The sequence below is a fragment of the Sinorhizobium kostiense genome (assembly GCF_017874595.1).
GTDB lineage: Bacteria > Pseudomonadota > Alphaproteobacteria > Rhizobiales > Rhizobiaceae > Sinorhizobium > Sinorhizobium kostiense.
Genome location: NZ_JAGILA010000003.1, coordinates 1 through 115,343, shown reverse-complemented (window position 1 = coordinate 115,343; position 115,343 = coordinate 1). Strand labels below are relative to the sequence as shown.

General features: G+C 57.7%; 82 protein-coding genes and 16 pseudogenes (2 of these 98 only partly in view). 44 read left to right on the top strand and 54 right to left on the bottom strand.

Going from position 1 to position 115,343, the window contains the following annotated elements:
* A pseudogene (locus J2Z31_RS13290) lies at positions 1 to 12 on the bottom strand (type 2 isopentenyl-diphosphate Delta-isomerase) (its annotated part extends 174 nt beyond the left edge of the window); the annotation flags it as partial.
* On the bottom strand, positions 1 to 884 hold the 5' portion of the coding sequence (locus J2Z31_RS13285; protein WP_209602381.1) for a terpene synthase family protein. Its footprint begins 13 nt before the window's first position; the window shows 884 of its 897 coding nt (coding positions 1–884); the start codon lies at positions 882 to 884; its stop codon lies beyond the left edge, outside the window. The pseudogene J2Z31_RS13290 and the gene J2Z31_RS13285, both read right to left, overlap by 25 nt.
* Positions 881 to 2,431 (bottom strand): hypothetical protein, encoded by a 1,551-nt coding sequence (locus J2Z31_RS13280; protein WP_209602380.1) that lies wholly within the window; start codon positions 2,429 to 2,431, stop codon positions 881 to 883. The genes J2Z31_RS13285 and J2Z31_RS13280 overlap by 4 nt, the downstream gene beginning before the upstream one ends.
* 136 nt (positions 2,432 to 2,567) lie before the next feature.
* Positions 2,568 to 3,575, bottom strand: a complete 1,008-nt coding sequence (locus J2Z31_RS13275; protein ID WP_209602379.1) for a polyprenyl synthetase family protein — start codon at positions 3,573 to 3,575, stop codon at positions 2,568 to 2,570.
* A 145-nt stretch (positions 3,576 to 3,720) separates the two neighbouring features.
* Complete coding sequence (locus J2Z31_RS13270) at positions 3,721 to 5,064, bottom strand: cytochrome P450 (RefSeq protein WP_209602378.1); 1,344 nt, start codon at positions 5,062 to 5,064, stop codon at positions 3,721 to 3,723.
* Positions 5,064 to 5,900: an SDR family oxidoreductase gene (locus J2Z31_RS13265; protein WP_209602377.1), complete on the bottom strand. Its 837-nt coding sequence runs from the start codon at positions 5,898 to 5,900 to the stop codon at positions 5,064 to 5,066. The genes J2Z31_RS13270 and J2Z31_RS13265 overlap by 1 nt, the downstream gene beginning before the upstream one ends.
* Positions 5,887 to 6,195 (bottom strand): ferredoxin, encoded by a 309-nt coding sequence (locus tag J2Z31_RS13260; RefSeq protein ID WP_209602376.1) that lies wholly within the window; start codon positions 6,193 to 6,195, stop codon positions 5,887 to 5,889. Before J2Z31_RS13260 ends, J2Z31_RS13265 begins: the two co-directional genes overlap by 14 nt.
* A 10-nt stretch (positions 6,196 to 6,205) precedes the next feature.
* Entirely contained in the window at positions 6,206 to 7,486 is a 1,281-nt protein-coding gene (locus J2Z31_RS13255) for a cytochrome P450 (RefSeq protein WP_209602375.1), read from the bottom strand.
* Positions 7,487 to 7,580: 94 nt separating this feature from the next.
* Positions 7,581 to 8,783 (bottom strand): cytochrome P450, encoded by a 1,203-nt coding sequence (locus J2Z31_RS13250; protein ID WP_209602374.1) that lies wholly within the window; start codon positions 8,781 to 8,783, stop codon positions 7,581 to 7,583.
* Between the two features lie 478 nt (positions 8,784 to 9,261).
* Entirely contained in the window at positions 9,262 to 10,494 is a 1,233-nt protein-coding gene (locus tag J2Z31_RS13245) for a cytochrome P450 family protein (protein WP_209602373.1), read from the bottom strand.
* Between the two features lie 316 nt (positions 10,495 to 10,810).
* Positions 10,811 to 11,524 (bottom strand): DNA-binding transcriptional response regulator, encoded by a 714-nt coding sequence (locus J2Z31_RS13240; protein ID WP_209602437.1) that lies wholly within the window; start codon positions 11,522 to 11,524, stop codon positions 10,811 to 10,813.
* Positions 11,525 to 12,824: 1,300 nt separating this feature from the next.
* Here J2Z31_RS13240 and J2Z31_RS13235 point away from each other — a divergent pair.
* From J2Z31_RS13235 to J2Z31_RS13195, 9 genes and pseudogenes are all read left to right on the top strand, one after another.
* Positions 12,825 to 13,976, top strand: a complete 1,152-nt coding sequence (locus tag J2Z31_RS13235) for an omptin family outer membrane protease (RefSeq protein WP_328243356.1) — start codon at positions 12,825 to 12,827, stop codon at positions 13,974 to 13,976.
* Between the two features lie 188 nt (positions 13,977 to 14,164).
* Positions 14,165 to 15,274 carry an NADH:flavin oxidoreductase/NADH oxidase gene (locus J2Z31_RS13230; RefSeq protein WP_209602372.1) on the top strand — a complete coding sequence of 370 codons (1,110 nt, stop codon included), beginning with the start codon at positions 14,165 to 14,167 and terminating at the stop codon, positions 15,272 to 15,274.
* A gap of 373 nt (positions 15,275 to 15,647) precedes the next feature.
* On the top strand, positions 15,648 to 18,308 hold the full coding sequence (locus J2Z31_RS13225; protein ID WP_209602371.1) for a glycosyltransferase: 2,661 nt from the start codon (positions 15,648 to 15,650) through the stop codon (positions 18,306 to 18,308).
* Positions 18,308 to 19,747 carry a radical SAM protein gene (locus J2Z31_RS13220; RefSeq protein ID WP_209602370.1) on the top strand — a complete coding sequence of 480 codons (1,440 nt, stop codon included), beginning with the start codon at positions 18,308 to 18,310 and terminating at the stop codon, positions 19,745 to 19,747. The genes J2Z31_RS13225 and J2Z31_RS13220 overlap by 1 nt, the downstream gene beginning before the upstream one ends.
* Before the next feature lie 379 nt (positions 19,748 to 20,126).
* Positions 20,127 to 20,426 carry a hypothetical protein gene (locus tag J2Z31_RS13215; RefSeq protein WP_209602369.1) on the top strand — a complete coding sequence of 100 codons (300 nt, stop codon included), beginning with the start codon at positions 20,127 to 20,129 and terminating at the stop codon, positions 20,424 to 20,426.
* 52 nt (positions 20,427 to 20,478) lie between these two features.
* Entirely contained in the window at positions 20,479 to 20,655 is a 177-nt protein-coding gene (locus tag J2Z31_RS13210; protein ID WP_209602368.1) for a hypothetical protein, read from the top strand.
* A gap of 383 nt (positions 20,656 to 21,038) precedes the next feature.
* Complete coding sequence (locus tag J2Z31_RS13205; RefSeq protein WP_234939435.1) at positions 21,039 to 23,267, top strand: methyl-accepting chemotaxis protein; 2,229 nt, start codon at positions 21,039 to 21,041, stop codon at positions 23,265 to 23,267.
* Between the two features lie 972 nt (positions 23,268 to 24,239).
* Positions 24,240 to 24,887: an OmpW/AlkL family protein gene (locus J2Z31_RS13200; RefSeq protein WP_234939450.1), complete on the top strand. Its 648-nt coding sequence runs from the start codon at positions 24,240 to 24,242 to the stop codon at positions 24,885 to 24,887.
* Between the two features lie 388 nt (positions 24,888 to 25,275).
* A pseudogene (locus J2Z31_RS13195) lies at positions 25,276 to 25,560 on the top strand (transposase); the annotation flags it as partial.
* 8 nt (positions 25,561 to 25,568) lie between these two features.
* Here the strand turns inward: J2Z31_RS13195 and J2Z31_RS13190 are convergent.
* Genes J2Z31_RS13190 through J2Z31_RS13175 form a run of 4 tightly spaced genes read right to left on the bottom strand, consistent with a single transcriptional unit; the run spans position 25,569 to position 29,920 of the window.
* Entirely contained in the window at positions 25,569 to 26,363 is a 795-nt protein-coding gene (locus tag J2Z31_RS13190) for a gamma-glutamyl-gamma-aminobutyrate hydrolase family protein (RefSeq protein WP_209602366.1), read from the bottom strand.
* A gap of 11 nt (positions 26,364 to 26,374) precedes the next feature.
* Complete coding sequence (locus J2Z31_RS13185; RefSeq protein WP_209602365.1) at positions 26,375 to 27,439, bottom strand: fatty acid desaturase family protein; 1,065 nt, start codon at positions 27,437 to 27,439, stop codon at positions 26,375 to 26,377.
* Positions 27,440 to 27,463: 24 nt separating this feature from the next.
* A complete protein-coding gene (locus J2Z31_RS13180) occupies positions 27,464 to 28,798 on the bottom strand; it encodes an O-acetylhomoserine aminocarboxypropyltransferase/cysteine synthase family protein (protein ID WP_028002543.1) in 1,335 nt (444 codons plus the stop codon).
* A gap of 21 nt (positions 28,799 to 28,819) precedes the next feature.
* Positions 28,820 to 29,920, bottom strand: a complete 1,101-nt coding sequence (locus J2Z31_RS13175) for a 2-aminoethylphosphonate aminotransferase (RefSeq protein ID WP_209602364.1) — start codon at positions 29,918 to 29,920, stop codon at positions 28,820 to 28,822.
* Positions 29,921 to 30,123: 203 nt separating this feature from the next.
* Here J2Z31_RS13175 and J2Z31_RS13170 point away from each other — a divergent pair, with 203 nt between their 5' ends.
* The 8 genes and pseudogenes from J2Z31_RS13170 (at position 30,124) to J2Z31_RS13135 (ending at position 38,482) form a co-directional block, all read left to right on the top strand.
* A complete protein-coding gene (locus J2Z31_RS13170; RefSeq protein ID WP_209602363.1) occupies positions 30,124 to 31,491 on the top strand; it encodes an aminotransferase-like domain-containing protein in 1,368 nt (455 codons plus the stop codon).
* Positions 31,492 to 31,527: 36 nt separating this feature from the next.
* Positions 31,528 to 32,148, top strand: a complete 621-nt coding sequence (locus tag J2Z31_RS13165) for a LysE family translocator (RefSeq protein ID WP_081160072.1) — start codon at positions 31,528 to 31,530, stop codon at positions 32,146 to 32,148.
* Between the two features lie 131 nt (positions 32,149 to 32,279).
* Positions 32,280 to 32,538, top strand: a pseudogene (locus J2Z31_RS13160) (site-specific integrase); the annotation flags it as partial.
* A gap of 236 nt (positions 32,539 to 32,774) precedes the next feature.
* Positions 32,775 to 33,740, top strand: coding sequence for an HAD family hydrolase (locus J2Z31_RS13155; protein ID WP_234939434.1), 966 nt, complete (start codon positions 32,775 to 32,777; stop codon positions 33,738 to 33,740).
* The gene (locus J2Z31_RS13150) at positions 33,709 to 34,551 is read left to right on the top strand and encodes a phosphoribosyltransferase family protein (RefSeq protein WP_209602362.1); all 843 of its coding nucleotides are present in this window, start codon (positions 33,709 to 33,711) and stop codon (positions 34,549 to 34,551) included. Before J2Z31_RS13155 ends, J2Z31_RS13150 begins: the two co-directional genes overlap by 32 nt.
* Before the next feature lie 66 nt (positions 34,552 to 34,617).
* Positions 34,618 to 35,298, top strand: coding sequence for an ATP-dependent Clp protease proteolytic subunit (locus tag J2Z31_RS13145; protein ID WP_209602361.1), 681 nt, complete (start codon positions 34,618 to 34,620; stop codon positions 35,296 to 35,298).
* 1,747 nt (positions 35,299 to 37,045) lie between these two features.
* Positions 37,046 to 37,170 (top strand): annotated as a pseudogene (locus tag J2Z31_RS29240) (MaoC/PaaZ C-terminal domain-containing protein); the annotation flags it as partial.
* A gap of 223 nt (positions 37,171 to 37,393) precedes the next feature.
* Positions 37,394 to 38,482 carry a lactonase family protein gene (locus J2Z31_RS13135; RefSeq protein ID WP_209602360.1) on the top strand — a complete coding sequence of 363 codons (1,089 nt, stop codon included), beginning with the start codon at positions 37,394 to 37,396 and terminating at the stop codon, positions 38,480 to 38,482.
* A gap of 857 nt (positions 38,483 to 39,339) precedes the next feature.
* Here J2Z31_RS13135 and J2Z31_RS29775 read toward each other — a convergent pair.
* The 4 genes and pseudogenes from J2Z31_RS29775 to J2Z31_RS13115 form a co-directional block, all read right to left on the bottom strand.
* Positions 39,340 to 39,629, bottom strand: a pseudogene (locus J2Z31_RS29775) (hypothetical protein); the annotation flags it as partial.
* Complete coding sequence (locus J2Z31_RS13125; protein WP_209602358.1) at positions 39,626 to 40,060, bottom strand: helix-turn-helix domain-containing protein; 435 nt, start codon at positions 40,058 to 40,060, stop codon at positions 39,626 to 39,628. The pseudogene J2Z31_RS29775 and the gene J2Z31_RS13125, both read right to left, overlap by 4 nt.
* A 534-nt stretch (positions 40,061 to 40,594) precedes the next feature.
* A complete protein-coding gene (locus tag J2Z31_RS13120; protein WP_209602357.1) occupies positions 40,595 to 41,197 on the bottom strand; it encodes a hypothetical protein in 603 nt (200 codons plus the stop codon).
* Between the two features lie 58 nt (positions 41,198 to 41,255).
* Positions 41,256 to 42,044, bottom strand: a complete 789-nt coding sequence (locus J2Z31_RS13115) for a helix-turn-helix domain-containing protein (protein ID WP_234939433.1) — start codon at positions 42,042 to 42,044, stop codon at positions 41,256 to 41,258.
* 397 nt (positions 42,045 to 42,441) lie between these two features.
* On the opposite strand from J2Z31_RS13115, the gene J2Z31_RS13110 reads away from it, so the two are divergent.
* From J2Z31_RS13110 to J2Z31_RS13100, 3 genes and pseudogenes are all read left to right on the top strand, one after another.
* Positions 42,442 to 42,831 carry a hypothetical protein gene (locus J2Z31_RS13110; RefSeq protein WP_209602356.1) on the top strand — a complete coding sequence of 130 codons (390 nt, stop codon included), beginning with the start codon at positions 42,442 to 42,444 and terminating at the stop codon, positions 42,829 to 42,831.
* Positions 42,828 to 43,538, top strand: a complete 711-nt coding sequence (locus tag J2Z31_RS13105) for a hypothetical protein (RefSeq protein WP_209602355.1) — start codon at positions 42,828 to 42,830, stop codon at positions 43,536 to 43,538. The genes J2Z31_RS13110 and J2Z31_RS13105 overlap by 4 nt, the downstream gene beginning before the upstream one ends.
* Before the next feature lie 494 nt (positions 43,539 to 44,032).
* Positions 44,033 to 44,566 (top strand): annotated as a pseudogene (locus J2Z31_RS13100) (tyrosine-type recombinase/integrase).
* Between the two features lie 390 nt (positions 44,567 to 44,956).
* Here J2Z31_RS13100 and J2Z31_RS13095 read toward each other — a convergent pair.
* The 6 genes from J2Z31_RS13095 to J2Z31_RS13070 all read right to left on the bottom strand — a co-directional run bounded on the left by J2Z31_RS13095 (position 44,957) and on the right by J2Z31_RS13070 (position 52,180).
* The gene (locus J2Z31_RS13095; RefSeq protein ID WP_209602354.1) at positions 44,957 to 46,981 is read right to left on the bottom strand and encodes a hypothetical protein; all 2,025 of its coding nucleotides are present in this window, start codon (positions 46,979 to 46,981) and stop codon (positions 44,957 to 44,959) included.
* Complete coding sequence (locus J2Z31_RS13090) at positions 46,978 to 47,466, bottom strand: hypothetical protein (protein WP_234939432.1); 489 nt, start codon at positions 47,464 to 47,466, stop codon at positions 46,978 to 46,980. The genes J2Z31_RS13095 and J2Z31_RS13090 overlap by 4 nt, the downstream gene beginning before the upstream one ends.
* Positions 47,456 to 48,373, bottom strand: coding sequence for a hypothetical protein (locus J2Z31_RS13085; protein WP_209602353.1), 918 nt, complete (start codon positions 48,371 to 48,373; stop codon positions 47,456 to 47,458). Before J2Z31_RS13085 ends, J2Z31_RS13090 begins: the two co-directional genes overlap by 11 nt.
* A 685-nt stretch (positions 48,374 to 49,058) precedes the next feature.
* Positions 49,059 to 49,931, bottom strand: coding sequence for an isocitrate lyase/phosphoenolpyruvate mutase family protein (locus J2Z31_RS13080; RefSeq protein WP_209602352.1), 873 nt, complete (start codon positions 49,929 to 49,931; stop codon positions 49,059 to 49,061).
* Entirely contained in the window at positions 49,906 to 51,144 is a 1,239-nt protein-coding gene (locus J2Z31_RS13075; RefSeq protein WP_408022033.1) for a pyridoxal phosphate-dependent aminotransferase, read from the bottom strand. Before J2Z31_RS13075 ends, J2Z31_RS13080 begins: the two co-directional genes overlap by 26 nt.
* A 124-nt stretch (positions 51,145 to 51,268) precedes the next feature.
* Entirely contained in the window at positions 51,269 to 52,180 is a 912-nt protein-coding gene (locus J2Z31_RS13070) for a LysR family transcriptional regulator (protein WP_081160220.1), read from the bottom strand.
* 170 nt (positions 52,181 to 52,350) lie between these two features.
* On the opposite strand from J2Z31_RS13070, the gene J2Z31_RS13065 reads away from it, so the two are divergent.
* From J2Z31_RS13065 to J2Z31_RS13035, 7 genes are all read left to right on the top strand, one after another.
* A complete protein-coding gene (locus J2Z31_RS13065) occupies positions 52,351 to 53,526 on the top strand; it encodes an ABC transporter ATP-binding protein (RefSeq protein WP_209602351.1) in 1,176 nt (391 codons plus the stop codon).
* Positions 53,523 to 54,479: a carbohydrate ABC transporter permease gene (locus J2Z31_RS13060; RefSeq protein WP_234939430.1), complete on the top strand. Its 957-nt coding sequence runs from the start codon at positions 53,523 to 53,525 to the stop codon at positions 54,477 to 54,479. Before J2Z31_RS13065 ends, J2Z31_RS13060 begins: the two co-directional genes overlap by 4 nt.
* Positions 54,476 to 55,312, top strand: a complete 837-nt coding sequence (locus J2Z31_RS13055) for a carbohydrate ABC transporter permease (protein ID WP_209602350.1) — start codon at positions 54,476 to 54,478, stop codon at positions 55,310 to 55,312. Before J2Z31_RS13060 ends, J2Z31_RS13055 begins: the two co-directional genes overlap by 4 nt.
* A 12-nt stretch (positions 55,313 to 55,324) precedes the next feature.
* Positions 55,325 to 56,602, top strand: a complete 1,278-nt coding sequence (locus J2Z31_RS13050; protein WP_209602349.1) for an ABC transporter substrate-binding protein — start codon at positions 55,325 to 55,327, stop codon at positions 56,600 to 56,602.
* A gap of 101 nt (positions 56,603 to 56,703) precedes the next feature.
* Positions 56,704 to 57,432, top strand: a complete 729-nt coding sequence (locus tag J2Z31_RS13045; protein WP_209602348.1) for a glycerophosphodiester phosphodiesterase — start codon at positions 56,704 to 56,706, stop codon at positions 57,430 to 57,432.
* A gap of 118 nt (positions 57,433 to 57,550) precedes the next feature.
* Complete coding sequence (locus J2Z31_RS13040) at positions 57,551 to 58,561, top strand: aminotransferase-like domain-containing protein (RefSeq protein WP_209602347.1); 1,011 nt, start codon at positions 57,551 to 57,553, stop codon at positions 58,559 to 58,561.
* 30 nt (positions 58,562 to 58,591) lie between these two features.
* The gene (locus J2Z31_RS13035) at positions 58,592 to 59,926 is read left to right on the top strand and encodes a metallophosphoesterase (protein ID WP_328243349.1); all 1,335 of its coding nucleotides are present in this window, start codon (positions 58,592 to 58,594) and stop codon (positions 59,924 to 59,926) included.
* 4 nt (positions 59,927 to 59,930) lie between these two features.
* On the opposite strand, the gene J2Z31_RS13030 is transcribed toward J2Z31_RS13035, so the two are convergent.
* The 8 genes from J2Z31_RS13030 to J2Z31_RS29235 form a co-directional block, all read right to left on the bottom strand.
* A complete protein-coding gene (locus J2Z31_RS13030) occupies positions 59,931 to 61,118 on the bottom strand; it encodes an MFS transporter (protein WP_209602345.1) in 1,188 nt (395 codons plus the stop codon).
* A 51-nt stretch (positions 61,119 to 61,169) separates the two neighbouring features.
* Positions 61,170 to 63,095 carry an aminotransferase class I/II-fold pyridoxal phosphate-dependent enzyme gene (locus J2Z31_RS13025; protein ID WP_209602344.1) on the bottom strand — a complete coding sequence of 642 codons (1,926 nt, stop codon included), beginning with the start codon at positions 63,093 to 63,095 and terminating at the stop codon, positions 61,170 to 61,172.
* Positions 63,096 to 63,116: 21 nt separating this feature from the next.
* Complete coding sequence (locus J2Z31_RS13020) at positions 63,117 to 63,968, bottom strand: CDP-alcohol phosphatidyltransferase family protein (protein WP_234939429.1); 852 nt, start codon at positions 63,966 to 63,968, stop codon at positions 63,117 to 63,119.
* On the bottom strand, positions 63,968 to 64,783 hold the full coding sequence (locus J2Z31_RS13015; RefSeq protein ID WP_209602343.1) for a phosphocholine cytidylyltransferase family protein: 816 nt from the start codon (positions 64,781 to 64,783) through the stop codon (positions 63,968 to 63,970). Before J2Z31_RS13015 ends, J2Z31_RS13020 begins: the two co-directional genes overlap by 1 nt.
* A gap of 29 nt (positions 64,784 to 64,812) precedes the next feature.
* Positions 64,813 to 66,021 (bottom strand): aminotransferase class I/II-fold pyridoxal phosphate-dependent enzyme, encoded by a 1,209-nt coding sequence (locus tag J2Z31_RS13010; RefSeq protein WP_209602342.1) that lies wholly within the window; start codon positions 66,019 to 66,021, stop codon positions 64,813 to 64,815.
* 69 nt (positions 66,022 to 66,090) lie between these two features.
* Positions 66,091 to 66,930 (bottom strand): phosphoenolpyruvate mutase, encoded by an 840-nt coding sequence (aepX, locus tag J2Z31_RS13005; protein ID WP_081160225.1) that lies wholly within the window; start codon positions 66,928 to 66,930, stop codon positions 66,091 to 66,093.
* Between the two features lie 643 nt (positions 66,931 to 67,573).
* Positions 67,574 to 67,933, bottom strand: a complete 360-nt coding sequence (locus J2Z31_RS13000) for a hypothetical protein (RefSeq protein ID WP_234939428.1) — start codon at positions 67,931 to 67,933, stop codon at positions 67,574 to 67,576.
* A 236-nt stretch (positions 67,934 to 68,169) separates the two neighbouring features.
* Positions 68,170 to 68,568 (bottom strand): sunset domain-containing protein, encoded by a 399-nt coding sequence (locus J2Z31_RS29235; RefSeq protein ID WP_234939427.1) that lies wholly within the window; start codon positions 68,566 to 68,568, stop codon positions 68,170 to 68,172.
* 150 nt (positions 68,569 to 68,718) lie between these two features.
* Here J2Z31_RS29235 and J2Z31_RS12990 point away from each other — a divergent pair, with 150 nt between their 5' ends.
* Entirely contained in the window at positions 68,719 to 68,919 is a 201-nt protein-coding gene (locus J2Z31_RS12990) for a TM2 domain-containing protein (RefSeq protein ID WP_209602341.1), read from the top strand.
* Here the strand turns inward: J2Z31_RS12990 and J2Z31_RS12985 are convergent.
* Positions 68,879 to 69,145 carry a DUF3102 domain-containing protein gene (locus J2Z31_RS12985; RefSeq protein ID WP_209602340.1) on the bottom strand — a complete coding sequence of 89 codons (267 nt, stop codon included), beginning with the start codon at positions 69,143 to 69,145 and terminating at the stop codon, positions 68,879 to 68,881. The genes J2Z31_RS12990 and J2Z31_RS12985 overlap by 41 nt on opposite strands.
* Positions 69,146 to 69,147: 2 nt before the next feature.
* The gene (locus tag J2Z31_RS12980) at positions 69,148 to 69,339 is read right to left on the bottom strand and encodes a recombinase family protein (protein WP_408022032.1); all 192 of its coding nucleotides are present in this window, start codon (positions 69,337 to 69,339) and stop codon (positions 69,148 to 69,150) included.
* A 647-nt stretch (positions 69,340 to 69,986) separates the two neighbouring features.
* Here J2Z31_RS12980 and J2Z31_RS12975 point away from each other — a divergent pair.
* The 3 genes from J2Z31_RS12975 (at position 69,987) to J2Z31_RS12965 (ending at position 71,876) form a co-directional block, all read left to right on the top strand.
* Positions 69,987 to 70,706, top strand: a complete 720-nt coding sequence (locus J2Z31_RS12975) for a GntR family transcriptional regulator (protein ID WP_209602339.1) — start codon at positions 69,987 to 69,989, stop codon at positions 70,704 to 70,706.
* Positions 70,707 to 71,247: 541 nt separating this feature from the next.
* Positions 71,248 to 71,436, top strand: coding sequence for a type II toxin-antitoxin system HicA family toxin (locus tag J2Z31_RS12970; protein WP_081160236.1), 189 nt, complete (start codon positions 71,248 to 71,250; stop codon positions 71,434 to 71,436).
* Positions 71,437 to 71,441: 5 nt separating this feature from the next.
* The gene (locus J2Z31_RS12965; RefSeq protein WP_209602338.1) at positions 71,442 to 71,876 is read left to right on the top strand and encodes a type II toxin-antitoxin system HicB family antitoxin; all 435 of its coding nucleotides are present in this window, start codon (positions 71,442 to 71,444) and stop codon (positions 71,874 to 71,876) included.
* A 442-nt stretch (positions 71,877 to 72,318) separates the two neighbouring features.
* On the opposite strand, the gene J2Z31_RS12960 is transcribed toward J2Z31_RS12965, so the two are convergent.
* Genes J2Z31_RS12960 through J2Z31_RS12950 form a run of 3 tightly spaced genes read right to left on the bottom strand, consistent with a single transcriptional unit; the run spans position 72,319 to position 75,906 of the window.
* A complete protein-coding gene (locus tag J2Z31_RS12960; protein WP_209602337.1) occupies positions 72,319 to 73,926 on the bottom strand; it encodes an acyl-CoA carboxylase subunit beta in 1,608 nt (535 codons plus the stop codon).
* A 1-nt stretch (position 73,927) separates the two neighbouring features.
* Positions 73,928 to 74,431: an acetyl-CoA carboxylase biotin carboxyl carrier protein subunit gene (locus tag J2Z31_RS29770; RefSeq protein ID WP_209602336.1), complete on the bottom strand. Its 504-nt coding sequence runs from the start codon at positions 74,429 to 74,431 to the stop codon at positions 73,928 to 73,930.
* Positions 74,428 to 75,906 (bottom strand): acetyl-CoA carboxylase biotin carboxylase subunit, encoded by a 1,479-nt coding sequence (locus tag J2Z31_RS12950; RefSeq protein ID WP_209602335.1) that lies wholly within the window; start codon positions 75,904 to 75,906, stop codon positions 74,428 to 74,430. The genes J2Z31_RS29770 and J2Z31_RS12950 overlap by 4 nt, the downstream gene beginning before the upstream one ends.
* A gap of 754 nt (positions 75,907 to 76,660) precedes the next feature.
* Here J2Z31_RS12950 and J2Z31_RS12945 point away from each other — a divergent pair.
* The 3 genes from J2Z31_RS12945 to J2Z31_RS12935 all read left to right on the top strand — a co-directional run bounded on the left by J2Z31_RS12945 (position 76,661) and on the right by J2Z31_RS12935 (position 80,988).
* Positions 76,661 to 78,058: an aminotransferase-like domain-containing protein gene (locus J2Z31_RS12945; RefSeq protein ID WP_209602334.1), complete on the top strand. Its 1,398-nt coding sequence runs from the start codon at positions 76,661 to 76,663 to the stop codon at positions 78,056 to 78,058.
* Between the two features lie 257 nt (positions 78,059 to 78,315).
* Positions 78,316 to 79,851 (top strand): class I adenylate-forming enzyme family protein, encoded by a 1,536-nt coding sequence (locus tag J2Z31_RS12940; RefSeq protein WP_209602333.1) that lies wholly within the window; start codon positions 78,316 to 78,318, stop codon positions 79,849 to 79,851.
* Between the two features lie 528 nt (positions 79,852 to 80,379).
* Positions 80,380 to 80,988: a hypothetical protein gene (locus J2Z31_RS12935; RefSeq protein ID WP_209602332.1), complete on the top strand. Its 609-nt coding sequence runs from the start codon at positions 80,380 to 80,382 to the stop codon at positions 80,986 to 80,988.
* Positions 80,989 to 81,201: 213 nt separating this feature from the next.
* Here the strand turns inward: J2Z31_RS12935 and J2Z31_RS12930 are convergent, their stop codons facing one another.
* The 9 genes and pseudogenes from J2Z31_RS12930 to J2Z31_RS12890 all read right to left on the bottom strand — a co-directional run bounded on the left by J2Z31_RS12930 (position 81,202) and on the right by J2Z31_RS12890 (position 92,650).
* Positions 81,202 to 81,954, bottom strand: coding sequence for a LuxR family transcriptional regulator (locus J2Z31_RS12930; RefSeq protein WP_234939426.1), 753 nt, complete (start codon positions 81,952 to 81,954; stop codon positions 81,202 to 81,204).
* Positions 81,955 to 83,248: 1,294 nt separating this feature from the next.
* A pseudogene (locus J2Z31_RS29220) lies at positions 83,249 to 83,784 on the bottom strand (ISNCY family transposase); the annotation flags it as partial.
* An 18-nt stretch (positions 83,785 to 83,802) separates the two neighbouring features.
* Positions 83,803 to 84,703, bottom strand: a pseudogene (locus tag J2Z31_RS12920) (IS110 family RNA-guided transposase).
* Positions 84,704 to 86,795: 2,092 nt separating this feature from the next.
* A complete protein-coding gene (locus tag J2Z31_RS29955; RefSeq protein WP_408022035.1) occupies positions 86,796 to 87,023 on the bottom strand; it encodes a helix-turn-helix domain-containing protein in 228 nt (75 codons plus the stop codon).
* A gap of 560 nt (positions 87,024 to 87,583) precedes the next feature.
* Entirely contained in the window at positions 87,584 to 87,739 is a 156-nt protein-coding gene (locus J2Z31_RS12910; protein WP_209602328.1) for a hypothetical protein, read from the bottom strand.
* Positions 87,740 to 88,689: 950 nt separating this feature from the next.
* Entirely contained in the window at positions 88,690 to 89,682 is a 993-nt protein-coding gene (locus J2Z31_RS12905) for an adenosine kinase (RefSeq protein ID WP_209602327.1), read from the bottom strand.
* A 342-nt stretch (positions 89,683 to 90,024) separates the two neighbouring features.
* Positions 90,025 to 90,462 (bottom strand): hypothetical protein, encoded by a 438-nt coding sequence (locus J2Z31_RS12900; RefSeq protein ID WP_209602326.1) that lies wholly within the window; start codon positions 90,460 to 90,462, stop codon positions 90,025 to 90,027.
* Positions 90,463 to 90,555: 93 nt separating this feature from the next.
* A complete protein-coding gene (locus J2Z31_RS12895; protein WP_234939425.1) occupies positions 90,556 to 91,263 on the bottom strand; it encodes a GntR family transcriptional regulator in 708 nt (235 codons plus the stop codon).
* A gap of 388 nt (positions 91,264 to 91,651) precedes the next feature.
* The gene (locus J2Z31_RS12890) at positions 91,652 to 92,650 is read right to left on the bottom strand and encodes an isopenicillin N synthase family dioxygenase (RefSeq protein WP_209602324.1); all 999 of its coding nucleotides are present in this window, start codon (positions 92,648 to 92,650) and stop codon (positions 91,652 to 91,654) included.
* 721 nt (positions 92,651 to 93,371) lie between these two features.
* Here J2Z31_RS12890 and J2Z31_RS29215 point away from each other — a divergent pair.
* Positions 93,372 to 93,722 (top strand): annotated as a pseudogene (locus J2Z31_RS29215) (IS5/IS1182 family transposase); the annotation flags it as partial.
* Positions 93,723 to 93,767: 45 nt separating this feature from the next.
* Here the strand turns inward: J2Z31_RS29215 and J2Z31_RS12880 are convergent.
* Positions 93,768 to 94,115 carry a hypothetical protein gene (locus J2Z31_RS12880; protein WP_209602322.1) on the bottom strand — a complete coding sequence of 116 codons (348 nt, stop codon included), beginning with the start codon at positions 94,113 to 94,115 and terminating at the stop codon, positions 93,768 to 93,770.
* Between the two features lie 372 nt (positions 94,116 to 94,487).
* On the opposite strand from J2Z31_RS12880, the gene J2Z31_RS12875 reads away from it, so the two are divergent.
* From J2Z31_RS12875 to J2Z31_RS12845, 7 genes and pseudogenes are all read left to right on the top strand, one after another.
* Entirely contained in the window at positions 94,488 to 95,564 is a 1,077-nt protein-coding gene (locus J2Z31_RS12875) for an ABC transporter substrate-binding protein (protein WP_209602321.1), read from the top strand.
* A gap of 37 nt (positions 95,565 to 95,601) precedes the next feature.
* Positions 95,602 to 96,753: a M24 family metallopeptidase gene (locus J2Z31_RS12870; protein ID WP_209602320.1), complete on the top strand. Its 1,152-nt coding sequence runs from the start codon at positions 95,602 to 95,604 to the stop codon at positions 96,751 to 96,753.
* A gap of 229 nt (positions 96,754 to 96,982) precedes the next feature.
* Positions 96,983 to 98,167 carry an ABC transporter ATP-binding protein gene (locus J2Z31_RS12865; protein ID WP_209602319.1) on the top strand — a complete coding sequence of 395 codons (1,185 nt, stop codon included), beginning with the start codon at positions 96,983 to 96,985 and terminating at the stop codon, positions 98,165 to 98,167.
* Positions 98,168 to 98,169: 2 nt separating this feature from the next.
* Complete coding sequence (locus tag J2Z31_RS12860) at positions 98,170 to 99,414, top strand: ABC transporter permease (protein WP_209602318.1); 1,245 nt, start codon at positions 98,170 to 98,172, stop codon at positions 99,412 to 99,414.
* Positions 99,415 to 99,425: 11 nt separating this feature from the next.
* A complete protein-coding gene (locus tag J2Z31_RS12855) occupies positions 99,426 to 100,340 on the top strand; it encodes an ABC transporter permease (protein WP_209602317.1) in 915 nt (304 codons plus the stop codon).
* Positions 100,341 to 100,919: 579 nt separating this feature from the next.
* Positions 100,920 to 101,600, top strand: a complete 681-nt coding sequence (locus J2Z31_RS12850; protein ID WP_209602316.1) for a GntR family transcriptional regulator — start codon at positions 100,920 to 100,922, stop codon at positions 101,598 to 101,600.
* A 67-nt stretch (positions 101,601 to 101,667) separates the two neighbouring features.
* A pseudogene (locus tag J2Z31_RS12845) lies at positions 101,668 to 101,931 on the top strand (transposase); the annotation flags it as partial.
* 238 nt (positions 101,932 to 102,169) lie between these two features.
* Here J2Z31_RS12845 and J2Z31_RS12840 read toward each other — a convergent pair.
* Positions 102,170 to 103,126: pseudogene (locus J2Z31_RS12840) on the bottom strand (IS110 family RNA-guided transposase).
* Between the two features lie 66 nt (positions 103,127 to 103,192).
* On the opposite strand from J2Z31_RS12840, the pseudogene J2Z31_RS12835 reads away from it, so the two are divergent.
* Positions 103,193 to 104,013 (top strand): annotated as a pseudogene (locus tag J2Z31_RS12835) (IS3 family transposase); the annotation flags it as partial.
* On the opposite strand, the pseudogene J2Z31_RS12830 reads toward J2Z31_RS12835, so the two are convergent.
* The 3 genes and pseudogenes from J2Z31_RS12830 to J2Z31_RS29210 form a co-directional block, all read right to left on the bottom strand.
* Positions 103,962 to 104,781, bottom strand: a pseudogene (locus tag J2Z31_RS12830) (IS110 family RNA-guided transposase); the annotation flags it as partial. The pseudogenes J2Z31_RS12835 and J2Z31_RS12830 overlap by 52 nt on opposite strands.
* A 294-nt stretch (positions 104,782 to 105,075) precedes the next feature.
* Positions 105,076 to 105,873 carry an SDR family NAD(P)-dependent oxidoreductase gene (locus J2Z31_RS12825; protein ID WP_209602315.1) on the bottom strand — a complete coding sequence of 266 codons (798 nt, stop codon included), beginning with the start codon at positions 105,871 to 105,873 and terminating at the stop codon, positions 105,076 to 105,078.
* A gap of 761 nt (positions 105,874 to 106,634) precedes the next feature.
* Positions 106,635 to 106,925: pseudogene (locus J2Z31_RS29210) on the bottom strand (IS91 family transposase); the annotation flags it as partial.
* Positions 106,926 to 107,947: 1,022 nt separating this feature from the next.
* Between J2Z31_RS29210 and J2Z31_RS12820 the strand changes: the two are divergent.
* Positions 107,948 to 113,743 carry a type I polyketide synthase gene (locus J2Z31_RS12820; protein ID WP_209602314.1) on the top strand — a complete coding sequence of 1,932 codons (5,796 nt, stop codon included), beginning with the start codon at positions 107,948 to 107,950 and terminating at the stop codon, positions 113,741 to 113,743.
* Here the strand turns inward: J2Z31_RS12820 and tnpB are convergent.
* Positions 113,712 to 113,960, bottom strand: a pseudogene (tnpB, locus tag J2Z31_RS29950) (IS66 family insertion sequence element accessory protein TnpB); the annotation flags it as partial. The gene J2Z31_RS12820 and the pseudogene tnpB overlap by 32 nt on opposite strands.
* A gap of 402 nt (positions 113,961 to 114,362) precedes the next feature.
* Positions 114,363 to 115,343, bottom strand: a pseudogene (locus tag J2Z31_RS12810) (IS91 family transposase); the annotation flags it as partial.

The following is a 115,343-nucleotide window of genomic DNA, read 5'->3' as shown; positions in this document are numbered from 1 at the left end:
GGGCACCCCGCAGCGTCGCTTCGGTAGCGGCTGGTCGAGGTCTGGTAGTACTGCGCGCGGATGGCGGCCATGGCCTCGATCAAGGGTCCCCACGGCGCGGGAAATCGTTCTTCCGCCATCACCCGGTGCAGCATGCGCGTATGGCCGGCCAGCTCGTCATTGAGGAACTCCACCACAGGCATAGCCGGATAGCGCTGCAGCAGCAGGATCGTCGCGTTGTCGGCCTCGCCGGCCGACCTGTCCTTGTCGCGTCCATGCAGATCGTTCTGCAGGCGCCCTATCGCGGAGATGAGCCGCAGGACCTGGCGAAACGCCGGGCGCGCGCGCAAGGTCGCCATGTCCAGCCCCCACAGCAACGACAGGCAACAGAACACGTTCGCGTAGGCGATCGAATCGATGCCGTTGTGCAGATACTCGGCGTAGGACCAGCGTTCCGCCCCTGCCGCCTGCGCGTGGCCGGCGCGCAGTGCCGCGCAGTAGTACCTGGTATCGTCGAGAAGCTGAGCATAGTCGCGACGATCGTAGGCGAGCGCGGCGAGCGAAGCGCGCAGCACAGCGCAGCCCTCGAATCCGGGGAGCGCACACGGCACGCCCCGCCCCAGCGCCTGCTCCACCGCGGCGAGCTGCTCCGGCGCGATCAGGCCAAGGTCGTTGCAATCGTCGAGCCAGAAAAGCAGCGCCAGTTCGCGATAGAACGCCACGATCAGCGTTTCGTCCTGCGGATCGCGGCCGGTGCGGGCGCTGGTGTCGCGCAGGCTCGGGTGGATGCGCTGCAGGACGTACTGGCCACCCCTGACCGCTTCCACGGCATGCTCGTCGGCGAACCCGGTCAGGGAACGCCCCCACTCCAGCACCTGCTGCAGCGCGCGTTCGGTCTGGATCATGGCGCCGCTCCTGCTCCCTCGGCCAGAACGCGCCGCCCCCAATGAAGCGCCAGCCACAACCCGGCGAGTTCGGCCACGCGCACGACCCGGGTGGGGCAATACAGTTCCTTGCCGATCCACAGCGGCATCTGCGGCAATGCATGCGCCGCATGGCGGGCGAGCATCCACTCCAGCGCACGCGCCACCGCCTGCGCGATGCGCCGGCGCCCTGTCGGCTCTTCGCTCCCGTCCATCACGTGCAACGCGAACAGCGCATAGGCGGTTTCCTCGAATGTGGACGCGCGACCGGCGCCCCAGCCGCCGTCGTCGCGCTGCGCCTGCAGCAGCGCCGCCAGCGCGCGCTCGTCGCGCCACTGGGGCTTGCCTTGTGCCAGCGCAGCGACCGCATGCGCGGTGGGATACAGCCACGAAACGTGCCATTTTTCGTTGTCCCATAGACCGTGCGGGTTGCGATTGGCCTCCAGGTAGGCGCTGGTGCCGACGGCGGGCTTTCCCAACAGTCGCAACGCATGCAGGGCATGGATGTTGGTCGACACCGATGCATTGCGCTCGCCGGGGAAGGTGACGAACAGCTCACCGATTTCGAAATGGCGCAACGCATCGACCGCCGGTTCGCGGCCTGCAAGGCGCAGGACGCATAACGCGACGGCGGTGTCGTCCCCATCGGCCGCGAAGTGCAAGGCCGGGCCCAGACCGCGCACGCCCAGGCGGGCATCGAGCTGCGCGACGATCACGCGGACCGCCTCGGCGAGCGCGGGATGCGCGAACAGCCCGGCCAGATGCAGGGTGTACAGCGACCAGCATGGCTCGAACACATTGATCGGCCAGACGTTGGGAACGACACCTTCGATGCCGCTGCGCGTCGCCCGCGATGCCGCCTGCAGATACGCGTCGGCCCGCCCGAGCTGCGGTGTGCTCCCCTTTCTCACGGCGTGCGCACGCCACGCGGCGGTGGCCGCCGGACTGATGCCGATGCTGCCGTCGTCATCCGGGCATGCGGTGGTCGGCGACGTCCCCCAGGCTTCCCAGGAGTGCAGCAACGGATGGCCGCTCGGCAACGTCGCCACCGTCCCCAGCTTGGCCAGGCACGCTTGCCGCAACGGCAACAGCGCCGGGTGGCGCGGAAACGCCACGCCGCCCGGCAAGGATGCGGCCTCGCCGCACAACTGCGGCAGGATCAGCTCCGCGCCGATCGGCGCGTCTTCCGGCACCGCATGCGCGTAGGGATCGGGCTGGCGCTCGAGGAACCGGGTTGCAGCCTGGACTGCGTCGGCAGCGCCGGGAAGAGGGTCGGCACGCTGCAATGCCAGCAACGCCGCCCACGTGGGCGCATGGCGGAACAGCGGGAAGTCCGCGCTTCCCCATCCGCCATCGGCCTGTTGCTGTGCGATCAGCCACGCGTATGCGTCCTGCCGACCGATGACGTTGCCGTGGAACTGCAGAGCTCGCGCCGTGTCGTAGACGGACGGACCGACGCTGCCGCCGTCGCTCATCCCGCTCAGCAGGTGGCGCAATTCGGAAAGGATCTGTTCGGACAGCGCGTTCACGCGGGATCTTCCTTCTGCAGACGATTGACGAGAACCAGGACGGGCAGACGCCGCGGACTCGGACACAGTGCAGCGTGCACCGCTGCCGCCGGCCGATCGCAGCGGCACAGGGGCGACTCCAGGCGGACGGGCGCGCTCATGCGCATGGCGCGTGCTTGAACAGATACGCGTTGGCCCGCTGCAGCATCTGCGCCAACCGTTCCGCACGCGGCCCCAGCGGGGCGATGGCCTCCCCGGCGTCGCGCAACAGATCCAGCGCGAACTGGCGCGCTGCCTGCAGCCCCATGATCGACGCGCAGGTCGGCTTCTGCGCCGCCGCGTCCTTGCCGGAGGTCTTGCCCAGCGTCACGGTATCCGCTGTCGCGTCTAGAATGTCGTCGACCACCTGCAACGCCAGGCCGAGACAGGCGCCGTAGCGATCGAGCGCACAGTACAGCGCAGCGTGCGCGGCATCCTCCGCGACGGCGCATAGCGCGCCCATGCGAACGGATGCGCGCACTAGCGCTCCGCTCTTCATCCGGTGCATCGCCACGATCCTGTCCAGCTCGACGTGCTTTCCGACCAGCGACAGATCCATGGCCTGCCCGCCTGCAGCACCCTCGGCGGATACCGCCTGCGCCAGTTCGCGCACGAGCGCGATACGATTGTCGCCCGGCGCATCCAGGCTCGCCAGGGTCAGGAAGGCGTGCGCCTGCAGCGCATCGCCGACCAGGATCGCAGTGGCTTCGCCGAACTTGACGTGCACGGTCGGAAGGCCGCGGCGAAGCACGTCGTTGTCCATCGCGGGCAGGTCGTCGTGGACCAGGGTACAAGCGTGCATCATCTCGATGGCGGCGCCGACGTCGTCGAGCATGTGCGCCGGCGTGTCGGCCAGTGCGCCGGCTGCCAGACAGAGCAAGGCGCGGGTGCGCTTCGCGCCATGCAAGGTGGCGTAGCGCATCGCCGCCATCAGCTCGGTCTCACCGTCGTCTTCGGCGCAGAGAAGACGCGCCAGCGCCTGTTCGACCCGCTTTGCGCCGTCCTGCATCCAGATCTCCGTCAGCAGCCTGCCGGATGCGCCGCGCGCCCGCGCGCCCATTCCGCCGAGGGCGGAAACGCCAGTTCGGTCGTCGTGTAGCGTGGTACCGGTCTGCACGTTGTTCATGTCTTTGTACCTGACAGGCGACGGCCACGACGAGCGGCGAGCCGCCGCGGTGTTGCCGGCGTCGCACCGAGCGCGCGCGCTGGGTGCAGCAATGCCGCGGGTCGCGGGCGCCGCTGCCTCGCCACACGGGGCATGCGACGCCTGCTCATGAGAATCCGATGCGGATTGTCATGGACGGATGTGCGGTCGGGTAATAGCGCCGGCCTTTTTCGACGCCGCTCAGCAACCGCGGCCGCACCCCGGCCTTGTGCATGGTCAGCGCCAAGGCGATGCAGAACTGCACCAGTTCCAGCCATACCAGGTGGTAGCCGATGCAGACGTGTGGGCCGGAACCGAACTGCAGCATGTCCACCGGCCGGATCGGCTCCGTTCGTTGCAGCCACCGCTCCAGGCGGAACTGATCAGGCGCCTCGTGCAGCAGCGCCGAGGTCGAGAAATGCAGCAGCGGGATGCACAGATCGGTGCCCGCGGGAATGCGCCGTTGGCCGAGTTGCAATTCCTGCAGCGCGCGACGCGGCAGGAGCGTGACCGACGGATGCATGCGCAGCGTCTCGCGGAACAGCGCCTCCGCGACCGGACACTGCGCCAGGTCCGCGTGCCGGGTCGGCACCGCGCCCACGCGTTGCGCCTCCTCGACCAGGGCGTCCCACAGCACAGGCTGCCGCGCCAGCTCGATCACCATCCAGGCCATCGTCGAGGCGGTGGTGTCGTGACCGGCAAGCAGCAGCACGCGGATATTGGCGACCAGGACGTCATCGGAGAGCGCATCGTCGCTGCGATCGAAGGCGCTCACCATGTCGTTGATCAACCCGGTGCGCGCGGCATGCGCGCGCGCGTCGCGGACGAACTGGCGCAACTGCGCGTCGATCCAGTCGCGGGCGGCGCGGCCGCGCCGCAAGGGCAGTCCGGGCAGGTCGATCCGGGGCGCAACGATCAACTGCAGCAGTTGCCGGTACTTGCGGTGCCATCCCGGCAGGTCCTGCGTGGGGATTCCCATGAGGCTGAAGATGAGCTTCAGCATCAGGTCCCCGGTCTCGCGCAGGATCGTTACGTCGCCGCGGTCGCGCCACGCCTGCACCCGCGCCCGGATGACGGGCGCGAACAGGTCGCCGATGCCGGCCTGGGTCAGCCCCTTGGGCAAGAACGCCGCCTTGATCGCATCGCGCGCCTGCCGGTGCGCGCCGCCGTCCTGGGCGACCAACGTTCCGCCAAGCAATTCGGGCGCGATCTCTTCGATCAGCGCCGAGGACATATCCTTGTGCCGGAGCAGTGCGAACGCATCCGGATCCATGCAGGTCATCTGGCGTCCGGCAGGGCCGAAATCCAGCCAGAAATGGCTGCCCAGCATCCGTTCCGCGCGCCGTAGCAGGCGCGGCAGGTCGCAGACGATGGCGGGAAGATGCCCGACAAGGGGGTAAGCGCCGGGCACGACCGGGATGTCATGCCGCAGTCGGTGCCGACGGTCCAGCGGGTTGAGCAGCATGTCCATCAGCAGCGCTCCGCTTCGGCGGTGTCGCCGGCAGGCCGCCGGGCGGGGCTGTTGCCACCGTCGGCGTACGTCGGCACATGTGCCAGCATGCCGCCGTCGATGCACACGACCTGGCCGGTGATGAACGCAGCATCGTCGGAGAGCAGGAACGCCACGAGCGCGGCCACGTCCTCGGGGCGGCCAACGCGCGGCAGGAGCTGGTGCCGGCGCAGATGCCGTTGCATGCACTCGTCCAGCTTGGCAACGAGACGCTCGGTCATGATGAGACCCGGCGCAACCGCGTTGCAGCGGATCTGCGCATGACCGTACTGGGTGGCGAGCGAGGCCGACAGCATGTTCATCGCCGCCTTCGACGCGGCGTAGGACGTCTGCGCGGTGTCACCGCTGAGACCCTGGCACGACGACATGTTGACGATCGCGCCACCGCCGCGGGCGATCATCCGTGGGATGGCCTGCCGGCAGCAGAGCAGCGTGCCGCGCAGATTGGTCGCCATGGTCTGATCCCAGACCGCCAGGTCCAGGTCGAGGATCGTGCGGTCGCGCGGGGTCAGATGCATGGCGCTCGCGTTGTTCACCAGCAGGTCCACCCCACCGAAGTGCCGCTCCGCCGTCTCGAACAGCGTTGCCACCGCCTGCGCATCGGCGATGTCCACGGCCAGGGCCAGTGCGTGGCCCGCTTCGGCCGCGATCTGCTCCGTGCAGGCGATGGCCGCCGAGCCATCAATGTCGGCCACCACCACTCTGCCGCCCTCGCGCGCGATGGCGAGGGCGCATGCCTTGCCGATGCCGGCGCCGGCGCCGGTCACCACGGCCACCTTGCCTTCAAACCGTCCCATCGTGTCCTCCTGGATTACGTTGGTCTTTCGCGGCCTGCCGCTCGGCCTCCGCCGGACAACGCGCAGGGTCGGCGCTGGCGCGCTCGTCATCGCCAGCGTCGCCTTCGATGACCTGAATGGCGGCGACCGGGCACTGGCTGGCCGCGAGCCGCACGGCGGCGTGCAGCGCCTGCGGGACCGTCGCCACGCACAGTTCGGCCACGCCGTCCTCTTCGCGCTGGCGAAAGGTGCCCGGCAGCGTCAGCACGCACTGCCCGGTGGTTCCGCACAGATCCTGGTCGATCACGACGCGCATCTCAGCTCCCTCACGCATGCAGCCGCACCGGCAGCGCGCGGAACGTCCTAAGGAACGCGGAGGGCTCCCGGGTCGGCTGCTCGGCCAATGTCAACGTGGGGAAGCGCGCCTGGATCCGCGGCAGGCTCTCGGCCAACTGCACCCGGGCCAGTTGCGCACCGAGGCAGACGTGGATGCCGTGGCCGAAGCTCAGCATGATCTTCCCGTCGGTCGACATGCCAGGACTGGTGCCGTAGAACCGCGCGGGATCGAAGCGGTCGGGATCGGCGAAGGCGTCCGGGTCGCGATTGCCGGCCGCGATCAGCACGCGCACGTCCGCGTTCTTCGGGATCACCACGCCGCCCAGTTCGATGTCGCGCTGGGCGATACGCGGAATGGAGCTGAACATCGCGGGCGCGTCGCAGCGCAGGACTTCTTCGACGAATGCCTTCACCCCCACGGCGTCTCCCTGCAGCCAGTGCCGCTGTTCGGGATACGCCAGCATCGCCAGGACCGCATGGCCGATGGTCGCAGCAGTGGTGGCGAAGCCGCCCAGCAGCATGCCCCACAGCATGCTGATTAACTCCGCATCCGACAGCGTGTCTGCATCGTCGTCGTGTGCGCCGACCAGCATCGACACGATGTCGTGGCGGGGATCGGTGCGCTTGCGCTGTATGAGGTCGCCGAAGTAGGCCTGCACCCTGGCGCTGGCCGCGTCCGCCGCGGCGAGCTGGGGATCGCTGGCGTGCGGGCTCAGGCCTTCCATAATGGCGCCGATCCCGGCGGCGAGCCCGAACATGACGTCCTGGGGCATGCCGAACAGTTCGGCGAAGACCAGCATGGGCAAGGCCAACGCGAATTCCCGATGCAGGTCCACCGCCTCCCCGCGCTCCAGCGCGGGCGCCATGTCGTCCAGGCGCGCTGCGACGATGCGCGCGATGCTCGGCCGCAGGTTGTCGATCTGGCCCATGGTGAAATCGCGCGAGATCAGCCGGCGCAGACGCGTATGCGTCGGTGGGTCCTTCATCGCTAGCGTGGACGCCAGCAGATTGAGCGACAGGCTGGTCGCCGCACGCGGGAAATAGCGCGCCAGTTCGCCCGGCGCCGGTCCCCGAAACGCGTCGCCCGTGGCCTGGAGCACCCAGTAGATGTCGGCGTGGCGGCTCAACAGAAAGAGGCCCGACGCCGCGCGATGCACCGGATCGTGCTCGCGCAACCACCGCATGAACGGATACGGGTCGTGGATGCACGCTGGCAACGCCAGTTCGGCGAAGGCGTCCCGGCATGCTGCCGTGGTTTCTTGGACGTCCATCTTGATTACCTGTTGGCTGGCTGATCTGACCGGCGCGCGCCAGGCGCGCCGGCAAATTGCGGAGAAGATCGCGATTCCCGGCGGCGTCCGCGCATCACCAGAGCACCGGGAACTCCTCGAACCCGCCAGTGATGATCTCCTTGCGCAACTTCAGTTCTTCGGGTGCCACGGCCAGGCGCAGCGCGGGAAAGCGCTGGAAGATCGAACCGAACACCACCTTGAGTTCCAGCCTGGCCAGCGCCATGCCGATGCAGTAGTGCGGCCCGTAGGAGAACGCCAGGTGCGGCTCTTCTTCGCGTCCGATGTCGAAGATTTCCGGGTCGTCGAAATGGCGCGGATCGAACGACGTCGCCGGCAGGCCGACCAGCACCTTGCTCTCCGCGGGAATATGCACGCCCGCGATGGTCACGTCGGTCCTCGGATAACGCATGATGCCGTCCCAGCCCGCGCCCGGCGGGTACATGCGCAGGATTTCCTCCACCGCCTTGTCCACCAGGGATGGATCGCCGACCAGCTGTTCGCGCTGTTGCGGATGGCGGAACATGGCCAGCAGGCCGAATTCGATCTGCGCGACGGTGCTCTCGTGCCCCGCCACCAGCATGCCCGCCGCCAGGCCGATCGCCTCTTCCTCGGTCGCCTTGCCCTGGTCGACCGCCGCGAGCAGATCCGTCAGCAGGTTGTCGCCCGGATCCTGGCGCTTTTCCCGCATCTTGCCGCGAATGTAGGCGCGCAGTTCTTCCCAGGCCAGACGCGACGCGCTGCGCGGGCCGCTTTCATGCTGGTGCGTCATCACCTTGTCGGAGAGCCCGGCGAAAAAGGCGTGATCCTCGTAGAGCACGCCCATCAGCGCGCTGATGACCATGGCCGGAAGCGGAAAGGAGAGGTGGCGCCGCAGGTCGGCGGGCTGGGGCTGGGCCGCCAGCGTCTCGAACAACTGCGCGGCGATCGCCTCGACTTGCTGCGCGAGCAGCTTCACCCTGCGGTCGCTGAAGGCCGGCGCCACGATCGTACGTAACCGGGCATGCTCGTCCCCCTCGTGCGAGACCAGCCACCCCGGCGAACCGAGAATCACACAATCGGGGGTGAATGCCGCCGGCGGCATTCCCGCCGGCCGGAACGCCGCGTCGGACAGCACCGCCTTCGCCTCGTCGTAGCCTGTCACCCACCAGCCTTCGTGCCCGGACGGGAAGCGCACGCGGTGGATCGGACCGTTGGCGCGTAGCGCCAACATCTCGGGCGAGGGCTCGATGTGATCGACGCGCCACATCGGCAGCCTTGGCAAGGGTTGTTCGGACATGGTGGCACTCCACTCTCTAAGCGATGAAGGGCATGCCGGCGTGTGCCGCCGTGCAACTAGGGCAGCAAGAATCGTACCAACTGCGCAGGGAGCGCCTCAGGTAAACTGCTCTGCACATCATTCAATGTCTTAACTGAGCGCGGCACGCCCGGGCCGAACATCACCATGTCGCGGACGCGACAAACTCGACAGTAGGCGGGGTCGGTTCCGGCTGAGGGCGAAATGACACTCTAAGCGTGGTGGGACGAAATTAGGGCAGTGGTTTGCGGAAATAGACAACTCGATCGGTTTCATGGAAGCCCCAGTTTCCATGCGTCTGATGCGACCGTCTATTCCTGATTTCTGCGTCTAAGCAACGCTCGTGAAAGCCTTCTAGGCCGGCGCCACGATCGTTCGTAACCGGGCATGCCCCGCTCGTGCGAGACCAGCTACCCCGGCGAACCGAGCATCACCGTATCCGGGGTGAATGCCGCGCTCTCTAAGCGATGGAAGGGCGGAAGGTGACCGGCAGGCGCTGCGGACAGCGAATGACGTAAGACGGCAGGTAGACGACGTCCTCCGCGGCGATGGACAGCGCCAGATCCTCCAGCCGCCTGAACAGCGCGGGGAAGGCGCAGCGCAATTCCAGGCGCGCCAGCGCGGCGCCCAGGCAGAAATGCGGCCCCTCGCCGAACGACAGGTGCGGGTTGTGCCGCCGGGTGACATCGAACCTGTCGGCGCCGGGACCGAAGGCCTTTTCGTCCCGGTTCGCCGCATGGAACGCCATCAGGACGGCGTCGCCGCGGCGGACCATGCATCCGTCGATCTCCACGTCCTGGGTGGCATAGCGGAACGGCAGATTGGCGACTGAGCTGCCCCAGCGCAGGATCTCCTCGATCGCCTGTGACCACGGAACTTGGCCGCTGCGCACCAGGTTTAGTTGCTGCGGATGCGTCAGCAATGCCAGCACGCCATTGCCGATGACGCCGGTGGTGGTCACGAAGCCCGCAGAGAGCACCATGAACAGCATGTCGATGAGCTCGGTGTCGGAAACGAGCTCGCCGTTGTCGCGCGCGACGATCAGGGCCGAAGCCAGATCGTCGCCGAGCTGGCCCCGCTTGAGCGCGATCAGGCGACGGAAGAACTCCGGGATGCGCTGCCGCGTCTGTCGCACCTCTGCGGCTGTGGCGGAGGTGTTGGCTAGGCTGTAGGTGAGCGCGACGATCTCCTCGCGCTGTTCGTCCGGCAAACCGAACAGTTCGGCGATCACCTTGGTGGGCAGCGGAACGGCGAACTCGCGCATCAGATCGGCACTGCCGCCGCGCTGCGCCATCTCGGCCAGGAGTCGATCGACGCATTGTTCGATCCGTGGCGCCAGCAAGGCGATACGACTGGGCGGGAAGCTCCTGGACAGCAGGCCGCGCAAGCGCCGGTGATCGGCGCCATGCGCCGTGACCATGTTGTCCACTTTGCACATCCCAATCAGCGGATGATCCTCGGGAATCTCGCCGTCCTGCAGCGCCCGCCACTGTCGCCAGTCCCTGTTGAAACGCTGGTCGGAAAGTATCCGCCTGAGCGTCTGGTGACCGCCTGCCGCCCAGGTCACCACATCGCCTGGCAGCGACACTCGCGCCATCCCCCCCTGCTGCAGAATCGCAGAAGACAGATTATCAAGGTGCGTGGGAGCGACCGACACACCGATCACATCGCGATTATCGTTTTTTACGCGCATGCCAACAACTCCTTAGAGGGGGTCGGTTCCGGCTGAGGGCGAAATGACACTCTAAATCGCGGCGGGACGAAATCAGGCCAGTGGTTTGCGGAAATAGACAACTCGATCGGTTTCATGGAAGCCCCAGGTTCCATGCGCCTGATGCGATCGTCTATTCCTGATTTCTGCGTCCGAGCAAAGCTCGTGAAAGCCTTCTGCGACGAGGTCATTGGGATAAAGTGCCAGGGACATGACAGTAGCTGTCCGGTGTTTTTCGAATGGCGTCCAGTTTTTCACCTCCGGACTAACGGAGAGTCGGCAGCCAATCCATCAGGTTTTATTGCGGCAATAGCTGGGGATGCGGAAAATCGAGCACATCGTTCGTATAGCTTTCGACCAACGCAGCAAAAGGCGTGCCATCTTGCAACTTCAGCACTGCATGATGCTCGAGAAGGAATGGCGGTGGGGTCAAAGACCCTAAGCTCGGCAGTAGTAATTCCGCTGACATGTCCCAGCCTTCGGGAAGAGGGGACCAAAGCAGTTTGGCCGTTAAGTTGGTTCGGGTGAAGTTCAAGGACCGAACGGCTCGACCAAACGAGATATCAGTCGTATTCAGCGCCTCGTTCATCTCGGCTGTCAGTCTTGCAGGCACATACCAGTTGTCTGCTTCCGAAAGGATGCGATCACCGCATGCTAGGCGGACATGGCGATAGACGATCGGCTCGTTCGGCCCGACGTGCAGCAATTCACGAATATGAACGTTGGCTGGCTTGTCGTGTCCCTGTACACGTTTTGCTACGATCTTGGAACCCGGTGGTGCAAGCTTATGCGCGGCACACCAGCGATCGAGCGTCAGCGTCGCACTGGCATTGCTGAGGAGATTCGCGTTTAGAGTCTGAAGAACCGCAAGGGCTTCTACTCGTGACAAGGGGGTTCTCGCCCACTGCTGCGGGGCGGGCAGATCATCCGCTGTCGAAGGCTGCACGCTCACGATGGCGGTTATGACGGTCAAGGTGATGATTCGAATTAATGTGGAAAATGAAAAGGCCATGGATATGAAATCCTTTACTGCAGACTTGTGGACCGTGGCGTGATCTTTTGTGAACTTTTGCAGGCAAGCCAGGCGTTCGTCGCGGAAAGCCGCGACAGGAAACCATGCGCGATCGCTCCGGCAGCGTCTCTGCCGCCGCGCGCCGCGGGTCGGTTTCGATGATTGGAATTCCCGCGCAATCACGTCCTTGGCCGCCAAAGCGCAAATTCCCAGTGTTTCGCCGGGAGCGTCATAAGCCGATAGACCGAAGGTCGTTCCCGGCTTCAGACCACCTCTAACAGCGCTCGCAAACGGCGTTCGCCCTATTGCCTTCCAGTTGAAGTCAACTCTCTCTCTATCGGCGTTCGGAAGATTGCCAAAACGGTTTGTTTGGATGGCAATGATCCACTGCGTAGATAAATGCTTTTCAAGTCGGGTAAAGTTGACTGACGTCAGGTTACGGCGAAACGGTGTCTCTCAACGGATGATTAGCCGGAAGAGATAAGCCCGAGGGTTATCGAGAGGCCATCCGGAGACGACGGAAGCGAGGCGGACATTGAATGGATTCGTCGATCTTTTGCACCTGTCGCTCTGGATATTCCCGCTCCACCCAGTCGCATTTGCCACTACTCAACATGGGGTTCTCTGATCGCGGAGCTCATTGCAAGTCCCCTTTTGACTTGCATGTTCCGGATGAGATCAGCGCGACAATCTGGATGGGATTCTGCGCCGCCGCTTCGCATTCAGGCTCCTGAGAGCAAAAATCGCACCGGCACATAAATCGGACGATCTGATAAGGTGCCAGGGACATGACAGCAGTTGCACACATTTGTCGGCGTTTTGACAATATGTCCGACATGAGACACCGCGCTGTTAGAGTGATCCCATTGTTTGGAAATGGTTTTCTGGTTGGCGCGGCAGTTGCTTCGGCAATGGGCAACAACCCTACCTCACGACTTAGCAGGAGTTCCTCCATGCAGCCACGCCAGCCACCGCCCGGAGATCAGTGCCAAGCAAAACCCGCCTCCGCTTGGACTCGGAATGGCTAAGTTTGTAGCGGTAAACACTGCCTGATGTGCGGCGTGCCAAAATCTTCCGGCGGCCGACGGCTGGCAACAGGCCGCCCGGTCGCCCCGCCCTCTGACACCGACTGGCGGTGCGAAATCGTTGAGGTGCGGGCGGTAGGCCGACGTTTTCACCGCTCGCCTGGAAGTTTCCACACCGGCCCAGCGCATCGTCAAGCGTCTCCACACCGCGCTCCTGCCGGTCCTGACATTTCGATCGCTTCCCAGCAAAGGACAACAACATGCTCCAAACATATGTGCAGTCGCCGAACGGCCTGGCGCGCGCTGCCGCCCGACAGCAGTGCGAAGCCGGTCCATCAACAGCGATGGCGCGGGCAGAGCGCAAGTCAGATGCCCCACAATCGGCGGAGGCGAGGAAGCTCAGGCCCAACACTGAGGCGCTGGACGAACTACGCGGTCAGCTTACAAAGTGCGTCATTGTAGGATCCGTAATCACTTCCTGTTTTCTGATGGCCACGCCGTCATTCGCCGCCGCAGACGACGTTCTGTTTTCTTCCGACGATGGCAATCTCATTGTTTTCGGCGGAATTGGCCTTGCCAACATCAAGGCCCAGGAATTTGTCTATCCCAGCGCCGGCGCGTGCACAGAGTCGGGTTGGGTCAGCAAGGGCCACAAGTGCAGCCAGCTGAACTGGGAGAGCAAGGGGGTGACCCTTTTCACCCTCGGTTTTGACGCGCAGATCGACGACGACTGGAGCTTGAACGGCAGCATCAACTTCGGCACCGGCGGCAACGGTCACATGGTTGACTTCGACTGGCTGAGCCGTGGGCACGATGACTGGAGCGACCGCACTATCCATCCCGGTACCGAACTTGACCACTATGTCGACGGAGCGGTCGAATTGGACCGGATCATTTACGGCAGTGAGACCAGCAGTTTCGCGGTGGGCGCCGGCTTCCGCTACACCGACGTCAAGTGGACGGCCTATGGTGGATCGGGCCTCTATTCGAGCGAGGATGGCTTCCGCAATTCACCTGTAGCATGGGCAGACGGGGAACGCGCCATCAGCTACCGGCAAAAGATTCCGGTTGGCTTCGTCAGCCTGAGCGGCGAACGTGTCCTGGGCGATCTTACGATCAGCGGCGGCATCCAGGGTGGCTTGAGCTTCGGCATCAAGGACATCGACGATCACTGGTCGCGCGATCTGCGTTACCATGACGACATGGATCCGGCGCCGACGATCGGCGCCACTGTTGCGGTCAACTACGCGTTGACTCCAGGTGCTTCGCTCTATCTGTCCGGTTCGTTCGAGCGGGTGTTTCACAAACCCGGCGACATGCAAATCGACGACACCGCGGAGGGCACACGCTACCCCCCGACAAAGGATGAGGCCGGGGCAAACTTCGAGTCCATGTCGATCTCCTTCGGGCTCAAGGGCTCGTTTTGACTGACAAAGGCGTCAAACGAAGGCGAACGCCATTGCCAAGATGGAGTTCGATAACACCGGGCGCTCGTCTAAGGTTGATTCCTTGGCCAGCAGCACAGATGTGGCCGAGCCGAACGCTCCACCGAGTGAACGTCCGCAGAGCACGCGACCCGATTGTCACGGGAAGAGCCACACGTTGGAGAAGCAGAATGAGTGGAACTAGGCTGTTCTCTCCGTTCAAAATCGGATCCCTAGAACTCAGGAACCGGGTCGTAGCCGCACCGATGTGCCAGTTTTCCGCGGTAGACGGTGAGATGAACGATTGGCACCTAATCCACCTCGGGAACCTGGCTTTATCAGGTGTCGCGGTAGTGACAATCGAGGCCACTGCCGTATCGCCCGAAGGTCGTATCTCTTATCGCGACCTCGGTCTCTATTCCGACGCATGCCAAATTGCGATGGGGCGAGTGCTTGCCAGCGTGCGGCGGTGGTCGGACACGCCGATTGCGATACAGCTCGGGCATGCCGGGCGGAAAGCATCTACAGACGTGCCGTGGAAAGGCCGCCTTCAAATCGCTCCTCACCAGGTGAATGGATGGAAAACCGTAGGTCCGAGTGCCGTTCCGTTCCGAGAGTCCTACGATCCACCGCACGCCCTTGACCGTGCGGGACTCGTTAGGGTCCGAGCCGCTTTCGCCGATGCCACTCGACGCGCCGCGTCCATCGGTTTGGATGCAATACAGATCCATGCTGCTCATGGCTATCTTCTGCATCAGTTTCTTTCACCGCTATCCAATCTACGCACTGATGAGTACGGTGGAAGCCTTGAAAACAGGATGCGCTTCCCTTTGGAGGTTTTCGAAGCAGTCCGTGATGCATTTTCTCCAGAAAAGCCGGTCACTGTACGGGTTTCAGCCACCGATTGGGCTGAGGGCGGCTGGGACGTCGATCAGACGGTCGAGTTCTGTAAGGAAATTGAAGCACGGGGTTGCTCCGCCATCCACGTTTCGTCCGGAGGCTTATCCAATCACCAGCAGATAGCCCTCGGTCCGAGTTATCAAGTGCCTTTCGCGCGAGCGGTAAAGCAAGCAGTGCGGGTTCCCGTCATTGCGGTCGGACTAATCACGGATTTCGAGCAGGCAGAGGCTATACTGACCATGGGTGACGCGGATCTGATCGCGATTGCTCGTGCCATACTTTACGATCCGCGCTGGCCGTGGCATGCGGCTGCCCATTTCGGAGAACAGGTGCGGGCACCCGATCAATATTTGCGATGCCAGCCGCGGCAGTATCGCCACCTGTTCGAGATGAATGACTGACTCCGGGAAACGTCACGCATTATCCGCGGCATGTCTATGAGACCGGTAACTTGTCGGGGTCAGGCGCCGCGCACGAGGGGTGGCTTGGGCTCGGTTGCGAAGCTCGCCATCGATGCACCCGTTGTCGGCTTTCTGACTATGTCGGACATAAAGCACCGGTTATCAGAGCGGTCCCATTGTTTTTAAACGGCTTTTCTGGGTCGGCACAGCACTTGCTTCGCTCAGGACAACTCCGCACGGCATTGATTGAGCAGGATACCTTCATGAACAGCCCGCCTCATGTAGGCGTCTCCGTGAGATCTCTGCGTAACCTCTGCACGCGCACCCGCCCTCCTGTTGGAATCGGCGTGGGACAAGAAAACGAGATATGTGAATGAATATGCGTCCTGGAGCTATGTTTATATCATTTGACGCTGTTGCTGTATCAGGAATTATTGTTGAAGCATCAAAGGTAGCTAAATTTCTAGCAAGAAATGGTATTAAATCCTATCTGGACCTTGGTTATGACATAAAAATAGATAAAGGGAAATTTAACAAACCTTACAATCATGAGCAAGAGATTTATAAAGATGTATTTGAATTGGTTCGTGTAGATGATATTCACTCCGTTCCCTACTACAATATCGATTTTATCGAGCGCGCGCACAATATTCTGATAAGTCGAAAAACGACGGTTTCTTCCAAAGAACAGGAAGAAATCATGCTTGCAGTTAGCGAGTCATCTCGAGATCTAGCCCGCCGAATTGTTCAGCTATGGGAGAAGCTGAATATCAGTTATGTGATCGTTGAGAATGGAACACTACCAGAAAATATAATTTACACCAAAGCGCTGTATCTGGCGATTGACGCCTACGGGAAACATCATGGCCTGGGCAATTTCGTTATCTGGCGCGATCACGACTTAATGTGGAATAGTGAAAAAACGGTGATGAAATATGGGCCGTCACCGTATCCTCACGCTGTCAAGCCTGTCAAGTCCAGCTACATTACATACGTCACGCTCAATAATCACTTAAAAAAGAAGCTTGAAGCGTGGTGCCGCCACGAAGTGGAAATCAAGGTTAAGAAGAATACCTATGATTTCACCAGGCAGGGCAATTATACCAACATCAGAGAAAATCTGTCCGTCCGCGACGACGATATTCTGATTGCCCGTACAACACGAATTATTCCTCAAAAGCGTCTCGACAGAGATATTTATCTCGTTCAGCGGCTCAACCAGCGTTTTCTTCAGAACGGTATCGACCGTAAAGTTTTCCTGGTCGTGGCAGGCGATCCTCATGAAGATTACGTTTTCTATAAGGAGCTGAAAGCCTTGGCCAAAAATTTAAACATCGGATCGTTTGTAAAGTTTATTGGTCCACTTCAGCACGAATATAGCCCCACACATAAGAATACCAAGACCATTTGGGATTTATATTACTCTTGCGATCTGGTCTCGTTCCTTACCTCTTGGGACTACGACAGTTACGGGAATCCCATTGGCGAAGCGATTAGCTTCAAGCGCTGCTACATCACTAGCAGCTACGAATACTACTGGGAAGTCTATGGTCAGTATGGATTTGAGGCGCCCGTTATGGCGATCTCAGAGGAGCGGGATGGCTTGCCTGATGAAGCATTTATCAATGATGTGTACCAGTTTCTCAAGAATAAGAAACTGATGACAGACGTCGCCCAAAGGAACTTCTACATTGGTAAACAGGTACTTTCGGGTAATGTAATTGACATTCTCGATTTTGATTATTCCAAAAGAGAGATGAGAGACAATGTCTTCGTATCGGTTGTGCTGCCGGTTTATAACGAAGGCGATCGTATCAATGAAGTACTGCGCTCCCTGTTTAATCAAAAAACACATTGCGGTATGATTACGCATGAAAGTTATGAGTTGATAATTGTGGATAATAATTCAACGGACGATTCCGTTGAGAAAATTAAAGCCTTCAGTGCTCAAAATCCAATCATGGATATTCATATTGTCAAAGAAACCATTCAGGGCGTCTCGTCCGCCAGAAAACGTGGCATGGATTTCGCGTCTTTACGCTCAAAAGCCCGTGACAGCCGCCTGGGCGTTCAAAAAAAACATTACATTGTCTCCGCCGATGCGGACTGCACGGTAGATCCTTACTGGTTGCACGCGTTGATTGAAACAATGGTGGAGGAAGATGGTGATCTGGGCACGTGCAATTACTATTACAACGAAGAATCCTTCCGCCATCGTCCCAACCTTTTCAAGGAAATTCAAAAGACCCTGCGCTGTCGTGACATGTCGTTTTCGTTGTTTGGCGGCTTTCCGGACGGCAAAGGTTTTGCCGTTGAGCGCACGTTCTATGACAAAGTGGGCGGTATCGAAATTTTCTACCAGCTGAACAATGGCCGCTTTGTAGAACACCTCTCCGACGACTGGGACTTTGGGATCCGCGTAATCGCCTGGGGCGGCAAGCCGGTTTACGCCCGGGATTCCCGAGTGGAAATTAACAGCCGGCGCGTGGATGCCCTCCTCGAGGAGGTGATCACCGGTATCGCCTACGGGCAGGGCGGTATCATCATCATGAAAGACGTGCGCCCGGATGTGGAGGAGCAAAAGCCAACGCTGTGCGACACCACTCCCGCGCAGTCTCAGCAGGCCTGGTTCTACTCGATCAAGGACTACGTTCCCAAAAACATCGTGCTGCCTGCCTTGCTCAACCCGCAGATCTTGCTGGAAAACCCCGCTGTGCGTGAATTCTTTACCGAACCGGTGGCTGACCGTTTGTACCAGCGAATCCATGAAATTAAGCACGAATCCCGCATTATCGACTTCAAAGCGATCCATGCTTACAAGACCCCGGCATATCGCCTTTATTTTGAGTTCCGTAACGAAATTTTCAGTTCCCTGCGGCGCGCCGTTGGTGAAGATATCGGTTTTCCGCCGCCGTTACCGGCGTGCTTCGATGCGGTCAAACCGGAGGATTTCGAGCGCTTCGTCTACTACTTCTGCGAAGATCGTGAGTCCGGTGAAGCTCATAACTACTTCGCTAACGGCGGAGTATTCTGATGAACAGCGAAGCTCTGAGCTCACTGAACGATGTCGACACGAACTATCCGGTGCCGCGCGTATTCGATTTTCTCTCCTGCCCGTACAACAGCTCATTTCTGGAGTACGTATTCAGAGATCCGTTCGGTTGCCACGTTTTCCCCGGTGATATCTCCGGTTATCCACTCGATGCTTTTTTCGATGACATGGACCGCGATATCAAACAGGCAAAACAGATCCATCTGTGGTCGTATATCCCCTCCTGCCGCTACCGTTGCCATTTCTGCCAATACCCAACGGTTATTCTGAACCCGCAGGCCACTTCGTCGCTGGCTGTGTTCCGGGATTTGGTAGATTACAACATCAAAGAAGCCACCATGTGGCTTCACGTGGTTCCCTGCCTTGCACAGGCCGTGGTCGGCGAATTTAACATCTTCGGTGGCACGCCATCACTGCTTCCTGAATCTGAGCTGCGGCGCCTGATGGATTTTTACCAGAGCCATTTTAACTTTTCTGCTGCCACCATGCGCTTTGAAGGCGAGCCGGGAACCCTGACCAAAGACTATCTGCGGCTGCTAAAAGAGTTGGGTTTTACCAAAATCAGCTTCGGTGCCCAGGCCTTCAACGACCGCATTATCACCGCCTGCGGACGTATGCATTCTGCCGAAGAGTGTGTGAAAACCGTGTATAACGCGCGCGAAATCGGGTTTGAGTGGGTCAGCGTTGACCTCATCTACGGCATGTTAGGCCAAAGCGTGGATGACGTGAAATATGATATGGAGAAAACCCTTGAGCTGGAACTTTCTCACGTAGTCTGCACCAAGTTGCACATGGAAGAGTTCATGACAAGGCGTACCGGCGTTTCCGGAGAGCGAGAAAGCCTGTGGCAGAAAAAGGGGCTTACTAGTGTTGACAACATGAACTTCCCGGGGCTGGGCAAGCAGTACCAGATGCGCGAGTTGGTCGAACAGTATCTCTTGCCGGGTTATCTGGAACACCCGACGATGTATTTCCACCGGAATAATCAGCGTCCGGAAAAATGGAAAGGGTTAATCACCGACCTTGATATGCAGTACCCGGAAGTGGCAATTGGCCTCGGCGGTAGCTCGAAATGCACCCGGGCCGAAGCTATCAACATCACTGGCTACAAAAGGTACAAGGAAGCTCTGGATCAAAACCGTCTGCCCATTGAGGAAAGCCGGGGAGTGTCCTCGCTCCAACGCGAAGTTAACGCGTTCAAAATGGCACTTTCCACACTGATTCCGGTGAATGACAACGTGTTCAGACAACGTTTTGAAGGCAGAAGCTTTTTCGACAACCCGATTATCGGCCGCACGCTCATGACACTGGTCGATAAAGCGCTGGTCACCGCCGACGGCGATGTGGTCACCCTCACCCCCAACGGGAGAACGCTAGTCGAAGCCATAATTAATACCCAGTTCGTAACACCCGCAGCCTAAGGAGCACACTGGTCTAGGGTGAACAGACATTCATCCGCGAAAGCCTGGATTTTAGAGCTCGCAAACGAGCTCGGTGGTTGGCGGGACGGTAAGCTCAGACCGACGCCCCCTCCCGAGTGGACCTCCGGTAGCGGGCAGCACGCAGTTTGCTCGATTATTGCCGTTACGTGCGCTGCCATTTTGCCACGTCGGTTGCCCAATGGCGGCGAGGGGCCATATCGGCGAGTTGGATGCGAGTGGGCTTCGCCGAAGCTCGCGAGCAGGTTCCGGCAATCATCGTGTTGGATGCGATCGGCGACCGGGACACAACCTTCACCCGTTCCCGAGCCAATGATGGGTACTCGAGCATGCCTCTATCGCGACCTTACAAGGCGGAAGCTTGGCACGCCAGCAACTCACTTCATCCAAGGCATCGGCGAAGAACGGTTTGACCGGCATCATCGACGCGGTGAGCTTGAAAAACTGCCTTTGCGCGATCAAGACCAATGGCGACGACAGGCCTGGGAAACCCTGGGACCATTTCGACATCTTCCGCGCCCTTCGGCTCCCAGACGCCGTTCGCTGGAACTTTACGTCATTCAACGATGACCGACTTGAAACGCATGCATCTACGGCGTGGATTGATGCCATCCAAACAAAGAATTTTGGCATTCTTCCGAACGCCGTTAGAGAAAGTTGATTTCAATTGAACGACAAGAGCGAATGTATCTGATGCCGGGGTCAATCGTCTTATGATGCCGGAGCAATATGGGGAAATTGGCGCTTTGGTGGCCGAGGACGTGATGCATCATTACCGCTTCGGTAACGGGCGCTTCATGGCGCCGGTCAAAGCGGCGCACGCGTGCGCCGCCGCTTTAGCATTGGCTGTGCTGCTTCCGCGGTGCGGGCATGCTGATGATTACCTGTGACGCGACGGTGAAGAGTGAAGTGAGAGGAGGCCGGCCCTTACTGGTCTTGGGCAGACCGTCACCCACTTCATCCGAAGGGCCGACCGCGGATGTCTGAGAACCGGCAGGCGAGATCCGAGCGCCTTTTCGGGACCAAGCGAAATTCTTTGTCCTGTCGCCGCATAATAGAATAGGTCATGTCTAGCAAGGCGAAATTGTGGGCTGGTAGCCGACAACTTGCAGGTGCGAAAGAAAAGGACAGGGATAAGTTCCCGTCTAACATAAAAAAATAGCACCATCTTCCTTAGTTTCTTACTTTTCTACATTAAGAGATTATCAATCTGTTGCCAGTATAAACTATAGTTAACTGAATTATTTAGAATTTGCGCTGGAAGGAGCGCTTCATGTTTTCTCTCCGAAGCCTGCTTTTTTTGATTGCTGCGGCTCCTTTATCGGCCTTTCTGTGGCTGAGTGGATCGGCTGTTTTGGACGGTTACATTCGCTACGGGACCTTGGAAGAACAGCTCGTGGTTCAACGCCTTGCACATGCAGGAGGAGAAATAGCGCAGGTGTTGCCAGCAGAAGCCTTTGCCACACCCAGCGATCTCGCGGAACGGCGCGACGCTGTGGATCGCGCCTTCGCGGCTCTGGACAAGGCCTATCGCGACTGGAAGGTGCAGGGTAATTCGGATCAGGCGATCGACGGAGCCTACCGCATAATCCAGGACAAGCTGAAGCTTTTGCCCGATTATCGCAGAAACGTGGACGCCGGAACCGCCGGTAGCAATGAGGCGCTGCTGGTTCTGCAACCCGCATCCGCTGCGGGCCTGGAGTTGGTGCGCCGTTCCGCGTCAACGATTGCCGATCTAGACCTGGCGCGCTTTATCGATGGCTATCATGCTCTGATGCAGGTTAACGATGCGGGTCTAATCGAAATTCGCTTGGGCGAGAAATTTCTGGCCGGTCGTCAACTGGTGACACCTGAATATGCTTTTCTCCTATATGCCAAAGGACTGCGTGATCACTCCACGCCGGTGTTGCGCGAACATCTGCCCGAGGAGTTGATCGAAGAGTTCGATCGCTTTGCCGATAGCTCAGAGGGCAAATCCCTGGCAGAAGTTCGAGCTGCCATGTACCAGAATGAGCCGAAGGGAGAGGACAAGGCTGCCCTTGAGGGCTGGTCATCCCAGACGGGCAACCAAAACCGCATCATGGCCGACCTGCTCGAGAAGGCGGGCAACATGCTGAATGCTAAAGCTCAGGGCGCGCTCGCCGAACTGCGCGGCCTATTCATCAGGGGCGCGATCACAGCGGTTCTGGTGTCGCTGGTCGTCTTCGGCATCTGCATTTTCGTGTTGCGCCAGGTTTCACGAATGATCCGCGCGATTGAACGTCGCATGCAGCAACTGGCCGATGGTGATGCACAAAGCCCCATCCCCTTTGTGGATCGCAGGGATGCGATTGGGGATATGGCGCATTCGGTGGAAGTGTTTCGCCAGGCCGCTATTCGCAACGCCCAGCTTGAGACGGAGGCGGAAGAAAATCGCCAGAGAGCCGAACGTGAGCGTGTGGAGGTGCAGCGGCTTACGGAAGCTGAGGCGGAAGACCGTCTCAGCAGAGCGACGGGCTCGCTTGCCTCGGCCCTGCGCGAGCTTGCTGCTGGCGACATGCTCTGCGAAATTGAAGAACAGTTTGCGCCTCAGTTCGAAGCATTGCGCCATGACTTTAACGCCTCGGTCGCCCAGTTGCGTCAAGTTCTCCTGGCCGTCGGAAAATCTGCTGGTGCAGTGAGAGGCGGATCAAGTGAAATTTCCAGTGCCTCTAGCAATCTTGCCAACCGTACCGAAAAGCAAGCCGCTTCGCTGGAAGAAACAGCGGCTGCACTCGAGGAAATCACGTCGAATGTCCAGGCAGCCTCTAAGCGAACGGGCGAAGCACAAAACCTAGTGCGGAATGCCAAGGATCACGCTGAGGGGGCGAGGGTGGTCGTCGGCAATGCAGTCGCGGCAATGGGGCGCATCGAGACGGCATCCCATAAGATCAGCCAAATCATCGGCGTGATCGACGAGATCGCCTTCCAGACCAATCTCCTGGCACTTAATGCCGGCGTCGAGGCAGCACGCGCCGGGGAAGCCGGCAAGGGCTTTGCAGTTGTTGCCCAAGAGGTACGCGAGCTAGCGCAGCGCTCCGCCAATGCTGCCAAGGAGATCAAGGCTTTGATCGGCAATTCGGAAGTTGCGGTAAGCGAAGGCGTCAAACTCGTCAGCGATACCGACCAAGGGCTGCATTCGATTGCTGTCTTGGTGCAGACGATCAACCAGCACATGGACGCAATTGCATCGGCGGCTCAACAGCAGGCCGTCGGCCTTGGGGAGGTCAACTCCGCGGTCAATCACATGGATCAGGCGACCCAGCAGAACGCTGCGATGGTCGAGGAGATGAATGCGGCGTCGGCGGGGCTTGCTCAAGAATCGTCTAATCTCTCCGAGATGCTCAATCGCTTCAGGACGCACAAGAGTGAGTTCAAGGGCAACCTGGCTCTTGCTGCACAGGAATGCGAGCAAGGCTCGCTTCGACGACTACCTAGTTATGGAGCCTCAACAGGTTATCCTCAGTTAGGCCGAGTCGGCTGATGGGTGGCTTGGATTTTAGGCTGCCATGCGGGCGACGCTAATCGTAGCGGGGGAGCCAGATCGATAGGTCGGCGCCCCCTCTGATCCGATGTTTCGTAGGCCTTGGCATAAGCCTATTTGCTGGGGGCGATCTGGACGAGGCGGTCGGCCTTCCCATTGTTCTTGGGTAGGACTTAGTGCGGATGTGCTTGATGCTGAGCCGCCGCAGCGTCCTGGCGTAAGGATGGGGAGCGGAAACTGGCGCCGTTGTCGGTACGCGATGGACCTTGACGCCATAGGCCTTGAAGTAACGCAAGGCGTTGACGAGAAACCGCAAACAGGAGCACCGACGCCTCATCTGGAAAATTTCCCAATAGGTCAGGCGTGAGTGGTCGTCGATCGCCAGATGCACGTATTCCCAACCGATGCCGCGGCCGTTGCGTTGCCTGGCGCCATGGCCGGTGATGCGGTGCTCGGTTCGGTGAAACTTGCTGACTTAGTTGATGTCGATATGGACGAGCTCGCCGGGCTTGTCGCATTCGTAGCGGCGCACCCCCGCGCCAGGGACTTGAGTTTGTACAGGCAAGCCCGTTAGGGCGCGGCTGACCGTGGCGGGCGAGTCACCGGCCTGCCTGGGCGACTTGCCGCGCCGTCATACGCAGACGGCGCAATGCCTCCTGGCGGTATGCTGCGGCGTCGACGGGCGAGGGCGGTGGGGCCGACAACATCGGTCATCGAGGCCGCCTCGCCCAGCCTACCTGTACTTCGACGTGGCCAATCGCAGCTTCGAGTCGAATGCCTTCATGTGACAAATTGGCTTCTCCGTCCGATATACCGGTTTTTCCTAGTCACGGTTGATCTCGATCAACATGCCGCAGCCACGCGCGGCCTACCGGTCTCCTTGCAACGGTTATTGCTGATTCAATGATTGCAGGTTCAAGGAGACGTCAAATGAACATGAATGACGCACGGCATCTGAGATGGATCGCGGGCATGGGTGCGGCTTTTTTTGCGTGCGGGGCAGCCGCCGCGGAGCTGACATCACCACCTGTTGCCCCGGTGGCAGAGGATGTGACGAGTGGGCTAAGCCCCTGGCAGATCCGCGTGCGCGCTTTGGGCGTCATCACTGAGGACAGTGGCTCGATCAACGGCGTGACCGGCTCGGATCTTTCCTATTCGGACTCGCTGATCCCGGAACTCGACATCAGTTACTTTTTTACCGACAACATCGCCGCTGAACTCATCCTTGGCACGACCTACGCCAACATCAACGAAGATGGCGCGGTCGGCGTGCCGGTCGGGAAGGCCTGGTTGCTGCCGCCGACCCTTACGCTGCAATACCATTTCACCGATTTCGGCGCCTTCAAGCCCTATGTAGGTGCGGGCATCAACTACTCGCTGTTCTACAACCAGAGCGAAAAGCCCGGCTTCCATAACCTCCACGTCGACAATCATGTGGGCGCTGCGCTGCAGGTCGGTTTCGACTACATGGTCGACGACCATTGGGGCGTGAACTTCGATGTGAAGAAAATCTTCCTCGAAACCGAATGGAAGGCTGATCATGACGTTCTCGGTCCGCTGAGCGGCAAGGCAAAAATCGATCCACTGTTGATCGGCGCAGGCGTGACCTACCGTTTCTAAATGGACGATTACGCCCGGAGAGGGAGACGCCGAGCCCCTCCCGTCGATAGCGCATTATAACTGTAAAGATCTCTATGCAGACCCCGAAGGCGGCGGCCACGGCCGCCGGCCTCTGTTCCCTCGAAAACGAAGGGTTCGCGATCATGGTTCTACTGCGCGGCGTGAGCCGAGCAATCTTATGGATGTTCATTCGTATCCACTAAAATAGTCGCCAGTGAACTATCCACACGTCTTTAATAGTGCTGTGTAATTTCCGCTTTTCCGCGGTGCAGTGTTGCAAGAAAAGCGCTCATTGAGTGCGCTTTTCTTGCAATTTGATTTTGCGGTTTGCGCCCCTCCGCAAGGCGTGATTCACTCGTTTTAGCGGTGGTGAAATCGAGGAGCGGCGATGTCGAGACCACGCGAGCGGCACGAGACGGGGGAGCAAGATCTGTTCCGCTCCCGGCTGGATCAGATTATCAACATGAAGCACGAGCTGGTGCGGCTGGCGCAGGCGATCGACTGGCCGTTTCTGGAGCGGCGCTTCGGCGAGGTCTATTGCGACGGCCCCGGCATGCCGCCGCGGTTGATGGCGGGGTTGGCGATCCTCAAACATACGTTCGACCTGTCGGACGAGGAGCTGTGCGCCCGCTGGGTGGAAAACCCCTATTTCCAATATCTCTGCGGCGAAGAATTATGCTGCTAGACGGGGTCTCCTTGTCGCTTACCTTCGAAAGCAGCACATGCATTTCCAAAGGCTGCAAATAGCTTTCGTGAGACAACGTCATCGGCAGCATGCCACTCCGGGTGCCATTGGACGCCCATCTGGAAGATTCCCGTACTAGAGACGCTCGCAGCTTCTATCAAACCATCGGCAGCAACTGCTTCGCACTGAAGTCCAGGCGCTAAGATCCGTATCCCCTGATTATGAAGGGAGTTCACGATTATCGGTACATTGCCGCCAAGAATCCGCGCCAGCTTCCCTCCGTCTTGAACGGTGACCTCATGGACGGGGTCGTATTGTCGATCGCGCGGTAGAGAGATATCCTCTTTATGAGTAAGCATGTTCGTCTCTAGGGAAATGTCTTCATAGAGCGAGCCTCCGAAGAAGACGTTCAGTTCCTGCAACCCCCTACAAATGCCGAGGATTGGTAATCCTCTCTCTAGAGCGGCCGAAAGAACCAAACTCGCCATCATGTCCCTGTAGGGGTCAGTTTCCGCTCGATAGTAGGTGCTTTCAGTCGGCGAAGGACGCGGCGTGTTAGCGTGAAGAAAGTACTCTGGGCTGACGTTCGATTCGTCTCCGGTTAGGACAAGTCCGTCCAAGCGAGCAACAACTCGCCGGCTTCCCTCGATGTCGTCAGTGGAGCGAGTCGGTAATATGACGATCTCAACGTTTGCGTATGTTTCAAGTGCATCAATATATCGCCGACGAACCCATTCTCTATGGACCCCATCGTCGATGAGACGATTTGCGGCAACTCCAACTAGAGGCATCATTTCCTCCTCTATACGATTCCAGCAACGGCACCGTCTGTCAGCCGCCCGGTCTCATATAGCTGCCGATTACGCGCGATCAGCTGCGAAATGACGCTAGGCTGCCCCTCTGGCCCCCGGCAGAATAGACCGCCCCAAGTTGCTGCCACCCTCTGATATTCGGGATCCGCCATCCGAATTTTTTGCGCCTTCTTGAGCAACCAGAAAGGAATACCCGGCGAGAGGTGATGTTCCAGGTGATACTCATCCAGATTTACCCCGAAGAGTATGCGCTCTATGAAATTGCCTTTCCTATTTCTTGTTAGGTAGAGGTTCGTATCTTCCACTTCGCACATGGGAGAATGCTCAGCGATCTCAGTAAACCATCCTATGATCTGAAACGTCGTCAGATAGGGAATGATCCAGAACAATATTAGTTCGTCGAAAAACCCGAACGCGATCGACCCACTGACTACTGCCAGCCAAAAAGCTGCAAAACCCCACCGGTCGACAAGGACGCCAGTTTTGTCGACTTCATCGCCATCAGTCGCTACCACCTTGAATCTGTAGGTAAAAATGTATTTCAGGTAGGCGAGCGTCGCCCCCCCAATCAGCGGGAAAATAACGATATCCCAGAGATACTTGTTGGGATGACGCACGTCGTAAATTCCATTCTCCACAAAAAATTTCAGATCTGGATCTTTCTCCGGGTCACCCAAATGCGGATGGTGTAGATGAACGTGCGAGACGCGGTAGGCCCAATGCCGCTGGAAGAGCGGATAGGCCGCGAATACGATGCCGAGGAAATAATTTAGTTTAGCGTTCCTTGCGAGGGTCTTGTGCGCCGCATCGTGCGCGATGGTGGTTAAACCACGTTGGTGCGCCCCTATAAACAATAAGGCCAGTGGATAGAACCACCAGGAAACCTGCGACGCCAGAATGGCGAAAGCGCTGATGACTGCATAGTCCTTCGCAATGTAGAGTGCGCCGGTGAAGTTGTTCGTGCGCAATGCAGCCAGTGACTTTTTCACGTCAGAAGGAAAGCGTACGCTTTCGTATCGACCATCCTTCAGAGGCCAAACATCTCGATCAGTCATGATTCACTCCGGAGTTCGTTGGAATCAGTTCACAGCCGAAAGGGCTCGTTCCAAATCGCGGATGATGTCATCCGCATGCTCAAGGCCAACACAAAGACGTATCGTTCCGTCATTGATGCCAGCGGCCATTCTTTTTTCCCGGGGGACCGTCGTATGGGTTGTCGAAACGGGATGGGTAATGAGAGTGCGAGCGTCGCCGACGTTCGAAACGTGATAGATCATCTCAACGTTCTCAATGAGCGCTCGCCCGCTCGCTGCATCTTTAACTTCGAACATGAGCATGGCGCCGTAGCCATAACGCTTGTCGAACAGATCGTCCGCGAGTTCCCTTTTCCTCCCCGTAAAGTGGGACGGATGGGTCACGCGCACAACCTTTGGGTGATTGTTGAGCATGTCGGCCACAATTTCGGCATTCTCGCAATGCTGACGCATGCGCAGGTGCAATGTCTCAAGTCCTTGCAAGAGCTGGAAGCTGTTGAACGGGCTGGCGCATGGCCCAGTATCACGAAGCCAAGTCATTCGCGCCTTCAATAGCGCCGCGCTCTTTCCCAGATCGTTGACCTCCTGCACGGCCTGGTGCCAAAGGATTCCGCCATGCGCCTCATCGGGAGCCGAAAACAAGGGAAACCTATCGGGATATTGCTGGAAAGGAAAACTTCCGTAGTCCGAAATCAAACCACCGAGAGTGGTGCCATGCCCGCAAATATACTTCGTTGCCGAGTAGGTCGCCATGGCTGCGCCAAGATTCGAAGGTCGGCAGACCAACGGCGTGGTGGTGTTATCCACGACGACCGGAATTCCTCTTTTCCGGCCGATCTCTGCCAAGCTACGCACTGGCAACGGATCAAGGATCGGATTGGAAACACATTCGCCGAAAAGACAAATAGTGCGGTCGTCAACGTGCTTTTCGAACTCGGCCGGTTCGGAGTTCGCGGCGGTTCGGGTCTCGATGCCGAACCTGCGAAAAGTGTTATGAAGCAGATTCCATGTGTTTCCGTAGAGGAAGGGAGCCGCGACGATATTATCGCCTGGCTGACCACTGCAAAGGTTGGCAAGGGCAATAAATGTAGCGGCCTGACCGGATGCGACAGCCAAGCAGTCGGCAGCGTTGTCTACGGCAGCAAACCGGGTCTCGAGTGCCCTCGTCGTCGGATTGATAATGCGGGTGTAAGTGTATCCGTCTTCTTTTACGTTGTAGATGTCAGCAATTTTCGAGAGATCGCCGTCAAGCTCGTATGCTGTGTTCTGATAGATTGGCACGCAGACAGCCTTGGTCGTAGGGTCACTTCTGAAACCTGCATGCAGTGATGCGGTCGCCGGGTGGACCGAGTGTCCTTGCGCGTCGTTCTTCTTGAGCATTGCGGTTCTCCTGCAGTTGACCTAAGCGGCCAATATCGAAGGCGAAATACGAAAATGTGCGGCCGTTACCGCCAGTAATTTGTCAATCCAAAAGTCTTGAATCTGGCCGATGCATCCTATGCGGAACGTGGTTGTCGGCTCATGAAACTTTGCGTAGATGTAGATGCCCTGCTGAGCGAGTGCTCCATAGTAGGCCGCGAATGCAGCCTCGTCGGGTACCAGTTCAATTGAGCAAAAAGCCAAGCAGATCGGTGATTGATGTTCCTGGGGGATGATGGTTTTAAACCCGAGCGCCCTCATGCCCCTGAGGAGTTTTTCCTGAACTCTCGAATATCGCGCATTCCTCGCGGGGATGCCTTCCTCGATCAGCCTTTCGAGAGCTTTATCAAAAGCTTGTACGATATGGGTCGGGGGAGTCGTGCGCCACTCGCGGTGCTGTTCAAAGTGCTGCCACTGATCCATCATGTCGAAGCAAAACGATCGCGCACTGGATTTCCCAGAGGCGAGTAGCCGGTTGGAGACGATTGCGAAAGCAACACCAGCGGGTGCTTCTATGCATTTGTTTCCCGAGGAAACCAGAATGTCGATGTCATCATCAAGTCGGAGCCCGCCGAAGGAACTCATTGCATCCACCACCGTGACGAGACCGTTGCGTCGACCGATCTCCAAGAGGCTCTTTACCGGGTTGATGAGTCCGGTTGTGGTTTCGCAATGGACGAAACAGAGGTGAGTAAACTGCTTATCGCGGCAAATGATGCGCTCCACGGCAGCCACATCTATCGGCAACGCGGCGGAACACAGAAGTGTCTCAAAATTCTTGCCGCTCTTTTCAAGAATTCTTGCGATGCGTTCGCCATAAAGCCCGTTGATACAGACAAGGGCTTTGTCTGTGGCTCCGAGAAAGGTGGCCAGCGCTGCCTCCAGCGCGAAAGTACCACTACCCTGCATCAGAACGGCAGAGTGAGACTTATCAGTGCCGGAAATGTGTAGCAGGCGGTCTCTTACCCGTTGCGTGACTTGCTTAAAGGTCTCATCTCTCGACCCCAAATCCACCCTCATGGCGTCCTTCACATCGGAGGAAAGGCTCAGTGGCCCGGGAGTGAAAAGACACGTTTCCTGCATAGAATGACTCCTGTTAAACACGACAGTGTTTCCACCAACAGGCGATCGGAGATCCCTTATCTCCTGTCTTTCGGAGCGAAAGGTTCAGCAGTTCAGTTTCGATCTCCTCGACTGTGGGATAGTTCGTTGCCGAAATGAGTAATGCATGAGACACTTCGCCCGCCACGATAAAAGTGTCATGGGACACTATTTTTGGAGTTGATATGCTTCTCAAATCCCCATGGGAGCCGTATCTCGTTGTTATGAACGCCCCACCAAGTGAACGGCTCGTGAGAGCCTTGGCAGACGATATTCTCGAAGGAAGGCTCGCGGCAAACGATCGCCTGCCGCCCCACCGTGAGGTTGCCTATCGCTTGGGCATCGGAATCGGAACGGCGACAAAGGCTTATGCCATCCTCGAGCGCCGCGGATTGGTACGGAGCGAAAAAGGACGAGGCACGTTTGTGGCCGCACTTCCGGGATCAAGAGAAGCTGTCATTGACCTCAGTGTGAACGCGCCGCCGCGAATAGTAGGCCAGCAAATGCTCGCAAGGACGCTTTTGAACATCTCACGGAACATCGATGCGGATCTGTTTGCTCGGTATCCGCCCGACGGAGGGTACTTTGAGCACCGCAGGCAGATGGCACAATGGCTCGCCTGGCTCGGTATGCAGATGAAGGTGGAACAACTCCTTCTATGCAATGGAGCACAACAGGCGTTGTCGGTCGCTCTCGCTGTCGCGAGTAAACCGGGCGGAACGATCATCACAGAGTCGCAAACTTATCCCGGAGTAATCTCGCTGACGCGTCATACCTCTCACCGCTTAGTCGGCGTGGAAACAGATAGGGAAGGTATGCAATCTGAAGCGCTCGACGAGGCTTTGGGACGGACGAGCGGCGGTGTTGTCTATGTGACGCCCACAATGCAAAATCCGACAACGGCAACCATGGGAGAACGCCGTCGGCATGAAATTGCGGATGTCTGCCGAAAGCATGACGCCCTGATCATTGAGGACGATGTGTATTCCCTCGGTTCGTCAGGTTTTCCGCCAATCGCAATGTTGGCGCCCGAGCGGACCTTCTATGTCAACAGCCTATCCAAAACAGTCAGTCCAGGTTTGCGTATTGGTTCTCTGGTTGCACCACATCATTATGTCGATAAGGCCGAGGTCGCGCTGTCCGCAACGTCATCGATGGTATCGCCTTTTTCCTGTGCGGTCATGGCCGAATGGCTTTCAAGCGGAATAGCCCAAACCCTTCGCAAATCAATTAAGGTTGAATCTTCAAGAAGATTAGATCTGGCGAGATCCCAGCTTGGCGACGTGGCAGTTTTTCCTGACCATGAAGGCTTTCATATCTGGCTGCCGATGGCACGTCGTGAAGCCGACAATTTCGTCGCGGCAAGCCGCGCCATCGGCATACATGTGACCCCGCCCGCGGCTACGGCGGTCGATCCCGATGCCAACGACGGAGGCGTCAGGCTGTGTGTGGGAGGTCCCGAGCTTTCCGATCTCAAGACAGCTTTAGAAAAGCTGTCAGCCATTCTCAAGAATTCTGCGCTCGCTGGAAGGCCGCAGAGATCCCATGTTTAACAAGGAGTCGGTCGAAGGTCGACCGGATAGGCGCCGATGCAAGACAGTATTTGGACCATTCTGACGACATTGGGTCTCTATGCCATCGTGATCATAAGCCCAGGTCCAAACTTTGCCTTGGTTTCGCGACTAGCGATATCGGGTGCTCTGCCATCAGCTTTGGGGGCAACTCTTGGACTGTCTTTAGCCGCCACGTTCTATGCCGTTCTTTCAATGACTGGCCTCGCAGTGCTGATTGTACGTGTGGACTGGTTTGCTACCGCTATCCAGATCGTTGGGGGTCTTTACCTCGTCTATCTTGGCCTTTCCGGTTGGCTTGTCTCTTCTTCTGGAGATAACACCCCGCCTCCACCCACCGGCACGTTGTGGTCCGGTTTCCGCCTGGGAACTTTGGTTGAATTAACCAATCCAAAAGGCATCACGTTTTTCCTGGGATTGTATGCCGCTACAATTCCGGTCGATGCAGATATGTCCGTAAAGCTCATCGTGTTGTTGGGCGGCTTTATGTTGGAAATGGTGTGGTACGGATCTGTGGCCATGCTCATGTCGTCTCCGCCTGCGCAAGCAGCTTACAAGAAGTCCGGAGCTTGGATTGACCGAATTGCTGGAATGTTGCTAATCGGCTTCGGCATAAAAATGCTCACCTACCGCCTCTAAAGCGCGTCGCGATTTTTCGGATTCAGAATTGAACTAACCCGCTGACGCGGGAGAGGTGAGTGTTTGGAGGCGCGGTCTCCTGATGGAATGTTGGGGTGTTGAGAACCAACCCCTGACCAGGAGACCGACCGATGAACGCTCCGGCAGCGGTGAGCCCGCTGCGCCGCCGCATGATCGACGACATGACGCTCCCGCAACCTGTCGCCGGCCACGCAACGATCCTACCTGCATGCCGTGACAAAGTTCAGCCGGTATTTCGGCCGCTCGCCGGAGCGGCTGGGACTGGAGGATGTGCGCGCCTTCCAGATGTACCTGGTGTCGCAGGGCATCTCCTGGCCGGCGCTCAACCAGACGGTTTGCGCGCTGCGGTTCTTTTACGGCGTGACGCTGGACCGGCAGCTGCTTGGCATCCTGCGCACCTGGAGATGATTTTCCTTGGCTGACGACGAGCTTGTTTCATGCGCACCGCAGGTCGTATCCCATTTGGGGCATGTCCGAAATTCGACACCACCTGTCGAATTGTGCGGTTATCGACGCAGCCTTGTTCGGCGGCATCGCTATCCCAATCATCATGGGACCCTTTGTCATAACTAGCAAAAATCCACCGCCGAGACGCCCGAGCGCGGTTGGCACGACGTTTGCTCATTCTCAGCCACAAGCAGATGGATATCGCCCGGACATTCAGGTGTCGAGCGCTGTCAGGAACAATTAATGAAAGGCAAAGGGAGTATGTTAGTTCGCCACAACCCACTTTCAGAGAAGAGCGGCACCGGCAGGGCAATCTCTCCCGATGCACGCACACCGCCGTGGTTGATGCGGGTACTCCGATCCGTTTCGGACCCGCGCCGCATATGCGCGTGACGCCGAGACGGCTGCGGACAAACCGCAGATGCTTGCCCTCCGAGCGCTTTAAAGGCGGGCGGAAAGGCAAGTTGATAAGTCACATTTCTTTCGACGTCTGGAACACTCTCGTACTGCCAAACCCAAGCCATGCGCTGACGAGGACGAAGTTTCTTGCGGCTTGTTTTCATACAGAAGAAGCAACTGTCAGGAATGCATACGCCGAGGTCAAGAGGTGGGTGAATCAACACGCTATCGAAACTGGGTACGCTCCATCTCTGTTCGAAAATATCCGTCTGCTTATGATGCATTGCAATGTTCACAAAGATCCCAGCCTCATCGCAAAAGCGTTCGAGAACATTTTTGAGAACTGCAAACCAATTGTATTGGATACTACCGTAAGACTAATCCAGGCGTTGGTCGAAGACGGATATGCGCTGTCACTTGGCAGCAACTCGAGCTTTATTAGCGGCCGATTGGTGCACGATTTTCTTGAGAGCTCGTTTGGATGCGTGTTTCGGTTCGGAATCTATTCTGATTTGCTTGGATATGCAAAACCGAAGAAAGCCTTCTTTAAGAAAATCATCAAGTCGTGTGACGTTGCGGCCAATAACATCCTGCACGTGGGTGACCACGCGATCTGCGATCTGCAAGGTGCGCAGAGCGCTGGAATGCATGGTGCTCTGCTGGGAAGGCCTGAAGACATTCGAGAGGTTGTGTATGAAGCAATTTCAGGAGTTTGCGCTCCATGAATTTCAGTCGATCGAGGATGCACCCTTTCGACCGGAACAATATTCACGTTTGAAATTCGGTTGCGACGAAGCAGCCCGCGAGATGGGCTACGAGATTGCGGACGCGTTCTTCCAAAAAAGCGCACCCGCTCTACTGGACAGTCGCTGCCTGATGATTTCGTCGCCGTACAATTTTGTTCCGAATGCAGCGACTATAATGACGATGCATTTGCTCAATCGCCTCAACAGCCACATTGTTGATGCCAAAGGCAACCACGTGGAATATGCGACTGTCCCACGAAAGATCAGTTACGTGAACGACTACGGACTCCTGTCAGGAGAACATCGTAAGTCATTGATCGCCGGCGATAGGTTCTACTTCAACGCGCAACATTTCGAAGGTCGTTGTCTTCTGTTTGTCGACGACGTGAAGATCACTGGCACTCACGAAAACAGGTTAGTCGAGCTCATGCACGAGCAACACCTCAAGAATAAAACATTCTTCCTATATTTTGCTCGATACACGGGCGACCGGCCCGACATAGAGTCCGAGATAAATTTTGCTGCGGTTAAGTCAATCAGCGACCTGAATCAGATCGTGGCGGAGCCAAGTCATCACATGACCGCTCGCCAAATCAAATATATTCTCACCGCAGATCCAAGTGAGCTATTTCACGATTTCTTAAGGTTCAGAAGTGCCAGATACCTTAAGAGCCTTTATTTTAATTGCCTACACGAAGGCTATTACAAAATTCGAGAGTATGAACCCAACATGAGTGTAATCCGTGACGCAATAGAGCATCAGGAATCCGCAAAGAAACTCGTGGTATAAAGTCGTATTCAAAGAGGTTGTATACCCAAGAATGCCATTCTCGAATCTACAGAAGAGGAATGCCCTATGAGACGAACGTCAATATCCTTGCTCGCTGCCGTTGCCCTGTCGGCTTTCAGCACGCCTCTACAGGCTGCCATGCTTCGGGTGATGAGCGACGCCTCCTCTCCGCCGTCAGTGAGCACCGTCAAAATCGTTTACACGGGTAAAGTGAATCAGGAGAAGATCGCGGCCCTTGGATCCGCCCTCGACGAAATTAATCTGAAGTACAAATCCGCGCACGACATTTATCTATATATCAGCAGTTCGGGCGGGCAGGTGGATAGCGGAAATGTCGGCTATCAAGTCATCAGGAGCTCCGTGGTGCCCGTGACAACCATAAATCTATCAGAGGTTAATTCGGCGGCTACCATGCTCTACTGCGCTGGTCAAAAACGCCTTGTCTTGGACGATACGTCATTCCTACTGCATGCGCCAACTAGATGGTTTGAAGGGAAATTAGCGGCGAACCAGATAATTAACAGCCAAGAGGCATCGGCGTCTCGTACCGAGTTGAAAACAATATACCGTAGTTGCACGAACCTTTCCGATGAAAGGATAGACAAGATTACCTATAGTGAAGACACTCACCTTGTTGCCGACGTCGAGAAGGCGCTGAGTATCGGGCTCGCAACAGGCACGGCGAAGAATGTGGTACCTGCTGATGCCACTTGGTATATTTATGATGGGCCGCATGGTAAACAATGATCAGATAAATAGCACTAGGTCTGATTCACTCACGCCGACGCCGGATTGAATCGTTCTCCACTCACCGGCACCCGTGGGCACCACTCGAAGGCTGAGACAGCGAGGATCTGTTGTCGGTGACTTACCCCTAAGCCCAGCAGTTTCTGCGCGGTTCTCACGGGCTGGCAGGGCCGACGCCTGCCTTTGTCGGGCGAAGCGGTTGCTGGTGACGACGGCAGGAGTGGTTTCGTTCCTGATGAACGAAGCTTCTCCCGAAGGAATGTTTGGATACAAGCAGATTAAGAACGGTGCCCCCAGTGGTCTTAACCCGGATGTGACGTGATGAGGTGGTTAGCCTCCGCATCCGGCATCGCTGGACCATACTATGGCTGTCAAAGGTCACATTCGGGGAACCGCTGGATCACCCAAGTCCCCCGTCCGACCATCGGAAAGAGTATCGGTGATGACGCGCCGCCGGTCCTCCGGGGCGCCTCCCGGAGAAACGGCTACGGCGCAACCGGGAACATTCAAACGGCACCACTGGGGAGTATTGATCCGGTACTCACAACGACGACGCCGTTGCGGCCGTCACCCTCAAAAAAGGGCCATCAGAGACCTTGGCGGATATGGCATAGATCGCGCGGAACTTGATGGCCGCCGGCTAGCCGCGGGGCCGTCCGAACTCGATTGCTTACAGGCGATCGAGTTCGACTTCTTATCGGTGCGGCCTTTCGCCTTCGGAAGACCATTGTTGCATCTACTCATCAAAAGTTGCGGGTCACAAGGACCGTCGATGCTCTCCAACGATTTGCCGAGAAAATGGAATATTCCGGCGAAATCGTAATGATGATCTGGAGTATGGGCGGCCGCATCATTCGCCGGTTTATGCATCATGCAAAATCTGCCGGTGCGGTCGCGGTGACTGATTTAGTTGAACGAAACAGTCCGGTCCCGAAAGGAACAATGAGCAACGCGTGTTCGGCAGCAGCGCCTCGCGAACTGCAGGCGAGTGCTTTAGCACGCGGCGTTGGCAGAAGTTCGCGGCGCCGCATCATAACAGCTCGTGTCGGAAATAGGTGCGAAGTTGCAAAGTCTGGCGACGGCCGCACTCATGGCTCTCTGACTGAGATTGATGCTGGCGTGCCGCAGCCGTGAGATTCCGTCCGGCATCAGCGCGTCGCGCGCAACGAAGAGATGAGATCACGGCCCCTAAGGCGTATCTTCGTTCATCTACACTGCGAATGGGAGTCATCCAAGAAATCAATTTTCTCAATGTCACGGCATGCACTAGAAAAAGATGAGGTAGTAGGAGAGAGGAGGTTTTTCGGTGCGCCGTCAGATTGGGGGCAAGGTTCTTGGTCCAGCTTAGCGTCTCGTGGAGCCGCGCCAGCTTCGTGCCGGAAGATGCCGCAACGCGCAGCATTCCCGTCCGTCCAAAGTTGATTTCTTGAGAGCTAGACGTTTTGGCAGGCAACACGTTTCCAGCAACTCATGACGGGCCCAGCGCTACAGCCGAGCGACCGGAGGACGCGATGAAATCGAGAAGGCGCTTGCCGCCGTGATCAATCGCAGCTACGCACCGCCTTCCTTCCACTTGCCGGCAAGCCCTCGATGGCTCATGGCGTGGGCGCATTCCCGTCGATCCGTGGTCAGCTCACGATTGAACAGCTGTTGGTTAACGTCAATCGTCCCACTTTCTAGAGCCTGCCCGAGCGGCCCGAGGGTACCTCCTCAGGACGAACATGTCGCAAGAAATTCACTTTCCGATATTAAGGATCTGATCGGCAAGGAACTCGGCGTCTTCGAGTTGATTACCGTGACGCAGAAGACGATCGACAGTTTGCCGAGACGACGGGTGATTTCCAGTTCATCCACACCGACCCGGTGCGCGCTTATCTCACTGTATGACCGGAGTTTCGCAAGGCCTTGGATGGTCTCGGTGCGGACGTTCCAAAGTCGGATGAGCGCGGCGGGGTAACGTCGGCGATCTGATCGCCGCAGAGAAGCAGCGCTCGGCGGACGTCATCAAGTCCGCGAGTGTCACGGTCTCTCAGTAACCCTGGTTTAGTGTCCGGCCAGTTGGCTCGGCAAGGCCTACTGGCGGAAGACCTCTCGAATGGAGGCAAAAGTGAGTTTGTTCGCATATGTCGGATGCCGCACGACCGAAGAACGCAATGCAAGAGGCCGAGGCATCAGCGTCTACAGGATCGACGGGCAGAGCTCGCAATGGAGCTTGCTGCAACTCCTCGAAACCGAACCTAATCCGTCTTTCCTCGCCCTGCACCCGATGCTGGACATTCTCTATTCCGTCCACGGCGATCTTGATCTCGTGACGTCCTACTCGATCGATCCTGAAACCGGTCTTCTGCGGAATATCGATCGCCAACGTACTCGCGGCCGGAACCCGGTTCACCTTGCGCTCGATCCAACGCACGGATGGCTTATCATTGCGAACTATCGCACCGACAGCATCGTCAGCCTGCCAGTCTCATCCACCGGTAATCTCGGGCCTGTGAGCCATCTTGCGGCAATGGCCGGCAAGCTGGGTCCTCACCGCGATGAACAGAACTACGGCAGACCACATCAAGTCCCCTTTAGCCCGTCGGGAAAGTGGATCCTTGTGCCGGAGAAAGGTTTCGACCAGATCGTGTCCTTCAAGCTCGATCCTGGAAACGGAACGTTGGAGGAAGCGGCGCGATGCCGCTGCCGGGAGGCAAGCGGTCCACGGCACCTCGCCTTTCACCCCGTGAGGGCGCTGGCCTATGTTCTGAACGAGCTGGATTCGACCGTCACCACTTACGACTTCGACGATGACAACGGCAGCTTACACCCGATCGATACCGTATCGTCCCTCCCCAGGGACTATTCAGGCGACAACCGCGCATCGGAGATAGCATTATCAAAAGGTGGCGACTACCTGTATGCCTCGAACCGAGGCCACGACTCGATCGCAGTTTTCCGCCTAGGCAGTGATGGAAAGCCGGCAAATCCATACTGGCTGCCGAGCCAAGGCACCACGCCCAGGTTTTTTGCTTTCGAGCCAGATGAAAAGCACCTCTATGTCGCTAACGAAGACAGCGACACCATTGTCGAATTCAGACAATGTGAGCCCGGCAATCTTGTTCCGACAGGCCAAGTCATCCCGACCGGCAGCCCCACGACAATCGTTTTTCGAAAGGGGAACACACGGTCCCACAGGCGGTAGGGCCCTTCAAAAAGGGGCGTCCGCGTTGGTGGAAGGGCGAGAGACGACCAGCGGTCGCCCCTCGCACGTTCTCGACGCGACCTTCGCCGACGTGATCAACATCGCGGCGAGAACTGGTACAGGTCATTATCGGACATCCGCGGGCAGGTTGGTGCTCGGTGGTCGTGTCACCTCAGCACGTGGCGACACGGCTGTCTCATAAGTATCACAAGCAGCTTTATTAGAGGGAACTCACAATTATCGCTTCCGTTTGATGCCGGTGTACGGGTTCCGTCGCGCGCATGAATGAGGCGCCTGTGCTATGCGTTCTCAGCAATGCTGCCCTGTAACCTAAGGTACTATTCAATGATGGCGGATGGTTTATCTTCGCCATTGTCAGCGCAGTACCTCCTCCCACTGCGCAGGACGTCGATCGGTTCCACTCCTCCTCCCAAGGAGCCGATCAAGTTCAAGGACCCCGACGCCTCCTCCCGGCCTCGGGGTCTTTTGCATCGTACGGCTAGTGCGGGTAGGGGCGGCGCCACACCCTTTCGGCGCCTTGTCGACCAAGGATGCGCAGTCCTTGGATGGACGCGGAGAGTCGGCGGGGCCTGGCGGCTCAGCCGGCGGCTTCGTCGAAGAGGTCCTGGCCATGCCGTGGGTAACACACAAGTCCGAGAAAACGTCGCATTGACTGTTCGGATGACCATGGTTGCAGGATTTGCAGAGACACATGAGAAACTTCGGAAGAAAGACATACGCGACGAATTTTCACGCTGCGCCGTCCCTCAAGCGGCGTCAGGTCCAACCTGTTTTATGAGTACCCGCGCCGCCCCAGGCGCGGGCACTCGCAATTGCAGCCGCCACGGTCATCCGCATTAGAGCTCGGTCTTCCCTTCAAGCACAATCTTCAATGCTCTGATAATGTCAGCGGCATCGACCAGGGCATCTCTGATATCTGTGGTGGAAAGGTCGCGGGCGCGCTCAGACGCTACTCAAAGCCCTCTCAGCACGTCCTTGGCGCCATGGGCGATTCCTGTCTGCTCGCGCATGTCGCGTATCGTATCAATCGAGCGATCGAGAAGACCGCTGACTTCATAAGGCGACAGCTTCTCGGGCTCGTTTGCGGCGCGCATTAACTCAGAAATGAATCTGTCGCGAGACTCATGACGGATTCTGTTCGGCGAGCGCTTTCACAAGGCCGAGGGTCCGGCTCCGCACCTTTTGGTCGGTGATGCGGGAGAAGGCGCGAATGAGCGCAAGACCTTCATGGCTTGACGCGAACTCCATGATTTCTGTTTGCAGCCTCTTTTGGCCGCTGCGGTCGCCGCCGTCGACTGCCGCAGCGTCGGGCATATCCTCGAAGAAATAAGAAACTGGCGCATCCAGCGCGTGTGCGATCTGCTGAAGTCGGCTTGCACCTACGCGGTTGGTGCCTTTCTCGTATTTTTGTACCTGCTGAAACGTCACTCCGATAGCCTTCGCAAGAGCCATCTGTGTGACGTTCATCCACACTCGGCGCATCCGAATTCGACGGCCGACATGAATATCGACCGGTTCAGGCTTTCCCTTCGATTTGTCGGGGCTAGGATTCAGCATGCACTTCTCCATGTACTTTCAGCGATAGAGCCCCCGCCTATCGCTAGTGTCTGTCTCAGTGCCTACCCTCGCGCGCTGCGATAAACCGCAATAACAGACCGCACGTCAAGTCAGATAAGGAGGAACGGAACCGCTTATCGGGGCAGTCGGTCCCGGTTTCCGCCCTTCGGGCGGCGCTTCTCTAATCGGCGTGTCGAGGTCAAGCGCCTTTCGCGCTTTTCCCTAGCCGTGACGAGATGACATCGTCGTCCGCAGTCGGCCCGAAAACGATTTTCCAGCCGCGGTTCACGAACGACCGCTTCGCGCCTTCATCCTGGTCGTTCAGGATGCTTTTGGGATCTCCCAAAAGCAGCCAATCCCTGCCAGCCTTGCGAGTGGGCAAGTTGGGGTAAAGTCGCGAAAGTCCGGTTCCGGATAAGCTTGGCAGAGGACGTACTCTCAACCCGGACAATCTCGGTTCATTCCCGGGCCTCAAGGCTGACACGGTGACAAGCGGTCCTGGGTGAAACGGTAGCAAGTCGGCTGGGCCGAAGGTCAGCCCTTGACGAACCTCAGGCGCGGAGAAAGCGCCATCGGTTTCGTGCCACTCAGATCCCACTCCGTCCACTGCGCGGCTGCTACGTAGTGGCGGAACGTGTCTTGGAAGTTCACATCTTCGAAGAAGCCAACCAGGCCCCATTGGTCTTGAGTTGAGAAGGGAACTGCAAAGACCAAAACGTAGCAGCCCAACCTGAACTCCCCGATGACGTGCGGCAATCGGGGATGCGGCGTCCGACGGGTATACACGGTGATCTGCGCTGACGGGTCTGGAGGTAGGTCGATCGTCGCCATCTCCACCTTAGGCAAGGGCTGGTCCGAGTGCAGGCCGTATCGCACCCATTCGAAAGTCTTCGTCAAATCTGGCAGGAGTTCCTCATCGAGGACCGACACAACGATTTTCACCAGAGCACGGTAAACTGACATCGGTACCAGGCGAGCGCCGCGGCCGAGCGTGACTTCGAGCGTGTCGGCGTCAGGCTTGGAAACGGCATGCGCCTGCACCACCACCTTTTGACCATCGTGCATAAGGGTGTCGCTGCCGAACTTCAGTTTCGGCCGCCCGTTGTTCTTGCCTCGTCCTTGAGTGCCGAGAAACACGCGCTGCACATCCAACATTCCGATTAGTGACGGTTCGGTCTCTTGGCCGAAGTACTCGTTACATTCGTCGCATTCCTCGGCCGACTTTAGATGGTCGTTGCCGAGTTACGTGCGCGACTTTCTTGAAGGACGTCTCGTTAGCGGTACGGTGACAAAAGCGGCAGGTGCGCGGCCTCTTGCCAGTGCCGATCACGGTGTTGCGGTCAGTGCGAGGGTTCTTCGCGTCATAGAGATCAAGCAGCGGGCCGAACAGATCGTTCGACGCGACTTTGGGCGGTGGGGCCTCAGGATTATTGAGTGCGTGTAAATAGTTCTCCAGCGCCAAGCGGTCCTTCGCCGAAGCTGGCGCGTCCGGAAGTAGCAAGAAGTACTTGCCGTCGGGCACCTGCCCAATTTTCTGCTTTAGCCTGTTGAGCTGCGGCACCGCCGCGCCGTAGCGCATCACCAGTTCATCGAGTGCGCTACGCATTTCGGGCGTAACCAATTGATCGATCGTAAGCTGGACGCGATCGCCATCGATTGTGCCAAAGGTGCTGACGATTTCCTGAACGGCGGCGGCGTGCTCTGGCCGATAGCGGAACACCATCAAGGCGCCGTCGTCGTCAGTCATGAGGTATAGCACGACGGCTCCGTACATCGCCGGGCCGGTCAGTGTAAAAATAATATTCACTCGCTCGAACGCGTGCCGGATGGCGGCCAAATTGTTGGCGATCGGCTTCCGCGCGGCTTTCTCAAAGTCAGCGATGGTAGACACGCCTACGCCCGCCGCCTTAGCTAGGTCATCTTGCGACCACTGCACCAGAGCGCGCGCGGCCCTTACATCTTCCGGCGTCAATTCGATAATCAAGGAATTTCCTCATGGTCAGAGTTTTTCGTTGACACAAGCGAATTCTTGTTGTCAGTCAATGTGGCGTGCGGACCCCTGTTCAAGGCTATTTCTCGTAATGCGCATGATCGGCCGCGTCCCACTGACCTGTGGCCGGAACTGTACGAACGGGAATGCGCCTCGTATCGGTCACAAAAATCGTTTCGCCGGCAATGGCATCATTCCACTGCCTCCGGTTCAGCCTGGTCGCGGCCGAATACGAGTATTGGCGATGGAGAACAAGCCGGTGGATCTAGCTTGACGTGACGAGGGAACGGGTTTGTTAGTGATTGGACCCAGTTTTGCTGCCAAGTAACCGATGCCAAGCCGACAAGTTCAAAGCATTACCGAGCGACTGCCCTACTCTTTGAGAGAGGGTGTGAACGGCTACGTTGACGCCGTTGCTGCGGTAGTCCCTGATATCGCGAAGGACGCCCGCGTCGAGATCAGCGGTGACAGACTGGACAAATTCCTGCTCATCGTCGCCATCCGTAGGATCTGGTCCACTGTAAACAGCCAGTTCTGGATCATGAATGACTGCATCAGCGTGGCAACGCGAACACCTCCGGGATCTGAAGGCGCGCCTCAAACACGCGGCTTCCGCATCGGGCGGGACGAAATCAGCCAAGATTCCTCGGCAGTCGTGGAAGGAAAGAACCTTCGTCAGGAACTCTCTAAGTTGATAGTTAAGCTCGAAATCGAAGACCTCGTTGTTGAAAGCAGCAGTTTGAGCGAGGTGGCCGCGAAGATGTTTGCGAGAGAACGTTGAACGTCGACAACATTGAGAAAGAGCTCAAAGCCTTCATCAACAAGCACTCCGTTCAGTTCCAGCACCTGGCGGTTAGAGAGACTGCCCTTCTGGAGTTGGGCGCCCTCACCATGGCGACCGAACATTACCGACTGGCCGGGTTTACGGTCACGGTGGAGAACGCGATTAACGGCCTCTTCGTGGCCAAGCTGTCATCTCGTGGGCATCCTTATAATTTCTCGTGGTTCAAGTGTGTCAAAGGTGACGAGCTTTACGAGATACATTCCAATTTGTCGGTGATGGGTGGCCACAAGGACGAGGCAGTCTACGTCGTCGACGTCGCTGTCGTTGTTGGCGATGACAAGGTGCCAAAGGCTAAACCAAAGCAAAAATGGGTGGCGCTGGACAACAACGCGCTGGCGACATTCGCTGAAGTGAAAAAGCTGGTGGTCTACCCGATGCTACTCGCTCAGTTCATAGGAATTGTGCACGAAATTGCGCCTTCAAAGCTCAAAAAGCCGAAGGCAGGCCTACCTGCCGACGACCACTTCCCACCTTCTCTGATCACGCTAGGGTATCTGACTGCAACCTCAAGCAAGGCTCTGAAGGGGTTTGCAAAACGGAAGTTCAGGGTTTGCGTCGTTCACAACTTCGATATGTATCTCTCGCAGATGAGGCGAGGCGAGGCATCCAAGTCGCCTTTCGTGATGGTACAGAGCCTCCTGTAATTGAAGCCCGCCTAAAGGCGTATTCCTGTAGGTCGCGTTGACGGGCAGGGGACATATCGCGCGCGGGGAATTGCTTCCGTTTTGGAATGGATGTGAGCTGTCCGTAAGACAAAGGCGCGCCTTTCATTGCTACCGTCGCGCCGCGGTTTGCCTTGCAGCCTGAGGGGGCATGGGAGCATGACGGGAAATTGCGTCGCAGCAGTCTGAACGAATCGGCTTTTGGGTCGATCCGGCGGTGAGCGTTTCTTCAGGGACGGAAGCGGTGGTTGAAGTCACCGTCGCCTAACGGCAGCAAACTGATCCTCGACCCACGAGACCAGACCATCCGGAAGCGGCCGCCTTGAACTTGGAATTTGCGCGTTCTTCCAACGGCCAATGGTGGCCGAAGGAGAACTCAAATGGGTATCGCACAATATGATCCTGCTGCACTGGGTCGCCCGCCATGGAACGCCGGTCGAAAGGGCGGCGTAAAGAAGCCCGTGAAGCAGCGGTAGATTTGGGCAATTCGCCTCTTCCTCGATGAGAGGAGCGCATGCGAGACCAGGCGCTGTTCGATCTTGCGATCGACAGTAAGCTTCGAGGCTGCGATTTCGTTAAGATCAAGATCGGAACCCTCCTCGCGGGCCAGGAGATCCGAACCGCGCCATGGTCATCCAGCAAAAACCGGACGTCCCGTCCAGTTCGAGATCACGGCTGACGTCACGGCAGGTTTGCTTGCGTGGCTTGAACGGATAGGCGGAACAATTGATGACTACGCCTTCCCCAGCCGGGTTGATCATGCCGATCATCTCAGCACTGGCCAATATGCCAGATTGGTGGATGAGTCGGTGGCTGCGATTGCCCTGCGCCGCGAAGACTACGGGACGCACTCGCTCCGACGCACAAAGGCGGCGATGATCTACAAAGCGACAGGCAATCTTCGTGCAATCCAGATCCTGCTCGGACATACCAAAAGCGAGAACACGATCATATATCCAGGCGTGGACATCGAGGATGCGCTGGAACTGGCGGAGCATACGGAGATCTGAAAATGTGCGGTCCCGCGCAAAGCGGGGCCGAGCGTCTCGGCGCGAGGGGCCCCGTCTGAAAAAGTACATTGAGCGGCTATGCGCCCCACGCCGGGCGTTGAACTCATCATCGCGGTGCTCCAGAAGCGGACATTCGTAACCCCTGGCTAGAGCCCTGTGCCCAAGCCCGGCCCCACGCCGGTTCCTGCACTCCCCTTCGCGTCTAAATCGTGATTTCAGTGAGATCGAAGAACGGGAGGCGCTTCCGGCTCTCAAAGCCAGATTAAAGATCGGGACTGTTGACTTCACGCTTTCGCGCTGCATGTCAGAGATGATAGTCCACGTTGATCTTCTGCGCCACGAGCGACAACGCGGTCGCTCGATTGCTTGGTGACCTCGGTGGATACGATCTTATTCGAGCTTTTGAAGGATATAGCCCGGGAAGATCACCTCCTCACAGTCAATTGAAGAAGTTATCGATTTAAGGGTTTCGAGATCATCGCTCGTAGAGAATATCACCTGCTGATTTCGCTTTTTGGCTACAGACGCGCGTTTCAGAAGGTTCTGGAAACTTGGTCGAGAAGATGATTGCTGACGCGGTTCATCGAAGACAAGCACGCCGGGGTGGTTGGTGGATTTGTCACTGGCGAGCTCGAGTAATCCCAACTGATAGGCCCACTTCAGCCTAATGGCGTCACTTGCTGACGTCTCGAAGCCGATCTCAAATCCTTCCTTCTCGGGCCTGTAGCTGTCCTGTGAGATCGACAACTCCGCCGGTGAAAAAGTGCTGAATCCGAAGTCTTCGGCTTGATCCTGTACCAGCGACGTTAGCCGATTGAGTTTGTCATGGTCGCCAGAAGAGAGCTTCTCTGTAGGGATTTGGGCTCGCTCCAAGAGGAGCGCATTGTAGGCTTCCTGCAGATTGCCAAGACGATCCAGAGCGTCATCGAAAATCGTCTGAAGGGCTTCAAGGTCCCGCAACCGTGCCTCAGCCCGGATGCGCTCCTCGATGATGGCCGCGGATGGGTTGGCCCCCGGCGCTACCAACTCTGATCGAAGGAGTCGGATCTGAGCGTAGTAGTCGAACAGTCTTCGGCCAATCGCTGAGAGCTGATCACGGCGCTCATTCTCCTCGGCCTGTTCCCTCGCGAGAATGTCTTCGAACATTCTCTTCTGAGATCGAATGTATTCGATGTTGTCAGAGATGGGCATTACCGCCGAGAGAGCGTCCTGTGATAGCAATGTGTCCACCAGCGCCTGCTCGCATGTCGGGCACCTGTCAGGGGTCAATGTGGCCGTTACACCGGAGTACCGCTGCAATCTTTGGACGTCGAGGTTCTTTGCGAGATCGTCTTCGAGAGCCGCGATACGCCTTTTGAGCGACTGCATATCGGCAGCCTTGAGTTGCTGAATTCCGTGAACGCGAATTCGCTCGGCGTTTAGCTGGTCGACATGCTGTGTGATCTGGTCCAGCTTCTGCGCAACCTCGTCCGATTGCTCCTCGACGGCGGGCACGGCCTGCGCGACCAATTCCGCGATACTCCCTCGCAGTTGTGTAGCGACCGAACTCAGTGGAACCCAGTCTGTACCCTCCGCCAATTGCACATGCGCGTTCGTCAGCGCTGCCGGATCGGCGACAGGTCCCTCACTGAGCCCGGATACTCTTCCGCCACCTCTATTGACAAATCGCTCCAACTCTTGCCGAACCACGGACCATTCTTTCGAATTGGCTGCGAGGCGCTCCGCGATGCGTTCCCGTTGAACTTCAAGCTTGTAGACGTCGAGGTCCATGATGAATTCAACGGCGCGCTTATGAACCTCGCGAATTCGCATGTAGGTTGGGATTGCTGCCGGAATGGCCGACCAGCCGAACTTTTGCTCAACCCAGAACAAGGGGAACACGGTCTCAAGATAAAGTTTTGTTTCGGGGGCGTCGTAGCGCCTAACCTGCGGCAAATGCCATCCCAAGAAGCCTTCAAGAAAGTGGTGAAAACCGTCCTCTCGTTGAGCCGCACCGGGATCGAGAACGAAAAAGTTCTGTCGCCGAAGGCCAGTTCCATCGCCAGACAACGCTGCACCGAAATCGACGGTAACAAGCCGCGTATCCGTAGTTGCCTTCACGGCGCGATTTACAGTGATGACTTGGTCGTTCCCGTTCGCAATTTCGAGGGACACACTCGATTCCAACACCTCAACGCGCTTTTCGTTGTCCGTGTTGAGATAGGTGGTCATTGCATGCGGCAGTGGAATTTCCCGTCGCGGGCTCAGCATTCGCTCCAGGCCCAAGGCATAGAGCATTCCCTGCATGCAGGTCGACTTACCTTTGGTATTGTCGGCCCACAAGACCGTCAGTCCCCGAGAGAATGGGACATCTGCACCATACACCCCGTCTGATGTCACCGCCCGAAGTCGCAAACGCTGGAAGCGCAGTGTCATAGGAGGTCCTCCAGTCGCCAGACTCGTTTCATAAGTGCATCAGTCATTTTCGGAGCCACATCGCGCAGAAACGATATTTCCTCTCTCAGCGTGTCGTCACCCTTCACGATAGCCGCAGCCATTTTCTCGCCGTTGTTTGTCAACGAGACCGATGTGCCTTTTTCAATCTTCACCAGCTTCAGTGCATGTGCCAATGCAACGGCTCGGTTGAGGGACGGCTCTACTCGAACAGAAACCTCGGTGGGCTTATACTTACGTGATAGAAGCCCGCGAACTTCCTCCCTGCCCTCCGGCAATCGAACGGCGTGAGCCATAAACTGGAGCTTCTGGAAGTTGGATTTTTTCGCCCGGCTATAGAAGAGTGCGAGCACCAGCACGGCTATCCCCCAGGACATGCGCAGGTCACCCGGCATCGGATCGGGACGCGATGTATAAGTGAATGCCCCGCCGAGAATGGCGCGACGAAGGATCGACTCACTGGACATTGGGGAAATCCAGAGGGCAGCGCATGATCCATTCACATATGGAGCCATACGCTATCTGCTCAGCGTTCTCCGCCGAAAGACTCGGGGCCGGCGCCTGCATCGCCGCAATTAGGGCATCGAGTTCCGCGTGTAGTATTTCCCCGGCTGATCCACCCGATTGCGGACCAGCAAACTCCAATCGTCGAGCACGGCTCCTTACCGCAGACATGACTTTCTCGTGGAGATCGGGCGAACCAGAGCGAAGAGCATCGAGCAGCGCATTGCCCTGAAGGAAAGACCTCACCGCTTCGCCAACGACATCGTCAAGCTTATCCGGCGGCGCCCGCTTTTGCAGCTTCCCGGTGGCATTCGCTAGGAGATCGGAAGAGCCTGCCGCCCAAGTGGCCAGCTCGGATTGTGACGGCGTTGGGATAGAGAGAGTCACTTTGGAAAGAGCAGACATGCCCAGAGCAACAGCGTCATTCGGAAAATTGCTAGGATCTTGGATGATCACCTCGACCGTCGCGTCGAACGCTGGAATACCGGTATCGCGCAGGTCTTTCGTTTTCTTCGCGCAATGAAGATTGACGTCCTTGCTGTCATGAAGAGGGGCCATAAGCACCCAGTGTCGAATGGGCACCCCGTGAAACAGCTTGCCGATTTCGACGTGATTCTTGATAAGCTTAGTAAGATCCGTCGTGATCTTCTTCTTCTGCCGTTCCGCCCTGACCGCAATATCTATTGGTTCCTCGACCGCATAGCACTGGTATGCAACAGCGTCCTTCGTACAGTAGTAGTCAATCCCATAGTCGCCCTTGTGGGCAGCCGGAATCTTCTGCACATGCAGTGGTCCGTGACGCCCATGAAGTAGTGTTTGAGCAAACAGTTCCCAATCGTCTGGATTCCAGACCTGCACTGCACTCAGCATTGCCGAAGCCCCCTAAGCCGCCAGTTTAACGTCAGTGCGACACAATTCAACAACCATAAACACAGAGAGATCCAAACACGCGAATTGCCTCCACGAACGACGGCTCCCACATCCGATCCTTTCGCGGATACCGAGCACTGCCACAAGACTGAGCTCTCCCTCTGTGTGACGTATGCAGCCGTCGCCACCGCCTGTATGCTTGCTTCGGCGGACAGATTCGCGCTAGCTCGAAGCCGCCGTCGCATCTTGCTCAGCGCTTCACTTGTGCACTGAACTTCAGGCCGACATTGATGGCCGGTGGCGCGAAGTCGGTTTCCGAATGGCAGCTATCCGGTGATCTCAGACGATAGTAGGCGGTCACCTCCCGGCCCCCTTACGACGTTCGACGTGGCGTCCCCAAGCCTCCGAAAGTCCGCATTTCAGCCGAAATCGCTGCTCTACAGGAGCACGCTTTGACAGCATCCCGCTAAAGCCAAAGGTCGTCATGTGCCGACATCAATTCGGCAGTCTCCTCCACGTATCGCATTGCGGCCTCGACAAATGCCTCGTCTCCAAATTTGGAGCGAAACGCCGCAATCTGATCAAGGTCAAAACTCAACGATGAAACTCCTCCGCCTTCGACAACGGCGATGCCAAATTCGGGGTCGGTCGGAATTGGCGGCGCGCATCAGTCTCATAAGCTCATCTATCGCAGGAACCGATTTTCGTCGGCCTTGACCTGTTCCATCTTCTGAAGCCGGAAGATCTCTTCTACCGGGACGATGTCCTTGTGCACGTTCTGCACGCCGCCATCGGCAATGATCCGCCGAAATGTATCCTGCATTGCTGTAGTTGCTGTGCGAATACCATAATTTCCGTAGATGGTCATCTTGATGTTGCCGAGCCCGCGGATGCGCGTAGCATCGAGTTCCGGATAGGCGTTGGGAACGATGACCAGCGGAACGGGTCCTTTCCACGCTTGTGAGAAGCTCTCGATCTCGGCCGGGTCCTTCTTCTTCGAATGGATGAGAATCATGTCGGCGCCGGCCGCAGCATAGGCCATGCCGCGCCTGAGCGCCTCTTCTTCGCCAAGGGCTGCAATAAGCGCTTCCGTGCGGGCAATGATAAGGAAATCCGGATCGCTGCGGGTGGAGACTGCCGCTTTGATCTTTCCCTGAAACTCTTCGATCCGCAGCAGTTCTTGGCGGCCGTCGGCGGCAAGGCTGCTGACTTTCGGGAAGGTCTTATCCTCAATCACGACGGCTGCGGTGCCTGCCTTCTCGTATTCACGGATAGCATGGATCACGTTCAAGGCGTTGCCATAGCCGGTGTCGATGTCGGCGACGATCGGCAGTGACGACTGACCGGCGATCGCTCGCAGCATGTCGAGATGTTGGGTCATGGTGATCAGGCTCATGTCGGCGAGACCATAGAGCGCCGAGAGTTCGAAGCCCGAGGCCCAGATCCCATCGAAGCCGGCCTCTTCGGCAAGAATTGCCGAGAGGGGGCTATGGGCAGCCATGATATGGACGAGGCCGCATTCGGCCATGCGCTTACGCAGTTGCTTTGCTTTGCTCATCGCTCATTTCACTTTCGGAAAGGGCTTCACAGGCCGCAAGGATGCGGCCGCAGGCGTGCTGCAGCTCTTCGACGGAGGCGGCGTAGGAGATGCGAATGTACGGCGAGGCCATGAAGCCACTGCCCGGCACGACGGCGACGCCAAACTGCTCCAGAAGGTAGAGCGCGAAATCCATGTCGGTCTCGATCGCCTTGCCCTGCGGCGTGACCTTGCCGAGCACGCCGGCGCAATTGACGAAGACATAGAAGGCGCCGTCCGGCGAGCGGCATTTGAGGCCTTGCGATTCGTTGATCTTCTCGACCACCAGATCGCGACGCTTCTCGAAATCGGAGACGAAATCGCCGATGTAGTCCTGGTTGCCGCCGATCGCTTCGATTGCCGCATATTGCGAGATTGAACTCGTATGGGACGAGGTCTGTCCCTGGATTGTGTTCATCGCTTTGATCAGCTCTTTTGGACCGGCACCGTAGCCGAGCCGCCAGCCGGTCATGGCGCTCGATTTGGAAACGCCGTTCACGGTCAAGGTCCTGTCGAGGAGATCGGGAGCCGCCTCGGCCATGGTGGCGAAGCGTTTGCCATAGACGAGCTTCTCGTAGATGTCGTCGGCGAGCACATGCACCTTCTCATGACGGCGAAGCACGGCGGCGAGCGCGGCAAGCTCTGCCTTGGAATACACAGCGCCCGTCGGATTGTTGGGCGAGTTCAGCATCAGCCATTTGGTGCGCGGTGTGATCGCCGCCTCCAGATCCTCCGGCTTCAGCTTGAAGCCGAAGCGTTCATGGCAGGCGACCAGTACCGGCTCGCCGCCGGCAAGCCGCACCATGTCGGGATAGGACACCCAGCAAGGTGCGGGGATGATGACCTCATCTCCGCGATCGAGGCTGGCAAATAGTCCATTGAAAACGACCTGCTTGGCGCCGCAGCCGACGGTTATCTGGTCGATCCCGTACTCAAGACTGTTGTCGCGCTTGAGCTTGTCCCGGATCGCCTCGAGCAGCGGCTTCACGCCTGCAACCGGCGTATAGCGCGTCCTGCCATTGCGAATGGCGGCGATGCCGGCGTTTTGGACTGCCTCAGGTGTATCGAAATCCGGCTCTCCCTGGCTGAGCGCAATGACATCGACACCTTTTTCTTTGAGTGCGGCGGCCGCGGCCGTCATGGCCTTGGTCTGGGAGGGACGGACGGCTTGTAGTCTCTTGGCGATGAGCGGCAAGGCAACTCTCCTCGAAACACTGGATCTGACCCAGAACTACTCAGGGAGTACTGCAATGGCCAGTTCAGCCATCGCGTAAACCGAGCCGAATGATCGCAATTTGCGATTGGACGGACGCGGACCGCTATTGGGCTGGCACTTCCACTTCGGTCATTTTCTTGCAAAGCCGGGTCAGCCAGCGGCAAAAGGCACGCGCCACATCCGGATTGGAGCCGCGATCAATCGCATAGGCGCGGTACTGCATGCCGCTTGGCGCGCGTGAGCCGGGAAGCATCTCCAGTAGGCCCTGCCGGATCAGTTCCGCCACCACGATATGCGGCGTCACCAAAAGGCTGTTTCCTGTCGTGACGGCCGGCAAGGCGAGGTAATGGTGATCGTAGCGTGCGCCGGACGTAATATCGGAGGTTTTCAGGTCCATGCCGCGCAGCCAGGTCGGCAAAATGTCCGGCCGGGAGGTGACAGCGATGACGGGTGTATTCCGCAAGGCTTTGAGGCCGCGGCCGGCGACACAGTCCGGGGCGCCGACGCAGACAAGCTGCTCGTCATAGATGTCCCAGCGATCCGCCGGCTCCGTGATTGTGAGATCACGAGTCAGAAGCACGTCGAAGCTGTCAGTGGAGGTCGGAGCGGAAAGCGTGCTGATGACGTCCACTGTCACGCCACCCATCTCTTTCGAGAATTCGCGCAGGTTGGGGATGAGAACAGTGTAGGCGAATGTGGCGAGCGACGTCCGCACCACGAGGCGGTTACCGTCCTTCCGGCCGTTGCGGCGCATCCGCTTCGCGGTGAACAGGATCGTATCGAGCGGCTCGGCAACAGCGTCGGCGAACAGGCGGCCGAAGTCCGTCAACTGGCTTTGCCGGCCGCGGCGCTCAATCAGCTTGGCACCAAGAAATTCTTCAAGCACCGCAATATGACGGCTCACAGAACTCTGGGTGATGCCGAGCGTCTTCGACGCCCGCGTGACGCTGCTGTCGCGCGCGACCTGTACGAAGGCGCGAACGGCATTGAGGGAAAGATCCTGCTCCTCGCTCACAAAACGCCCTCCGCAGATATTGCGCCCAACCATCCAGAATCAACCCATTCACATCGGTTTATTCGATATATGTCATCCATCTGTAACACAACGGCTCCAATGGTCTCGCACGTCCAGGCATCGAGTGATGCAGGCATTTGCAGGCTCACCTGAAAGCGAGGTACCGCAAAATGGCGGGCATAACCATCGAAAAAATAGAAAAGACCTTCGGTGCTACAACCGTCCTGCGCGACGTCTCACTCGACATCGCTGACGGCGAGTTTCTGACGTTGCTCGGACCGTCGGGTTGCGGAAAGTCGACGTTGCTCAGGATTCTGGCGGGGCTCGAGGTTCAGACGGGCGGATCCGTTGCGATCGGCGACCGTGTTGTCGATGGTGTGCGGCCGAAGCTGCGCGACGTGGCCATGGTGTTTCAGTCCTACGCGCTTTACCCGCATATGACGGTGCAGGAGAACATGAGCGTACCGCTTCGGATGCGCCGTCTGTCCAATTGGCAGAGGCTTCCGCTGATCGGGCGTTTCCTGCCGGGTTCGAAGGCGGTTGCCGCCGAGATCGAGAATGAGGTGATGCGTACCGCAAAGGCGCTCGGCATCGGCCATCTTCTGGGCCGCAAGCCGGGCCAACTATCCGGCGGCCAGCGCCAGCGCGTCGCCGTCGGCCGCGCCATGGTCCGCCAGGCGGCCGTCTTCCTGATGGACGAGCCGCTCTCAAATCTCGACGCCAAGCTGCGTGTCCAGATGCGCGCCGAGATCAAGGAACTGCACAAGCGGCTCGGCGTGACCTTCGTCTATGTCACTCACGACCAGTCGGAGGCCATGACCATGTCCGACCGGGTGGCGGTGATGCTCGACGGCGAGCTTCTACAGGTCGCGCCGCCGCAGGAGATCTATGCCGACCCGGACGACCGCCGCGTCGCTGAATTCATCGGATCGCCCAAAATCAATATTCTGGACGCAAAGATGCACGAGAACGGTCTCGCGAGCATGGCTGGCACGGCGTTTGCCGTCCGAGCGCCCATCGCCAGGGGTTCGAGCCTCTCGATCGGCATTCGTCCGGAGGCTTTCCATCTCGTCGACAGCCATGGTGTGAACATCCTGACCGGCGCCGTGCGTCTGGTGGAGCACATGGGCTCCGACCTGTTCGTCCATCTGGACGTGCCGGGGGGCGATCATCCAGTCGTCGCCCGACTCCTCGCCGAACGTGCGCCGCAGATTTCATCGGGCCAAACGCTGCATCTCGGCGTCAAGCCAGAGCGCCTGCTTTTGTTTGCGGCAGACGGTAAGCGTATCCGTCCTCACGGCCAGCTAGGCGCGACGGTCGTGCGGATGAAGGAGCGGCTGCAATGAGCATGACCGCTCACACGGCGGGCAAACAGGTCAGACCCTCCCAAACACCGCGGACTTCTTCGGGCGCGTTGCGCCGGCATCGGTCCGCCGAAATCTTCGCAGCTTGGTCGCTTGCCGGCCCCGCACTTCTGCTGCTCGTCGTCCTGTTCTTCCTGCCAGTCTTTGGCGTATTCGCCATCGCGCTCACCGACTGGGAGTTCGGTGCAAGCTCGCTCTCCTTCGTTGGCTTGGCCAATTTCCGTGAAGTCTTCGCCGACGAGGGCTTTCGCATATCGCTCATCAACACGATCCTGTATGTCGTGATCGTCGTGCCCGGTACCATTGCCCTCGGCCTCGCCATCGCGCTGCTGATCGAAAGCGGCAAGTCGTTCCGCGCTTTCTACCGCGCTATCCATTTCCTGCCCTTCATGGCGACGCTGACGGCCATGGCGATCGCCTGGGAGGCGCTGCTTCATCCCACCATCGGTCTGATCAACCAGACGCTCGCCGGTCTCGGCCTTCCGACCGCCAACTGGCTGCGTGACGAGAACACCGTGTTGCCGGTGCTCGCCGGCATCGGAATCTGGCAGAACCTCGGCTACGCCATGGTGTTGTTCCTGGCGGGCCTGAAGTCGATCCCGCAGGACCTCTATGACGCCGCCGACATCGATGGCGCCGACGCCTGGCTCGACCGACTGCGCACGGTGACGCTGCCGATGCTCGGGCCGGTCACCATGTTCATCTTCATCGTCGTGGCGCTCAAGGCATTTGAGACGTTCGACACGGTGCAGGTCCTGACCCAGGGCGGCCCGGGTCATGCCTCGGAGATGCTGCTCTACACGCTCTACCGCGAGAGCTTCGAGTATCTTCGCACCGGCTACGGTGCCTCGGTCGCCGTCGTCTTTCTCTTCATCGTCGTCGCGCTAACGCTCATCCAGGCCCGCGTGATGGACAAAAGGGTTCACTACCAATGAGCACGCAACACGTGGCACCGCCGTCCGCCATTCTTCGTCATGCAGTTCTTTTGATCACCGGTGCGCTTATCCTCATCCCCTTCGTGTGGATGGTCTCGCTTTCGATCAAACCCCCGGGAGAAATCTTCCGCGCGTCCTTCTCCTTCTGGCCCGCGCAGTTCTATGGCGTCGAGAACTACAACAAGGCGCTGACGAGTTCGCCGCTGCCGCGCTACATGCTCAATGGGCTTTTTGTCTGCGCCACGATCCTGTCGCTGCAGGTCGCCGTCTGCGCGCCCGCGGCCTATGCGCTGGCTAAGCTGAATTTCCCCGGACGCAACTTGCTTTTCGCGCTGGTGCTGATCGCGCTCCTGCTGCCGCACGAGGTGTTGGCGCTGCCGCTGTTCATCCTCGGCTACAAGGTCGGTATTCTCAACACCTATGCAGCTCTGATTTTTCCATACGTCGTGTCGCCGTTCGGCATCTTCCTGTTCCGACAGTTCTTCAAGACCATACCGGATGACGTGGTCCATGCAGCCAAGCTCGACGGCTTCTCGGAACTCGCTATTGTCTGGCGGATAATGGTGCCGATGGCATTGCCAGCAATCATCGCGTTTGGAATCTTTTCAGTCGTCTCGCACTGGAACAGCCTGTTCTGGCCGCTGATCGCTGTGCGCGACCAGGACCTAATGCCACCGCCGCTCGGCATCATGGCTTTCAAAAATGAGGAGGCCGGCAACGACTATGGCCCCCTCATGGCGGCAACAACCGTTGTCGTTCTCCCGCTCATCATCGCCTTCTTGTTGGCTCAGCGCTGGTTCGTTGAAGGGCTAACGAGTGGCGCAACCAAATAGGGCAAAGGACTTATGAAAAAATCACTGTATAGAACAGGATTGGCCGTTACGGTCGGCTTATTCCTTGGCACTCAGGCTTTCGCGAATTACGTGAAACTTGAGGTCGCCGCGGCGCCGTCGATATATCAGAAGACCTTCGAGGCCGTGGCCTTGGCCTTCGAGAAGGCATATCCAGACATTGACATTAATCTAGTTCCGGCGGTGCGTGAGGATGAGGAACTGGTGCAGCGAGAACTGCGCTCTGCCGTGGTTGGGGCAACTTCGGACGTCCTTTTCGTGAGCCCAAACCTCATGCGACCGCTAATTGACCGCGGCTTGGCGATTTCCCTAGATGATCTGGGAGCAGCGTCTGATAGCTTGACGAACCTCGGGCTTGTTCCAGGCTCGGAGCAACTCGGAACGGTAAATGGCACCCTCTACGCTTTGCCTTTTGGTGTATCAACCCCAGTCATCGCCTACAACGCCGATCTGGTCAGGAAAGCCGGCGGTGATCCAGACAACTTTCCCACGACATGGGACAGCACGACGACTTTGATCCAGAAGATACACGATCAAGACTCCAAAACGTTGGGCGGTTTCTTCGAGTACGACAACACGGGAAACTGGACGTACAAGGCACTTGTAGCAACACTCGGCGGCCGGATGATGTCCGAAGACGATAAGACAATCGTTTTTGACAACGCGCCGGGCAGAGAAGCATTTCAAGTGCTCCGTGCGTTCGGCGAGGCCGGCCAAGGTCAGTCCGACATGACCAGGGATCAGGCTCGACAGGCGTTCGCCGCCGGCAGAATCGGCATCCTCGTCACTTCGAGCGGGGCTTTGGCGGGGCTTGAAAAACAGGTCGCAGGGGCCTTCCGTCTCAAGGCAGCTCCGCTTCCGCTCGGTTCTCCGGATGGCAAGGTCCCTGCTGCGGGCACAGTTGGCATGATTCTCTCCACGGAAGATGACAAACGCGAAGCCGCATGGAAGCTGCTCCAGTTCGTTGTCAGCCCTGAAGCACAGAACATCATTCGCAAGACAACGGGTCTAATTCCCGTCAACCAGCAGGTCCTCGATCAAATGAACGATCCCACGGACTCGGAACCTAAGAGGCCCAATCAGCAGGCGGCGATCGCACAGCTATCCAGGTTGACCGAATGGTATGCGTTCCCCGGTGCGAATTCGATCAAGATCACCAACACGATCATCAGACATCTTCAGTCCGTTCTAACACTTAAACGGATGCCCGACGAAGAACTGCAAGCCATGAGGAAAGACGTCGCAACGCTGCTCGAAGCCCGAGAGCCATAATGACTCAAGACAGACTCTCTATCGTGCGGTGTCTAGCACCGCACGTGTACAATTTATCCGGCCTCGGCAGGCAATCTATATGGGCCCGAACACCCGGCGATGTGGCCACGCCTATCATCATCGCGCACGGTGGAGCTTCATTGCGGCAGAAGCCTAACACCCTTGCCTCGTTCCGTTCGGCGAAGATGGCTGGAGCCGATGCTCTCGAAGTAGACCTGTGGTTGACCGCCGAAGGCGAAGTCGTGTGCCGGCACGATTCGGGACTAATGATCGAGGGGGTTCGTCGCGATATTTCTAGTCTGAGACTAGAGACTCTCGCCAATCATATCCGTGACCTAGCCACGCTCGAGGACGCTGTGAGAGTGGGATTGCCTGTCTATCTCGACATCAAAGAAACAGAGAAGGATCGAAGGCGGTCCGTCCTGGAAAGAGCTCTGAGCCTCGCTCCGGCCTGCCGATACATTGTCGGAGTCATTGGCCAGGAGGATGACCACCTTTTCCGGAACGAATTCCCGGATATCCATCAACTCGGGCTGATGAATGACGACGCCGAATTAAATAACTTCATCCGATCTCGCCACAATGCATGGATTCGGCTGCATCAGCCTCGAGCGACCCCAGAGCGTGTGGAGCGCTTCAAGATGACGGGTTGCCGCATCATGGTCACTTGCGGGGCGGATGCAACCCGTCGGGGCGAGCTGGTACTGGATGATATTCCCTCACTCACCTGTATCCGACCGGACGCGATAGTGGTGAACGACCCACAATTCGCATTGCGGGCATTTTTGCGTCCCAGCCCTTCCGAAGGATTAGAACATGAGATCGATTGAGACCGCCGACCAGCGAACCGACAGATCAAAACACATCATCGACTTTACTCGGTCCGTTCCGCCGCGTCCCGCTCCCGTCGCGGAGGCTCTCCGCGACGGGCTATTTCGTTTGGCGCAGATGGCCGACTACAACTTGATCGGTCTCAGTCAGCCCGGTGGCAATACCGACGATAGGGCAGCAGGGGCAAAGCTTCTATCATGCCGGTTCGGTAGCCCTGTTTCCCCTGAGCGAGTCATCGTGTCGAATGGCACGCAGGCGGCACTTCACCTGTTATTCCGCAACTTTTCGGGACCGGGAAAGACCGTATTGAGCGAAGGCCTCAGCTATGGTGTGTTGAAAGCTGTTGCATGTCAGGCCGGAGTATCACTCCGCGGCATCTCGCTCGACACTGAAGGACTAGCGGTCGATGCTCTCAGAGACAGCCTAGTTGATCAAGGCCCGAAGCCTGGTCTTCTCTATTGCAATCCGACGGTTCACAACCCCACTACCGCCACCATGTCGCAAGAGCGACGGCTCGCGATTGCCGACATTGCCCGTAGCCAATCCATCCAGATCATCGAGGATGACGTCCTCGGGCTGCTTCACCCTGAATCGCCTCCACCAATCGCGGCTCTTGCCCCGGACATCACTTGGTATGTCATGGGGCTGACTAAGTGCATCGCGCATGGGACGAGGATAGCCTATCTCGTTGCCCCGGATGAAGGCGCTGCGAAATCCCTACTCGAGATGGAACTACGATATTCGAGCTGGTTTCCCGCGCCGCTCCAGGCAGCGTTGACGCGACTCTGGATCGATGATGGAACGGCCGCAGCCATCGCGGCGGCGATTAGAGCGGAAATGGATTCCCGTCATGATATCGCCCGGCAGGTGCTTAGCGGTCAGAAATATCGAGGCAGCCGTGGATCCATGCATATTTGGCTTTCGTTGCCCAAAGGATGGAGCGCCGACACATTCGCTGACGCGGCTGCCGCCAACGGAGTTCTCGTTCGTCCAGCACGTCTTTTTGCCGTCGACGATAACTTCGGGACCGACGAAATCCGCATTTCCCTCAGCAGTCCTCCAAACCGATCATCTCTCATCGACGGTCTTTCGATTCTAGCCGGACTTTTAGCCGATCGACCCATCTGAATTCGGCAGAACTCCACAGGGAACTTCGATATGTCCCGCGGCTTGCGGCTAGTCACTACACACGACTTTTTTGGCTCCTTCGCAACAGTGCCGACGTCCTACGGAGCGCTTCCCGGTGGGGATGCGCTACGTGCGGCCGTGAACGAGCTTCGACGGGGCAGGAGCAGCCTTTGGCTGGACAGCGGCGATCTCTTCCAGGGGGGAGCATTGACCGTTCCGACTATGGGGAAAGGCGGCCTTAAAGCTGCAGCAGAGCTCGGGATCGACCTTTCCGTGATTGGGAATCACGATCTGGATTTTGGCGTTGAGTTTCTCCGTAGGGAGGCGACCGATCTTGGGTTTCCCCTGCTTTCGGCAAATGCCGAAATCGGATTTCCGGCCACCGCGATTCTTCCTATCTCAAATGCCGATGTCGGCATTATTGGCCTCACGCATCACAATCTTTCCTCTATGTCTTCCTGGACCGTCAGACCGGAGCGCCACATGCCTGGACCCGAAGTCACTATATCCTTCGATGTTCGAGCATCTGCCGAAGAACTTCGCAAAAGCGGCGCCTCTATCGTGGTCTGCGTATGTCACGATGGGGTGGACTGGCACTACCAGAATGGTCGGTATTTGGCCAACCCGGGTGGTTTCTTTCAGAGATGCGCGACATGGCATAAGGCTGTGGACTTGATCGTTGCTGGGCACACACTCGGCCGCTTCTTCGGGTATCTCGGCAATACGCCGGTGGTTCAGCCTTGGCCGCTTGGGTCCGAGATTGCTGTCGTGGACGTCGAGTTGTCGAAGGGGCGCCCAGTGATCAACACTTGGAGCCATTTCGTGCAACCGAACGGACAACAATGGAGTGGTGTAGGGTCGGAGATCATCAAAGAGGCTGAAGGCCGGATACTTGGCGAGTTACCGGAGGGCTTGGCATCACGTTCTCACGAACCGGGTCCGCTTGTTACACTTCTGGCGCGTGCTGTCCAGGCCGTTTCCGGGGGAGCGGACATCTCCTTTGCCTACACAACTTGCGGGCAGCCGATCCTTGATGGGGTTTTCAGCTGGCTTGGCAAGGGACCGGTAGCTTGGTTGCAGATCCTTCAGGTCGTTCCCTATACTGATTTTAGGATCGTTGAGACAGACGTCACGCGTCGTGAGCTTGAAATACTGTGGACACTGACGCTCCCGAGGCTGCAGGATCGGACGACGGCTTGGGGTGCCAGCGGGACGATCGGAGGAGGGGATACCTTCCGGATAGCGACCTTGTCCGGTGCTGCGACGGACCTTTTCTCACGAATACTCAATCGGACACTTCACTGGCGTGAAACGGGGGCTACATTCGAAGCCGGGTTGCAAGCCGTTCTTCGCCGGAGGATATGAAGCTCTATTGTAATCCGAGAAACGCGGACACGGCTATACCCAACGCTGACACAACCATTGCAGTGCCGAGCCCCCAAGTCGTTGCCACAGTTCCCCAGACGACGCTGCCGGCAGCCAAACCCAGGTAGAAGATCATCAGGAAGCGGGCAACGGCATCTCCGCCTAAGTAATCTGGTGCATCGGTGCGCACAAAAACATTCAGCGTGCATCCGTGAATAAACCAGGACGCTCCCATACCTACGGCGAAGAGACAGGACAACGGCAGTGGCAAGTCGACCCCAAAGGAGGCCACGAAAACCATCATGCTCACTGCGGTCATGACAATGATTGTAACGAGAGGCAAGTGCTGGTGTATCGGCCTCGACCCAAGAGCACCCAAAAGGGCACCAGTCCCGAGGGCTCCGGACAGAAGACCCATGGCCGTGGCCATGTCGTTGCCGTAGCGCCGCTGCGCCATAACAGGCAGCAAGGCCCACACCGAGCTCCCGGACAGCGACACAATGAAGGCTTGGGACACCCGGCGAAGCGACAAAACCCTTCTGTTTTTCCTTTGCGAGTCGCGATCTGCAGATACCGATTGCAATGTATGGGCCGGACCGTTGGGCCATTTCGATCCCATGGGGAGGAACGCGCCGATTAAGGCGAGAATCGCGCCCGATATTAGCGTCACCTGGAACCCCAATAGCTTCAGCGATGCAGCCCCGAAAACCGGGGCCACGGCCCGGGCCAAATTGAAACCCGCTGAGACCGTAACGGTCGCACCGGCGACCATCGATTTGGCCACTACATCTGGACCGGAAATCTGCCAGACCGACATGGAAAAGGCGGCAAGAGTTCCGAGAGAGAAGATCAGCACGAGGACTTGAACGGGCGTTGGATGAAGACTGGTCGATTCTAAGCCCATGCAGAACAGCACACAGGATATTGCAAGGTTTACCGCCATCAGAAGTATTCGTCGGTCAATAAGTCGCGCAACAGCCGCTGCAGGAAGGATTACGAAGAGAAGCGGAGCTTGAACCGCGGCATTTACGAAAGCGACCAAACTAGGATCCTCAGTCAGTTGGGTCATGACTAGGGATGAGAGAAAACAAGTGACGAGAAAGGCGAAGTACCCCAGCAGAGCGGCCGTCGTCCCGAGAAGAAAGGTCCGATCTTTTAATGCTTGCCAAAAGGGATGCTCTACCTCTTCCATGATCCTGTCTGAACCTCCGGGCCAATCTGACATCGTTCGACTGAGGCACTCTCATTGCACGAGGAGAGGGCGAAGCTGCTCCAGTCCAACAGCGAACTCGTGCTCGTTTTCGGGTGTCGTGATCGCTACGCGAAGTGCTTGATGGATACCGTGACTATCCCGTGCGCTAGGCACGGTGAACATGTCTGATCCTCGCACTATCGCTCCGACCTGCCTTGCCGCACTCGAAACTTCAGCGGCCAATCTCCCTGGCCCTAACGGAATCCAGATATGAAGACCGCCCGGCGCAGACCTGATAGCCACCCCTTTCAGTATACCGTGGGCGACCTCAAGCCGGCTCCGGGCGTATGTCTCGATTTCCTCGCGGATCGCTTCGGCTCGACCACTAGTGATGAGTCCCGTCGCCATCTCCGCAGCAATCCCGGATGGGAACCAGAAGGAATGGTTGGACACCGGATCGACTAGTGCAGCAGTTTGTCGAGCGTCCGGGCCGACGAGAAAAGCAATCTTCAACCCGAGGGCAATGCATTTGGAAAGGCTCTGGATATACCACACGACATCGGGTCCAATCGCTGCCAGAGGCGGCGGATGTGGGCCGTGCAGTGATCCGAGAACGTCGTCTTCGATGATCACGATACCGTGCTGCCGAGCGATGCCAACTATCGCTTGGCGTCGATCGAGAGGCAGCACTGAGGTCGTGGGATTGTGGACGGTCGGGTTGCAAAATAGGGCTTTTACACCCGGGATCTGGCAAGCTCTGTCTAAAGCATCCGGAACGAGTCCACAGTCATCGATCTCGACAGGTAACACCGCGAGTCCGTGACGCCGTGCCAACGGTACCAAGACAGGGTAGGTCAAGGCCTCAGACAGGAGTATTCCGTTTGAGCCGACGCAATGCAACAGCAGGAGCCCGAGAATGCTTTGCGTGCCATTCGCGACGATGACCCTATCTGTAGAAGGCCTTACTGCGAGGCGGCGCATCATCCATCCAGCCGCCGCCTCGCGATCCTCCAAGCTTCCACCAGGACGGTTGCGACGCAGACGGTCCGCTAAATGGACATCTACGGACAGGTTCGCGGCTACCCGCATCAAGCCATACCGAAGCTCAGGAAGAACTGGCGGGATGGCCCGTGACAGGTCGATCGGTTGTTGAAGGACCTGTGTCCGTTCACTCGAAGAGACGGAAAAGCGGAGGCGTTGGGCGCGGCGCAGTGTCCACGCCCGAGTCCGCCAAAAGGTGCAAACGAGTTCCTCTCGGGGGATCATCCGTGCGGTCTTCTCGATGATCTCCTGCCATTTCTCCTCGGAAACTTGGCTCGGAACGTCGTGCCCGGCTTTCCAAGTGTCGAGGAAGCGTTCAGGGGAGAAGCGCTGTTCATGGCGAGCCTCGACATAACAGTGGTGGGTAAACAGCTCTCCAGTATCCATCGCCTCCATGATTTCCTCGACGGAGGAGCCGGTTCTTTTCAGGGCTCCAACCTCGCGCTTGACCATCTGTTCGATATTTTGCTGCAGCGTATCACGCTCGAAGTCACGCACGTTCCAGATGATTGTTAGGAAAGCGTCCTGTTCTAATATCCGATGCGCCTCACGAAACATTCGCGGTGGGTCGACAAACTGGTAAGCGTTGCCGAGGAGGACCCAGTTTGCGCAGGCGTCTGCAAGTCCGGAGTCCTCTGCGGTGCCGGTGACCCAATCGAAACGGCTCTCGTTGGGTGCCAAATCGTGGGCCACTGCCTTCATCGCGGCATTTGGCTCGACGGCGAAGCCATGGACGTCGAGATTGCCGAAAGACCTTAAAAGGTTGCCAGTCCCAGCACCGAGTTCAGCAAGGCGAACACTGCCGAAGGACTTCGTTACGAGCTGAGCGAGGATCTGGAGGACGACGGGGGAATACGGCGGGCGCTGGCCGTATTCAGTCGCGTTGGGCGTGAAATCACCCCATTTGACAGCCGCCGTTGTACTTTGGACAGCCATAAAGTTCTCCTTGTCGAAAAACTACGAAAGGAACGCCCTTGCGAGCAAGGTGCTAGAAGCTAGCGTGCTGTAGATCACTAGGCCGAGATACATCGCCCGACCGGGAGCTGGGATCCGCAGGGAAGACACATGAAGACCTGCCAGCAGAATGAAGGCCATGACCACGAGCGGCGAGAAGACATTTTCGGGTAGCCATGCGCGGACGAGAAAGAATAGGGCAAGGATCGGCAGGTCGTATGACAGGGGAACGCCGGTAAAGTTGCCATTCGAAAGACCATAGCTGTTGAAGTAGCTGAGCCTAATCGACCCGGCGAGGAGCATGAGCGGAACGATCAGTAATGAAGCAAGGCTGTCCTCCAACAACGCGAGGATCACTACGCTTGGCAGAACGGCGCCATAGATAATATCGGAGAACCCATCAAGGCTCTTGCCGATAGCGGCGACATCAGGGGAACGCCCAGGCGTTTTTCTTGCCAGAATCCCATCGAGCTGATCTGCGAGCATCGCCCAAAGACCGATCGCCGTGGCGGCCTCTATATGTCCTCGGAGTGCTAAATACAGGGCCACGCCAGATGAGAGAATGCCGAAGGAAGTGACTGCGTTGGCGGGATCGATAAGGTAACGAAGCATCTCGGTTCTCCAGGACCAGGTTGTCAGCACGCGAAATCGCTGACGAAACATCGCCTCCACAATGCCCAGGTCGTTCTCGTTTTCGGTCTCGTTCCATTTGAGATCGTCACACTTGCCGGCCGCAATCTGCGGGCCTTCTGCTGATTGAGGCTGGATAGCAGTTCCTCTGTGTAGGGCTCGATGGCACAAACCCTGAAGATGTTGTGGTGGAGGGACGATCGTGCGGCGCAGGTGAGAAGGCATCACCTCAATCCTTCGATGAGTTCTGTGCGAACATGGGCCTTACAATGGCTGGCGAGACCGCCTGCGAAAAGGCCTTCGGCAATCCGCAAATCGGTTTCGCTGTCGATCTCGAACCAACGGGTACCGGAGCAGTCGACCGCCGAGAGTGCAAGTTCCCCGCGATCGATCAAGCTCGCTAGGATTTCTTCGACATAGGCCTTAATGGCGCCCACCTGGATGGCTCGTCGCAACGCCGTCACCAACGAGGTGCGCGAGGTCGCGGCTGAAAATGCGGTGACATTGATGGTTTTAAAGAGGCTACGCGCTTGCGCGGCTTGAGGCGTCTGGTTCATGATGAACGTCGTCACTTGGCCATTGGCGTCGAGGTTCACCGCTGAGCCGCTCATGTCTGCGGTAAACGAGGCGACGGCTGCAAGATTCTGGTCAGCCGACGAACGAGTGTGGAGCGTACGTTTCAGTACCTCACTCTCAAAAAAGACATCGCCCTCGATTAACACTGTGTCGCCGGAAAGAAGTGTGTCGCGCGCCAGCCACAACGAGTAAGCGCTGCCCGTGCGATCAAAGATGGGATTGGTGACATAGGCAATGTCAACATCTTTAAACCGATGGCCGCAAGCCTCTCGGATCGCCTCCTGCTTGTAGCCGACAACGATCGTCGCCTCGCGCACGCAGTGGTCGGAGAGCTGGTTCAGGGTGTTGTGAAGGATCGGCGTTCCAAGCACCTCTACAAGCGGCTTTGGCACAAGGTCCGTATAGGGGCGAAGACGGGAGCCAAGACCCGCCGCCAAGATCACCGCCTGCTTTATTTTTGTCATTTTTTGTTCTCCGCTTTGGGCGACTGGAATCAGGCGGCGGACTGACGATTTTTCAATGAATTGAGCGTCGCGACCACCTTCTCGAGCGCGGGGATCAACCGCTCGGGCGGGGCGCCAAACGAAAGACGTAGGCCGTTCGGGTCGCCAAAGGTTGATCCGGCAACAGAGGCCACACCGGCCGCTTCAAGCAGAACCCGCGAAATGTCGTTCGCGCTTCGGAATGAGCTGCCGGCGGGTAGTTTCGCAAGTAGTCCGCTCAGATCGAGATAGAAGAAGAACGATCCATCGGCCCGAGGCACATCAACATCGACAAGCCCTAGCAGTATCTTGAGGCCGTCCTGGCGCGTTTTCGCTAGCCGTTCGTGCATCTCTCGCTCGAATGTCCCGTCCGAAACACAAAGGTGATGCAAGATCGCGTGCTGAGCGATCACATTGGCATTTGAGGTCGTATGGCTCTGCAGCTTCTTTGCTGCAGAAACAATTTCCGGAGGTGCAGCGAAGTACCCGAGACGCCATCCTGTGATCGCGAGTTCTTTCGAGAAGGCGTTGACGAGAACCGTCCGCGAGCGGATGCCGGGGTGACTCGTGACGATCGATTCGTGTCCTTGATCGCTGAAAACGAAGTTCGAATAGCATTCGTCCGAAACGATCCACAGTTTGTAGCCAATGGCCAGGTCGCCGATCGCTCGCAAGGTCGCCCGGTCATAAACGGCGCCCGTCGGATTGTTCGGCGAATTGAGAATAATTGCCTTCGTTCGCGACGAGACGACTGCACGAATGCTTTCGATCGACGGAATGTAGTCGGGCGCCTTCACATCAACGAATACCGGCTTGGCGCCAGCAAGCAGCACCTGCGACGGAAATGTCGGCCAGCATGGGCGGAAGATGATGACTTCGTCGCCGGGATCGAGAATCGCAAAAGCCGCATCGAGTAGAGCTTGCTTCGCTCCGTTGGTGACGGCGATATTCTCGGCAGTCCATGCAACGCGCGTATTCTTCGTCAGCTTTTCGGCAATGGCCCCCCGCAACGGCGAGATACCAATCGAGTCGGTGTATCGGTTGGTCCCGGCCTCGATCGCCGCGATGGCGCCTTCTCGTACCGTTCTCGGCGGCGCGATGATCACCTCGCCGGCGGCAAGATCGACAATCTGCCTTCCGGTTGCTGCGGCAACTTTGGCCGCGTCGCGAGCCGCTGCCGTGCCCGATCCCGAGAGTAGAGTCATCCTTTGCGCGAGCATGCGCGCCTCCTTACAGCCATTTTTATTGGCGGTACCGTTTCTCGGGCGGACAGGCGTCCGCCAGCGCCGTCACCCAGGCTTTGGCAGATAGCGATCCTCGGCCGATGCCAATTCGTCATAACGCAGGAGATCTAACACCTCGTCGAGCGTGGCGACCTCAGGCTCAATCCCGGCAATGCTCTCCTCGGCGACGATGCGACCGCAGACTGCACGCATACTGGCGACCGCAGCGCGCATCGCATGATTGGCCCAGATCACCGTCGAGATGGCTGCCTTCCGGTAAGTATCGACCGGCGTACGGTAATACTTCGTCGGCACGATTACGATCGGCAGCTGGTTCCATTGCTGCGCGAAGGCCAGGATTTCGTGAGCATCGCTCTTGCCCGAATGGATCAGAACCGCATCCGCGCCGGCGTCCGCGTAGGCGTCCGCACGCAGCAGCGCCTCGTCGAGGCCATAGCCGGCGATCAGCGCCTCAATCCGGGCGACTAGAACGAGATCGTTCCCGGTCGCATCTTTCACCGCCTTCAGTCGCCCGGAGAACTCGCTCACATCGGCGAGCGGATGGCGGCTGCCGACGAAGGAGTTCATCTTTGGAAATGTCTTGTCTTCCAGGCAGACGCCGGCGGCGCCGCGCTGCAGGAGTTTCGTCGCCAGCAGGCGCGCATTGTTGAAATTGCCGAAGCCGGTATCGCCGTCGACAAGGATTGGTAGCCCGCTTGCATCGGCCATCCGTTCCACAACGCCAACCAGGTCGGTCCAGCTCGCCTCGTTCGCATCGCGATAACCGAGCGCCGACGAGATCGAAAGGCCGGAAGCCCAAAGGCCTTTGAAGCCCGCCTGTGCGGCGATCGCCGACGAAATTCCGTCATGCGCCTCCATGAGAAACGTGAGGTCACTCGACAGCATCAACTCGAGGAGCGTTGTCGTCGGATCCTCAAGAGGACCTACCGGTTTGGGAATGTAAACTGTCTGGTTCACTGCATTCCTCCTGATGAAAACTCAGAATGAATGTGTTCGTGGAGTATAGCAATAGCAAAAACTCAGAGTCCTAATATATTTCAGGCCATATTAACGAATATCAAGAAAATTATTATATACTACACGCGGTATGTCTTGATATATCCAAGAATATTTCAAAAAATATATCGGACAACGGCGCCTATATGCAGGCTGGAACCCAGTTTCGCCGGTGGACCAGGGCAATCCTGCGCAGCCAAACTGTTCCTCCGCCGTGACCGATGCTCAGGCGAATGACCACGCGCTGGGTAGGCCGCCCGTACCGGCGCACTTGAAGCGCGATAAGCGCCTGGTCGTGATGTTGACGCATGACGAAATGGAAAGGCTTGCATCCGCCGCTCGGGCCGCAGGAACGGCAACGTTGAGCGATTGGATTCGCGATGTGCTGCTAGCGGCGGCTAAAGCGTAGTTCCCGCTCAAAATCGCTCTGTAGGAGGCCGATTTCCACCGTCCGGCATCGTGCCGGCAAGAGACACCGGGAAAGACTTGCCGAAGCGTTTTCCCGCTGTGGGGACGCTCATGGGTGGTCGATCTAGTTACTGGCTCTCGTGTTGAAATCTCTTACCGCATCGTTGTAGTCGGATGTGGCCTGTTCAACCGCGTTGCGCGCACGTCTCGCAACATCCTCCGCCTCTTCCGCAGCTTTCCGAGCGGCCTCATTGGCTTCATCGACTTCTCGCTGCTTGCAACTGATGAAGTCTTCGATTTCCGACTTGTATGTCTCCATGTCGCTCTTGCAGCTGTTAAACTCCCATTCGTCTTGGAAGCTTCCATAACCATCGGCACAGGATGGAGCGCTCGGCTCTGAGCAATAGGCCCATGCGCCCGAGCTAGCCAGCGAGGAAATTGCGAGCGTCATCAGAAACGCTGATGCAGTGATTTTGCTTTTCATTGCCCCTCCAAATGCGCCCGAGGGTATCAACGAACGGAAAACAAAAGGCTAAAGCCGCGGGTCGTATTGATTCGACCTCACCGTTTCCGGTTTGGTTAAAATTCGATCAGCGCGTACATTGGGGGCACATGGTCCCCCAACCAGTGCTGTTGACCACGGATGTGCTGGCATCGGTATGGGGGACAACGAGAGGGTCGGGCTTGCCCCGGCGTTTTTGTTGGATCGCGCTGAGGGCCCTAGTTGTATGCCTTGCGCCATCCGGCTTCACGAGCCGCCTCCTCGGAGCAGAACCACCGCTCCCCGTGGAGGTAACTGACGCGCGTCTGGCTGTAATATTCCTGTCCTGGGAGATGGTAGATCCGCTCTCCACTGTTTTGGCTGATGTTGCCTTTGATGTCGCAACCGGGGATCAGCGGCACGTATTCAGAAACGCCAAAGAGAGCAATTGCTGCAGGAATGGCGATGCGGGGAATCCGACTGCTCTTCCTGCGCGGTCGTGATCTCTGCGGCGCTGGCGGTGGTCGACGACGTCGAATGAGGCCTGACACCGTAAAATAGGCAGGCACTCCAACAAGAATGCCGGCCAGCAGACTGAGAACCGTCGCTTGGTCGAGAACATCACCCAGGAAAGCCATGGAAGACCCGCCCCTCCTCAACACTCTTCCCACAATGTCTGAACTCGCAATGAAATCAAATACTCCGTTTGGGCGGTGCCCTAATCCTTGACTGCAACCGGCGCCGTGCGACCCTTCAAGACTTGGTTGTATTGAGTAGGGGGGCAATCCATGGATCTTTCCACCGCAGAGCAAATCCTCATTGAGCAACGCGTCACCAACGAAGCAAAATCCATTGGGGTGGCCTATCTGCTTTGGCTCTTCTTCGGTGGCCTGGGAGCTCACCGATTCTATATCGGCCGGATCGGGTCAGGGCTGGCGATATTGGCGCTTATGGTCGTGGGTGTGTTGCTCTCGCCCTCTCCCGTGTGACATAGCCACCTTTCGCGACGATCGCCTCGACAGTATCGCGGACGACGGCCGGCGTCTTGGTCTTGGACAGGATCAACAGACCGGTCGCCTGAACGTTGTCGAGCATCGCTTCATTGTCGCCATAGAGCCTGGCAACACGCATGTAGACGTTCGCCGTGGTCTCGACCACCTCGCATTGCGTTTGAAGCCATGGTTTGAATTCGCCTCGAGGAAGCTTCGCCTTCATGATCAGCGCTTCGTTGCCGGGCCACCGTTGTTGGCGCCGCTGCCGAGATCCTGGAAGCGTCCGATGATCTCATAAGGGACGGCGCTGAAGCGATCGAGGAAGATACCGATATCCCGCTCCTGAGGCTCGAGACCGAGCCCGGACTTGCCCTGGCCCTCGGTCGACACGCGGGTGTAGACGACATATCGCAGCATGGCTTTTCCCCTCCGCCTTGCGGGATATTCTCACGATGCTGGAGAAAGCGGCTCGCGATTTGGGGTTTTTTGTTTCTCCCCGTCTTGCACGCTCACGATGCGCTCGCCCACGCTTTCCCGCGTGGGAACTGAAGGAGCCGCTTTAGATCGTGTTGAGAAGGCTGAGGGAGCAAATCCGAATCTGGCGCGTGGAACGGCAAATTGAACAGTCCCGCCGTCACCATGAGGAGAAGTGGGCAAAGCTAAGCCGCGAGGGACAATCTGTGTATGTTGTTCATAGCCACGAGCACGGCGCATGGTTTGAGTATTCGATCCTTCAGGAAGAGATTGAGCAGATCAGGACTCGACAGCTGCTTCGGCAAGCCTCCCGCTACGCGAGCTTGTAAAGATCGAGTGGCCTTCGCGTTAGGTTACATCGAGCGCCCCGCCGGATCGAAGTGGTGCTTGCTTGGTCCCAATTGTGCGCCTTAAATGGAAACGCGGCACCGTTGGAAGCGATGCACATGGTGGTGGATCGAGGTCACTCTCCTTTCGCTCACCGCTTGCGATCTGACTGTTCCCACCTGGTTATGAGAAGCCTGCCACGAAGTTTCTTACATGTGCAGACGGCCTCGTTTTAGAGGACGTTGAGAACGGGAGAGCATCGGATGTGGCTATGCGAAAAGTTGGCCGAGTGTCGTGGAACCGAAATACAGAAGCTTTCTGTCGACCCCCCAACGCGCGGAAAAACTGAAGCAGCTTACGACGCGGTGCTTCAATTGCTCAGGAGCTGTACACTCCTGCCAGGCCAACATTTAAGAGAAAAGGAACTCGCGTCCAAACTCAATGTAGGTCGAACTCCCTTGCGTGAAGCACTTATCCGACTTGCTGCGGAAGGGAAGGTCTTATCCCTTTCCAAGAAGGGCTATTTCACGTTGCCTCTGGTCGAGTGGGCGCTGTTAGACTCTTATGCCGTAGGGCGCAATGCTCTCACTCTTGCACTATCCCATACAAGCGCTGACCGCGTTTATCGCACTGTCCCCTGTGATGAACTGTCTGCTGCCGAACTTGCAATTCGAACAGAGGCAGCATTCATGGAAATTGGTCAAGGAGCATCGAATTGCGAGGCTTGTCTGATCGTTGAGAAATTCTGTTTTTGCTCCCACCCTTTACGGATGGAAATGGCCGCGTCTGAATATGCCGCTACCCTCAGAACAAGTCTCGCAACTCTAACAGACGCGATGGCGATGCTTGGCAGGGAAACGAGCCTCGTGAAATCCGCACTGATGAATCACCTCGATTTAGAACAGCGAGCTATACCGCATGCTATTCAAGAAATAGGCAAGAAGAAGATGGCAGGCCTCTCGTTTAGTGCGGGCAGTTTGTGAGCTAGTCCTACATATTGAAGAATGCAGCTCCTGAACAAGTCCTGGTGAAGATGCCTTAAGCGCGCGCAAGTTCACCACCATGCGCATGGATGGCGCCATAGGAGGGGCTGCTTCGAGCGAAAGTCTTTTCGCCCATCACCTGATGTGGCTGAATTCCGTCAAATCCTCACTCGCCCGGTGGACGAGCCTCGCGCCAGACTCGTCGGTCAGCGCCGTCTAGCCGCCGGGAATTAGCCGAGATCGTGATGTCCTCCAAGGCTGCAGGATCGTCGCCGGGGCGTCGATTTGTTCACGGCTTCTTTCGAGATGACGAGTTTCACGCGTTCTCCACCGATCTTACGGACGCTATTAGGCTCCTGATCACCGGCAGGACCCGAGGTGAACCGTCGCATGGGGCGGGCGGGGTCTGCCCGCCCGCAACGCACCGAATCGGGCGAACGTCATTTCCGAAGACCGAATCGGCGCGAAATCGGAGATGCCGTAGGAACATTTCCGTCAACAAGTTATTGATTAATACACACTAGTGTGTATCTATGCTGTTATGAGGAGCGGCGACATAATTGCAGCATTGCAGGAGGATGGTTGGTGCGAGGTTGCCCGAAAGGGCAGCCATGTTCAATTTAAGCATCCAGAGAAGCCAGGCCGGGTCACCGTTCCTCATCCGAAGAGGGATTTGCCAACAGGCACCCTTAGGAGCATTGAAAAGCAATCCGGCCTAAGACTGAGGTAACGACCATGCGCAACTACATCGGATTGATCCACAAGGATGCCGAGAGCGACTACGGTGTTTCCTTCCCCGATTTTCCTGGCGTCGTAACTGCTGGCACAGACCTCGATAACGCTCGGGCCATGGCTGAAGAGGCCTTGTCCTTGCATATCGAAGGTCTCGTCGAGGATGGTGAAGCGATTCCGGAGCCGTCTTCCCTTGAAGCAGTTATGGCCGACCCTGAGAACAGGGACGGTGTGGCAATTCTCGTGGCGGTGAAGACCGAAGCCAAAAAGGCTGTTCGCGTCAACGTTACGCTTCCGGAAGATGTCCTCGAGGAGATCGATGCGTTCGCGGAAGCTCATGGCTTGACGCGCTCGGGGTTCTTGGCTCGTGCTGCCAAGCACGAGATCGAGCAGATGAACGACGACTACAACTACGCGGAAGAGCGTCTGTCGGCTTAGAAGTGGACTCCGAGAGGGCGACGGGACGGGTTTCCCGAGCCATGGGTCCCCATTTCGTTTGGGAGGAAGTGTCTGCCCTATAGGCAATAAAAACGCCGCCGAAGGGGGGTGCAAGAGCTTGTCCGAGAACATCCCGTTACTGGCCACTTGTTTCGGAGGAGGAACTGGCCTGGCTTCCAGATTTGCTCTTCTCCATAGAGATCCGCTTGCCAAAAGCTCCCTCAGATGAAGATGCTCCGCGGGTTGAAATACGCTCGCCCGGCCGCGGCATTCGCCTTGATCTGGTCTTCGGTGTGCGCCACGGAAGCGATCGCGGCAACGGGGATGCGGGCGACCGGCAAAAGGCGTTCGAATAGCCAGAGCGGATGCAGAAATAACCAAGGTTCGGGGAACGAGGCGTGCTAGGAGCCTCGGAAATGGCGTGCTCACCGGTTTGTAAACACTACATTCTAAAGATGCCATAATGTGGTGTCTCGATGGGAGCATTGAGCGAAGCACTCACGGCGATTGCGAGCGCGGTTCTGGTGTCGACAGGATCAAGAATCCCGTCGTCCCAGATTTCAGAGGTTGCGTAGTAAGCGCTCGATCGCTTCCTATATTCTTCCAAAATCGACTGTCTGGTGGCTTCGTAATCCTGCGCCGATAACGGCCTATCATCGACCGCCAGTTGCTTTGCTTTGACATCTGTCAGCACTCGCGTCGCCTGATCGGCACCCATGGCTGAAATCTGAGCCTGCGGCCATGTGAACAGAAAACGCGGATCGAAAGCGCGTCCTGCCATGGCGAAGGTCCCCGCACCGTGAGAGTGGTTACAAATGACGGTGAATTTGGGCACCGCCGCTCCAGACACGGCCATGAGTAGCTTGGCGCCGTTTTTGGTAATGCCACGCCGCTCGTATTCCCTGCCGACCATGAAGCCCGTGATGTTCTGCAGGAATAAGAGGGGCGTCCGATTCATATCGCACAATTGGATGAAATGAGCGCCCTTCAGCGCACTGTCGTCGAACAGCACGCCATTGTTCGCCAGAACGCCGATTTGGTATCCATGAAGGCGCGCGAATCCGCACACCAGAGACCGGCCGTAGCGCGGCTGGTATTCATGGAACCTGCTGCCATCGACCAGGCGCGCGAGAATCTCCCGCATATCGAAGTGCACTCGAGGGTCTCTTGGAATTATGCCGTACAGTTCCGACGCATCATAGGCGGGCGGCTCCGGAGCGACTCGATCGATCGAGGCCTTCTCGGGATGTTTGAAACGGGCAACTATGTCGCGCGCAATCGCGATCGCGTGCATCTCTGAGTCCGCGAGATGGTCGGCCGTTCCCGATACACTGGTTTGCATGTCAGCACCGCCGAGCTCGTCGACAGACACGTGCTGGCCAGTCGCAACTTGCACGACCGATGGACCGCCCAGAAATATCGCTCCGCTTCCCTGGACGATAACGTTGTACTCGCTAAGCGCAGGAACGTAGGCCCCTCCTGCAATGCACTGTCCCACCACAAGAGCGACCTGCGGCACGCCCATCTTCGAGAGAATGGATTGGTTGCGGAAGATTCTGCCCGCGTGGTGGCGATCCGCGAAGAATTCCGCCTGCAGAGGCAGAAATCCACCGCCGCAGTCGCAAAGATGAACGACGGGCAGACGATTTTCGATTGCTATATCCAAGGATCGGACGATCTTCTTGACGGACAGCGGATACCATGCACCACCCTTCACGCTCGAGTCATCAGCGTGAACAATCACTTCGCGTCCCGCGACGATGCCGATGCCGACGACTTGCGCTGCGCTTGGCACCTCTCCGTCGTAAGCCGCGTTCGCAGCCAGGGTCGAAAGTTCGAGGAAAGGAGTTTCTGGATCGAGCAGAGCCTCGACCCGGTCACGAACAAAAAGCTTGTTTTGTCGCCGTAGGCGCTCGCGATCGCGCTCGGGACGCTCTAAACGGACCGCACGCTGGCGCTCCTTTAATTCGGCCGCGAGTCTTCTGTTGTGGAGCTCGTTGAGGCGAAATTCTCGCGAGTTCACATCAATGAGTGAAGCGAGGCGCTGCATCTCAATGCCCTTCCTCTGTGATTGTAACTAGTACCGCGCCATGCTCGAAGCTCTCGCCTTCGTTAAAGTGAATTCGGTCGACCACCCCGTCCTGTGGGGAGCGTATGACGCTTTCCAGCTTCATGCTCTCGATCACCATCAGCGCGGTGCCTGCGGAAATTTGGTCGCCAGCCGAAACCGACGTTTGAACGACGACTCCTGGCATAGGCGCGCGCGCCACGAGAAGACCTGCATCCTTTTTGACGAGAGCGTGGGCTGACAATGGGTCGCGGTAGCGCAGAACGCGCGTTCTGCCGCGAATATGCAAATGAATTGTGTCACCATCGACGGCGAACCTGACCGGCTCGCTCGCGCCCGCTACGGTAAGAAGGCCGCAGCCGTCGCCCTGATGGGAGAGGTCGAGTGATGCAAGTACTTCGTCGCCGAAATGGAGGCGATATCCCTGCTGCCAGCGTGAAAGCCACAACTGATAATCTACGCCTTCAAGCTCGAAAACGTGGTTCACGCGTTTCTCCAGCCGCCCAGAGAGGCGTGAAGCTCAGGTACGGCATCTGCCGAATCTCGGACCGGTCTCGTCAGGAGAGCGGCGGCTGCCAGGAAGGTCGACAAGTCGGACGCGGAGTCGCAGGCGGTCAGCTGCGGATTTTCGTCGAGATATCCAGTATGAACCTGTCCCCTTAGAAATTGCTCGTCGGCAAGGACGCAGGCGAGAAAGCTCGCGTTTGTTTCGCAGCCGAGGAGCACCAGCTCCTGCATCGCGCGTTGGGCCGTTAGCGCAGCCTCATTACGCGTGCTCGAATGGACGATCACCTTTGCCAACAGGGAATCGAAGGCTGTCGTTATCTGCTGACCTTGCGAGATGCCACTGTCGATCCGTAGGCCTGGACCGCTGGGATAGTCGAGCACCAGTACCTTCCCCGTCGTGGGAGCAAAGCCGCGTTCAGGAGCTTCGGCATACACTCTCGCTTCGATTGAGTGTCCTGTCGACACGATATCTGGCTGTGAAAATCTAAGCTCGTAGCCTCCGGCGACATAGAGCTGTTCGGCGACAATATCGATGCCAGTGATCATTTCGGTGACGGGATGCTCCACCTGCAGGCGCGTATTCATCTCGAGGAAATAGAACTCTCCTCCGTGAACGATGAATTCCACAGTGCCGGCATTTCGATAGTTAGCGGCGCGAGCGATGCTCACGGCAGTTTCGCAGATTCTCTCGCGCAACCCCGGGGAAAGCGTCGACGCGGGCGCCTCCTCGATGACCTTCTGAAATCTGCGTTGGACCGAGCATTCCCGCTCGAACAAATGAACGACGTTTCCGAAGCAGTCGCCGAGCAGCTGCACTTCGATATGCCGTGGCTTTTCGATGTATCGTTCGATGTAGAGCCGGCCATCCCCGAAGTAGCGCTGCGCCTCACTGCGTGCCTGCGCAATGGCGTCTTCCAAGGTGTCGAGGTCGCGGACGATCCGCATGCCCTTGCCGCCGCCGCCGGCCGATGCTTTCACCAGCAAAGGCCCTTCAATGGATCGCGCCCTCTGGATGAACGATGCTGGGTCATCTTCTTCGATCGCTGACGGTACGACCGGAAATCCGTTCCGCTGAACGAAGTTGCGGGCCTGAATTTTGTCGCCCATCAAGTGGATGATCTCAGGAGTGGGCCCGACGAAGGCGAACCCAGACTCGACCACCGCCCTCGCGAAATCCGCATTCTCTGATAGGAATCCATAGCCTGGGTGAATCGCCCCGGCGCTCGCCTCGCGGGCGGCAGCAATGATTTGTGCGGTATCAAGATGGGCCGCGACTGGCATGCGACCGATTATGGGAATCGCCATGTCGGCCATTGAGACCGCCGGCGCTCCGGCATCCAGATCGTGGTACACAACTGCGGAGCGCAGTTCCAGCTCGCGCAGGGTCTTGATGATGCGTACGGCTATCTCGCCTCTATTGGCGATCAGAACTGTATCAAAGGGTAAATTTCGCATTCGCCTATCTGTCTAACCTTAGAGCTGAATTAGCATTCCCGTTTTCGCGGGCGCCTGGTACTGCCCTCAACCTCCCTTATCGCTTACCGCAAATCTCCCATGGAGGGGCGGAGTCAAAATTGATCCCCCGTTGTCACAACCTCCCTTTGGTCGATGCTTTGATGGCAGCGGTAGCGTCATCCGCAGCATACCGAAGCCGGCCGGCCATCGCTGAGCAGCGGCAATGCCTCAATAGCGTAAGCAACGAGCCCACTTGGGCGCGACACTTTCGGTTGGTGTAATGCCCTCCCTGGTGGGCACATGGACAGCAGAGACGGAGCGCGCCTGTTCCATAGGTGCCATTTCGCATGCGTATTTCACTTGCGCCTGTTGGCATGAGCCTTCTCTCGATCAGGCTGGTACCGGAGACATCGAACGAGTCGAATACCGGTTCCACCCCTACTTTCAAACCACCATCACCACTTCGGACCTGGAGCTATTTAGTATAACCTCATTGACTTCCGAAAAGTTGCGTCGTTAGGAAAGTAGTACTTGGACTAATAGCCGAAAATAGGTTGCGCTTCACGCCAATTTCTCAGTATTGTCATCTGACAATGAGTCGTTCTCTGCTCTCTTCAACAATCGTCTGTCTGATTCATCGGTGTGTAAGATCAATGATACTCTCCTATACTTGTAAACCAACTGCGGAAGCTATACTGGGAGACGCTGTAAGGCCACACTTATTGTGTCCCGTGACACTTTTTTGGGTATCTGCATGCTGATGAAATCACCTTGGGAGCCTTGGATCGCACCCGGCGATGAGCCCGTGTACCAGCGCTTGGCGGCCGCAATCGCGGAGGATCTGGTCAATGGCAAAATCGCTCCCGGATCCCGCCTGCCGGCGCAGAGGGACCTGAGCTACCGACTGGGAGTGGGGCTAGGCACCGTGACAAAGGCCTACGGGCTCTTGGCGCGCCAAGGCCTTGCCTCATCCTTCCACGGACGCGGAATGTTCGCGACGAACAAAATCCTGACCACCAGAAAAATGGTCGATCTGAGCTCAAATGTGCCTCCGAACGTCATTTCGGAGAAACTGCTGAGCGGGACGTTGGCCTCGCTTGCCACAACCATTGACGCTGACACCTACAGAGCGTGCACCTTCCCAAAGGGAACCCTCGATCAACGTATGACGGTTGCGGGATGGCTTCAGCACTATTGCGTCTCGGCCGACGCCGAACGCATGATCTTTTGCAATGGCGGTCAACATGCTCTTTCGACGGTGCTGACCGCACTGGTCGCTCCGGACATTTGCTTAGCAACTGACGAGTTGCCGTTTCCCGGGCTCGTGAGGATTTCACATTTGCTCGGCATGGAGCTGGTCGGAATTGACACTGATCCAGAAGGCCTTCTCCCAGAAGCCCTCGAGCGGATCGCATGCGAGGTCGCTTCGAGGAAGAAGCGCCTCGTGCTGTTCACCAACCCAACCGCGCAGAATCCAACCGGCAGGACGATGTCGCGGTCACGGATCAAGGACATTGCCGTCATTTGCCAGCGCCGAGACATATTGATAATCGAAGACGACGTGTACGCATCCTTCGCAGCGCATGATCGCATTTGCTTTCTCGATCTAGCGCCTGAACGAACCTACTACATAAACAGCTTCGCGACACTGTTCACACCGGGGCTGCGCCTTGGTGTTCTGATTGCTCCATCTCATCAGCTGGACAACTTAGTGCGCGTGCTCCGCGCCCAAGGTGCAACTGACTCTCCAATATCCAGGCTTATCGTACACAAATGGATAGCGGATGGGGTGGCATCACATATCTCGAGAACCACAAGCGCGGAAGCGGCTGTTCGCAACAAGGTAGCAGCTTCAATCTTCTCCTCGATAAGCGATGCGTGGATCGGCAGCGGGTTCCACATGTTTCTGTCGATGCGCCACTCTGCGGCAGTCGCACTCGCCAGCGCAGCCCGCGAACGCGGGATAATGGTCACCGATCCCGCGGTCTCTCTGTCGGACGGAAATGATCAAAGCGGCATTCGCCTTTGCCTGGGTGGTCCTACGCGCCTCGAACTTAGCGCAGCATTAAGGGAGATTGCTGCTCTACAAGTTCAACTGGGGCAGGGGACGATGGCGACGACAAAAGGCCTAGGGGACAACCTGAATGCGTAAGGTGGGCCCGAACAAAAAGGGGCGTTTGCATGCTTAAGCCTCCTTTTGTTTCTCTCCCGATTGCCTGGCTGGCCACAAACGTCTTGTGTTCGAATCTGGCATGTCAATTGAGCGTACCAACAGCTTGCTTTGCGGGAGTTGAAGACAACCTAGCCAAGCTGAAGAACCACCCGTACCTCAATCGCTCGAAAGGGTTGTGTGGCCTTAACCGCGTCGGAAAAGTCTCATGCGGCTCCAGACAGAAGGGATAGGTGACAATGGATCTCTGCACACTGATTGACCGCAATGCGGCGTTTTCTCCAAACAAGCCCGCAATTCACTTCCAGGGCGAGACCTTGAGCTATGCCGCTTTGCGCGGACGCATCGAGCAAACCGCGCGCGCCCTGAACAAAGAGCTCGGGGTCATTAAAGGCGACCGCGTCGCCATCCTCAGCCTCAACCGGCCTGAATATCTAATTCTTCTCTATGCCTGTGCGCGTCTTGGCGCGATTATGCTGCCTTTGAATTGGCGGCTGGCGCCGGCTGAGCAGCTCTTCATCTTGTCCAATGCCGGAGCAAAGGTATTAGTGGTCGAGCAGGCCTTCAACGCGCTTCTGCCGTGTCTGTCACAAACACTGCCCGACACCTCGGTCGTCGGCCTGGACTTCACGCCCCCTCGCGGGAGCACATGGGGTAAGCTGTTAGACCAAGGCAGCGACGATAGCCGCAACTCACATGCTGACTTGAGCTGCCCGCTTCTGATCATCTACACTTCCGGCACTACCGGGCGGCCGAAAGGCGCGGTCCTCCGACAAGAAGCATTGCTCTGGAACGGGGTGATGAGTCAGCACATGCATGCTCTGACGTCGGAAGATCATGTGTTGTCGGTATTGCCGTTCTTTCACGTGGGCGGGCTTAACATTCAGACCACTCCGGCTTTGCACCATGGTGCGACGGTCACTATCCATTCCCGATTTGCGGCAGACGCGACACTTGCTGCATTTGAGCGTGATCGGCCAACGCTGACGGCATTGGTACCGACGGCCATCCAGGCATTGACCGACCACGCCGCATGGTCGACCGCCGACCTGTCTTCCTTGAAGGCTGTTTCGACCGGCTCGACGATCGTGTCTCAGGCCCTCATCGAACGCGTTACCGCCCGTGGGGTACCGGTCCTGCAGGTCTATGGCTCTACAGAAACGTGTCCCATCGCTATCTATACGAGGCTTGGGGGTGACCTCTCGCGCCGCGAGTCCACTGGCCTGCCGGGCCTATGCTGCGAGGCGACGATCATCGATGACGCCGGCAAGGAGTTGCCGGCGGGTGCCCCAGGCGAAATCGCAGTGCGTGGCCCGAATGTCTTCTGTGAATACTGGGGCGATCAACAAGCGACCCGCGAGGCACTGCGTGACGGCTGGTATCGCACTGGCGACATCGGGCACTGCGATGCCGACGGCCATTTTCAAGTCCGCGATCGCAAAAAGAACGTCATCATTTCCGGCGGAGAAAACATCTATCCGGCCGAAGTCGAGCGTGTGCTCGGGGAGCACCCTGATGTCGAGGAATGCGCCATTGTCGGTCGGCCTGATTCGCACTGGGGCGAGGTGCCGGTCGCCTACGTGGTCAGGCGGGCGGGGGCACGGATCGAAGCGGAAGCACTGGCGGCGCATGTGCAGCCGCAGGTCGCCCGCTTCAAGGTCCCGCGGGAGTTCATTTTCACGAGCGAATTGCCGCGAACAGCGTTGGGCAAGATTCAGCACTCGATTTTGAGAGAGCTTGAAGCGCAATCCGGTGAACGAGAAGGCAGCAACTGATGACCGGGGCGTCAAGGGAAGTGGGCATCATTTGCGGTTGCCAGTGGACTGCCATTCAACATGCGCCAAACCGTGTGCTCAACGATGAGCAACGGGAGTTCGCAAAGACTTGCCGGACTGCTCGATCGCATCCAAGGCGCAGGCGAGGGCTTCCAGCGGTCGAAAACGCCCAGCAGGCTGTCGGCAAAAATGGCTTCCGAGCCGATCGATCTAGCAATGATTTGAGCCTTGGCCGAGAAGATGGTCTTCGGCTCGTTAGGGATTTTGCCGCCAAGGTAAATCTTCCGATCATCATCAGGGGTGACGACCTTGTTGAGGCTGACCAGGTGCCCGAGTCAAAGCCGGCGCCCGCGATTACGTCACCAAGCCCTTCGGGTCGAAAAGGCTCTTGTAGAGACAAGGATCCTCAGTTCATGTTGAGTACGGGAGATAGTCGCTGGCCGCGCGTCCCAATGCCCGGCCGAACGGCGGTTGAAGGTACAGGGCTGCAGCGGGATCGCAGTCCACGTTTTTCGAGGTAGGAACACTATGAAATCACCGTGGAGATTTCTTGTTCAATTGTCGTCGCGGCGACAACCGGCGAAAGTGCAAGAGAATTCGGTTACGAATGACGCTGATCCCGAGGGTCTCGAAAACGAAGCGGAAAACAAGTCGGCACTTCCGTCCGATAATCCAACAGAAGCTTCCAGCGCACCTGATCAGGATGCACACGGCCCGATTGATCAAGTGTCGATGTTGTCGAATAAGCCGACAAGCGACCCCAATCTCACGCAGGCAATGAGCTCGCCGATTGATATCCAAGAGGCTGAAACCCCTGCGCCGAGTGAAGCGCAGCGTTCGGGGCGCCAGCGGAAGGCATCGGTGTCGAAAAGCGAAAAAGGCAAAACGCCCGAAAGAAAACCGCGGATCGAGCGTCGAGAGCGTTCGAAGAGAGCGCGCGCCCAGGTGGTTGCGCGAAGCGCGGTCGCCACAAATGAAGCGCAAGGCGTACAACCCTCGTCTTCCGGGGATCCTTTCTTCAACGAAGCGGCAATCCTCGACGAGGAAATCAAAGAGCTGCGACTACGGCTGGCTCAAAAACTCTATCTGCAGAACGTTCAGCTCAAAAAGATGCTTGAGCGTTTCGACGTTTCGTGAGCTCGCGTCACCTAACACTGGACCAGGGAGATGCTGCAGGACGTCAGCCGCCGAACGGGCGGAATTGCGCGTGCTTGGCAATTAGCGTGTCGGCGCCACGAGCGAGGACATCGGCTAGTCGGCCTGTGGATCGACATCGTCAACCTTGGCGTCATGATCAGAATCGCCGTGAAGACAGCGGCTCGAGCGGCCTTTTCGCTTCCGACGCCGATTTTACAATTCGATAATTCCGAGGGTTGCTGCTTTTATAGCGGCAACCGTTCTACTGGTGACATCCAGTTTTCGCAATACCTTCTTCATGTGGAAATTCACCGTGTTCTCTGAAATCCCCAGAATAACTCCTATATCCCAAGACGATTTCCCTCTTGCCGCCCACAGAAGACACTCTTGCTCCCTGAGAGAAAGGTTAGGAGCTTTCTGAATACAACGCGAATTCACGATCCGCGCGAGTCTCAGATGGAAATGTAACGCGGCAACTTGCAAGTAGGTGATTGTTTGGTTTTGGAGTTCTCGGCAGGAGGGTCGAGCAAAGCTCATGATGGAGAAGCCGCCGCCGGGGCCGTGCAATGGAACACTGATGCCCGACTTTAGACCAAACGTTGCGGCCTCGTCGAAAAAGCGCCGTTCCGCTTCCGTTGTGCTTACGCCGTTGTACACCTCACTCCATCGAAAGGCGCCCAACTCTTTTCGACTCCTTTTGATGATGGGATCAATGCTGTCATAACCTGTACGGACATAATGTTCCTGCCATTCATCAGGATAGCTCATGAGGGACGGCGCCCGTCGGGACTTCAGGATCTGGTCGGCTGAATGGGAACTATAGGCAACCCACGGGCACTCATACTGAAGGGCAAAAGCCGATAGCAGGTCGAACAGTTGCTCGGATCGAGCAACACCGTCAGTCTGATCTAGAAATCGGCCGAGTTCGCCCGGAAACGCCTCCTTGGCTGCGTCGAACGAATGCATCGACGGGACCAACGAGAGCTGATTGGATACTATACCCCTCGGCCCTCGAACCTGAGAGAGCGTAGTCATCCGAGGGCGTTCCATAGCTCCTCCACACCTTCATGCCCCGCAAACTGTCACTGAAGCACAAGCTACGACTGCAGCGACTGCGGCTAGTGCATCGTCGCCGATAGACAGCATCGCCAAACAGTAACGATGCGGATCCGAGTAATGCGCGGTTCTCTGGTGAACCGCGTCGAAGGACTTTCAAAGGTCGTGCCAACCTCGCAAAAAGAACATCGGAAAAACTCTTCTCCATCTTAGTCAATGACTTAACGAGGTTGCAGCAAGAGTCAGGTTGACATCACAATGTCGCAGACCCGACAAACCCGCCATAAGGCAGCAGCCATTAGATGTTGGTCCCGGATCTTGATGGTGCAGTCTTCTCGAGGTTGGATAGTTTCGCGTGGGGCAAATCCCCACATGGAAGCCCCACGACGACAGAGGCGATACGCGGGGCGATCAAAATAGTCGAGCAGCCTGAGGGTTCTTGCGAAGCGGGCCAACGCGAAGATGAACTTAGACCGCTAACCTGGTGATAGGTCCGAAAGAGCCCAGCTCCGTGGTTCTGTCGGTCGAGGAGGAAGCGGAGATGGTCGCTTTCCGGCGTTACACGCTGCTGCCCTAGGACAAACTGCCTCTACGCGATGCAGCCGACCATTCCGCATCTACCCGCCCACCAACTGCCTCGTTGTCTCCAGCGCGACGTCTTTTCTAAGCTTGCCAATCGAATGCGACAAACCTGCCCGAAAGAAGTTCAAAGCGTGTCGGTCGTCCCCTGGTCAAGGAAAGCGATGGCGGCCCGGCACGTCATTTGGGCAAATGCCTTCGAAAATGCTTGCATCAAGGGCGATATCGAACACCGAAGACGACAAGAGCGATCATGGGGCCACAGTCAAATGATACGAATACGAACGCCATGATCAGTCGCGTCAGCACCTCGCCGGTTCGTCTCAGCCACAACTTCTCTCGCCGCCTTAAGACCCTCAGAGGCCACGTGCGAGTGCATCGGCAAATGGTGGACAAAAGACCGCGAGAAAAAGTGCTTAGTCACATCAGGCAGCATGTAAGCCGCCAGGGCGCTAAGCCGCTGTAGGCTTGGTAGCCCTCTTAGCCTGAGAAGATCGCTTTGCATAAGATCAACAAAGCTACAGTCCGGTAACCACAATCTTCGTGACTGTCGAATTTCGCTTCCCCTTGTGTGTAGGGAATCAGCGATTGTGTTGCCGCCATGGACGGGAGGCGCTGGACCTCCGGCCATATTGCGAACGCCGCGAGCCTTCGCTGCGGTCAAGTTGTCGCGTGCGGCAAAGCCGCCATCAGCCGCCTGGCGTGGGCCTGGTCAGAGAAGGCGATGTGGCGCTCCAGGCACCAACCAATCGCTATCGGCTGCTGGATTGCCAGCCGCCACCACCAGACCGAGGATCATGCCGCTCTGGCCGGCGGTCAGGTTGAGCTTATGGCCGTATCCGATGTCGCGACTGCCGTTGACGATGATATCGGTATGGGCTCGAATATGCCGACCAGCTTCTCACCCGTAGGCACAGTTTCGCCGACTAGGACGCGCCGCTCGCTCTGGGTGATGATGCGTTCGATCAACGGCCGATAGTGACGTGCCTCGATCTGCTATCGTTCAATAGAAAAAGGCCTGGTCGCGACAGCCAGGCGGTCGCCGGCCTGGCCAGATCGGCGGCCAAAGTCGTGCGGGCCGTTTCGATCAGCTCGAGCAGAGTTGGATACGGTTGGGCCGACCGCTTGTGAACTGAATCTGTGGGCGCGCTTCTTGGCCGCGGCGACTGTTTTTGGCCGTCAAGCGGTCTGCCAGGGTTTTTGGTCCCGGATCATGGCGTTGATGAGTATGAGCAGTTTGCGCACGGTGCCGACGGCGACGAGGCGGTCGCGGAGTGCCGTGAGGGTGAGGGTTGTGGCGGATGGCGGCGAGAGCCATCAGGAACAGCGCCGCGCGCACGGAACTGCGCCCATCTCCGATGAAGCTCTTCCCGCGCCACTTGCCCCACTGACCGGCGAAGGGTGCCAGCCCTGCGAGCGCCGCGACCTGACGGCGGTCGAGGCTCCCGAGTTCCGGAAGTTCGGCGAGCAAGATTCTCGCCACCGTCGGCCCCATGCCGGGCATGGAGATGAGCGGCTTCTCCCTGATCTGCCACAGCGGCGACTTGCGGATGTAGCCGTCGATATCGGCGTCGATCGCTTCCAGCTCGCGCTTCAGCGCGGCAAGCAGCCGCCTGATGCTCTTGAGGGCCTGACGGCTGCTCGCCGTGCGCAGACGGTTCTGCTCGGCCATGATCACTTGGACGATCTGTCGCCGACGGGCGACGAGGTCGGCCAGCGCGCGGGTCGTTGCCGTGGGCAACGGCCGCAACTGCGGCCGCACGGCGGTGCCGTAGGCGGCGATTACCGCCGCGTCGATCGGATCGGCGCGCTTGCCGAGCGCCTCGGCGAAGGCGCGCACCTGCGCCGGATTGACCACGACCACCGGCAGACCCGCCGCCGCCAAGGCCGCCACCGCGAGCCGCTCGAGGCCGCACGTGGCCTCCAGTGCGATCCGCTCCGGTGAAAGCCGGAAGAGTCTTTCCCGCAGTTCGGCAATGCCAGCATCATCATTGCCAACCCGGAAGTGCTCGCCTGTCGGCAGCACGTGCACGTCCAACCAGTCCTGCGAAACGTCGGCCCCTACGGAAGTCGCGTCCATTTTCCCCATCCTTGCCTAAATCGGGCTTCGCTTGCGGGCCGGGGCGACTGTTCGGGTCGATGGAACGGCGGACGAAGGCCCAGCTCTGCCAGGCGACTAAAGAAGCGAGATCGTGAACTGTGTTGAACACGATTGCCCGCGTGCGTTGCGCCTTCCATGCTCAGGTTTGGGCGGTCAAGGAGACCAGCCGCGATCTGCATGTCTCGCCCAACATCGGTGCAAGATACTGCGCTCCGATGAGACCTCCTTCAGCTTCTTGGCGCTAACTGCTGCAGACGGCCGAGCATGTGTCGTGCCAAACAAGAAAATTCTCTAAAAACAGCCGCTTCGGTTGGGTATAGCGGTGCACGATCATGACACGAACGTAGGAAGCCCGACGTAACTCTGCCGTCTTTCCGACAGGCGATTCGGTCGCCTTCCGGTTCTGAAAAGCAGCATTGGGTAATCCGAAGGCCAATTAGTGATAACGGTCGAGTAGCTATGTCATTCGGCTTTGCCCGCAGAGATCCGGTGGCGGATTTCCCGCACCCGGCTCTTCCCGAGAGTAACCCGCGTCATATCCGAACCTGCGCCCAAGTTCGAGTGATGTGTGGGATGCTGGCAGCGTTAAGCGTACGGTCAGGATTTCAAATTCCAACCAACTCAACGCCGGCTTTTCTGACCTCGTCGCCTCAAGCGGCGGAACCATATGCGGCGGTTTGCTGATAGAACCCTTTCAGTGCGGGACAGTTATGCGGCCTCCGTAGTAACCGTAGCTTCTTCGAACCCATAACGAAGTCGTCGGCACAGCGCACGATCACAAATGCGGTCATTGCGACGAGCCCATTGATCCCAGGATCAAGGATGTAGTGCAAGAATGTTGGCGAGGAACGGACTGATGCCCGCCCTTGCGGAGTGCCCTGTCAGTCTCATACGCCTCGCCGCTCTCCAGAATTCCGGTCCACAGCCATAGTTTTATTAAGTTGCAGGGATAACGGGGATCTCAAACCTGCTGATTTTCGACGGCTGTGATGCGCCCGTCCATGGCAGCAGTGGACGGAAGGGGGCCGAGCAGCCTGACCGGGGCGTTGCCGGGCGGGTGGCATACGCAGATCGGCCTCTAACATACCGGATGCGAGCCATTGATCGTAGGCCGGGCTACTGCAGAGCCTATGGTGAGACAACGAAGTGGGCGACTGAAGCTTGGCAACACAGAAATCGCCTCGGATGGCGCAATGGCGCGGAGGCGCTGACAGCGATCAGAAGCGGTGAGGTTCGTTGATCCTTGCTGCTGGGCGCAGTAGCGTCCGGGATGGGAGCCGCTCCTTTGACCCATCTCCCGCATCGCACGGGGTGGAGCTCACCGACTAAGGGCATCAAGTTTGGAAATTGGAACACGGGAACTTTGTCTGCCCAGCACGAAACTGGACTCGCCGCGACGGCTGGAGATGGACGACCCCAAGGGCGGAGCTTTCGTAGTAGTCGGGGTGCGGGAAGCCACGCATAAGGCGAGGGGAAGCCGGAGGACGGTAGACTTGCACGACGGAGAAGCGATCTGTGGACATGGATCACCAGGCCGACAAGGCCTGGGTACTCAGCGTTCAACGCAAACTCTATCAGTGCAGTAAGGCAAATCCTGAAGACACGTTGACATGTGGGGTTGGGTCACCGACCTGCGCACGCTGCGCCACGCCTGGCGGCGTGTAGCTCGAACCGAGGCGGGCCGCACAGCCGGGATCGACGGGATGACCGTAGGTCCATTCGGAATGGGGTCGGTGAGCACCGCTTCCTCGTAGGGCCACAGGCGGAATTGCGCTGCGGCGTATCGGCCCAGTCCTGCGGGGCGCAAGTTCATCTCAAAGACCAGTAAACCACGGCAATTCCGGCCGCCTGGGCAATGATTGCCTTGGCAAGCAGGGAGAGAATGGGGCTGAGCGAGAGGTGCCGACAAGCCTGTTTGAATAACTCTTCTGTTTTTGCCCGCCGATCGAAACGTCGGGATCCTGTCTGTCCGGGTGTTGATGTCCAGTTTTTGTGAATCGATGGCGGGATAATGGGTGCATGTAATCGTGAATGAGTCCTCCGATCGCCAGCAGGTTGTCCCACCTTTGCGTTAGGCAGACTTTTCTCTGCCCACGACCATTTTGCGATAGCGTAGCGGCGAGACCCGGTGAAACGCCTTGAACGCCGTTTGAGAAGTTGTTGCTGTTCTCCCCAAGGACTCTGCGACCTTGGCGACCCTTTCGTGCCCGCTTTGCAAGCGCGCGGCGGCCAAGGTCATCCGGCAGTGCCGTAACCAAGTCATTGGGCCGCAGTTAAAGGATGTCTCGAAGCGGTCCACGAGCGTTGTCTTCTTGGTCCGGAGCGTGCGACCCAATTTGCTTAGCGTGATCCGCTGGTCGACCCGCTGCGCCAGCAGATCGCGCGAGGCCTGCACCACTGGATCGGCTGAGAAGAATGCGGCGCCGAACGCCGCCCGATTTCGGCGACGCAGGCGGTAAGTCTGCTCAGAACGTCCTGCTCTATCGGCAGCCACAGCAGGTAGTCAGAGTACCTGCTGGAGAAAACTGCCCTTCGGTCCAGGCTCCCTTCAGCAACCAAGGCTAGTTGCACTAGGTCGGCTGAGAGCTTCGCTCGACCGTGCTTGTTTTGCGCCGTGTCTCGACAAGTGACGATGACGTTTTGCGCGGAGTGTCGCAGCCCCAACAAACGGTGATCAACGATATCGATCTGCGGCAGAGAGCTCGCGACTTCTGCCAACAACATAGGTGTGAGCGGATCCGACCCAAGATAAGCGGCCAGAATGGATGCATGCACCTCGGGACCACCCCGAGGATGTGGCCCACCAACGGCATAAGGCGCCGCACGGCGGTCGACGAGGGGAGACTTAGCTTTTGTGGTTTAGTTTGTTAATAAGCACATGTTTGGCGGATTGCCGGAACCTCTTGCTTCAAATCCTCGCTCGAAATAGCTCATCAGCACTTCGGCGGACTCGAAACGGATGCCCAATGACCGCTGCTTGGCCAGATAAACCTCAATGAAATTTCTCAGCATCATTGCAGCCCTCCCAGGTCGATTGCACTAACCTCGCGAAGGGCTGCCAAGTTCACCTTGGCGTGGATACTGGTTGTCGCCGCGCTACGGTGCCCCAAGTGGTCCCGGATCTCCCTTATCGACAGACCTTCGGCAAGAACACGGGAGGCGCAGGCATGGCTACCGCGTGCCCCGGCGATGGGGCCCTTCGAGTCCCGGCGCGACATCTGTGGTTCGCTCCATCATGGATGCTCCCCGCTTCAACGGCCGACGGGCGCTTGCATGCAGAGGAAGACTTCCGGGCTCTACGACGACGGCCGCACCGTGTCGATGTAGCGGGCGAGCGCCTCAGCAACAGACGAAACAACGGATAAATCTCCGGCGGGCGGCGCTTGAGACAGAGAAGCCGTGGGTTCCGACGGGCCCAGTCGATCTGATCGAGGCGTAATGCTACTACTTCCCCGCTACGCATTTCCAATAGACCGCAACCGACAGCAGGATTGCACGATCGCGGGTGTCCCGCCGGTTTTCGGTCTCGGCATCGGCCAACACGCGCTGCATGTCTGCCCAGTTCGGCGCGTACTGCAGAGACTCCCGTGGTAGAGCCGGGGACGGGAAATCGATCCGGCCAGACTGCCTGCGCACATCCCCCGCTTTCCTGCGTAGCGCAGAAATCGGCACAGAGCCGAAGTGGTGTTGGCGATCGACACGCGGGACCATCGTCCCGTTGCCTGGACAAAATAAGCATCGATGTCCGTTGATCGGCGTGCTACAGGCACGATGGATTGAGGCAACTGAATACAGATTGCAACCCTCCGCCTCGCCAGAACGTGCCCATAGCATAATAGCTGGACTCGTTCCAGCTTTCCTTGCCTCAACGGTATCGACGCCCGATCGCATGCGCGGAAAAACTGGCCACCTGATGAGGCTGTCCCCGTGCGCCTACACCAGCGGGAAAGCGGCAGCTGCCGTCACTACAGCAGGCCCGCCTGCTCAGCCTCGCGGCGCAGGTTTCTCCACGGGCGCGGTCCGATCTGCTGAATAACCACCGATGCAGCCAGCGAGCCCAGATTACCGCACTCTTTGAGGCTGCGTCCGCTTGTGTAGCCGTAGAGAAAGCCGGCGGCATAGAGGTCTCCGGCGCCCGTCGTGTCGACCAGTTCTTTGATCTGCATCGCGTCGATAACTACTGTCTCATTGCCGCAAGCGATCACTGATCCCTTTTCGGAACGAGTGACGGCGGCGATTTTGCAATCCTTGCGGATAGCGGCGACTGCTTCCTCGAGGGAAGCAGTCTGGTAGAGTGATTTGATCTCCTTGCTGTTGGCAAAGACGATGTTGACGTTGCCCGATCGCATCAGTTCGAGGAACTCGTCGCGATAACGGTCGACACAGAAGGGATCCGACAGCGTCATAGACACTTCCCGGCCGGCTGCGCGCGCCAGCGTGGCAGTTTGCCGGATCGCGTCCTTCGCGCGCGTTGTATCCCACAGGTAGGCCTCGAAATAGGTGACCTTGGCGCCGGAGACCTTGTCGGCCTCGACATCCTCTGGGCCGAGTTCGATGGATGCGCCGAGATAGGTGTTCATGGAGCGCTCGCCGTCCGGCGTGACGAAGATCATAGAGCGGGCCGTCCGCGGCTCGTTTTCCAGCGGCTTGGTTTCGAAGGCGACGCCCTGCGCACGGATGTCGCGGGTGTAGACTTCGCCGAGGGGATCGCTGGACACCTTGCCGATGAAAGCGGCGCGTCCGCCAAAGTTCGCCACGCCCACGGCCGTGTTGCCGGCGCTGCCGCCGGAGGATTCGATTGCCGCGCTCATGCGCCTGTAGAGTAAGTCGGCGCGCGTGGCGTTTATCAGGTTCATCGCGCCCTTGACGATCCCGTTGGTCTCGAGGAATGCGTAGTCGCACTGCGCGATGATGTCGACAATGGCATTGCCGATGCATAGCACGTCATAATCGGGCATCCATATCTCCGTTAAAGCACCGCCTCTATTCGCATATTGGTCGCGGGTCTAGCGATTTGGAATGGGGGGCAAGGGACCTTTCGTCCAATCTCCAAACGATCCCTCAGCCCCATCCCGACGTACTCGTGTTGCTTTGATCTGAAGACAGCAATTCTCCTTCCACTCCTCGGTCAGGTTGGTGCAGGCGGCGAGGCAGCATGCTGTCCCCAAATCGTGTATACTTGCGACTCTGGGACCCGTACGGTCAACAATCTGCAATGCCCCAATCATTAAGCGCCAAATTCAAGAAATTGTGTCCGCGGTAACTCGCTTGAGAAATGGAGCAATCTCGTCTGCCCGCAGTCAATCTACCTTGCATTTGAAATCTTCCTTTAGGCTAAAACCCAATTCTCGAGGGGAAGCCTGCAGAGACCTCGAGTCTTCTGCGAGCAGCTCAGGTCCACTCAGCTTTACCTCAGGCATTGGCAATGTCCGTCTTTCACGCAACATGCAAAAATTCGCGAAGAAGCCGTATAAGGTGTCCTGCGAAATCATCGGAACTACGTCGAACGTGAACGTCACAGCTCTACCAGCAAGAATTATGCCAACTTGAACGGATAAATTGTCCATTATGTAGGCTTTTGTGTCTGATTTGGGTGCTGTTTCAACACAAGCGAAGTGGGAGCGGGCTAAAGACGTGCCCGCACCCGCCTCCTTGCCGGCCTGTGACCACTGAACTTTCATCCAGATCAATGCCGCTGCAAATTTCGCCGAACCGCCGTTCCGGTTCAAACGCATCATTCTGGCACGCCGATGTTGTCTGGTGCGGCGTCCACCCAGCGCTGACGGTCAAAGACTCACATTTCGCGCGGAACGAGATCTCAACGACATGTTTTAGTCTGTATCGATACCCATAGCATCTAATCGCGATAGAACTGTTGCAAGATGCGCCTTGTGGATGGTCGCGACCAGCCGTACATCCTCCAGTTCAAGGGCGGTGCGGATCATCCGAAGCTCGTTCATCAAATCACTGACCTGTTTCGCGAAGTCCATCCGTTCAAGTAATCGGAACCAGAATTGGGCCGACTGAAAAAACAGAATATCATTAAACGTTTTAAGTGGCGTGTTGCTGCTCAGTCCATGCAGGATGCCATGCAGGCGAATGATAATGTCGGCGAACTGGCGCTTATTCCTCTGACGAAGAAGCGCACGGCAAGATTCCTTTAGTTCATCGAACTCTCGAAGGATGTCGCTAGTGATAGGAAGCGCTGTGGACTCCGCCAAAGCATCCATCAGCCGCATACGGATGACGTATATATCGCGTATCGAAGTTAGGTCGATCGACGTAACTTCGGTCCCGATCCCATGCTGGCTTAGTATAAGGCCGTCGTATTCCAGGCGCTGCAAGACGGTACGCATTGGCGTGCGGCTGACTCCGAATTCAGCCGCGAGCTCGCGTTCGTTCAACCGGCTGCCGGGTTGGTAGTCCAGAAGACAGATCCGGTGCCGTATTGCATGATAGATATCGGTCTTTGTCATTCGGCCGCTGTGCTGGCTCGAGTCCGCAAACTCCTGAGCCTCGGTGACGTTGTAGCTGGTCAAACAGATGTCTCCGATAAAAAAGCGAAACTGATTGAAGCTCCGTAAGATGCACTCGATTTGGAGGACGGACCCAGGCATCTGCCGTAGACAGTGTCTCAGTTCGTGATACTGCCGTATATTGACGCCACGGAGTGTGACGCACTCGATTCTGATCGGGAAATCAACATGGAGTTTGAGTTGGTGCGGCTGGCGCAGCCCCCTCTTGCTCACGCAGAACCGCGGTGGTCTGCTCTTCCGTAAACCGATAGGCAGAGGGCGGCGTAGTCAAGGTATCCTCGGCGGCCGCCCGCCTGCAATGTCTCCCTATCAATTGGCTTCGGCAGGTGTATTTTGTGAGCTCTCATCGCCGCGATTGCAATGTCAGCCGCATTGCCTCGACCCGATCCTTTCATTGTTCAGTGCCGACCCTTTCCAGATGTGGAAAGGTCTTTACGAAGCGTCCGAATTTATGCGCGCCGCAGCTAACGGCCGAATAGCGAGAGGGGTTCGATGGATTCACGTACCTCTCAAGCGGCTCGAACACGGCATCGTAATCCGCGTCGATGAAGAACGGAATCGAATAGCGTTCTCGCCCGGATGTGTTTACCACCCGATGGAAGTTAGCAATGAACACGTCGTTGGTTAGTATCTGCAGAAGCTCGCCGATGTTGATGACGAATGTCCCGGCAACAGGCGCTCCTTCAACCCAGACCCCTTCACGGTTCATGACCTGAAGCCCTCCGACACTGTCCTGAGCAAGTATCGTGAGACAGCCGTAATCGGTGTGCGCGCCAATGCCAATGACTTTCTCATCTACTCGTCCCGACTGCGTCGGGTAGCGAAGCAAACGTTGATAAGTGATCGGATCCGTTATCCTGGAAGCAAAAAAATCCCGAGGCAGGTCGAGGCTGAGTGCAACTCCGCTGAGGAGATTTGTCGCGAGGTCCTTCATCGCCTCGTGACATGCATATACAGTCTCACGAACTTGGGGCAGCGCCGACGGCCACTGGTTCGGGCCGAAGAAGGGTCGCTCAAGGGTAGGTCGTTCAGGGCCGATGTCAAAACACTCCTTCAAATCCTTTGTGTTCGTTGGATCTGTGTTTTCACCGAAAAACTCCACGTAACCGCGCAATGCAACTCCCGAATTGGCGATGTGAAGTTTCATCTTCTCTTCAAGCGGCTGGTCGAAGAACGCGCGGGCTTGCGCGAAGGTATCCTCCACCAATTGTGCCGGTACGCCGTGATTTTTTACGTACATGAAGCCAACGTTCGCAAATGCCCAGCGGATTTCCTTGGCCACGCCCAGAGCGTCGCTATTATCCAGAAGCGGCCCTACATCGACAATAGGTATCTTGTCGAAGGATTGGCGCTGCGCACGAAGCCGGTCGTCGAGATCTGTTTTGGTCATGGACATCATCCCACTATTCTTGAGGAACACAAACACCTGTCTCAAGCAAAAGCCATGCCAAAGAAAAAACTCTTTTATTCTAAGTGCTTGCTTTAACCTGTCCGCTTTTACCTCGTCGTGAGGCAAAATTGTTGTAAGGTTTCCGACAAACAAGCTGGGCAGATTTGCAAGATACCGAGTCTTGTGTACAGGGTGCGGGTTGAGGGACAACGTTCCCGATCCAACTCAGCCGATTCACAGCAACTTCGAGGTGGAGACGTTCGTAATGCCTCAAGACTGAAAGAGCCTGTCCAATGCCGCGGCTTTCGATGATGATTTCAAACCCGCTGACCAGGCCCTAGCATCACGTCCGCGACCACCCTGGTCCGCTACGACCGCTCAGGCCAACAAGGATTCTGATATGTGTGTGTCTGCCTTAACGCTGGTCGGCGTTCATCGCCGACGCTCCTCAATCCGAACGCTGTGGCGCAGACCCTGCTGCGACGGTTTCTGACCAAGGCCTGCATAATCGAAGTCTTCGAATGACCTTCCTTTCTGTAGTGGGCGAGCATGCCGAGCCTGACGGTCTCGTCGCCAGAGCCATACGAGAATGAGGGCCCGCTTTGCGGGCAAAGACTGCTGAAAAAAGCCCTGTGTCTGCAAGGGGTTTTTGATTCATTGAGTGTCATGTAGAAGAAAACCGGCCCCGAACAGACCACGCTTGAGATGGCGGCGCTCGAGCGAGAAGTTGCGCCGGGCAATCGAGGCGGAACGCACCTGCACGACCAGAAGCCGCTAGCAATGAAGCAGCGCCGGCCAGGAGGAAGGAGACGAAGCAGTCGCGCCCCGTTCGGGAGAGCGGCTACATGGACCGCGAAGGTAAGCCGAAGGGCTCTTCCACCTCGACTGCCATACGGTGAACGGCCGCCGCGCGATAATCACCGACACCTTCGCGACATCCGCCAACGTGCACGATTCAATCCTTTATCTCGATCGCGCCGACCGGCAGCGCAAGCGCTTCGCCTTCGTCAAGGCGGTCGGCCTCGATGCTGGCTATGCGACGAAGGGATCCAGACGGTCGTCGCAAATTCGCAGGCCAACCGATGCTGATGAGCCGTGCTGACCGGTGTAAAAGACCTTACCAATGTGAGGCCGCGCTACGATAGACGCGCGACAACCTCTTCAAAGTCGCCGGTGCGCGTACCCGGTAGCGGCTGCGGCACCGCGTGCGCGGCATCGATGGCTTGCAATGGCGGGCATTGCGCTGTTGACGATCTTCATCAATGAAGCCGTGATAGGCGTCGAGATCGTCGAAGTCGCGGGTCGCGGAGCAACAGGGCATCGCAGATGCGTTCTTGAGCCGACCATGCGGGCTCCCGATTGCGCCGTTCTCGGGAGCAATGCACTTGTTGTTGCGGGTTGGCGTCACCGCTGGGTCGATGCATTCGCAGTTCGGGCTGGTCGGCCGCCCGTCCGGCACCCGCATTTTAAAGAGGTTCCTCTTTGAGATGACGCGCCATTCGACAGTGAAAGGGCGTTCGGAATCGTTTTGCCGCGTCGATGGTTCTCCGACGTGAGTACTTGGAAATCACGGTTCCGCCGGTTTTGGCAGCGCTGCGTATCTCACCCGCTGGTTCACACTCACTGAGCCCCGCGGCCTGGAACGGGCGTCCTGATTGGCGCGGGCAAAACCAGGAATAAACAATTGACATGTATGCAGCTAAGACGCCCCATTGCAAAGAGCGGCCCGGTTCTCTGGATCGTGAAGCCGGAAAAGCTCAACAATTTCCTTGACTGGGTGCGGCTTCCATAGGAGGATGTATATACCTGCCGGTGAGCAGGGACAAAGGAAGCTTGGATGTCGTTGAAACTGCTGTTTAGCACGTGCATTCTCGTTACTGTCGTTGTCGCATCGGCCGCGCCGTCCTTGGCCGAAGGAGGATCGGTAACGGTCGTCTCGTTCGGCGGAAGTTACGGGGAAAGCATAAAGCAAGCCTTCCTTGCGCCCTTCCAGAGGGAAAGCTCCATCAAGACCAACATGGTTGACTACAATGGTGGCCTCGGCGAATTGAGCGCTCAGGTGGAAACAGGGAACGTCACGTGGGATGTCGTTGACCTGGAAATGCAGGATCTTGTCCGCGCGTGCGATGATGGTCTGCTAGAGACGCTGACAAAGCTCAGGCTTCCGGATGCCGCAGACGGCACTGATCCAAAGGCGGACTTTGTTGAGGGCACTCTGCAAGACTGCGGTGTTGGAAATATTATTTGGTCCACCGTAATCGCGTTCAATGATGACATGTTCCCTGGCGACAAGCCGTCGAAGATGGCTGATTTTTTCGACCTCGAACGTTTTCCTGGCAAGCGCGGCCTGATGAAGAAGCCGCAGGCCGTGTTGGAATGGGCGCTAATTGCTGATGGCGTTGATGCCAAGGACGTCTATGACGTACTTGCCACACCGGATGGTGTAGAGCGTGCCCTTAGCAAACTTGATACAATCCGAGACCATGTTGTGTGGTGGGACGCGCACGCCCAAGCGCCGCAGCTTCTGGCCGATAAGGAAGTTGCAATGACGATGGCAGCGAACGGGCGTATCTACACTGCTGCTGCCGTTGGAGGAAAACCGTTTACCACAATTTGGGATCGGCAAATTTGGGCACCGGAATTTTGGGCGATCCCCAAGGGTGCGCATAATATTGATGCTGCTAAGAAGTTTATTGCGTTTGCGGCGAGGCCAGAGCAAATGGCTGTACAGGCTTCAAATATTGCCTACGGTCCGGCTCGCAAGTCTGCAGCTGAGTTGGCGGATGATAAAATGCGCCCTTATCTGCCAACTGAGAAGTCCAACTTCGCGACCGCAATTCACAACGACGTTGAGTTTTGGGCAGACCATGGCGACTCTATCAACGAGCGCTTCGTTGTCTGGCTGAGCAAGTAAGCGCTCACATCATCAAATTTAATCGGAGAGTTTAGCGATGCTTGAAGAAGCACGAGCGAGAACAAGCGCCTTGCAGGATCGTCTGAGCGCCGAGGGCATCGAACTCGCGATCTTCACTGACGAGAGTTCCATTGCCTACCTCGCAGGTTTCTGGGGTTATCTGTCGATCGAATTCGGTCGACCGACCTTCCTCCTCGTCCGTCCGGACGAGGAGCCTGCAGTCATAACGCCACTCATGGAGAGTGAGATGGTGTCGAAGATGACTTGGGTGGCAAATGTTCGCGGCTGGGAGGACTCTGGTCCCAACCGATGGGAGAATGTTCTGCGCAACGCCATTGGGAAGGCGCCTGATGCTCTTTGGATCGAGGCGGACAGCGTTCCTGCGATTGTTCGAAACTTCCTCGATGACCAATATAGCTCCGTACCGCTCAAGAACATTTCGCGTACGCTCGGCGAGATGCGAATGATTAAGTCGTCTGCCGAAATCGAAGTTATGAAGCAAGCGGGCCAAATTGCCGGGGCCATGATGGCTGCTGCCCATCAATCACTTGAAATTGGGGCCCCGGAATATGAATCTGCGCTCGCTGTTATGGCGGCAGGTACCCGCCAAGCCGCAGGCTTCCTTACCGCGAAGGGCTGGGAGGCATTCGTCTCACCCTTAATTCATAACCTACAGATTATGCAGTCCGGCGCGGACACCTCGATGGTCCATCGTCGGTCGAGCACGAAGCTTCTTGCAAAAGGAGATCCAGTCTACTTCTGCTTCTGCAATATGGCTCAGTTCAAGCAGTACAAGCTCGGTTTCGACCGTATGTTCTTCGTCCAAGAGGCGAGCGACGAAGCGGTAAAGATACAGCAGGCGGCGATCGACGCACAACAGGTTGCGTTACGGTCCATTCGTGCTGGCGTCACGGCAGAGAGCGTAGCCCAGGCAGCGAATGATTCCTATGCCGAGGCCGGCTATACGAGCGGCTATCGTACCGGCCGGTCAATTGGCGTGGCTTATCTCGAGGCACCTGAACTGAAGATAGGGGACAAGACAGTCCTCCAAGCCGGCATGACCTTCGCGGTGGACGGCGGCGTTACCGTGGACGGAAGACTTGGAGGCCGCATCGGTGACTCGATAGTCGTCACAGAGACTGGCTTTGAGTACCTGACGAACTACCCACGGACGATCCTTTACGCGTGATGTGGCTGCAGAGAAGTGCAACCTCAATGTTGTGCCCGGCAAGAGGTCGGCGTGCAGACCTTAACGCGGCGCTACCCGAGCGGCCGAGGGCTTCAACAGAAGAGGCTTGAAGGAGGGGACCTATGACGATGGACCATGGCCGGGGTGCCGATGCGAAGGTCATACCTAGTTACCTTTGGATGACGCCCTTGGCATCCCTCGCAAGCGTCAAGAGGAACAGGACCACTCAATGCCAGGCTCCAACGAACTGGAGAAAGCTTTGAACACAGTTAAACCCGCTAACCTTAAGGAGCGCGTGCAGAAAACCAGCGCGACGTTGGAAGACGCGATCGTTCGTTTCGTGAATGTCCAAAAGACGTATGACTCGGAACGTCTCGTCGTCCGAAATCTAAGTCTGAACATCGCGCGCGGGGAGTTCCTCACGCTTCTCGGACCATCTGGATCTGGCAAGACGACCACTCTGATGATGCTTGCGGGTTTCGAGCCGGCTACCCACGGCGAAATTTTGCTGAACGGCAAGTCCATCAATCGCGTTCCGCCCGACAAACGAGGGATAGGAATGGTCTTCCAGAACTACGCTCTTTTCCCCCATATGACAGTCGCCGAAAACCTCGCTTTTCCGTTGCAGGTCAGATCGATGTCGAAGGTCGAAATCAAAAAGCGCGTCAACGCGGCTTTGGAAATGGTCGAACTAGAAACTTTGGGGAACCGGCGGCCAGCGCAGCTTTCCGGGGGGCAGCAGCAACGTGTTGCGGTCGCACGCGCGTTGATCTTCGAACCGGAACTGGTTCTGATGGACGAGCCTCTAGGTGCATTAGACAAGCGGCTGCGAGAGCAGATGCAGTATGAGATCAAGTCGCTACATGATCGACTCGGCGTTACCATCGTCTATGTCACGCACGATCAGAGCGAGGCGTTGACCATGTCTGATCGCGTGGCGGTCTTCAATGATGGCGAAATCCAACAGCTCTCCAGGCCGGCAGACCTGTACGAGAAGCCAGCCACCGCGTTCGTTGCGGATTTCATCGGTGAGAACAACTGCCTCACGGGGTTGTTAGAAGATCGCGGTAGGAACGGGATCTGCGCCGTTAGGCTGCCGAACGGGCAGGTTGTGAAGGCTTCCCAAGTTGGCGAGCTCGGGGATGGAAATGAAATTGTCCTTTCAGTTCGACCGGAGCGGGTTGTGCTGAACCCTTCCCGTACCGCCGATATGTCCACTCTTGAGGCGACTGTGGACAAGCTCATCTACCACGGCGACCACGTGCGGATCCGGCTGACCGTCGCCGGACAGAAGCCTATTGTCGTCAAAGTGGCCAATGACGGTCAGGGTGGGGCGGTTATGAAGGGCGACGTGAAACGCGTCGGTTGGCTGGCTCGGGATTGCCGCGCCTTCAAACGAGGGGCGGGGCGATAGAAATGACTGAGGCAGTCCTTGCAGCCGACGATCACGCCTTACTGAAAACGCAACTCTCGTCGGCGCTTCGCCGTCAGAAATTGAGCGCTTTTCTGCTCGTCGCGCCCCTGCTCATTTTTGTGACCGCTACCTTCATCTATCCAATCGCGGGCATGCTGGAGAGGAGCACCTACAGCCCTGAATTCGCTCTGGAGATGCCGCGTACAGCCGCGGCGTTGGCACCTTGGGACGGAACAGATGTGCCGGGGGATGAGGTGTTCGAGGCCTTGGCGCTCGACTTTAAGGATTCTAAGACACGCCAGGCGACTGGTCGGCTTGCAAACCTCGTTAACGTGGAGTTGCCAGGCGCGCGCGGACTTATCATGAAGATTGGTCGCGGCGTTGACCGTTTACAGCCACCCTATCGCGAGGCGCTTGTCGCTTTGGACAATGATTGGTCCAAACCCGAAATTTGGCAGGCACTTTACGGCCTCTCCAAAGCCTATACTAGCCGCTTCTACATTGCCGCACTCGACCTAAAGATCAACAGGCAGGGCGAAATTACGACCCAGCCCGAGGACAAGCGAATCTTCCTGCCGCTTTTTCTACGAACATTTTGGATAGGAGCACTCGTCACGCTGTGCTGCCTGTTGTTCGGGTTCCCGGTCGCATACTGGCTTTCAGTCCTTCCGATGCGCTATGCCAACCTGTTGATGATCCTTGTGCTGCTCCCCTTCTGGACATCTCTTCTGGTTCGGACCACGGCCTGGATCGTGCTTTTGCAGAACCAAGGCGTAATCAACTCCCTGTTAGTCTGGACCGGCGCGATCAGCGATAGCAACCGGCTTTCGTTGATCTTCAACAGCGTGGGCACGATAATTGCGATGACCCACATCCTTTTGCCGTTTATGATTCTGCCACTCTATTCAGTGATGAAGACGGTGCCCTTCTCCTATATGCGCGCGGCGCGGTCACTTGGCGCCAATCAATACACCGCCTTTATCCGCGTCTATCTACCTCAGACTAAACCGGGGGTTGCGGCTGGCTGCCTACTAGTCTTCATTCTCTCCCTTGGCTATTACATCACGCCAGCGCTCGTGGGTGGTGAAAGCGGGACGCTTATCTCCAACATGATCGCCTACCAGGTTCAGAAATCGCTTAACTGGGGCCTTGCTGCCGCGCTTTCGTCCTTGCTGCTCGTGGGTGTCCTCCTGCTCTATTGGGCATATAACCGGTTGGCCAAGGTCGATGGCTTCAAATTAGGTTGAAATAGAGTGCGATGTCTTTGCCCGTTTACGCTCGCCCATGGGAACGTCTGTGGTACTACTCTTTGAGAGCCTTTTGCATCATCGTTCTTCTTTTCTTGGTGATGCCGGTGCTAGTGATCATTCCGCTCTCGTTTAATGCGGAACCTTACTTCACCTTCACCGAAGGCATGTTGAAATTGGATCCGGCTGCATTCTCTCTTCGTTGGTATCGTGACGTTCTTGAAAACGGAATGGTAAACCAAGATCTCCCGGTGGCAAGTTGGGCCTGGCTGTCGGACGTTTGGCAGAATAGCCAGTGGGTTCACTCGGCCAAGAACAGCTTCTCCATTGCAATCGGCGCAACTTTGCTTTCAACGCTGCTAGGCACCCTAGCTGCGCTCGGGCTTTCACAGGAGGCCATGCCAGCGAGGCGGTTTATCATCGCGCTGCTTATCTCTCCAATCATCGTGCCTGTCATCGTGACCTCTGCCAGCATGTTCTTTTTATTCGCCAAGCTTGGGCTTACTAACAACTATCTCGGCATCGTCGTTGCGCACACGGTTTTTGGCGCGCCCTTCGTAGTTATCACCGTGACCGCGGCAATGGCTGGGTTCGACCGCAGCCTTATACGCGCCGGCCAAATGCTCGGCGCTGGGCCGCTCGTCATATTTTTGAAAATCATCATGCCGCTAATCTTGCCCGGAGTGATCTCCGGCGCACTGTTTGCGTTTGGGACGTCGTTCGATGAGGTCGTCGCGGTTATCTTTCTTGCTGACTACGAGCAGCGCACCATACCGCGGCAGATGTGGGCCGGCATTCGCGAGCAGATCTCGCCAGCAATCCTTGCAGTCGCGAGTATTCTGGTCTGCTTCTCGATTTTGCTTCTAATGGTGATGGAAGTTCTGCGGCGGCGGGCGGAACGCATACGCGGCGTCACGCCAGCCTAATCATTAGGTTTCGTATTAAGGAAAAGAGGCCATCCCAGATTGGAGCTGCAGTATGAATATGCCGACCATCAGAGTTACTGGTTCCAGCGACTTCTCGGCCAATCTCATTGCCGCCCTACGCAAGGGCGGATTTGGCGGTCGGATTCTGCTCTCGCCGTACAGCCTGCTAAGGCGAAAACGCTGGCCGCTACCTTTAACTGCACCGTGGCCGCGAATGAAACGAGCATGCTGGCCGAGAGTGACTGGATCCTTCTTGCGGTACGGCCCGAACAGGTTGCCTCAGCTGGTTCTTAGAGCTGGGACTCACGCCCGCTCAAGTGCGGGCGACTTCGCGGGAGCTACGGACTGCCGCCGTGGCGAGGCAGGAGACCTCGCTTGAAACCTTTTCTGATGGGATCGCAACGCAAGGTACGCACAAAAAAGCCCGGCTAGACCATCTTATCGAAACGCAGGCCGTTTTGCCGTGGCTACAGGAGTTCAATATCCTCTATAAGAGATTGAATTCGCAACGAGTTCAATAGGTGCATTGCTTAGTGGGCGAGCGGCCCACATCACTTGGAGTTACAAGGATAGACCGGAATGGCAAGTGGCGTGACGATTGGCAGCGATGGAGAGGCAAGAAAGCCGGCGGCAACTGAAATTCACGATCTGCTCAGAGATCGCATCTGCCTCCTAGAATACAGGCCCGGTGCGATGCTCCGTGAAAACGACATTGCCGGAGAGTTCAATGTCAGTCGGACGCCGGTGCGTGAAGCGTTGCAGCGACTCTCAATTGAGGGGCTGGTGGAGGTGAGGAACGGCATCGGTACTTTCGTGACAACATTGGACCAGGAGCAGTTGCGAGAGGTCTTCGGAATCAGGGTCGAGATGTCGCGATTATTCGGGCGGATCGACACGCGAGAGGTGACGGCGGCTGACGTCGCCATCCTGGAAGCTCTGCTTACGAGGTCTCGCGTGCTAATGGACAAATTTGATGTTCATGAACACTGGCGTATCAACCATCGATTGCATTTTGCCATTAGCGACCTTGTGCTCAACAAAACCTTTCTTGAGATGTGGCACAATCTCTACTTTAGGGCAGCGAGAGTGTGGTACGATGTGTCTCGCGATATCTGGCCTGAGGCGGTTGGCCTGCTGCAATTGGAGATCAACGACCTCCTCACGGCAGCGCGCGAAAACGACATAGAGGCGATCGGCTACGTCAAGCGCAACTACATCAATTTCTGTTGGAAGCGGATCGCATCAAGGCAACGGTCATAGCACTTGACCTGCCACGGGTAATTTCCTCCAGATTGGATTAGAGTCCGGCCCATTGAAGGACGGACGCATGAAGAAGCAGAGATTTACGGAAGAGCAGATTATTGCGGTGCTGAAGGAGCAGGAGGCTGGCGCGAAGGTGGCCGACCTCTGCCGCAAGCACGGGATTTCAGAAGCGACTCTTTACAACTGGAAAGCCAAATACGGCGGCATGGAGGTCTCCGAGGCGAAGCGCCTGAAGGCTCTCGAAGAGGAGAACGCCAAGCTGAAGAAGCTGCTGGCCGAGCAGATGCTGGATGCCGCCGCACTCCGCCAGCTTCTTGCAAAAAATGTATGGTCCGCCCTGTCCGTGCAAGGGGTCGCGACGCCGTAGGTGACGGTTCCAGTTGCTTAAATGTATCCGGCCTCTCGCGAGTGGACTGCTGTTGCAGCCAGGCCATGATGAGATCCGCGCACGCCGTTCCCAATAAATGGTTCGGGCACGAAGCCCGCCTTTTTGCGCAGGGTTTACGGCGTGCTGATCCACTGTTTCGTCATCACTCGTCCCGAGCCTTGCAATCGAGCTGGAAGCCTCAGGCGAAGGCAGGGTCTCTGCGTTCGTAGAGTGCCCCCGGCTTGTTCAGAACGACCCAGACGATGCGTGCCATCTTGGCGGCGAATGCAACGACCGCCTTGTTCGGATGCATCCGAGCTTCAAGGCCATTGAGCCAGGTTTCCAAGCGATCGCGCGTTCGGTCGAGGTGTCGAAAGCAGGATCTCGCTCCATGCACTAGCAGCTTTCGCACATAGCGGTTGCCACGTGTACTGATGCCCAGTAGCGTCTGTTTGCCTCCGGTCGAGTATTGCCTGGGCACCAATCCCAGCCATGCAGCCAGATCGCGGGCTTACGGAACTGCAGTCCGTTGCCGATAGCGGCGAGCAATGCAGTCGCGCCCAATGCGCCGATCCCAGGGATCGTCATCAGTCGGCGTGCGACGTCCTCTCGATCGGCGATCGCCGCAATCTCTTTCGTGACTTGGCGGATACGCTCTTCGAGGCTCAGGAGATCGGCGTATAAATCGCCCAGCAGCCGGCGCATTGCCGGTGGCCCGCATCTGATTGATCAGGCGCGTCCTGGAACCGATCATCTGGTCACGGATCCGGTGCAGCGCTTGAAGATCTACTTGATCGGTTTCCTTCACCGTCACGAAGCGCATTGTCGGCCGCGTTGTCGCCTCCGCAATTGCTTCAGCGTCGATGATGTCGTTCTTGTTCGACTTGACATAAGGCTCCACAAATTGCGCGGGGATCAAGCGTACCTTGTGACCCAACGCCTGTATCTTCCGTGCGAGCCACTGAGACCCCGCACAGGACTCCATGCCGACGATGCTCGGCGCGACGCGGGCAAAGAATTGCAGAAGGGTGCCGCGTCGAAAGCGCACCTTTTGAACAGGCGTACCGTCGCAGCTTAGACCAACGACGTGGAAGATGTTCTTGCCAATGTCGATTCCATAGACGGCCGCCGGCCGCGGCAAATTGCGATGCGCCATGCTACTTTCCTCCATGATCTGGCTTCCTCATGATGAGTGAGGAGGACGGGGCGGACCATCCCATTAATGGTAGGGCCTGCCGCCAGGCGTGAAGCCGTCGCGCATCTGAAGGCCGTGATGGGTCTGTCGGAGCGGCGGGCCTGCCAGATCATATCCGCTGACCGGAAGATGGTGCGCTATCGGTCACGCCGACCGTCAAGAGGCCGAACTGCGAGAGAAGCTGCGCGATCTCGCCAACGAGCGACGGCGCTTCGGCTACCGGCGACTGTTCGTCCTGCTCAGGCGGGAGGGAAAGCCGTCCGGCGTCAACCGCATCTATCGGCTGTATCGCGAGGAAGGGCTTTCGGTTCGCAAGCGGAAAGCCAGACGGCGGGCCGTCGGCACGCGTGCGCCGATCCTCGTCGAGCGAATGCCCGCTGGATTTCGTCCACGACCAGTTCGCCTGCGGCAGGCGCTTTCGCGTGCTCAACATCGTCGATGACGTGACGCGCGAATGCCTGGCGGCGATCCCCGACACTTCGATCTCCGGGCGTCGCGTCGCACGGGAACTGACGGCGCTCCTCGACCGGCGGGGCAAGCCCGGCATGATTGTCTCCGACCATGGCACGGAATTCACCTCCAACGCGATCCTCGTCTGGTCGAAGGAGCACAAGGTGGAATGGCACTACATCGCGCCGGGAAAGCCGATGCAGAACGGCTATATCGAGTCCTTCAACGGCCGCATGCGTGACGAGCTGCTGAACGAGAGCCTGTTCTTCGGGCTCCGCCACGCCCGCAGTGCCATTTCCGAATGGGTCGACGACTACAATACACGGCCGCACTCCTCGCTCGGATACAGGATCGCCCTGTTTGCTGATCCTTCCGAGGCGGTCCTTGCCGCCCGATGAGTTCTGCCGCGGCACTAAGCCTATCCACGCCGCCAACTGTCGGCCGGATCTGAAGAGCGACACGTCTGTCACTGTCGCGGTGATCGCGCTGGCGGTGATTGGGCCAACTCCAGGGATTGTTTCGAGGCGCCGGCTCAGTTCATTTGAACGATGCCACGCATGGATCTGGCGATCCATCTCACTGACCTTCTCGTGTACTTCCCGCAATTGCCCGATCAGCGAAAGCAGCGCTGACCGCGCAAGCGATGGGATGAGATCGCGATCGTCGTCTTCGACCAACGCGATCAGCATTCCAACGCCGGCAATCCCCTGACGCGTTACGATGCCGAACTCCGCCAAGTGGCCGCGCAGGGCATTCACCAGCATTGTCCGCTGCCGGATCAAAAGCTCGCGGACCCGATGCAGCATCAACACACTCTGTTGCTCCTCGCTCTTCACCGGAACGAAACGCATCGTCGGCCGCGCCACCGCCTCGCAGATCGCCTCGGCATCCGTCGCGTCATTCTTCTGCCGCTTCACGTATGGCTTGACGTAAGACGCCGGCATCAGCCGAACCTCGTGACCCAACGCCCTGAGAACCCGAGCCCAGTAGTGTCCCGTCGCGCATGCCTCAATCCCGATTAGGCATGGCGGCAACGCCTTGAAGAATCCAGCGACATCATCGCGGCGAAGCTTGCGACGGGCAACTATAGCACCAGCGCCATTGATCCCGTGGACCTGAAACACGTGCTTGGCGATATCTAGACCAATCGTGGTAATCTTCTCCATGGACGGCTCTCCCTCAGGTGACTTTCGACAGCCACACTTTGGCACATTGCGATGCCGGGAGCGGAGGCCGTCCACCACATCAGGTCAGTGGCTGGAGGCCGCAAATTTGTGGCCTCCGATCCGCGGCGGCTCCATACAGATGACACGGGTCGCATGATAGTGGGGACGCTCCAGCCGGGAGAGGACTAGGCCAATTCCATTGCTCGGCAGAAGCCTGGGTATACGTCGCCGACACTGGCCTAGTCACACGGACGCTCGCAACAGCCTGATATCACGAATCCTTTCATTCAGGCTCTAACTTTGGCTGCAAGGCTTCGGCAACAGGCCAAGATGACTGCCGGCATCGACTGCCACGATTTGACCGGTAATGTTTGATGCTTCCGTCAGGAAGAAGAGCGCTGCCTCTGACATCTGTTCCGGCGTGCCAGCCTGGCGTAGAGGCGTCCGCTGTTCCTTGTCTTCTTTCATCCTGTTGTATTCAAATTCGCCAATGCCGTTCAGCATCCAACGGGTCTGGATGAACCCAGGGCAAATGGCGTTCACCCGAACGGCAGGGCTGAGCCAGCGTGCGAGCATCAGGGTAAGAGTCTCTAGAGCGCCCTTAGACAGTACATAAGGCAGTGAGCTGCCGTTGCCGGTAAGAGTAGCATTGCTGGACACATTTACGATCGCGCCGCGTTCTTTACTCTCCTCCCATCGTCTCCTCATGGCCGGAAACACTGCACGGCTCATCAGGAAAGCGCCAGTGGCGTTCACGCGAAATATGCGGTCGAAATCCTCCGGTGTGACGTCTTCAAGGTCGCCGGCTTTTTGGAACTTTGTGGTGGCAGCGTTGTTGATAAGACCGTCGATGCGCCCCCACTTGCTCAGGGTCTCTGCAGCCATTTGGCGGCAATCTGCATCCTGACCCACGTCGGCCTGCACGACGATGGCTTCAACACCTTGCGCCCTGACTTCGGTATAAGTCTCGTAGGCCTCCGTCTTGCTTCTACTATAGTTGATCGTGACGTTCCAGCCTCGCGCTGCGAGGTCGATAGCACAAGCCGCGCCCATGCCCGTTGCCGATCCTGTAACAATGGCCACTTTGCCCATAAAATTATCCTATGCTCACACACTAGTGGCTCAGGCCAGACTAGCTCGTTAGACGGAATTCCGATGACCTCGGCTCGAATTTGAGGGACCCTTGCGGCCCGATCTCTTAACACGTTATGTACCAAGTGAATTCGGGGCAAGTCTGGAACGGCAACGCGACGGGTACAAAGGGTTTAACGTCTGATTGCGGCACCGGATTCGCGGGCCATAAACGGCTGTATTCGGCCAGCACCTCGCCTTTGACTTGGGCTGACGGGTTGCCGAAGCCGCTTTGCCTTCTAGGTGCGATCCTGAGACCATCCCATGCATTATTCTCATCGCATAGTCTAAGGGGAAGTTTAAATGGCTGATTGTCTAAGTCAATCCTAAACGCGCCTGTAATTGTTAAAGTTCGAATATGATTTTGCACGTATCATGCAGAGCGTTTTTGGCGTGGCTCGCGGGTATCGACGTTGACGAGCGCGCCGAGGCCGATGGCGACAGTGCGCTAAAAGCGTGTTGGGCTAAGCCGCGGGCGCAAGTGGCGTTCTGTGGGTGTTGAATGATGCCCGTCAAGGAAAGAGCATCGCACAGTGGATGCAGGGGTGGCGGGAGCGCGGGTGATCGAAAGCAGCGCGGATTCCGGTTTCGAAAGAGGTGACGATTGAATCCATGACCTGCCGGAAGGCGCTGGTGGGCGCGCCGGCGCACACTTTCCCGGGGCCGGGCCCAGTTGCCGGCCGAACGGGGCGATGCGGCGACGATGAAAGTGCTGCGCTTCCTCATGACCTATCGCGGTATGGCTGCGGTGGTCCGGTGATGCCGTCGAAGGTTCGATGGTGATAATCTGCCGCCTTGATGACAGGCCGGGCATTGCCTGAGGGAACGCCCGGTGAGCTCCTCGTAACGGTCGCGGTACTCCCTCGGAGCCGGGCTCTCCGAGGGCTCGGGAACCGGCATGCCGAGCAGGTCGCGGCAATGGCCAAGCTTTTTGTTCGCGAAGCCTCGGGCAGGACGTGCAACAGAAAACGGCGGATGAACTCATCGGTCGACACGGTCATGACCTTTTGCCGCTTGCAGGCGATCCAACGCGTGCGGCCCAGCGCAGTGCAGATGGGGATGGTGCAGCAAACTTTGCCCCCGGGTGTGCAGCACAATGACTGTTTGTCCATTCTTCGTTCGACCTGCTCACATTCGCTTTGGCGATCAGTGCAACCTTTCCGCTAAGCTGAACTCATACTGCCGCTGGCTCGTAGCGGCCATCATTGGTCATCAGAGCCCAGGCGATACGGGCCATTCGATTGGCGAGCGCGACCGTAAATCAGCATCGGCGGCTTTTCTGGCGATCATGCGTGATAGCTACGAGCCTTCATTCGTGATGCCCACCCGCACGAGCGCCGATGTCCCACTGATGAGCAATCTTCGAAGATCGCGCTGACCCGAATAGATTGAGCTAAGCTCATGGTTCTCACCAACCCAGCCGTTGACTGTAGCGATCAGCAAGGGCGTGGGATCTTGAACGGGACCAAGCAGCAACCGTCGCCTTTGCCGGCATCAGCAGCGTCTCATGTGCGGCTGCGTGAGGCGCAAAATCTATGCAGTTACTTTGAGGCGTCGTCCATTACGAAGCGAAGTCGAATGGAAATCCGGTTTATTGTAGAATGGTTTGTTGTCTTTAAACGTATGTAAAAATGGCTTTAAACTAAGTTTAACGAATGTTTTATTTTTGCAGTCGCCTGCCGCTGCTATCCTCGCTGTGGATAAGCGTAGTCCAACTTGGCGACTAATCCCATCTTATCCCGGAGCGTCGCTGGCTTTTTGCGGAGGAATTGATGGGTCAACCGGCGGGGTTGAAGGAAGAATTCCTCGCAGACCCCGTAGTGCGGGTCAGGTCGAGAGCTGGACATATGGCGCTGCTAAATGACGCCTGGCTGAGCGACTTCCAAATAGGCTTACTCGAGCCATTATCTGACGTTCCTCAGTTTCAGTTGTCCAATGAGTTCAACCTCTCAGATGAGGTGGAGGGGAAGGCTCGGCGATCCGCGTCTACCGCCATGTCACAGGCGATGTTGAGCTCAACCGGCATTGATGTGCGATGAATAGAAACGGTTATCTCAAGCAGTTGATCAGTGGAGTAGTTGGAGAAATGTCAAATAATCCCGATGAAGCCAAAGCATTGCTGAGCGTCGTAAAGCGTTCATTTGAGCCGTCGTATCGGATATTCTGCTTTCCGCATGGGGGTGGCGGCGTCAAATCGTTCCATACCTGGTCTGAATATCTTCCGGAAGACGTTGAGTTGATTTGCCTGGATCTTCCCGGGCGGGGCAAACGCTCAGCGCAGGCTCCTATCCGCAGCATGGACGTACTAGTGTCGATGGTCACTGAGGCGCTCGGCGGGTACAGCGACCGGCCTTTTATTTTCTTCGGTCATAGCGTAGGTGCCCTCGTGGCCTACGAGATCGCCCGCTCCCTGGAGAAGGCCGGTCAGTCATCTCCCTTCCATGTTGTCGTGTCGGCTCATGAGTCGGCGGACGTGCCGGCGGATGAGCCGCCCATGCATAGTTACGACGACGATAAGTTAACCGATGTGGTCCGGATCCTTGGCTTGCTCCCCCAGGAGGCCTTGGCAAATGAGGAACTCCTGCATGACTTTATCTTGCCGCCGCTGCGGGCCGATCTCGAACTTGCGGAGACTTACGATCGGAACTTACCAACGCCTCTCGACGCGGCAATTACCGCAATGGGCGGAGTTCAAGACGAAATGATAAATGCCAATGATCTAGACGAATGGCGTCGGCTTACGACGTCACGCTTTGCCCGGATTATGTTTGATAGCGATCACTTTTTCACCCATTCCATGACGGCGGAAGTGGTTTCGGCCCTTCTGCATGAGGTTGGGGAGGTGAAGACACAACTCCCAGCTTCCATTCGAATTGGCGAGCCCCGACCTTATCCCGAACTACCATTGCATGACCAATTTCGCAAACAAGCGGCACTCAATCCCGAGGCTCCTGCTGTCGTCTCAGAGATGGGGATCTTAACGTACCGTGAGCTCGATGACCTCAGCGAGATACTATCCAGTCACCTGCTCGGACATGCTCAGAGCCGAGGTTCGCGCGTGGGTATCCTAATGGATACTTCACCTGAATACGCCATCGCGCTGTTCGGTATACTTAAGACGGGGGCGGCTTACGTCGTGCTCGACAAAGCGCAGCCCGTTGCTGCGATAAAGCGGATACTTGAAAAGGCATCTGTTGAAGTCGTCGTCACCAACAACCGATTCGCAGCCAACCTTCCTCCTAACTGGCCCGGTATTGCGCTGTCGCTCGACGAGGGTTGGGAAGCGCAACCCGGCAAAGCCAATCCGGCCAATGCCCCAGCAGTCGATCTCGATGCGCCGGCCCAGATTGTATTTTCGTCTGGGACGACTGGTGAACCGAAAGGGATCGTCTGCCCCCACCGAAGCACTGTATGCTCTTACCAGTGGCGCTATCACGTGCTGCCATACGCGCCTGATGAGCGCGAGGCGGTTAATATCTTCTTGGTCTGGGAGATAATGCGGCCGATCCTCGCCGGGGTGCCTGCCTATCTGATACCGGACGATGTCATCTACGATCCGCGCCAACTGGTCGAGTACTTGGAACGAAATCGAATTTCCAGAACGCTATTAACGCCTTCACTGCTGGACGTGATTCTCGGCAGTGGCTTCCTCGACCTCCCCTCCTGTCTTCCGGATCTCCGATTGATTTACCTGTCAGGCGAGGTGGTAACAGCAGCATTGCTTGCACGTGTGAGGCATGCGCTGCCGCATGTCAAAATTATCAATTACTACGGCGCTGCGGAGGCGAACGATGTCACGTACATTGACTTGAGCGAGATCGATCCTGCGACAACACATAAGGTCGTACCAGTCGGTCCGCCTCAGCACAACGCCAGTGTCTATATCCTCGGGGAGGAACGCGATCCCGTACCTCTGGGCTTCTTGGGCGAGGTCTTCGTCGGCGGCGATGTCTTGGCCCATGGATATCTCAACAGTCCCGAGATGACACGAGAAAGGTTTTTTCCCGACCCGTTCCGCGCTGATGGCAACATGTTCCGCACTGGCGATCTTGGCCGCATGCTACCCGGCGGCCACTTGGAGATTATCGGGCGCTGCGCTTTCATGGTGAAGATCCGAGGATATAGCGTCGTTCCCGCGTCGGTAGAAGCTGCTTTGCTTCGGTACTCCGGCGTCTCCTCCGCCGCCGTCGTGCCGGAGCTCGATCCGACGACCGGCCAGCCTAATCGACTGATCGCCTATGTAGTCTTGCGGAATCCGCACAAGGGGTGGCAGGCTTCCTTGCGGGCGCATTTGAAGTCTGAGGTGCCGCATTATGCAATTCCGTCAGAATTCGTCGCTCTGACAGAATTGCCCATTGCTGCTAACGGGAAACTTGATCGATCGCGCCTCCGCGACGTCTCGAAAGAGGCGTGCACTCCAGTGACAGGTGCCGACGAGATCGAATCGGCACTTCGCGCAGCCTGGCGCGACCTTCTCAAGGTTGAGGTTGCTGACCCGGGCGACAACTTTTTCGACTGCGGCGGACACTCCCTTCTGGCTGCCCGTCTCTGCACGCAGCTTCGTCGGAGTCTGAAGGCGGAAATCCGCGTCGTGGAGGTCTTCCTCAATCCAACTTTCAAAGAACTCACGGCTCTTCTCCGCAAATGCGGCGGCGAGCAGCGCCGTCCCCATAACCGCAAGCTTCCGAGCACACCGCCGAGCTCAGCGGGTTTGGCGCAGACTGCGGCGTTCGATGGGCGACGCGGCCCCGCGATGGACATTGCGGTGATTGGTATGGCCGCGCGTTTCCCCGGCGCGGATACCGTCGATGCGCTCTGGGAAAACCTCTGCCAAGGGGTCTGCTCGATCGCCCCGCTTTCAGAGCAGGAACTCAAAGCACGGGGCATTCCGGAGGCTGTCCTGAATCGCTCCGATTATGTGCGCGTGGGTGCCCATCTCAACGATGTGGACCTTTTCGATCCGGACTTCTGGGATATCTCAAGGCGTGAGGCAACGTTAATGGACCCGCAGCATCGCCTGTTCCTCGAATGCTGCTGGAAGGCACTCGAGTCGGCCGGATATGCGCCAAGCCAGCATGAGGGCCGGACCGGGGTGTTCGCAGGTTCGTCCCTCCCGCTATATCTACTACACCATTTGAAGGGGGGCGGCCTAGTCGATCCCACCAACGCCCCGCTCGCTTTCCTTACGGAACTCGGCAACGACAAGGACTATCTCGCCTCACGCGTATCCTACATGCTGAACCTCAACGGCCCAAGCGTTGCGGTGCAAACCGCATGCTCAACTGGCCTGGTGGCAATTGCTGTCGCGGCTCAATCACTCGCGGCCGGCTATTGCGACATGGCGCTGGCAGGCGCGGCGAGCATCACCTTTCCTCAAGCTGGGTATCAATATGTTAAAAACTTCATCAATTCTAAGGACGGTGTGTGCCGAACCTTTGATGCTGATGCCAGCGGCACGGTGTTCGGAGATGGGGTAGGGGTCGTCGTCCTCAAGCGACTCGAAGATGCGGTTGCGGCGGGCGACCCGATCCACGCAGTCGTAAAAGGATGTGCCATTAACAACGACGGCCGCACCAAATCGTCCTTCTCGGCGCCTAGCGCGCGAGGCCAGGCCGCTGTTGTGCGCCAAGCACTTGCTTCAGCAGCACTCGGCGCTGATGATGTGGAATACATCGAAATGCATGGGACCGGCACCAAGGTGGGTGACCCGATCGAGGTCCGCGCTCTGGCAGAAGTGTTCGCGGGGCAAGAGCAAACGCGAAACGCCTGTGCGCTCGGGTCAATCAAACCGAATATCGGCCATACCAACTTCGCCGCTGGGGTCGCGAGCTTTATCAAGGCGGTTCTCACGATTCAGCACGGGGTAATCCCCGCGACCATAAACATCAACCGACTGAACGAAGATCTGGGTCTGGAGGACACGCCCTTCTTCGTCAATGAGCAGCTTAGACCCTGGCCCCGTCCGCGGGGGCGCGCGCGCACCGCCGGAGTCACTGGCCTTGGTATAGGCGGAACAAACTGCCATATCGTGCTGCAGGAATGGGACAGCGACAACGCAAGGTCTTGGCCTGGATCGGTCGAGCGGGGATCTCACGCCCTTTGCCTGTCTGCAAAGACCCCATCGGCGCTAAGTCGGGCCTGCCACAATCTAGCCGTGTTCCTTCAGCGCAACCGCCATATCGATCTCGGTGACGTCGCCCACACGCTACGCGTGGCGAGATGCCCATTTGAATATCGAACCGTCGTTGTGGCCCGCAACTTGGACATGGCCATTGATAGGTTAGAAGAAGAGGTGGATCGTGTGGCTGATCGGACCCTTTCCTCGCCGTCTATTGGCTTTATGCTGCCGGGCTGCGGAGTGCAGCACCCGGGAATGTTCAAAGATCTGTTCGATCACGTGCCGGACTTTCGCAAGGCCTTCCTAGCTTGTGCCGCCGCTAGTCGCAAGGTTCTGGATCGTGACCTGGAGACAGTACTGTTTGGGGAAGATGACGCATACGCGACCGCTTCCTTCGAAGAAATAAGCGTGATGATTTTCTCAGTGCAATACGCCACGGCACGTTTGCTCGAACTATGTGGAGTGCGTCCCGATTATCTTGTCGAACACAGCATGAGCGATTACGTCGTGGCCACCCTAGCAAGCGTTCTGACACTGGAAGATGCGATTGGGCTGACGGTCAATCGGAGCCGCGCTATGTCGGATCTTGGTGTCGAGGGTGCTATGATTTCGGCCAGATGCGCCCCCGACGACGCTAACCGTATTCTCATGGAGGACGCTTGGCGCGCTCGAGTTGAAGCGGGCGAGATCAACGTCGGTGTGGTGAACTCAAAAACCAGCGTCGTGTTCACCGGCAGGCGGGAACTTCTTGAAAGCCTTCAGGAGAGGCTCGAACAAGCAAAGATCCCCAACCGCCTCCTTAATACAGCTGGGGTGCCTAGCCATTCTCCGCTGATGAAACCAGCGGCTGATATCATCGACGCGCAGGCCCGCACCCTTGAAAAGCGGTTGCCGGATGTCGACATCGCTCTGAATTCAGGATCTCTGCACGGGACGAAGGTACCGTTACCGGAGAGCCACTGGAGTAGGCAAGCAACTGGAATCATCCGATTCGATCGCTCTATCGAGACCGTGGTCGCGGCTGGTGCAACTGCACTCATTGACCTTGGGCCCTCGCGCAATTTGGCGTGGCTCGCCCAGGGGGCCATCAACCCAGAGGATCGTACGAGCAGAATCCCTACGATCGTCGCGGCCGCTCGCGATGACAACGACGAAGAGTCCACTGACCGCCATATCCTTCTCGAATGCCTTGGGGCTCTCTGGGCCGCCGGTGTTGCGGTGGATTGGAAGCGGGCAAGTGATCAATTGGAACCATTCGGTACTCGACAACGCCTTCCTCTTCCAACGTATTCATTTGACGGTCACCGTTGCTGGCCGGACGGCGACGGCCAGGTGCTTCTACCACCGCGATCCTTGCCTGCACGCAGTCAGGTCGACAAGGTCCGAACAGTCGCGCCCGACGAGCTGCTGGAAGAAGAGAAAATGTCTTCGCCGGAAGAAGTCAGAGAAAGAAAGGACAACATAGTAAAGGAAGGCGATCCGAGGAGCCTCTTCCTTGAGGAAGTCAGGTCTTTTCTGGGCGCAAAAGAAATAGGACTACACGACAACTTCTTCGACGTTGGCGGAGACAGCCTTCTCGCCACTGAACTTCAAGTTCGTTTGAAGAAAAGCGATCGCTGGAGGTCGCCGCAACTCGATGAGATACTCAAGGCCGAGACGTTCGGTGATCTCTATGACCGAATTACCAGACGTAACGGCCACCAGTCGCCATGACCGCGAAAGTGCGGGAGCATCGCACCCTCGGACGCTGCACTTCAGGCGGGGCAATGCGGGCGGCTGCCCATCCCCAATGGGAAGACGACAGCGGTGAGGTTACATACATAACCGGGATTATGCGCAGTCGATCCGGAGCCGGAAGGCAGACCCCGGAGCGGTCCCACCAGACGATCTTCACTCTGTCCGCCCGTTTGGCCCGGAAGACGTAAAGCGCACTGTTGAACGGTTATGTGGCGCGGCACGTAATGCAGAGCGTTTTTAGCGTGGCGTCGCGTGTATCCACTTTGACGGGCGCGCCGAGGCCGATGGCGACGGTGCGCTAAAAACGTGTTGGGCTAAGCCGCGGGCGCGATTCAGGTTCTATGGGTATTGAATAGTGCGGCTCCAAGGAAAGGAGTCGCAGGGGCGGTATTGACGTGCGCCGCCGCGGGGTGCACGGGACGGAAGCAGCGCCGATTTCGAATTCGACAAGGATAAAGATTGCCGTTGTAGCGGTAAAGACTGCCGTTGTGACCTGCCGGGAAGGGCTGGTAGGCGCGACGGCACGCACCTTCTCGGGACCGACCGGTTTCCGGCGGAACGGTGCTACGGTGGCGATGAAAGCGGTGTGCTTCTTTCATGACGTATCCCAGTATCGCGGCGGTCCTGTGACGCCGTCGAAGATTTCGATGGTGATCATCTGCCCTTGACGACAGGCCGGGCATTGCCTGAGGGAACGCCCGGTGAGCTCCTCGATCGCGGTACTCCTTCGGAGCCTGGCTCTGTGATGGCTCGGGAATCGGCATGCCGAGCAGGTCGCGGCAATGGGCAAGTTTTTGTTCGCGATACCGATTGCCAAGAAAACCGTAGTAGCGGATCCGATGAAAGCCCTCGGGCAGGACATGCAACAGAAAGCGGCGGATGAATTCGTCGGTCGACACCGTCATGACCTTTTGCCGATCACCATGCCGATAATCCTTCCAGCGGAAGCGCACAGCGCCATCCTCGATATCGACGAGGCGGTTGTTGGAGATGGCGACACGATGCGTGTAGCGACCGACGTAATCGAGCACCTGTTCGGGCCCAGCGAAGGGCGGCTTGGCGTAGACCACCCAGTCGGTCTTTCGAACGGGCGCCAGATAGCGCCGGAAGGCTTTGCACTCGCTGAGGTGCTGCAAGGCGGTGAAGAACTGCAGCTTGCCGGCGTCGAAGGCCTTCTCCAGATGCTGCAGGAACAAGCGGCGAAACAGGCGTGAGAGCACGCGGACCGGCAGGAAGAAGCCCGGCTTGCAGGCGATCCAGCGCTCGCCATCTGGCGAGAACCCGCCACCCGGGACGACGCAATGCAGGTGGGGATGGTGCAGTAGATTTTGCCCCCAGCTGTGCAAAACAGCGAAGAAGCCAATCTCGGCGCCGAGATGCCTGGGGTCGGCGGCGATGGTGCGCAGCGTCTCGGCCGTGGCGCGGAACAGCAGACCGTAGACGAGCGCCTTGTTCTGGTAGGCGATGGCGGCAATGGCCTCCGGCAGCGTGAAGACGACGTGAAAGTACTGAGTGTCGAGGAGCTCGGCGCGGCGATCCTCCAGCCATTGCGCTCGGGCCAGCGATTGGCAGCGGG

What these genes read in the sequence shown, in the direction of transcription:
- J2Z31_RS13220 (WP_209602370.1), top strand. Translation starts at nt 18,308, where the DNA reads ATGAACAGCGAAGCTCTGAGCTCACTGAACGATGTCGACACGAACTAT.
- J2Z31_RS13185 (WP_209602365.1), bottom strand. Translation starts at nt 27,439, where the DNA reads ATGACTGATCGAGATGTTTGGCCTCTGAAGGATGGTCGATACGAAAGC.
- J2Z31_RS13255 (WP_209602375.1), bottom strand. Translation starts at nt 7,486, where the DNA reads ATGGACGTCCAAGAAACCACGGCAGCATGCCGGGACGCCTTCGCCGAA.
- J2Z31_RS12850 (WP_209602316.1), top strand. Translation starts at nt 100,920, where the DNA reads ATGGCAAGTGGCGTGACGATTGGCAGCGATGGAGAGGCAAGAAAGCCG.
- J2Z31_RS13180 (WP_028002543.1), bottom strand. Translation starts at nt 28,798, where the DNA reads ATGCTCAAGAAGAACGACGCGCAAGGACACTCGGTCCACCCGGCGACC.
- J2Z31_RS12935 (WP_209602332.1), top strand. Translation starts at nt 80,380, where the DNA reads ATGAAATCACCGTGGAGATTTCTTGTTCAATTGTCGTCGCGGCGACAA.
- J2Z31_RS13050 (WP_209602349.1), top strand. Translation starts at nt 55,325, where the DNA reads ATGAAAAAATCACTGTATAGAACAGGATTGGCCGTTACGGTCGGCTTA.
- J2Z31_RS12890 (WP_209602324.1), bottom strand. Translation starts at nt 92,650, where the DNA reads ATGACCAAAACAGATCTCGACGACCGGCTTCGTGCGCAGCGCCAATCC.
- J2Z31_RS12900 (WP_209602326.1), bottom strand. Translation starts at nt 90,462, where the DNA reads ATGATGCGTTTGAACCGGAACGGCGGTTCGGCGAAATTTGCAGCGGCA.
- J2Z31_RS29235 (WP_234939427.1), bottom strand. Translation starts at nt 68,568, where the DNA reads ATGGCTTTCCTGGGTGATGTTCTCGACCAAGCGACGGTTCTCAGTCTG.
- J2Z31_RS13080 (WP_209602352.1), bottom strand. Translation starts at nt 49,931, where the DNA reads ATGAGCAAAGCAAAGCAACTGCGTAAGCGCATGGCCGAATGCGGCCTC.
- J2Z31_RS12870 (WP_209602320.1), top strand. Translation starts at nt 95,602, where the DNA reads ATGCTTGAAGAAGCACGAGCGAGAACAAGCGCCTTGCAGGATCGTCTG.
- J2Z31_RS13090 (WP_234939432.1), bottom strand. Translation starts at nt 47,466, where the DNA reads ATGTCCAGTGAGTCGATCCTTCGTCGCGCCATTCTCGGCGGGGCATTC.
- J2Z31_RS13245 (WP_209602373.1), bottom strand. Translation starts at nt 10,494, where the DNA reads ATGCGCGTAAAAAACGATAATCGCGATGTGATCGGTGTGTCGGTCGCT.
- J2Z31_RS13085 (WP_209602353.1), bottom strand. Translation starts at nt 48,373, where the DNA reads ATGCTGAGTGCAGTGCAGGTCTGGAATCCAGACGATTGGGAACTGTTT.
- J2Z31_RS13030 (WP_209602345.1), bottom strand. Translation starts at nt 61,118, where the DNA reads ATGGAAGAGGTAGAGCATCCCTTTTGGCAAGCATTAAAAGATCGGACC.
- J2Z31_RS12980 (WP_408022032.1), bottom strand. Translation starts at nt 69,339, where the DNA reads ATGCTGCGATATGTCGTCTACACCCGCGTGTCGACCGAGGGCCAGGGC.
- J2Z31_RS12880 (WP_209602322.1), bottom strand. Translation starts at nt 94,115, where the DNA reads ATGCGGGTGCCGGACGGGCGGCCGACCAGCCCGAACTGCGAATGCATC.
- J2Z31_RS13225 (WP_209602371.1), top strand. Translation starts at nt 15,648, where the DNA reads ATGAATATGCGTCCTGGAGCTATGTTTATATCATTTGACGCTGTTGCT.
- J2Z31_RS13200 (WP_234939450.1), top strand. Translation starts at nt 24,240, where the DNA reads ATGGGTGCGGCTTTTTTTGCGTGCGGGGCAGCCGCCGCGGAGCTGACA.
- J2Z31_RS12945 (WP_209602334.1), top strand. Translation starts at nt 76,661, where the DNA reads ATGCTGATGAAATCACCTTGGGAGCCTTGGATCGCACCCGGCGATGAG.
- J2Z31_RS13210 (WP_209602368.1), top strand. Translation starts at nt 20,479, where the DNA reads ATGATGCCGGAGCAATATGGGGAAATTGGCGCTTTGGTGGCCGAGGAC.
- J2Z31_RS12970 (WP_081160236.1), top strand. Translation starts at nt 71,248, where the DNA reads ATGAGGAGCGGCGACATAATTGCAGCATTGCAGGAGGATGGTTGGTGC.
- J2Z31_RS12860 (WP_209602318.1), top strand. Translation starts at nt 98,170, where the DNA reads ATGACTGAGGCAGTCCTTGCAGCCGACGATCACGCCTTACTGAAAACG.
- J2Z31_RS13190 (WP_209602366.1), bottom strand. Translation starts at nt 26,363, where the DNA reads ATGCCTCTAGTTGGAGTTGCCGCAAATCGTCTCATCGACGATGGGGTC.
- J2Z31_RS12950 (WP_209602335.1), bottom strand. Translation starts at nt 75,906, where the DNA reads ATGCGAAATTTACCCTTTGATACAGTTCTGATCGCCAATAGAGGCGAG.
- J2Z31_RS13060 (WP_234939430.1), top strand. Translation starts at nt 53,523, where the DNA reads ATGAGCATGACCGCTCACACGGCGGGCAAACAGGTCAGACCCTCCCAA.
- J2Z31_RS13145 (WP_209602361.1), top strand. Translation starts at nt 34,618, where the DNA reads ATGAGACGAACGTCAATATCCTTGCTCGCTGCCGTTGCCCTGTCGGCT.
- J2Z31_RS12965 (WP_209602338.1), top strand. Translation starts at nt 71,442, where the DNA reads ATGCGCAACTACATCGGATTGATCCACAAGGATGCCGAGAGCGACTAC.
- J2Z31_RS12875 (WP_209602321.1), top strand. Translation starts at nt 94,488, where the DNA reads ATGTCGTTGAAACTGCTGTTTAGCACGTGCATTCTCGTTACTGTCGTT.
- J2Z31_RS13035 (WP_328243349.1), top strand. Translation starts at nt 58,592, where the DNA reads ATGTCCCGCGGCTTGCGGCTAGTCACTACACACGACTTTTTTGGCTCC.
- J2Z31_RS13165 (WP_081160072.1), top strand. Translation starts at nt 31,528, where the DNA reads ATGCAAGACAGTATTTGGACCATTCTGACGACATTGGGTCTCTATGCC.
- J2Z31_RS13250 (WP_209602374.1), bottom strand. Translation starts at nt 8,783, where the DNA reads ATGTCCGAACAACCCTTGCCAAGGCTGCCGATGTGGCGCGTCGATCAC.
- J2Z31_RS13055 (WP_209602350.1), top strand. Translation starts at nt 54,476, where the DNA reads ATGAGCACGCAACACGTGGCACCGCCGTCCGCCATTCTTCGTCATGCA.
- J2Z31_RS12930 (WP_234939426.1), bottom strand. Translation starts at nt 81,954, where the DNA reads ATGCATTCGTTCGACGCAGCCAAGGAGGCGTTTCCGGGCGAACTCGGC.
- J2Z31_RS12865 (WP_209602319.1), top strand. Translation starts at nt 96,983, where the DNA reads ATGCCAGGCTCCAACGAACTGGAGAAAGCTTTGAACACAGTTAAACCC.
- J2Z31_RS13260 (WP_209602376.1), bottom strand. Translation starts at nt 6,195, where the DNA reads ATGCGCGTCGTGATCGACCAGGATCTGTGCGGAACCACCGGGCAGTGC.
- J2Z31_RS13205 (WP_234939435.1), top strand. Translation starts at nt 21,039, where the DNA reads ATGTTTTCTCTCCGAAGCCTGCTTTTTTTGATTGCTGCGGCTCCTTTA.
- J2Z31_RS13265 (WP_209602377.1), bottom strand. Translation starts at nt 5,900, where the DNA reads ATGGGACGGTTTGAAGGCAAGGTGGCCGTGGTGACCGGCGCCGGCGCC.
- J2Z31_RS12990 (WP_209602341.1), top strand. Translation starts at nt 68,719, where the DNA reads ATGGATCTTTCCACCGCAGAGCAAATCCTCATTGAGCAACGCGTCACC.
- J2Z31_RS13000 (WP_234939428.1), bottom strand. Translation starts at nt 67,933, where the DNA reads ATGAAAAGCAAAATCACTGCATCAGCGTTTCTGATGACGCTCGCAATT.
- J2Z31_RS12940 (WP_209602333.1), top strand. Translation starts at nt 78,316, where the DNA reads ATGGATCTCTGCACACTGATTGACCGCAATGCGGCGTTTTCTCCAAAC.
- J2Z31_RS12820 (WP_209602314.1), top strand. Translation starts at nt 107,948, where the DNA reads ATGAATAGAAACGGTTATCTCAAGCAGTTGATCAGTGGAGTAGTTGGA.
- J2Z31_RS13015 (WP_209602343.1), bottom strand. Translation starts at nt 64,783, where the DNA reads ATGACAAAAATAAAGCAGGCGGTGATCTTGGCGGCGGGTCTTGGCTCC.
- J2Z31_RS13125 (WP_209602358.1), bottom strand. Translation starts at nt 40,060, where the DNA reads ATGCTGAATCCTAGCCCCGACAAATCGAAGGGAAAGCCTGAACCGGTC.
- J2Z31_RS13270 (WP_209602378.1), bottom strand. Translation starts at nt 5,064, where the DNA reads ATGGACATGCTGCTCAACCCGCTGGACCGTCGGCACCGACTGCGGCAT.
- J2Z31_RS13275 (WP_209602379.1), bottom strand. Translation starts at nt 3,575, where the DNA reads ATGAACAACGTGCAGACCGGTACCACGCTACACGACGACCGAACTGGC.
- J2Z31_RS12975 (WP_209602339.1), top strand. Translation starts at nt 69,987, where the DNA reads ATGTGGCTATGCGAAAAGTTGGCCGAGTGTCGTGGAACCGAAATACAG.
- J2Z31_RS13020 (WP_234939429.1), bottom strand. Translation starts at nt 63,968, where the DNA reads ATGCCTTCTCACCTGCGCCGCACGATCGTCCCTCCACCACAACATCTT.
- J2Z31_RS12825 (WP_209602315.1), bottom strand. Translation starts at nt 105,873, where the DNA reads ATGGGCAAAGTGGCCATTGTTACAGGATCGGCAACGGGCATGGGCGCG.
- J2Z31_RS13150 (WP_209602362.1), top strand. Translation starts at nt 33,709, where the DNA reads ATGAAGCAATTTCAGGAGTTTGCGCTCCATGAATTTCAGTCGATCGAG.
- J2Z31_RS13095 (WP_209602354.1), bottom strand. Translation starts at nt 46,981, where the DNA reads ATGACACTGCGCTTCCAGCGTTTGCGACTTCGGGCGGTGACATCAGAC.
- J2Z31_RS12910 (WP_209602328.1), bottom strand. Translation starts at nt 87,739, where the DNA reads ATGATGCTGAGAAATTTCATTGAGGTTTATCTGGCCAAGCAGCGGTCA.
- aepX (WP_081160225.1), bottom strand. Translation starts at nt 66,930, where the DNA reads ATGCTGTCGAGTGACCTCACGTTTCTCATGGAGGCGCATGACGGAATT.
- J2Z31_RS13040 (WP_209602347.1), top strand. Translation starts at nt 57,551, where the DNA reads ATGGCCGACTACAACTTGATCGGTCTCAGTCAGCCCGGTGGCAATACC.
- J2Z31_RS13175 (WP_209602364.1), bottom strand. Translation starts at nt 29,920, where the DNA reads ATGCAGGAAACGTGTCTTTTCACTCCCGGGCCACTGAGCCTTTCCTCC.
- J2Z31_RS13065 (WP_209602351.1), top strand. Translation starts at nt 52,351, where the DNA reads ATGGCGGGCATAACCATCGAAAAAATAGAAAAGACCTTCGGTGCTACA.
- J2Z31_RS13230 (WP_209602372.1), top strand. Translation starts at nt 14,165, where the DNA reads ATGAGTGGAACTAGGCTGTTCTCTCCGTTCAAAATCGGATCCCTAGAA.
- J2Z31_RS13135 (WP_209602360.1), top strand. Translation starts at nt 37,394, where the DNA reads ATGGAGGCAAAAGTGAGTTTGTTCGCATATGTCGGATGCCGCACGACC.
- J2Z31_RS13010 (WP_209602342.1), bottom strand. Translation starts at nt 66,021, where the DNA reads ATGCTCGCGCAAAGGATGACTCTACTCTCGGGATCGGGCACGGCAGCG.
- J2Z31_RS12905 (WP_209602327.1), bottom strand. Translation starts at nt 89,682, where the DNA reads ATGCCCGATTATGACGTGCTATGCATCGGCAATGCCATTGTCGACATC.
- J2Z31_RS12960 (WP_209602337.1), bottom strand. Translation starts at nt 73,926, where the DNA reads ATGCAGCGCCTCGCTTCACTCATTGATGTGAACTCGCGAGAATTTCGC.
- J2Z31_RS13025 (WP_209602344.1), bottom strand. Translation starts at nt 63,095, where the DNA reads ATGGCTGTCCAAAGTACAACGGCGGCTGTCAAATGGGGTGATTTCACG.
- J2Z31_RS13240 (WP_209602437.1), bottom strand. Translation starts at nt 11,524, where the DNA reads ATGGCCTTTTCATTTTCCACATTAATTCGAATCATCACCTTGACCGTC.
- J2Z31_RS13170 (WP_209602363.1), top strand. Translation starts at nt 30,124, where the DNA reads ATGCTTCTCAAATCCCCATGGGAGCCGTATCTCGTTGTTATGAACGCC.
- J2Z31_RS12985 (WP_209602340.1), bottom strand. Translation starts at nt 69,145, where the DNA reads ATGAAGGCGAAGCTTCCTCGAGGCGAATTCAAACCATGGCTTCAAACG.
- J2Z31_RS12855 (WP_209602317.1), top strand. Translation starts at nt 99,426, where the DNA reads ATGTCTTTGCCCGTTTACGCTCGCCCATGGGAACGTCTGTGGTACTAC.